The sequence below is a fragment of the Clostridium peptidivorans genome (assembly GCF_900205925.1).
In the GTDB taxonomy this organism is placed as follows: Bacteria; Bacillota; Clostridia; order Clostridiales; family Clostridiaceae; genus Clostridium_AK; species Clostridium_AK peptidivorans.
Genome location: NZ_OAOD01000003.1, coordinates 57672 through 173014, shown reverse-complemented (window position 1 = coordinate 173014; position 115343 = coordinate 57672). Strand labels below are relative to the sequence as shown.

General features: G+C 29.9%; 116 protein-coding genes, 3 tRNA genes, 1 other RNA gene and 1 riboswitch (2 of these 121 cut by a window edge). Of the genes, 7 read left to right on the top strand and 113 right to left on the bottom strand.

The genetic code is table 11. From position 1 onward, the window contains the following. From CRN98_RS04065 to CRN98_RS04050, 4 genes are all read right to left on the bottom strand, one after another. Positions 1 to 163, bottom strand: the beginning of a protein-coding gene (locus CRN98_RS04065) for a tRNA (adenine(22)-N(1))-methyltransferase (protein WP_097026138.1). It extends 533 nt beyond the left edge of the window; the window shows 163 of its 696 coding nt (coding positions 1-163); the start codon lies at positions 161 to 163; the stop codon falls past the left edge of the window. Positions 164 to 232: 69 nt separating this feature from the next. Then, entirely contained in the window at positions 233 to 1297 is a 1065-nt protein-coding gene (gene rpoD / locus CRN98_RS04060) for an RNA polymerase sigma factor RpoD (RefSeq protein ID WP_097026137.1), read from the bottom strand. Between the two features lie 24 nt (positions 1298 to 1321). Next, positions 1322 to 3088, bottom strand: coding sequence for a DNA primase (gene dnaG, locus CRN98_RS04055; protein WP_097026136.1), 1767 nt, complete (start codon positions 3086 to 3088; stop codon positions 1322 to 1324). Positions 3089 to 3326: 238 nt separating this feature from the next. Then, entirely contained in the window at positions 3327 to 4361 is a 1035-nt protein-coding gene (locus tag CRN98_RS04050; RefSeq protein ID WP_097026135.1) for a deoxyguanosinetriphosphate triphosphohydrolase, read from the bottom strand. Positions 4362 to 4495: 134 nt separating this feature from the next. On the opposite strand from CRN98_RS04050, the gene CRN98_RS04045 reads away from it, so the two are divergent. After that, positions 4496 to 5563 carry a CotS family spore coat protein gene (locus CRN98_RS04045; RefSeq protein ID WP_097026134.1) on the top strand — a complete coding sequence of 356 codons (1068 nt, stop codon included), beginning with the start codon at positions 4496 to 4498 and terminating at the stop codon, positions 5561 to 5563. Positions 5564 to 5604: 41 nt separating this feature from the next. Here CRN98_RS04045 and ppdK read toward each other — a convergent pair whose 3' ends face one another. From ppdK to gpr, 26 genes are all read right to left on the bottom strand, one after another. After that, positions 5605 to 8238, bottom strand: a complete 2634-nt coding sequence (ppdK, locus tag CRN98_RS04040) for a pyruvate, phosphate dikinase (protein WP_097026133.1) — start codon at positions 8236 to 8238, stop codon at positions 5605 to 5607. A gap of 89 nt (positions 8239 to 8327) precedes the next feature. Further along, complete coding sequence (gene ccpN / locus CRN98_RS04035; RefSeq protein ID WP_097026132.1) at positions 8328 to 8963, bottom strand: transcriptional regulator CcpN; 636 nt, start codon at positions 8961 to 8963, stop codon at positions 8328 to 8330. Between the two features lie 295 nt (positions 8964 to 9258). Continuing rightward, positions 9259 to 9864: a DUF4342 domain-containing protein gene (locus tag CRN98_RS04030; RefSeq protein ID WP_097026131.1), complete on the bottom strand. Its 606-nt coding sequence runs from the start codon at positions 9862 to 9864 to the stop codon at positions 9259 to 9261. Then, positions 9857 to 10612: a DNA repair protein RecO gene (gene recO, locus CRN98_RS04025; RefSeq protein WP_097026130.1), complete on the bottom strand. Its 756-nt coding sequence runs from the start codon at positions 10610 to 10612 to the stop codon at positions 9857 to 9859. Before recO ends, CRN98_RS04030 begins: the two co-directional genes overlap by 8 nt. A gap of 15 nt (positions 10613 to 10627) precedes the next feature. Continuing rightward, on the bottom strand, positions 10628 to 11509 hold the full coding sequence (era, locus tag CRN98_RS04020) for a GTPase Era (protein ID WP_097026129.1): 882 nt from the start codon (positions 11507 to 11509) through the stop codon (positions 10628 to 10630). A 10-nt stretch (positions 11510 to 11519) separates the two neighbouring features. Then, positions 11520 to 11924 carry a cytidine deaminase gene (locus CRN98_RS04015; RefSeq protein WP_423237081.1) on the bottom strand — a complete coding sequence of 135 codons (405 nt, stop codon included), beginning with the start codon at positions 11922 to 11924 and terminating at the stop codon, positions 11520 to 11522. Positions 11925 to 12039: 115 nt separating this feature from the next. Next, entirely contained in the window at positions 12040 to 12741 is a 702-nt protein-coding gene (locus CRN98_RS04010) for a diacylglycerol kinase (protein ID WP_097026127.1), read from the bottom strand. A gap of 22 nt (positions 12742 to 12763) precedes the next feature. Then, positions 12764 to 13264 (bottom strand): rRNA maturation RNase YbeY, encoded by a 501-nt coding sequence (gene ybeY, locus CRN98_RS04005; protein WP_097026126.1) that lies wholly within the window; start codon positions 13262 to 13264, stop codon positions 12764 to 12766. After that, positions 13261 to 15357, bottom strand: coding sequence for an HD family phosphohydrolase (locus tag CRN98_RS04000; protein ID WP_097026125.1), 2097 nt, complete (start codon positions 15355 to 15357; stop codon positions 13261 to 13263). The genes ybeY and CRN98_RS04000 overlap by 4 nt, the downstream gene beginning before the upstream one ends. Positions 15358 to 15382: 25 nt before the next feature. Then, positions 15383 to 16525, bottom strand: a complete 1143-nt coding sequence (gene yqfD / locus CRN98_RS03995; RefSeq protein WP_242960819.1) for a sporulation protein YqfD — start codon at positions 16523 to 16525, stop codon at positions 15383 to 15385. Then, the gene (gene yqfC, locus CRN98_RS03990; protein WP_097026123.1) at positions 16518 to 16802 is read right to left on the bottom strand and encodes a sporulation protein YqfC; all 285 of its coding nucleotides are present in this window, start codon (positions 16800 to 16802) and stop codon (positions 16518 to 16520) included. Before yqfC ends, yqfD begins: the two co-directional genes overlap by 8 nt. Positions 16803 to 16907: 105 nt before the next feature. Beyond that, positions 16908 to 17354 carry a GatB/YqeY domain-containing protein gene (locus CRN98_RS03985; RefSeq protein WP_423237080.1) on the bottom strand — a complete coding sequence of 149 codons (447 nt, stop codon included), beginning with the start codon at positions 17352 to 17354 and terminating at the stop codon, positions 16908 to 16910. Positions 17355 to 17380: 26 nt separating this feature from the next. Beyond that, a complete protein-coding gene (gene rpsU, locus CRN98_RS03980; RefSeq protein ID WP_010292600.1) occupies positions 17381 to 17557 on the bottom strand; it encodes a 30S ribosomal protein S21 in 177 nt (58 codons plus the stop codon). Positions 17558 to 17692: 135 nt separating this feature from the next. Then, a complete protein-coding gene (locus CRN98_RS03975; protein WP_097026122.1) occupies positions 17693 to 18037 on the bottom strand; it encodes a histidine triad nucleotide-binding protein in 345 nt (114 codons plus the stop codon). A gap of 94 nt (positions 18038 to 18131) precedes the next feature. Beyond that, a complete protein-coding gene (mtaB, locus tag CRN98_RS03970; RefSeq protein ID WP_097026121.1) occupies positions 18132 to 19433 on the bottom strand; it encodes a tRNA (N(6)-L-threonylcarbamoyladenosine(37)-C(2))-methylthiotransferase MtaB in 1302 nt (433 codons plus the stop codon). After that, entirely contained in the window at positions 19433 to 20185 is a 753-nt protein-coding gene (locus tag CRN98_RS03965) for a 16S rRNA (uracil(1498)-N(3))-methyltransferase (protein WP_097026120.1), read from the bottom strand. The genes mtaB and CRN98_RS03965 overlap by 1 nt, the downstream gene beginning before the upstream one ends. A gap of 12 nt (positions 20186 to 20197) precedes the next feature. Continuing rightward, a complete protein-coding gene (gene prmA, locus CRN98_RS03960) occupies positions 20198 to 21145 on the bottom strand; it encodes a 50S ribosomal protein L11 methyltransferase (RefSeq protein ID WP_097026119.1) in 948 nt (315 codons plus the stop codon). 224 nt (positions 21146 to 21369) lie between these two features. Then, the gene (dnaJ, locus tag CRN98_RS03955) at positions 21370 to 22485 is read right to left on the bottom strand and encodes a molecular chaperone DnaJ (RefSeq protein WP_097026118.1); all 1116 of its coding nucleotides are present in this window, start codon (positions 22483 to 22485) and stop codon (positions 21370 to 21372) included. A gap of 137 nt (positions 22486 to 22622) precedes the next feature. After that, positions 22623 to 24479 (bottom strand): molecular chaperone DnaK, encoded by a 1857-nt coding sequence (gene dnaK / locus CRN98_RS03950; RefSeq protein ID WP_097026117.1) that lies wholly within the window; start codon positions 24477 to 24479, stop codon positions 22623 to 22625. A gap of 77 nt (positions 24480 to 24556) precedes the next feature. Continuing rightward, positions 24557 to 25171 (bottom strand): nucleotide exchange factor GrpE, encoded by a 615-nt coding sequence (grpE, locus tag CRN98_RS03945; protein WP_097026116.1) that lies wholly within the window; start codon positions 25169 to 25171, stop codon positions 24557 to 24559. Positions 25172 to 25220: 49 nt separating this feature from the next. Continuing rightward, positions 25221 to 26246: a heat-inducible transcriptional repressor HrcA gene (hrcA, locus tag CRN98_RS03940; RefSeq protein WP_179631924.1), complete on the bottom strand. Its 1026-nt coding sequence runs from the start codon at positions 26244 to 26246 to the stop codon at positions 25221 to 25223. Positions 26247 to 26451: 205 nt separating this feature from the next. After that, complete coding sequence (gene hemW, locus CRN98_RS03935) at positions 26452 to 27582, bottom strand: radical SAM family heme chaperone HemW (RefSeq protein WP_097026114.1); 1131 nt, start codon at positions 27580 to 27582, stop codon at positions 26452 to 26454. Between the two features lie 453 nt (positions 27583 to 28035). Next, complete coding sequence (gene lepA / locus CRN98_RS03930; RefSeq protein ID WP_097026113.1) at positions 28036 to 29844, bottom strand: translation elongation factor 4; 1809 nt, start codon at positions 29842 to 29844, stop codon at positions 28036 to 28038. Between the two features lie 62 nt (positions 29845 to 29906). Further along, the gene (locus tag CRN98_RS03925; RefSeq protein ID WP_143331273.1) at positions 29907 to 30275 is read right to left on the bottom strand and encodes a hypothetical protein; all 369 of its coding nucleotides are present in this window, start codon (positions 30273 to 30275) and stop codon (positions 29907 to 29909) included. Positions 30276 to 30337: 62 nt separating this feature from the next. Continuing rightward, positions 30338 to 31438, bottom strand: coding sequence for a stage II sporulation protein P (locus CRN98_RS03920; RefSeq protein ID WP_242960817.1), 1101 nt, complete (start codon positions 31436 to 31438; stop codon positions 30338 to 30340). Positions 31439 to 31501: 63 nt separating this feature from the next. Further along, positions 31502 to 32476 (bottom strand): GPR endopeptidase, encoded by a 975-nt coding sequence (gpr, locus tag CRN98_RS03915; protein ID WP_097026111.1) that lies wholly within the window; start codon positions 32474 to 32476, stop codon positions 31502 to 31504. A gap of 202 nt (positions 32477 to 32678) precedes the next feature. Here gpr and rpsT point away from each other — a divergent pair, with 202 nt between their 5' ends. Continuing rightward, on the top strand, positions 32679 to 32945 hold the full coding sequence (gene rpsT / locus CRN98_RS03910; RefSeq protein WP_097026110.1) for a 30S ribosomal protein S20: 267 nt from the start codon (positions 32679 to 32681) through the stop codon (positions 32943 to 32945). A gap of 30 nt (positions 32946 to 32975) precedes the next feature. Here rpsT and holA read toward each other — a convergent pair whose 3' ends face one another. The 15 genes from holA to CRN98_RS03845 form a co-directional block, all read right to left on the bottom strand. Further along, positions 32976 to 34004, bottom strand: coding sequence for a DNA polymerase III subunit delta (gene holA, locus CRN98_RS03905; protein ID WP_097026109.1), 1029 nt, complete (start codon positions 34002 to 34004; stop codon positions 32976 to 32978). After that, entirely contained in the window at positions 34001 to 35710 is a 1710-nt protein-coding gene (locus tag CRN98_RS03900) for a ComEC/Rec2 family competence protein (protein WP_242960826.1), read from the bottom strand. The genes holA and CRN98_RS03900 overlap by 4 nt, the downstream gene beginning before the upstream one ends. A 65-nt stretch (positions 35711 to 35775) precedes the next feature. Beyond that, entirely contained in the window at positions 35776 to 36054 is a 279-nt protein-coding gene (locus CRN98_RS03895; protein WP_179631900.1) for a hypothetical protein, read from the bottom strand. A gap of 43 nt (positions 36055 to 36097) precedes the next feature. Next, on the bottom strand, positions 36098 to 38605 hold the full coding sequence (locus CRN98_RS03890) for a P-type ATPase actuator domain-containing protein (RefSeq protein WP_097026107.1): 2508 nt from the start codon (positions 38603 to 38605) through the stop codon (positions 36098 to 36100). Between the two features lie 139 nt (positions 38606 to 38744). Further along, positions 38745 to 39026: a DUF503 domain-containing protein gene (locus CRN98_RS03885; RefSeq protein WP_097026106.1), complete on the bottom strand. Its 282-nt coding sequence runs from the start codon at positions 39024 to 39026 to the stop codon at positions 38745 to 38747. 132 nt (positions 39027 to 39158) lie between these two features. Then, entirely contained in the window at positions 39159 to 40598 is a 1440-nt protein-coding gene (gene glgA / locus CRN98_RS03880; protein WP_097026105.1) for a glycogen synthase GlgA, read from the bottom strand. 13 nt (positions 40599 to 40611) lie between these two features. Beyond that, positions 40612 to 41721: a glucose-1-phosphate adenylyltransferase subunit GlgD gene (gene glgD, locus CRN98_RS03875; protein ID WP_097026104.1), complete on the bottom strand. Its 1110-nt coding sequence runs from the start codon at positions 41719 to 41721 to the stop codon at positions 40612 to 40614. 22 nt (positions 41722 to 41743) lie between these two features. Then, positions 41744 to 42862 (bottom strand): glucose-1-phosphate adenylyltransferase, encoded by a 1119-nt coding sequence (locus CRN98_RS03870; protein WP_097026103.1) that lies wholly within the window; start codon positions 42860 to 42862, stop codon positions 41744 to 41746. Between the two features lie 232 nt (positions 42863 to 43094). Then, positions 43095 to 43406 carry a hypothetical protein gene (locus CRN98_RS03865; protein WP_097026102.1) on the bottom strand — a complete coding sequence of 104 codons (312 nt, stop codon included), beginning with the start codon at positions 43404 to 43406 and terminating at the stop codon, positions 43095 to 43097. 163 nt (positions 43407 to 43569) lie between these two features. Continuing rightward, positions 43570 to 43692: a hypothetical protein gene (locus CRN98_RS18020; protein WP_278281260.1), complete on the bottom strand. Its 123-nt coding sequence runs from the start codon at positions 43690 to 43692 to the stop codon at positions 43570 to 43572. Positions 43693 to 44170: 478 nt separating this feature from the next. Then, positions 44171 to 44267 (bottom strand) — tRNA-Sec (locus CRN98_RS17635). A gap of 71 nt (positions 44268 to 44338) precedes the next feature. Continuing rightward, a complete protein-coding gene (gene selB / locus CRN98_RS03860) occupies positions 44339 to 46246 on the bottom strand; it encodes a selenocysteine-specific translation elongation factor (RefSeq protein ID WP_097026101.1) in 1908 nt (635 codons plus the stop codon). A 34-nt stretch (positions 46247 to 46280) separates the two neighbouring features. Beyond that, the gene (gene selA, locus CRN98_RS03855) at positions 46281 to 47666 is read right to left on the bottom strand and encodes an L-seryl-tRNA(Sec) selenium transferase (RefSeq protein WP_097026100.1); all 1386 of its coding nucleotides are present in this window, start codon (positions 47664 to 47666) and stop codon (positions 46281 to 46283) included. Positions 47667 to 47690: 24 nt separating this feature from the next. Then, positions 47691 to 48698, bottom strand: coding sequence for a selenide, water dikinase SelD (selD, locus tag CRN98_RS03850; RefSeq protein ID WP_423237083.1), 1008 nt, complete (start codon positions 48696 to 48698; stop codon positions 47691 to 47693). Between the two features lie 102 nt (positions 48699 to 48800). Beyond that, complete coding sequence (locus CRN98_RS03845) at positions 48801 to 49415, bottom strand: helix-hairpin-helix domain-containing protein (RefSeq protein WP_242960816.1); 615 nt, start codon at positions 49413 to 49415, stop codon at positions 48801 to 48803. Positions 49416 to 49535: 120 nt separating this feature from the next. On the opposite strand from CRN98_RS03845, the gene CRN98_RS03840 reads away from it, so the two are divergent. Continuing rightward, positions 49536 to 50786, top strand: a complete 1251-nt coding sequence (locus CRN98_RS03840; RefSeq protein ID WP_097026098.1) for a D-alanyl-D-alanine carboxypeptidase family protein — start codon at positions 49536 to 49538, stop codon at positions 50784 to 50786. Here CRN98_RS03840 and CRN98_RS03835 read toward each other — a convergent pair. The 26 genes from CRN98_RS03835 to CRN98_RS03710 form a co-directional block, all read right to left on the bottom strand. After that, positions 50783 to 51688: an RluA family pseudouridine synthase gene (locus CRN98_RS03835; RefSeq protein WP_097026097.1), complete on the bottom strand. Its 906-nt coding sequence runs from the start codon at positions 51686 to 51688 to the stop codon at positions 50783 to 50785. The two genes, CRN98_RS03840 and CRN98_RS03835, sit on opposite strands and share 4 nt — an antisense overlap. A 23-nt stretch (positions 51689 to 51711) precedes the next feature. Next, entirely contained in the window at positions 51712 to 52959 is a 1248-nt protein-coding gene (locus CRN98_RS03830) for an LCP family protein (RefSeq protein ID WP_097026096.1), read from the bottom strand. A 1-nt stretch (position 52960) separates the two neighbouring features. Continuing rightward, positions 52961 to 53533 (bottom strand): bis(5'-nucleosyl)-tetraphosphatase (symmetrical) YqeK, encoded by a 573-nt coding sequence (gene yqeK, locus CRN98_RS03825; protein ID WP_097026248.1) that lies wholly within the window; start codon positions 53531 to 53533, stop codon positions 52961 to 52963. Between the two features lie 19 nt (positions 53534 to 53552). Then, the gene (gene nadD / locus CRN98_RS03820; RefSeq protein ID WP_097026095.1) at positions 53553 to 54155 is read right to left on the bottom strand and encodes a nicotinate-nucleotide adenylyltransferase; all 603 of its coding nucleotides are present in this window, start codon (positions 54153 to 54155) and stop codon (positions 53553 to 53555) included. Positions 54156 to 54179: 24 nt separating this feature from the next. Then, positions 54180 to 54470 (bottom strand): ribosome assembly RNA-binding protein YhbY, encoded by a 291-nt coding sequence (gene yhbY / locus CRN98_RS03815; protein ID WP_097026094.1) that lies wholly within the window; start codon positions 54468 to 54470, stop codon positions 54180 to 54182. Positions 54471 to 54493: 23 nt separating this feature from the next. Next, positions 54494 to 55768: a GTPase ObgE gene (gene obgE / locus CRN98_RS03810; protein ID WP_097026093.1), complete on the bottom strand. Its 1275-nt coding sequence runs from the start codon at positions 55766 to 55768 to the stop codon at positions 54494 to 54496. A gap of 174 nt (positions 55769 to 55942) precedes the next feature. Next, on the bottom strand, positions 55943 to 56248 hold the full coding sequence (gene rpmA / locus CRN98_RS03805; RefSeq protein WP_035308377.1) for a 50S ribosomal protein L27: 306 nt from the start codon (positions 56246 to 56248) through the stop codon (positions 55943 to 55945). Between the two features lie 3 nt (positions 56249 to 56251). Continuing rightward, complete coding sequence (locus CRN98_RS03800; protein ID WP_097026092.1) at positions 56252 to 56578, bottom strand: ribosomal-processing cysteine protease Prp; 327 nt, start codon at positions 56576 to 56578, stop codon at positions 56252 to 56254. Positions 56579 to 56580: 2 nt separating this feature from the next. Continuing rightward, a complete protein-coding gene (rplU, locus tag CRN98_RS03795) occupies positions 56581 to 56895 on the bottom strand; it encodes a 50S ribosomal protein L21 (RefSeq protein ID WP_035308372.1) in 315 nt (104 codons plus the stop codon). A gap of 122 nt (positions 56896 to 57017) precedes the next feature. Then, on the bottom strand, positions 57018 to 58460 hold the full coding sequence (locus CRN98_RS03790) for an Rne/Rng family ribonuclease (RefSeq protein WP_097026091.1): 1443 nt from the start codon (positions 58458 to 58460) through the stop codon (positions 57018 to 57020). Positions 58461 to 58475: 15 nt separating this feature from the next. Beyond that, positions 58476 to 59189: a TIGR03936 family radical SAM-associated protein gene (locus CRN98_RS03785; RefSeq protein ID WP_179631899.1), complete on the bottom strand. Its 714-nt coding sequence runs from the start codon at positions 59187 to 59189 to the stop codon at positions 58476 to 58478. Next, the gene (locus CRN98_RS03780) at positions 59158 to 61014 is read right to left on the bottom strand and encodes a TIGR03960 family B12-binding radical SAM protein (protein ID WP_097026090.1); all 1857 of its coding nucleotides are present in this window, start codon (positions 61012 to 61014) and stop codon (positions 59158 to 59160) included. The genes CRN98_RS03785 and CRN98_RS03780 overlap by 32 nt, the downstream gene beginning before the upstream one ends. Positions 61015 to 61088: 74 nt before the next feature. Next, on the bottom strand, positions 61089 to 61934 hold the full coding sequence (locus CRN98_RS03775; RefSeq protein WP_097026089.1) for a M50 family metallopeptidase: 846 nt from the start codon (positions 61932 to 61934) through the stop codon (positions 61089 to 61091). Positions 61935 to 61952: 18 nt separating this feature from the next. Then, positions 61953 to 62714: a M23 family metallopeptidase gene (locus tag CRN98_RS03770; protein WP_097026088.1), complete on the bottom strand. Its 762-nt coding sequence runs from the start codon at positions 62712 to 62714 to the stop codon at positions 61953 to 61955. A gap of 777 nt (positions 62715 to 63491) precedes the next feature. Then, positions 63492 to 63863, bottom strand: coding sequence for a methylglyoxal synthase (locus CRN98_RS03765; protein WP_097026087.1), 372 nt, complete (start codon positions 63861 to 63863; stop codon positions 63492 to 63494). A 17-nt stretch (positions 63864 to 63880) separates the two neighbouring features. Next, complete coding sequence (rodA, locus tag CRN98_RS03760; protein WP_097026086.1) at positions 63881 to 65002, bottom strand: rod shape-determining protein RodA; 1122 nt, start codon at positions 65000 to 65002, stop codon at positions 63881 to 63883. A 102-nt stretch (positions 65003 to 65104) separates the two neighbouring features. Next, positions 65105 to 65371, bottom strand: coding sequence for a cell division topological specificity factor MinE (gene minE, locus CRN98_RS03755; RefSeq protein ID WP_097026085.1), 267 nt, complete (start codon positions 65369 to 65371; stop codon positions 65105 to 65107). Positions 65372 to 65383: 12 nt separating this feature from the next. Continuing rightward, positions 65384 to 66181 (bottom strand): septum site-determining protein MinD, encoded by a 798-nt coding sequence (gene minD / locus CRN98_RS03750; protein WP_097026084.1) that lies wholly within the window; start codon positions 66179 to 66181, stop codon positions 65384 to 65386. Between the two features lie 13 nt (positions 66182 to 66194). After that, complete coding sequence (minC, locus tag CRN98_RS03745; RefSeq protein ID WP_097026083.1) at positions 66195 to 66827, bottom strand: septum site-determining protein MinC; 633 nt, start codon at positions 66825 to 66827, stop codon at positions 66195 to 66197. Positions 66828 to 67024: 197 nt separating this feature from the next. After that, positions 67025 to 69871, bottom strand: coding sequence for a penicillin-binding transpeptidase domain-containing protein (locus CRN98_RS03740; RefSeq protein ID WP_097026082.1), 2847 nt, complete (start codon positions 69869 to 69871; stop codon positions 67025 to 67027). A gap of 14 nt (positions 69872 to 69885) precedes the next feature. After that, positions 69886 to 70377, bottom strand: coding sequence for a rod shape-determining protein MreD (gene mreD, locus CRN98_RS03735; RefSeq protein ID WP_097026081.1), 492 nt, complete (start codon positions 70375 to 70377; stop codon positions 69886 to 69888). A gap of 10 nt (positions 70378 to 70387) precedes the next feature. Then, entirely contained in the window at positions 70388 to 71233 is an 846-nt protein-coding gene (mreC, locus tag CRN98_RS03730) for a rod shape-determining protein MreC (protein WP_097026080.1), read from the bottom strand. A 2-nt stretch (positions 71234 to 71235) separates the two neighbouring features. Then, entirely contained in the window at positions 71236 to 72249 is a 1014-nt protein-coding gene (locus CRN98_RS03725; RefSeq protein ID WP_097026079.1) for a rod shape-determining protein, read from the bottom strand. A gap of 19 nt (positions 72250 to 72268) precedes the next feature. Next, complete coding sequence (gene radC, locus CRN98_RS03720) at positions 72269 to 72955, bottom strand: RadC family protein (RefSeq protein WP_097026078.1); 687 nt, start codon at positions 72953 to 72955, stop codon at positions 72269 to 72271. Between the two features lie 143 nt (positions 72956 to 73098). Then, positions 73099 to 73677: a Maf-like protein gene (locus CRN98_RS03715; protein WP_097026077.1), complete on the bottom strand. Its 579-nt coding sequence runs from the start codon at positions 73675 to 73677 to the stop codon at positions 73099 to 73101. Between the two features lie 340 nt (positions 73678 to 74017). Then, positions 74018 to 75109 (bottom strand): DUF5667 domain-containing protein, encoded by a 1092-nt coding sequence (locus CRN98_RS03710; protein ID WP_097026076.1) that lies wholly within the window; start codon positions 75107 to 75109, stop codon positions 74018 to 74020. Between the two features lie 189 nt (positions 75110 to 75298). Between CRN98_RS03710 and sigI the strand changes: the two genes are divergently transcribed. Beyond that, positions 75299 to 75985: an RNA polymerase sigma-I factor gene (gene sigI, locus CRN98_RS03705; RefSeq protein WP_097026075.1), complete on the top strand. Its 687-nt coding sequence runs from the start codon at positions 75299 to 75301 to the stop codon at positions 75983 to 75985. Then, positions 75978 to 76838 (top strand): anti-sigma factor domain-containing protein, encoded by an 861-nt coding sequence (locus CRN98_RS03700; RefSeq protein ID WP_097026074.1) that lies wholly within the window; start codon positions 75978 to 75980, stop codon positions 76836 to 76838. Before sigI ends, CRN98_RS03700 begins: the two co-directional genes overlap by 8 nt. Positions 76839 to 76946: 108 nt before the next feature. Here the strand turns inward: CRN98_RS03700 and CRN98_RS03695 are convergent, their stop codons facing one another. From CRN98_RS03695 to aroC, 11 genes are all read right to left on the bottom strand, one after another. Further along, positions 76947 to 77684 (bottom strand): hypothetical protein, encoded by a 738-nt coding sequence (locus tag CRN98_RS03695; protein WP_097026073.1) that lies wholly within the window; start codon positions 77682 to 77684, stop codon positions 76947 to 76949. A gap of 297 nt (positions 77685 to 77981) precedes the next feature. After that, positions 77982 to 78587: a C40 family peptidase gene (locus CRN98_RS03690; RefSeq protein WP_097026072.1), complete on the bottom strand. Its 606-nt coding sequence runs from the start codon at positions 78585 to 78587 to the stop codon at positions 77982 to 77984. Between the two features lie 3 nt (positions 78588 to 78590). After that, positions 78591 to 78737: riboswitch (cyclic di-AMP (ydaO/yuaA leader) on the bottom strand. 168 nt (positions 78738 to 78905) lie between these two features. Continuing rightward, complete coding sequence (locus tag CRN98_RS03685) at positions 78906 to 79544, bottom strand: lactate utilization protein (protein ID WP_097026071.1); 639 nt, start codon at positions 79542 to 79544, stop codon at positions 78906 to 78908. After that, complete coding sequence (locus CRN98_RS03680; RefSeq protein WP_097026070.1) at positions 79516 to 80064, bottom strand: GNAT family N-acetyltransferase; 549 nt, start codon at positions 80062 to 80064, stop codon at positions 79516 to 79518. Before CRN98_RS03680 ends, CRN98_RS03685 begins: the two co-directional genes overlap by 29 nt. A 186-nt stretch (positions 80065 to 80250) precedes the next feature. Then, a complete protein-coding gene (locus CRN98_RS03675) occupies positions 80251 to 80661 on the bottom strand; it encodes a hypothetical protein (RefSeq protein ID WP_097026069.1) in 411 nt (136 codons plus the stop codon). 823 nt (positions 80662 to 81484) lie between these two features. Next, the gene (locus CRN98_RS03670) at positions 81485 to 83698 is read right to left on the bottom strand and encodes a YhgE/Pip domain-containing protein (protein WP_097026068.1); all 2214 of its coding nucleotides are present in this window, start codon (positions 83696 to 83698) and stop codon (positions 81485 to 81487) included. Positions 83699 to 83849: 151 nt separating this feature from the next. Continuing rightward, positions 83850 to 83934: transfer RNA gene (locus CRN98_RS03665), tRNA-Leu, on the bottom strand. A 119-nt stretch (positions 83935 to 84053) separates the two neighbouring features. Beyond that, positions 84054 to 84596 (bottom strand): lytic transglycosylase domain-containing protein, encoded by a 543-nt coding sequence (locus CRN98_RS03660; protein WP_242960813.1) that lies wholly within the window; start codon positions 84594 to 84596, stop codon positions 84054 to 84056. Positions 84597 to 84601: 5 nt separating this feature from the next. Beyond that, positions 84602 to 85201, bottom strand: coding sequence for a dephospho-CoA kinase (gene coaE / locus CRN98_RS03655; RefSeq protein WP_097026245.1), 600 nt, complete (start codon positions 85199 to 85201; stop codon positions 84602 to 84604). Positions 85202 to 85286: 85 nt separating this feature from the next. Continuing rightward, entirely contained in the window at positions 85287 to 87920 is a 2634-nt protein-coding gene (gene polA / locus CRN98_RS03650) for a DNA polymerase I (RefSeq protein ID WP_097026067.1), read from the bottom strand. A 79-nt stretch (positions 87921 to 87999) separates the two neighbouring features. Beyond that, complete coding sequence (aroC, locus tag CRN98_RS03645) at positions 88000 to 89145, bottom strand: chorismate synthase (RefSeq protein WP_097026066.1); 1146 nt, start codon at positions 89143 to 89145, stop codon at positions 88000 to 88002. Positions 89146 to 89382: 237 nt separating this feature from the next. Here aroC and CRN98_RS03640 point away from each other — a divergent pair. Continuing rightward, positions 89383 to 89469, top strand: a tRNA-Leu gene (locus CRN98_RS03640). Between the two features lie 73 nt (positions 89470 to 89542). Here the strand turns inward: CRN98_RS03640 and CRN98_RS17630 are convergent. From CRN98_RS17630 to ndk, 11 genes are all read right to left on the bottom strand, one after another. Further along, entirely contained in the window at positions 89543 to 89692 is a 150-nt protein-coding gene (locus CRN98_RS17630; protein ID WP_179631887.1) for a hypothetical protein, read from the bottom strand. Positions 89693 to 89985: 293 nt separating this feature from the next. After that, positions 89986 to 90420 carry a gamma-glutamylcyclotransferase family protein gene (locus CRN98_RS03630; protein WP_097026065.1) on the bottom strand — a complete coding sequence of 145 codons (435 nt, stop codon included), beginning with the start codon at positions 90418 to 90420 and terminating at the stop codon, positions 89986 to 89988. Positions 90421 to 90575: 155 nt separating this feature from the next. Then, entirely contained in the window at positions 90576 to 91514 is a 939-nt protein-coding gene (trxB, locus tag CRN98_RS03625) for a thioredoxin-disulfide reductase (RefSeq protein WP_097026064.1), read from the bottom strand. 14 nt (positions 91515 to 91528) lie between these two features. Continuing rightward, on the bottom strand, positions 91529 to 92071 hold the full coding sequence (locus CRN98_RS03620) for a YeeE/YedE thiosulfate transporter family protein (protein ID WP_242960812.1): 543 nt from the start codon (positions 92069 to 92071) through the stop codon (positions 91529 to 91531). An 83-nt stretch (positions 92072 to 92154) separates the two neighbouring features. Further along, the gene (locus tag CRN98_RS03615; RefSeq protein ID WP_097026062.1) at positions 92155 to 92382 is read right to left on the bottom strand and encodes a sulfurtransferase TusA family protein; all 228 of its coding nucleotides are present in this window, start codon (positions 92380 to 92382) and stop codon (positions 92155 to 92157) included. Positions 92383 to 92474: 92 nt separating this feature from the next. Beyond that, the gene (locus CRN98_RS03610; RefSeq protein ID WP_097026061.1) at positions 92475 to 93134 is read right to left on the bottom strand and encodes a YeeE/YedE thiosulfate transporter family protein; all 660 of its coding nucleotides are present in this window, start codon (positions 93132 to 93134) and stop codon (positions 92475 to 92477) included. 194 nt (positions 93135 to 93328) lie between these two features. Further along, positions 93329 to 93472, bottom strand: a complete 144-nt coding sequence (locus tag CRN98_RS17625; RefSeq protein WP_179631893.1) for a hypothetical protein — start codon at positions 93470 to 93472, stop codon at positions 93329 to 93331. Between the two features lie 88 nt (positions 93473 to 93560). Beyond that, positions 93561 to 93707, bottom strand: coding sequence for a CPC_1213 family protein (locus tag CRN98_RS17620; protein WP_097026060.1), 147 nt, complete (start codon positions 93705 to 93707; stop codon positions 93561 to 93563). Positions 93708 to 93824: 117 nt separating this feature from the next. Next, a complete protein-coding gene (locus CRN98_RS17615; protein WP_179631890.1) occupies positions 93825 to 93977 on the bottom strand; it encodes a hypothetical protein in 153 nt (50 codons plus the stop codon). Between the two features lie 84 nt (positions 93978 to 94061). Further along, complete coding sequence (locus tag CRN98_RS03600; protein ID WP_097026059.1) at positions 94062 to 94337, bottom strand: hypothetical protein; 276 nt, start codon at positions 94335 to 94337, stop codon at positions 94062 to 94064. A gap of 87 nt (positions 94338 to 94424) precedes the next feature. Next, entirely contained in the window at positions 94425 to 94847 is a 423-nt protein-coding gene (gene ndk / locus CRN98_RS03595; protein WP_097026058.1) for a nucleoside-diphosphate kinase, read from the bottom strand. Between the two features lie 414 nt (positions 94848 to 95261). On the opposite strand from ndk, the gene brnQ reads away from it, so the two are divergent. Continuing rightward, positions 95262 to 96548 (top strand): branched-chain amino acid transport system II carrier protein, encoded by a 1287-nt coding sequence (gene brnQ, locus CRN98_RS03590; RefSeq protein WP_097026057.1) that lies wholly within the window; start codon positions 95262 to 95264, stop codon positions 96546 to 96548. A gap of 29 nt (positions 96549 to 96577) precedes the next feature. On the opposite strand, the gene ssrS is transcribed toward brnQ, so the two are convergent. From ssrS to def, 20 genes are all read right to left on the bottom strand, one after another. Next, positions 96578 to 96795: non-coding RNA, 6S RNA (gene ssrS / locus CRN98_RS03585), on the bottom strand. A gap of 74 nt (positions 96796 to 96869) precedes the next feature. Further along, complete coding sequence (gene aspS, locus CRN98_RS03580; RefSeq protein WP_097026056.1) at positions 96870 to 98654, bottom strand: aspartate--tRNA ligase; 1785 nt, start codon at positions 98652 to 98654, stop codon at positions 96870 to 96872. 95 nt (positions 98655 to 98749) lie between these two features. After that, positions 98750 to 100180 carry a coproporphyrinogen III oxidase gene (locus CRN98_RS03575; RefSeq protein ID WP_097026055.1) on the bottom strand — a complete coding sequence of 477 codons (1431 nt, stop codon included), beginning with the start codon at positions 100178 to 100180 and terminating at the stop codon, positions 98750 to 98752. Positions 100181 to 100200: 20 nt separating this feature from the next. Next, a complete protein-coding gene (locus tag CRN98_RS03570; RefSeq protein ID WP_097026054.1) occupies positions 100201 to 100806 on the bottom strand; it encodes an MBL fold metallo-hydrolase in 606 nt (201 codons plus the stop codon). Between the two features lie 17 nt (positions 100807 to 100823). After that, on the bottom strand, positions 100824 to 101273 hold the full coding sequence (dtd, locus tag CRN98_RS03565) for a D-aminoacyl-tRNA deacylase (RefSeq protein WP_097026053.1): 450 nt from the start codon (positions 101271 to 101273) through the stop codon (positions 100824 to 100826). 11 nt (positions 101274 to 101284) lie between these two features. Next, entirely contained in the window at positions 101285 to 103474 is a 2190-nt protein-coding gene (locus CRN98_RS03560; protein ID WP_097026052.1) for a RelA/SpoT family protein, read from the bottom strand. Between the two features lie 169 nt (positions 103475 to 103643). Continuing rightward, on the bottom strand, positions 103644 to 104162 hold the full coding sequence (locus CRN98_RS03555) for an adenine phosphoribosyltransferase (RefSeq protein WP_097026051.1): 519 nt from the start codon (positions 104160 to 104162) through the stop codon (positions 103644 to 103646). A gap of 195 nt (positions 104163 to 104357) precedes the next feature. Then, positions 104358 to 105212: a DHH family phosphoesterase gene (locus tag CRN98_RS03550; RefSeq protein ID WP_097026050.1), complete on the bottom strand. Its 855-nt coding sequence runs from the start codon at positions 105210 to 105212 to the stop codon at positions 104358 to 104360. A gap of 128 nt (positions 105213 to 105340) precedes the next feature. After that, positions 105341 to 106216, bottom strand: a complete 876-nt coding sequence (gene secF / locus CRN98_RS03545; RefSeq protein WP_097026049.1) for a protein translocase subunit SecF — start codon at positions 106214 to 106216, stop codon at positions 105341 to 105343. Beyond that, complete coding sequence (gene secD / locus CRN98_RS03540; protein ID WP_097026048.1) at positions 106217 to 107482, bottom strand: protein translocase subunit SecD; 1266 nt, start codon at positions 107480 to 107482, stop codon at positions 106217 to 106219. It abuts the gene before it with no gap. 635 nt (positions 107483 to 108117) lie between these two features. Then, entirely contained in the window at positions 108118 to 109485 is a 1368-nt protein-coding gene (gene scfB / locus CRN98_RS03535) for a thioether cross-link-forming SCIFF peptide maturase (RefSeq protein ID WP_097026047.1), read from the bottom strand. Positions 109486 to 109540: 55 nt separating this feature from the next. Then, positions 109541 to 109678, bottom strand: a complete 138-nt coding sequence (gene scfA / locus CRN98_RS03530; protein WP_035308289.1) for a six-cysteine ranthipeptide SCIFF — start codon at positions 109676 to 109678, stop codon at positions 109541 to 109543. 69 nt (positions 109679 to 109747) lie between these two features. Further along, complete coding sequence (locus tag CRN98_RS03525) at positions 109748 to 110116, bottom strand: TIGR04086 family membrane protein (protein ID WP_097026046.1); 369 nt, start codon at positions 110114 to 110116, stop codon at positions 109748 to 109750. 61 nt (positions 110117 to 110177) lie between these two features. Then, positions 110178 to 110573, bottom strand: a complete 396-nt coding sequence (gene yajC, locus CRN98_RS03520) for a preprotein translocase subunit YajC (RefSeq protein ID WP_097026045.1) — start codon at positions 110571 to 110573, stop codon at positions 110178 to 110180. A 74-nt stretch (positions 110574 to 110647) separates the two neighbouring features. After that, on the bottom strand, positions 110648 to 111778 hold the full coding sequence (gene tgt / locus CRN98_RS03515; RefSeq protein WP_097026044.1) for a tRNA guanosine(34) transglycosylase Tgt: 1131 nt from the start codon (positions 111776 to 111778) through the stop codon (positions 110648 to 110650). Positions 111779 to 111846: 68 nt separating this feature from the next. After that, entirely contained in the window at positions 111847 to 112872 is a 1026-nt protein-coding gene (gene queA / locus CRN98_RS03510; protein WP_097026043.1) for a tRNA preQ1(34) S-adenosylmethionine ribosyltransferase-isomerase QueA, read from the bottom strand. Between the two features lie 24 nt (positions 112873 to 112896). Next, the gene (ruvB, locus tag CRN98_RS03505; protein WP_097026042.1) at positions 112897 to 113934 is read right to left on the bottom strand and encodes a Holliday junction branch migration DNA helicase RuvB; all 1038 of its coding nucleotides are present in this window, start codon (positions 113932 to 113934) and stop codon (positions 112897 to 112899) included. Positions 113935 to 113950: 16 nt separating this feature from the next. Continuing rightward, complete coding sequence (gene ruvA / locus CRN98_RS03500) at positions 113951 to 114541, bottom strand: Holliday junction branch migration protein RuvA (protein ID WP_097026243.1); 591 nt, start codon at positions 114539 to 114541, stop codon at positions 113951 to 113953. Between the two features lie 85 nt (positions 114542 to 114626). Beyond that, positions 114627 to 115241 (bottom strand): hypothetical protein, encoded by a 615-nt coding sequence (locus tag CRN98_RS03495; protein ID WP_097026041.1) that lies wholly within the window; start codon positions 115239 to 115241, stop codon positions 114627 to 114629. 71 nt (positions 115242 to 115312) lie between these two features. Further along, positions 115313 to 115343: the final stretch of a peptide deformylase gene (gene def, locus CRN98_RS03490; RefSeq protein ID WP_097026040.1), read on the bottom strand. 422 nt of this gene lie beyond the right edge of the window; 31 of the gene's 453 nt are visible here — the last part of the coding sequence; its start codon lies beyond the right edge, outside the window; the stop codon is at positions 115313 to 115315.

The following is a 115343-nucleotide window of genomic DNA, read 5'->3' as shown; positions in this document are numbered from 1 at the left end:
TTTCTAAGGGTCCTTTATTTATATCGCAAGCGATAGCAAATTCACATATCTTATTTTTTATAAGATGTATAGGAATATATCCATGATCCGTTCCTATATCTGCTATAGTTTTGCAGTTATTTATCATATTACAAATAGTTTTTAATCTTAAACTTAATTCCATATACACTTTCCCTTCTTTACTTTTCTAACTTTTGAAAGAAATAAAGCACCCTAAGGTGCTTTCCTATTACTAATCTAAATAATCCTTTAATTTTTTACTTCTACTTGGATGTCTTAGTTTTCTTAAAGCTTTCGCTTCTATTTGTCTTATTCTTTCTCTTGTTACATTAAATTCTTTTCCTACTTCTTCAAGTGTTCTTGCTCTTCCATCATCTAATCCAAATCTAAGTCTTAATACCTTTTCTTCTCTTGGGGTTAACGTATCTAATACGTTTATAAGCTGTTCTTTAAGCATTGTAAAAGCTGCAGCTTCTGCTGGTGCTGGGGCATCATCATCAGGAATAAAGTCACCTAAATGGCTATCTTCCTCTTCTCCTATTGGTGTTTCAAGTGATACAGGTTCTTGAGCTATTTTCATTATTTCTCTTACTTTGTCCACAGGCATTTCCATTTCCTTTGCTACTTCTTCCGGAATTGGCTCTCTTCCTAATTCCTGTAATAGCTGCCTTGAAACTCTTATTAATTTATTTATAGTTTCTACCATGTGAACTGGTATTCTAATAGTTCTTGCTTGATCAGCTATAGCTCTTGTTATCGCCTGTCTAATCCACCAAGTTGCATAGGTACTAAACTTAAATCCTTTTCTATAATCGAACTTTTCTACAGCTTTTATAAGTCCCAAATTTCCTTCTTGTATAAGATCTAAAAATAACATGCCACGGCCAACATACCTTTTAGCTATACTAACTACAAGTCTTAAGTTAGCTTCTGCAAGTTTTTTCTTAGCTGCCTGCTCTCCATTTTCTATTCTTTGAGCTAAATCCATTTCCTCTTCTGAAGACAATAATGGAACCTTACCTATTTCCTTTAAATACATTCTTACAGGGTCATCTATAGCAATACCTTCAGGAATTGATAAATCCAATTCCTCATGTGGCGTATCTGCATCTTGTATATCGCCTATAACATCTATACCCATAGACTCTAATACTTCATATATCTTTTCTATTTGTTCCGGACTTAACTCTACATCTTCTAATTCATCCATAACTTCTTTATAAGTTAGGCTACCGCCTTTTTTCCCTTTTTCAATAAGCTTTTTTACAAGTTGCATTTTTTCATTTTTATCTTTCATTATATATATGGCCTCCTTCCGCCCTTACTGCAAACCATTTAGCTGCTTTTGAACATTCATAAGTTCCTTAGCAACTTTCATGGATTCAGTTACATTCCCATTGGCTTCATATTCTTTTATCCTTAACATTATTTCATTTTTTTCCTCTTCTAGCTTATATCTTTTTATTTCCCGTATGCAATCATCTATAAGCAACTTGTAATCTATTTCTTCATTGCTTATATCGCTTTGAAGTATACTCACCCACTCCTTTATGATTTCAGACTTCTGGCTATTTAATTCAACTTTATTTCCCATTTCTTCTAAAGATAAATTTGAATTTTCTAGTATAGTATTAAATATATCTTGATGGGATTTTAATATCATATCCTCTATTTTAATCCTATCCTTAATATAAGAAATCAATTCTCTCTTTTTTATAATTATCCTTATGAGAAGTCTTTCTGCCTTTATATATGCAGGTTCTATATATAATTTATTTCCCAAAATGGATTCAATATTCATCTCTCTTCGATTATTTCCATCCTTTTGGTACTTTTTATTAACTATTTGATATAAAATTTCTTCACTTAATTTTACCTTAGTTGAAATCTTCTTTATGTATTTATCCTTCTCCACTGGATGAAGATTTCTTATTATTTCAGTTGCTTCTTCTGTATATCTTACTACTTCTTCTGAGTTTTGAAAGTTAGTTTTTTCTTCTATCTTTTCCAGTTTATAATCTACAATTGGAAGGGCATCTTTTATTAAATTTACAAAGGCCTCTCTTCCATGATTTTTTAAATATTCATCTGGATCCTTTCCATCTGGAACCGTAAGCACCTTAACTTCAAGTCCTTCATCCTTTAAAATATCAAGTCCCCTTAATGTTGCATTTTGCCCTGCTGCATCTGCATCATATGAAATAATTATCTTATCTACAAATCTCTTTAAAAGCTTTGCTTGAGACGCCGTAAGAGCCGTACCTAATGATGCTACAGCATAGTTTATTCCATATTGATAAAGTGATATACAATCCATATAGCCTTCTACAATTATAAGTGTTCTATCTCTAACATCCTTACTTGCAAAATTTAAACCATATAAATTAGTTCCCTTGTGAAATATTGGAGTCTCAGGAGAGTTTAAATACTTCGGTTTAGAATTATCTAATACTCTTCCACCAAAACCAATTACCTTGTTCCTATAATCAAATACAGGAAATATTATTCTATTTCTAAATCTATCATAAAAAGCTCCTTTTTCGCTTTTTATAATAAGCCCTGCATTTAACATGTCGAGTTCAGTATATCCCTTACCCTTAAGAAATTTTATTAGGGAATCCCAACTATCTGGAGCATACCCGAGGCCAAACTTATTTATTATTTGAGGGGTAACACCTCTTTTAGATAAATACTGCATTGCATTTTTATTTTTTCTTAAATTATAAAAATAAAATCTAGCTGTTTCTACATTTATGTTATACAACTTTAAGTTATTTTGTTGTTGTACATTATTGTTACCATAAGCTATAGTAATATTTGCTTTATCTGCAAGAACCTGTACTGCATCTGTAAATGATATATTTCTGGTCTTCATAACAAAACTTATGACATTTCCAGCTTCACCACAGCCAAAGCACTTGTAGATTTGCTTATCTGGTGTTACAGTAAAAGAAGGAGATTTTTCATTATGAAATGGGCATAACCCAACATAATATTTGCCTGCTCTTTTTAACTTTACTGTTTCTCCTATCACATCAACTATATCACTAGATTCCTTTACCTTTTGAACGACATCTTCCGATATCAATTATTTATTTCACCTAACCTTTTAATTATAATAAACTTTTGTATGATTTTGCAACAAAATATCTGATTTATTTTATATATTCGACAAAAATAATTATAATCCTTCTACAATATTAAATATTAGTGTAAGTTTTATATTATATTTATATATTCTGTAAAAAATCAAAATATCCTTCATATTTATATTTTTTATTTTATTACACACAAACATTATTTTTCCAATTAACTTAGGTTTTATACTAATAAATTACAATTTTAGGAACATATATTTGATTGAATATAATAAGGCAATAATCATCACTCATCCCTGATATGTAATCTGTAACTCCTCTATATAATCCTTCTTCTTCCACAACTTTTAAATAAAACTCAGGCATTTTTTCAGGATACTTTATATAATATGTAAATACTTGTTTTAATACAAATTTAGCCTTATCTCTTTCTTCCTTTAATATAGATCCTTTATATACCTTTTCGAACATAAATTTTCTAAGTTCTATCAAAGCTCTTTCAATTTCTGAGCTTAAACATACCTGTACCTTGCCATCTTTTATATTACCTAAGGTATTATAAACAAGATCTCTTACTAAAGTATCTATTCTTTCTCCATGGCTTTTCCCAAGAATTTTAAGAAGCTCTCGTGGTATTTCTTCTTCTTTTAAAATCCCGGCCCTTATAGAATCATCAATATCGTGATTTACATATGCAATTTTATCACTATATCTTACTACTTGCCCTTCTAAAGTAAATGCCTTAGCTCCATTTTCTCCTTTAGAAAAACCACTATGATTTAGTATTCCATCTAAAACTTCTTTTGTTAAGTTTAATCCTCTTCCCTGTCTTTCAATTTTTGTAAGTACTCTTATACTATTTTCATTATGTCTAAAACCTTCGGGAAGCAATTCATTTAATACATCTTCACCATTATGTGCAAAAGCTACATGGCCTATATCGTGTCCTAAAGCTATAGCTTCAATAAGATCTTCATTTAAACCTATGCCCTTGCCTATGGTCTTTCCAATTTGCGCTACTTCTAAAGTATGAGTAAGTCTAGTTCTATAGTGGTCCCCCCAAGTTTTTATATATACTTGAGTTTTATGTTTAAGTCTTCTAAAAGATTTACTATGAATTATTCTATCTCTATCTACCATGAAACAAGTTCTTATTTCGTCATCTTTTTCTACAACTTTTCTTCCTTTAGACTTTGCGGCTAATGATGCCTCCCTTATTAAAATCTTCCTTTCATTTTCTTCTATTGTTTCTCTAATTAACATATTCATCACCACTCTTATGTATTCTATATTATACGTGAAACTCCTTTTATTTTTACTAATATAAAAATTACTATGTATAATATTAAATTATAAGTAATATCATTATAATAGATGAATAGATAAGGAGTGTTTATATGCCAAGTATGGCTTCAACATATAGTTATGATTTATTATCCGAAGAAAATATAAAAAAATACGTACTTCCTTATTATAACCTTGAAAATTGCTTTGTTGAGAGGGTAAAGTTTAAAGATACAGATAAACAACGAGCTGTTTATAAAGTTTCAGATACAGATAAAAATTATTGTCTTAAAAAAGTTTACTTTAATAAAGAAGATTTATTATTTGTATATTCATCTATAGAATGGCTTTATAGGCATAATGTACTTGTTCCTAGAGTGCTACCTACATACAATAAAAGTAGGTTTGTAAATTACAATGACATGCTTTTTATATTGACAGATTGGATTGAAGGACGCAAATGTAGTTATGACAATGACTCAGATACTTTGCTTTCCGCCTTAAATCTCGGAAAAATGCACAGATGTACAATAAATTTTGAACCTATCAAAGGAAGTAATTTGCGCTCCGAATTTGAAGATACAACTTTAGCTACATCTAAACATTTTGGTGATCTTTTAAAGTGCTCAAATAACGCATTTAGATATAAGGATAATTTTTCAAGATCATTTCTTCAAAATTTTAATGACAACTTTTTACTTGCTAAAACTTCACTTTCTGTATGCAATAGTATAAATTTTAAGAATTTAGGTATTTCCTTATGCCATCTAGATTACGTAAATAAGAATATAATATTTGATAAAGATAACTCTATTTGGGTAATAGACTTTGATAAATGTAAGATGGACTATTGTGTTCATGATATATCTTATTTTTTAAGAAGAATACTAAAACGTGATAAAACTAGATGGAACTTTGATTTGTGTATAAAATGTTTAAATATGTATGAAAAAATGCGCCCTTTAAATTTAGATGAGTATAAGTATATTTTATCATATTTAAGCTTTCCACAAAAATATTGGAAAATTTCTAGAGATTATTATAACAATATAAAGAAATGTAATAAAACTTCCTTCTTTACATTGTTAAAAAAATCTGTAAATAAAACTGAAGAACACTGTAAATTTGTCTATGAATTTGGGAAATATATAGAAGACAAATTTGAAGCTACACTAAATTAAAGCTAAGTCCTAAATATTTAGGACTTAGCTTTTTAATAACTTTATTTTCTAGGATTTTTTACTTGTGCTTGAGCTGCTGCAAGCCTTGCCACTGGGACTCTATAAGGCGAGCAAGATACATAATTTAATCCTGTTTCATGGAAAAATTCCACTGAAGATGGATCTCCACCATGCTCTCCACATATTCCAAGCTTGATATCTGGTCTTGCTTTTTTACCTAATTCGCAAGCCATTTCTACAAGTTTTCCTACTCCCTTTTGATCTAGTTTTTGGAATGGATCAAACTCATATATTTTCTTTTCATAATAATCGTTTAAGAACTTACCAGCATCATCTCTTGAGAAGCCAAATGACATTTGTGTTAAATCATTTGTACCAAATGAGAAGAATTCTGCTTCCTTTGCAATTTCATCTGCAGTTATAACTGCTCTTGGGATTTCTATCATTGTACCTACATGATACTTTAAGTCCACTCCTGCTTCATGTATTATAGAATTTGCAATATTTACAACTATATCTTTTACATATTTAAGTTCTTTTACTTCGCCTACAAGTGGTATCATTATTTCAGGAACTATATTGAAGCCCTTATCTTTTTTAACTTTTATAGCTGCTTCTATAACGGCTCTTGTTTGCATTTCCGCGATTTCTGGATATGATACGCTAAGTCTACATCCTCTATGGCCCATCATTGGGTTAAATTCATGTAAAGATTCAACTTTAGATTTTAATGTTTGGAATGTTATTCCCATATCCTTTGCTAATTCTTCAATATCTTCATCTTCTGTTGGAAGGAATTCATGTAGTGGTGGATCTAGAAATCTTATAGTTACCGGTCTTTCTTCCATAGCCTCATAAATTCCTATAAAGTCTTCTCTTTGCATTGGTAAAAGCTTATCTAAAGCCTTTCTTCTTTGTTCTTCTGTTTCTGATACTATCATTTCTCTTACTGCTGGAATTCTATCTTCATCAAAGAACATATGCTCTGTTCTACAAAGTCCTATACCTTCAGCTCCAAACTTAACTGCTTGAGCTGCATCTCTTGGAGTATCTGCATTTGCTCTAACTTTCATAGCTCTTATTTCATCTGCCCATGACATAAATATTCCAAAATATCCGCTTATTTCAGGAGCTACAGTCTTAATTGCCTGACCATATACATATCCTGTACTTCCATCTAAGGATATATAATCTCCTTCTTTATATATTTCTCCATTAACTTCAAAGCATTTTGTACTTTCATGTACAACTACTTCTCCACATCCTGCAACACAACAAGTTCCCATACCTCTAGCCACAACTGCAGCGTGAGATGTCATACCTCCTCTTACAGTAAGTATACCTTCTGATGCAATCATTCCTTCTATATCTTCAGGAGATGTTTCATTTCTTACAAGCACAACTTTTTCACCTAATTCATGATGTGCCTTTGCATCTTCAGCTGTGAAATACACCTTTCCACAAGCTGCTCCTGGAGAAGCTGGAAGTCCTTTGGCTATAACCTTAGCATTTTCAAGCTGATGTGCATCAAAGTTTGGGTGAAGTAATGTATCTAGCTGCTTTGGGTCAACTTTAAGTACAGCTTCTGTTTTAGTTATAAGTCCTTCTTCTACCATTTCAACAGCTATTTTTAGTGCTGCTTGAGCTGTTCTCTTACCATTTCTTGTTTGAAGGAAATATAGTTTACTCTGTTCAATAGTGAACTCCATATCCTGCATGTCTTTGTAGTGATTTTCTAATCTATTAGCTATATCCATAAACTCTTTATAACATTCAGGAAGATCTTCCTGTAATCTAGTTATAGGCAGAGGTGTTCTAATTCCTGCAACAACATCTTCACCTTGAGCATTTATAAGATATTCACCAAAGATTTCTTTTTCACCAGTAGCAGGATTTCTAGTAAATGCAACACCTGTACCTGATGTATCTCCCATATTACCAAATACCATACTTTGAATATTAACTGCTGTACCCCAGCTTCCTGGAATATCATTTAATCTTCTATATACAATGGCTCTTGGATTATCCCAAGATCTAAATACTGCAGTTACTGCTTCTATTAACTGAGCTTTAGGATCTTCAGGGAAATCTTCTCCCATTTCCTTTTTATATAAAGCCTTATATTTTTTTACTACTTCCTTTAAATCAGATGCCTTTAAATCCGTATCAAATTTAGCTCCTATGGATTCCTTAACTTCATCTAAAATATCTTCAAATTTTCTTTTATCTATTCCCATAACTACATCTGAAAACATCTGTATAAATCTTCTATAAGAATCATATGCAAATCTTTCATTATTAGTTAAATTACTTAAAGCTACTACCGTATTATCATTTAAACCAAGGTTTAAAATTGTATCCATCATACCTGGCATAGAAACTCTTGCTCCGGATCTTACGGATACAAGAAGAGGATTTTCTAAGCTCCCAAATTTCTTTCCTGTAACATTTTCAAGTTTTGCCATAGCATTAGAAATTTCATTTACTATTTCATCAGATATTCTTTTACCATCTTCATAATATCTAGTACAAGCTTCCGTAGAAACTGTAAAACCTTGTGGTACAGGTATACCTAAATTAGTCATTTCTGCTAAGTTAGCACCCTTTCCACCAAGTAAATTTTTCATTGAGGCATTGCCTTCGTTAAACAGGTATACATACTTTTTGCTTTCCATTTATAAAACAACCCCTTTTGTATGTTTATTTATCTATTTATTATATTTATTATATTAAAGAGTTTATTAGTATACTCCTTAAATTCTTTTTATGAGCTTTCTCCCATTTTAACTAAAAGTTTTGTGATATTAGTTTTTGATATTTTACCAATTATTTTATAAGCTTCTTTTTTATCATTGTCATCAGCCTTTTTTACAACTGGCAAACTATCTACTTCATGCTCTATAATTTTTATAGCTGCTTCATAAGCGCTATCTTCCTCTTTTACAAACACTATATTAGGCATTCTAGTCATTATAATACCTACAGGTATCTTATGCATGTCAGTTCCTCCCATAGCAGACTTTAAAAAGTCTTTTCTTGAAACTGCACCTACAAGCAATCCGTTATTTTCTACAAAAAGTGTCCCAACATCATTTAAAAATAAATTTACTATAGCATCATAAACCATGGTAGATTCATTAACAACTACAGGACTTCCCATTACGTCCTTTACCTGTATGTTTCTTATGTAGTCATAAACCAAGCTATAAGAGGGTTTCCTGGAATATATATATCCTACCTTTGGCTTTGCTTCTAAAATTCCTGTCATGGTGAGAATAGCTAAATCTGGTCTTAATGCTGCCCTAGTCACACTTAATTTACCTGCTAACTGTTCACTAGTTATAGGCTCATGTTCCTTTACTAACTTAATAATTTCTTCTTGTCTTTGTGATAGTTTAATTTATTTCACCCTCTTTCACACATAACCAATAATTATATGTATTATTTCCCTTTAATTCATAAATAGTATAACACTTTTATTTATATGTGTCTATTTTTTTTTAATGTTTTAAGCATTTTGTTTTCTATTTACACATAACTTCGCATTTAAAATAATCTTAAAATATTAAAGTCTTAAATTTTAGTATATATATTACAAAAATACTCATTAAATAAATTTTACCAAATATGCATTTTTTATTCAACTATTTTACCTTTAAAACTAAAAGCCAGCAGATTTTTTCTGCTGACCTTTTTTATTGCTTTTCCTTATTTTCCGAGCTACTTTCCTCGTCTATTTCTTCAAAGTCAACTGTGTATGTGTATATATTATTATTTTCGCCATTAGTATTACTTTTTTCACCAGTAAATTTATCTTTTACATTTAATGCACTATCTTGTACTTTAGCTGCAGCATTTTGAGCCTTTTCTTTTACATCTTCTACAGTAGATTTTAATATTTTATTAACTACTTCAACAGTTCCATCTTTTCTAGTTATTTCTATAGTAATTTGTGTTAAAGCTGCTGCGAATACTCCTAAAGTAATAAGTGGTGAATAGATTAAACTTGGTATAGCCACTACCAATCCAGCAGTTACTGGAATATCTAATAATACCTTATCATCCTTTTTTATTTTTATTCTAGTAACGTTTCCCTTACTTATAAGATCTTTTAACCATTTTATAAATTCATCTTTATTAGTATATAGATTTTCCTTTGGAGCTTTTTTACTTTCTTCAATAAATATTAATGCATCTACTACGTTTCCTTCACATTTTTCCAAAGCTTCTCTTGCTTCAGCATAGCTAACTCCAGTTCTGTCTCTTACAATATCAATTTTTTCTAAAGTTATTTCACTCACTTTTTTCACTCCTTTTAATAAAGTTTAATGTTTCTAAACTCTTAGGTTTTCTAAGATAGCTTTGAGCTATAATAGCTCCTAAAAATTTTTCAATTTCTTCTTTTAAATTAGAAGGTATTGTTACTCTATAGGATTTTTCCAGTGTTAAATTATTTAGATATTTAATAATATTATAAGCTGCAGGGCTTACCCTCATACCATTTAATTTTTGGCACTTACTACATACTCCTCCAAGATATTGAATATTAATATAATTTGATGAACTTATTGGTTCTTTACATATAGAACACTTATGTAAATTAAGTCCATATCCTGTAGCTTTTAGCACCTTCATTTCAAAAACCCTAGCTAAGGTTTCCAAATCACAAGCCTTATTTTTAATAAGATAAAAAGCTGTTACAAGTTCTTTAAAAAGTTCCCTGTTACTTTCTTCTTCAGCCATGCTTATATCTATAAGTTCACAAAGATATGAAGCATAGGATATAGTGTCAAAATCACTTAAAACACCTTGAAAAGAATCTATAATAGTGCCTTCATTTAGTGTATACATACTTTTTCCTTTATAAAGTATATAATCACCATATGTAAATGTTAAAGTATTTGAGAAATACTTACTTCTATTTTTCTTAGCACCTTTAGCTATAGCAGAAATTCTTCCTAGCTTCTCTGTATAAAACCAAACCAATCTATCTGATTCCTTGTAATCTTGAGTTTTAAGTACTAGTGCTCTTGTCTGAAATATAGCCAGAAAATCATCTCCTTGCTACTTATATCCTAATTCTCTTAATACTATATTATTATCTCTCCAGTCCTTTTTAACTCTTACCCAAATCTTTAAATAAACTTTGCATTGTAAAAATGTTTCTAAGTCCTGTCTAGCATATTGAGTTATTTTTTTTAACATTTCCCCATTTTTACCTATTACTATTCCTTTGTGTGAATCTTTTTCACAAAGCATATCTGCATTTATTTCATATGCCCCATTTTCCTTTTTTTTCATAGTTATAATATCTACACCTATTCCATGAGGTACTTCTTCTGATAAAAGTCTTAAAGCCTTTTCTCTGATTGTTTCAGCAACTATAAATCTTTCCTGTTGATCTGTTATCATGTCTTCTGGATAATACATAGGTCCTTCTGGAATATAGTTTTTTACAAGTTCCATTAATTTGTCTACATTTTTCCCCTTAGCTGCAGAAATAGGAATGATTTCTGCAAACTTAAATTTTTCTGAGTAAATTTGTAATGTCTTTGCTACCCTCTCTTGAGTATTTTCATCTATTTTATTTACTACAAGAAATACAGGTACCTTTGCTGCTTCAAGCTGATTTAATATATATTCATCTCCTTTTCCAAATTCCCCTTCTGGAGTAGTTAAGAAAAGTACTACATCTACTTCTTTTAAAGCATCTGTAGCTACATTTACCATATATTCTCCAAGCTTATGTCTTGGTTTATGAATTCCTGGAGTATCTACAAATATTATTTGTGATTCTTTATCCGTAAGTATAGTTTGAATATTATTTCTTGTAGTTTGTGGTTTACTAGATACAATAGACAGTTTTTCCTCCATTATATGATTTAGTAAAGTTGACTTTCCTACATTCGGTCTTCCTATTATTGTTATAAATCCTGATTTAAACATATATCCTCCTTCACTTGTTGAGATCTTTTTTAGAAAATGATAATGGGAATATTTCACTAAACTTTTTTATTACAAAATCATTTTTATCTTTTATTAAAATTACATCTATATCTTCAGAAATAAATTCACTAATTACCTGTCTGCATATTCCACAAGGCATTGTATAAGTTTTTACATCTCCAATTTCAGCTAGAGCTTTTATTTCTTTTTTACCTTCAGAAATAGCTTTAAATATGGCTGTTCTTTCTGCACAATTAGTAGCTCCAAAAGATGCATTTTCTATATTACATCCTGAATATATACTTCCATCTTCCATAAGAACTGCTGCTCCCACCTTAAAGTTAGAATAAGGTACATATGCAAACTCTCTAGCACTTATAGCTTCTTCAATTAATTTACTATATTCCCCTTTCACTTTCATCATCCCTCCAATTTCCAATCTTAGTTCTTACACAATTATATCATTTTATTTGATTACAATTTAATTGATAAAATATTAAATTAATTCCCTTTAATATCTAAACATTAGTTTACCCAAAAACTCTAAATAATAACAATGTAATTAGCGTTCCAAACACCGCTCCTACTATAACTTCGATAATTGAATGAACTTCTGAGTCTACTCTACTTTGAGCAACAATTATTGCTAAAAAAAAGCTTAAAATTATAGCTTCAACATCTTCAGTTATTAGTGCAATCATGGTAGCTATAGAAAAGGATATGGCACTATGGCCACTTGGCATTCCTCCCTTTAATGGAGTTCCCTCCCCAAATATAGCTTTTACAATTAAAGTGCTTATAATTACAATAATAAAAATTATGAATATAGTATATGGATTAGAATTTTTAATTTTATTAATCACCATAAAATTTATATATACAAGTTTGCTCCAAAATATAATATATCCCACTGCTAACGCATTTATAGCAGTAACTAAAACTGCTCCTGCCGCTACATTTTTCGCAATTTTAGCTAAAGGATGATAATAATTGGTTGTAGCATCTATAGAAGCCTCAATAGCAGTATTTATAAGCTCCGCAGTTATTACCATGGTAATTGATAAAAGTATTATTAAAAGCTCTGTCTTACTTATATCATAGAAAAAGCAAATAGTGAGAACTACAAGAGCTGCTATCATATGTATTCTCATATTTCTTTGAGTTCTTACTGCATATAATATACCTTCGATTGAATAATTAAAGCTATCTAATAACTTTTTTACACTTTTCATTCAAGCACCTACTTTTAGTATGTTATCTTGATAATTGGAACTTACTTAATATTTCTTCTTCCCTCTTTCTCATAACTGACTTTTCTTCTTCTTCCATATGATCATATCCTAAAAGATGAAGCACAGAATGTATTGTTAAATAACAAGTTTCTCTTAAAAAAGAATGCTCGTATTCTTCACTTTGCTCTAATGCTTTTTCTAAAGAAAGAACTATGTCTCCAAGTACCAGCTTTCCATCATCTAAATATATAGGTGAAAACTTATGTCCTTTATACATTTCCTTAAATACCTTTCCCTCAGTGTACTCAAGCATAGGAAAGGAAAGGACATCTGTTTCTTTATCTATTCCTCTGTTTTCCATGTTTATTTCTTTTATTTCTTCATTGTCTACAAAAATAACACTTACTTCATAATCTATATTTACTTCCTCTTCTTTTAACGCATAATCTATTATACTTTCTATAGTATTTTCTAACTCCTTATTTATTTCTATTTTATCTTGACCATTTTCTATATATATCATTTTCTTTTATCACTCCCGTTGCTTTTATTATCCCACTTATCTGTAGGGTATTCTATCCTTTGATGGTATATTCCCATCAGTACTTTTACAAAGGTTTTCTTTATCTTTTCTATTTCTTTTAAAGTTAAGTCACATTCATCTAACTGACCTTCATTTAATCTTGCTTTAACTATATTATTTACCATTTCTTCTATTTTACCTTTAGTTGGTTCGCTTATAGATCTAACTGCTGCCTCAGTACTATCTGCAAGCATTATTATAGCTGCTTCTTTAGTTTGAGGTTTTGGCCCAATATATCTAAAATTTTCTTCATTCACTTCATCTGGGTTTTCACTAGAATTTTTTGCAGTTAGATAAAAATACTTTACTAAAGTTGTACCATGATGCTGCTTTATAATATCTTGAATAACTGAAGGTATCTTATAGTCCTTAGCTAATTCCTCCCCATCCTTTGCATGAGAAGTTATTATAAGCGTACTTAAATTTGGTGAAATTTTATTATGTGGATTATCATTTCCTATTTGATTTTCCTTAAAAAAATATGGCCTTTTTATCTTTCCTATATCATGGTAATAAGAAGCTACTCTTGCAAGTACTGGATTTCCTCCAACCTCCTCAGCTGCGACTTCTGATAAGTTCCCAACTAAAATACTATGATGATAAGTACCAGGAGCCTCCATCAAAAGCTTTTTAAGCAAGGGATTATTTGGATTAGAAAGTTCTAAAAGCTTTATAGTGGTAACTATGTCAAAAGTACTTTCAAAGAAAGGTAAAAATCCTATAGTAAGAACACCAGAAATTATACTTCCTGCTAAAGTAAAGGATGTCTTTCTAGCCACTTCTGCTATATTATCACTTAAAACTAATCCTAAAGAAAATGCAAAGATAACATTTATTACCGCTATATATAAAGAACAATACAAAATATCATTTCTCTGCTGCATTTTCCTAAGTATTACGGATCCAAGTATTACATTAACTATAGTTAGCAAAGTAATTTCAGCATTAAATCCCACAGCACAACTTATAAATACACAATTAAAACCATTTATTATTAAAGACACTTTTCTACCTACCAGTAAAGTAGTAATCATAGGTATAAAGGCAAATGGGATTAAAAATGGTTGAATATTAAGCGCTCTTGCAATAGCAACAGTTAAACAATTCAATATACCAATTAATATAATTTTACTATTATCTTCATATATTTCATTTTTAAACTTATATGCATAAAACCACTGTAAAGATAATATTAAAAATACGAATACACCTAAACTTAAATATACATAAAATTTATGGCTATCCTTAGTATTTAAAAGCCCTAATTTCTCTAGAATATCTAACTGTATCTTTGTTACCGGCTCTCCCTCTTTAATTATTGTCTGATCTTTCTTTATAACAACAGGTGCCTTTTTCCTAGCTTCATTTTTAAGCTCTTCAGTCTTTTCTTCATTATAAAAAAAATTAGGCTTAATTTCCTTATATGCAATTGATATAACTAAATTCTTTAGCGCTTTCTTTGGAAGTGTTGAAGAATTCACCTTTATATTTATAAATTCTTGAGCCTTTTTTATATCTTCTTGATTACTTTTTTGCTTGTTATCACTTATATTGACATTGTCATAAAGTTCAGACATCATACTCGTTAAAAAACTTTGTATTATTTTAATTTGTTCTTTACTTAAGGATATTAAAGATAAATAGTCCTCCTCTTCTAACGGAATCTTAGACGTCCCCTTTAATTTATTTACTTTTTCACCATCTTCATACACACTATCCTTCAAAGTATACACATTATTAAGTAAGTCATTAATATCACTTAATACCTGAGTTTTAACTTCAGGATTTTTATTATATTGAAGTGGAACTGCTTCTAGTGCCTGCTGTATTTTAGTCTTAGTTGCAACTTCATCTATAATTTCTCTTGGTGCCTTTATGTCTACTTTAGCTATATCCCCTTCTTTTAAATTATACTTTTGTGTTACTAGAGATGTTACTAATACAGAATATATAAAAATAAAAATACAAAAGAAAATTGCTATTCTATTTGTATTCTTATTCTTATATAAATTTCTCCAATTAATTTTAACCATAAATTACCATCCTTTTGAATGTTAATTATTTTTTCTCTTGTGATGCAATATTTTCTTCTCCTACAACAAGAACTCTAAGAATTATATAATCACTTTCTGCTTTGTCTTCTACAATTTCATCTACTACTTCAGTATTTTTATCTAAAGACTCTTTAATTTTATTTATCATTTCCTTAGAATAATTATCTATTACTTTCTTTTTATTAATAGCTTTGTTTTTTTCTTGAATTTCAAAGCATTCTTCTGTTATTAAAAAACCTTTTTTACTTATTATTTTATCATAATTTGAAAAGTTATTCATTTCCTTTTTTAAAAATATCTTTTTATTTCCTATTGATACATATATGTTTTTTACTCTATTTCCCGTTCTTTCTTTTACCTTTTCAAAAAGTGGTATCTTTTTTACATCTTCATAAAAGGTTCTTGCTATTACATGGCCTTTAGCAGGTACTTCATAGATATTCCCTTCTCTTCCTTGTTCCCCTTTTACAAGAAGCTGACCCTTTTTAACTACATCTCCTTTTTTTACTAAAGCCGTGCCTGAAGTAGTATACACTCTTACTACCTCTCCGTCTTTTATAGCTACTAAATTGCCCGGAGTGGTTTCTTGTACAATCATTGGAGGAGTCGCTCTCTCCGCTGCTACAACTTTAAGTACAGATCCCTCTACTCTAACTCTTACCCACAAAATTTCGTCATTGTTTTTTGTTAACTTTTCTTCTATATCTCCTATATTTAAATTCTTTTTCCTAATTCCTTCTTTTACTCCATAACTTGTAAGTTCTCTTCTTAACTCATATGGCGAAAGTTTCTTCTCTGTAACTATGTCTATTTTCCATATAAAAGTAGATAAGTAATACAATATACACATAAAAAGCACTGTACCAAAAATCAGTGCATTTCTTTTTCTTATCCTTATAAATAAAAATGCAATTCCTTTTCTTTTGATTACCTTTAATTTAGTATGCGTCTTTTTTGATATTTTGTCTACCTTGAGATAATCTTTTAAGGAGACTTCTAAAGATACAGTTGTCAAATCCTTTTTTCTTATATTTTTTACTCCTATGTTATTTTTCCAAAGCAGATTTATAAATTTTTCAATATTTAAGGATTGGGCTTCAATTTCAATGCTACTTCTCTTATAATTTTCTAAGTTTATTTTACTCATTTTTTTCATACACTACCGATTTAAATTTCCCTTTAAGTGTTATAGTACTTCCACCTAAGAAAGGGATTTCAAAATCTCTACCATATATACACACCAATCCAACCCTTGATTTAATTTTAACCTGCTTTTCATCGAAAACAACTATTCCTTTATGATTTTCTATTATTATCTCATTGTCCCCTGTTATTATTATTTTAGGAAAATCCATCACTATATCTCTTGGTAAATCCAGCCTTTCAGCTAGTTCATTTTTAGTTTTATCTATTCTTTCCTCCATATCTTTCTCCTAAAAATACTTTCATATTAATTTATGAATGTTAAGAGAAGGTTATGATTTATATATGTAAAAAAAGGCTGAGTTACCTCAGCCTTTATGTTAATTCTATTTATTTAGAAGCTCTTTTACTATCTCACTAACAGCTTTCCCGTCTGCTCTACCCTTAGTTTTAGGCACAACTACGGCCATTACTTTGCCCATATCTTTTATACTATTTGCTCCAACTTCTTCAATTACCTGTAAAATGATAATTCTTACTTCTTCATTAGTTAATTGCTGAGGAAGGTAACTTAACAAGATTTCAATTTCTGCTTTTACACTATCAACTAAATCCTGCCTATTTCCTTTTTCAAATTCAAGCATAGCCTCACGTCTTTGTTTAACTTCTTTAGCTAAAATATCGACGATTTCATCATCTTCAAGAATTCTTCCATCAGTCTTTTCAACTAGTAGTATAGCTGCTCTAGCTGTACTAATAGTATTTGCTTTAAATTTGTTACCCGACTTTAAAGCTTCTTTCCAATCCTGTTGTAGTCTTTCTTTTAGGGCCATAATAGTACCTTCTTTCAAAAGAAATATTACTTAAACTTTCTCTTTCTAGCAGCTTCTGATTTTTTCTTTCTTTTTACGCTTGGTTTTTCGTAATGTTCTCTTTTTCTTACTTCAGAAAGAACACCAGCTCTAGCGCATTTTTTCTTAAATCTTCTTAATGCATTTTCTAGTGATTCATTTTCTCCAACTTTTATTTCTGACATTGATTTCCCTCCCTCCGCTATTTCAATTTAATTTAAAAAATTGAACAGGTAATTCGTGGGTCGCATAGCACATATTCTATTATATAATACTATTTAAGATACTGTCAACAATTTCATTTAATGTTTGAAATCTTTTTAGCCTGGTGGCCACTGTAGAGTTCTTCCTCCTAATAAATGAAAGTGAATATGCTCTACTGTTTGCCCTCCATCTTTTCCACAGTTAGTAACAACTCTATATCCTTTGTCAGCTAGATCAAGCTTTTGTGCTATATCTTTTACTGTCATAAATATATGAGATATTATATCACTATTTTCTTCTGTAAGCTCATTTACGCTTGCTATATGATTTTTGGGAATTACAATCACATGTACTGGCGCTTCAGGGCTAATATCTTTAAATGCTAAAACCTTCTCGTCTTCATATACCTTTTGTGAAGGTATTTCCCCTTTCACAATTTTGCAAAATATACAGTTCTCCATGATTTCACCTCCTACATGATTTATAGGATTAATAATTTCGTTATAAATCGGCACCTCTCAGTAAACTGAGATGTTTCCTTTATTATATCTTAATCTACATAATATTTCCAATACTATAATCATCTTTTATTTCGAGAATTTTTGTATCTAATATCTTTCCATCTATTTGAGCTCCAGATTTTGATACTATCTTTATATAATTTGGAGTGTATCCCTCATACAAATCATCGCTTCCGTTAAAGTTCTGCTCATAAAGCACTTTAAAGGTTCTTCCAACAAACTTTTCCATAAATTCTTTTTCATTTTGTTTGTTTAATTCTATTAATTTAGTACTTCTTTCATCTTTTATAGTTCCATCTACTTGATCTGGCATATGCTCTGCCTTAGTCCCTGTTCTTGGACTAAACTTAAATATATGCATCTTAGAAAGCTTAATATCCTTTAAAAGTTTATAAGTCTTATTAAATTCTTCTTCCGTTTCTCCTGGGAATCCTACTATTATATCTGTAGTTATAGAAACATCAACAATAGACTTTCTTAATCCTTCAACTATATCCTTATACTCTTTTATAGTATATCTTCTATTCATTCTTTTTAAAGTTTCATCACATCCACTTTGAAGAGATAAATGAAAATGTGGACAAAGTTTATTTAACTTAGAAAGTCTTTCTATTATACCTTCTGTGAAAAATTGAGGGTCTATAGATCCTATTCTTACTCTTTCTATTCCATCCACTTCATTAATTTCTTCCAATAATTTGACTAAATTCCATCCTTCTCCAATATCATCTCCATAGCAGGCTATATGTATACCTGATAAAATAACTTCTTTAAATCCATGACTTGCAAGTCTATGCACTTCTTCTATTACCTTTTCAGGATTTTTACTGCATACTGCTCCTCTTGCAAATGGAATTAAGCAATATGAACAAAATCTATTACATCCATCTTGAATCTTTAAAAAAGCTCTTGTTTTATCTTGATATTCTTCTATATTTAATTCTTCAAACATGTTATTTCTAAGAACATCCGCCACTTCTACAATTTGACTTTTTTCCTCTAAAAACTTTCCTACGAGTTCTGCTACTTCTCCTTTATTCCTAGTACCTACTACTATATCTACTCCTGGGATTTCAGCCACCTTATCTGGTGCAATTTGAGAATAGCATCCAGCAACTACTATGACAGCTTCTTCATTGAGTCTCCTAGCTCTACTTATCATTTGACGGGACTTTTTATCTCCCATATTAGTAACGGTACATGTGTTTATAACATATACGTCAGCACACTCATCAAAGCTTACTAAATCATATCCTGATTTTATAAATTTTTCTGTCATAGCTTCTGTTTCATATTGATTTACTCTACAACCTAAGGTAGTAAATGCAACTCTCATTAAATGTTTCCTCCTAAATCTCCTAATTCATACATAATTAAAGATGCAGCTACAAACCCCGCTGTTTCAGTTCTAAGTATTCTAGGTCCCAAGGTTACTATAAAAGCTCCTATATTGTTTAGCTTTTCTATTTCACTTTCCTCAAATCCACCCTCTGGCCCTATTACAATACCTATATTTTTAACTTCACCCTTACTTATGCTGTCTACTACTTTTCTTACTCCATGTCCTTTTTCATTTTCATAAGGCACTATAACCAAGTCCATATCTTTTAACTCAGCTAATGCTTCATCAAATTCTATAGGTTCTCTTACTTCTGGAATAATAGTTCTCTTACTTTGTTTTGCTGCCTCTAATGCAATTCTTACCCATCTATCTACCTTTTTAAATTGCCCGATTTCGCCTTTTACAACTACTCTATCTGTAATTATAGGTGTTATTTCCCTTACCCCAAGTTCACAATTTTTCTGTACTATTAAATCCATTTTAGTGGATTTAGGCAATCCTTGGAATAAGAAAACATTAATAGGAGCTTCGTTATTTACAGAAAGCTTTTCTTTAATCTTTACTATTACTTGACTTTTATTAACTTCCTCTATTACACCTAAGTACTCTTCTCCATTACAATTATTAATACTTACTTCTTCTCCTGACTCAAGCCTTAATACTTTATATATATGCTTTACATCTTCGCCTTCAATCACAGCTTGATGCACATTTACATTTTCTTTAGGAACAAAAAACTTATGCAAATTCAACACTCCTTAGTTAAGTTTTGCAACGATACAAACCCATTCTCCTTCAGTATTTTCTTCTACTATTTCGAATCCACTTGTCTTTAACTTATTCATTACATCTTCTTTTCTATCTTTTATTATACCGGATGAAATAAAATATCCGTTTTTTTCTATAAAGCTTTTTACCTCATCAGTTAAAAAAATTATAATATCTGCTATTATATTAGCAACTACTATATTTGCTTTTCCATCAACTACATCCATTAAATTTCCATGAAGTATTTCTATATTATCTACTTTATTAAGTGCTACATTTTCTTTAGCAGATTTTACAGCTACAGGGTCTAAATCAACACCTATAACCTTCTTAGCTTTAAGTTTTGCTGCAGCAATAGCAAGTATTCCCGAACCTGTTCCTATATCAAAAACTGTTGAATCCTCTTTAACATATTTTTCTAAAGCTTTCACGCACATGCGGGTAGTTTCATGAGTTCCTGTACCAAATGCCATACCCGGATCTAAATCTATAACTACTTCTTCTGAATTTGCATTATACTCTTCCCATATAGGTCTTACCACTATTTTCTGTCCTATTTTGGTAGGCTTATAATACTTCTTCCAATTATTTTCCCAATCCGCTTCATTTACTTTAGTTGCAGTAACTATTCCTTTTCCCTTGTCTATTCCATATGTATGTAAATTATCTATGCTTTCTTTTATGTATGATATATATTCTTCAAAACTTTCATCATCCTTATAGTATCCTTTAATTACAACACCATCCTTTACAGCGAGTAGTGTCTCATCAAAATAATCCCAATCTCCAGGATGGTTTTTCTTATATTCTATATCTTCAGGATCCTCAATTGAAACTCCCTTTACTCCTGTATTATACATTATTCCAGTCACTGCTTCCATAGCTTCACTGCTAGTTATAACGGTTACTTCTAACCAATCTTTATCTTCATTATGCATAAAATACCCTCCAATTTTTATTATCCTAAATCACTTATCAATTATACATTATTGACCTACATTTTTAAAGTAAACAAACACTAGAAATTTTAAGACAATGTTGAATATCCCGTATGTGATTTGCGTTTACGAAAATCATTCATTTCGGCAAAATTAGAGATTAGATGCTAGAGACTAAATGCAAAAAAGGAAATTGCCACGCAATTTCCTTTGATATAGCATTTTTATTTAAAGAATTTTTTTAGAAATCCTTCTTTTTCAGAACTCTTTATTTCACCGCTAGCTTCCATATAAGCAACTAGTGCTTCCTTTTGTTTTTGATTTAAAGATTTAGGTATATCAACTACTACATTGACATATTGGTCTCCTCTTCCTCTACCATTTACATGAGGAGCTCCCTTTCCTTTTAATCTAAATACTGTACCTGGCTGAGTTCCTGCTGGGACAGTATATTTAACTTCTCCATCAATAGTTTGCACCTTAAGTTCTATTCCAAGTGAAGCTTTAGCAAAACTTATATGTGTATCTACGTATATGTCATCTCCCTTTCTCTTAAAGAATGGATGTGGCATTACTCTTATTGCAACATATAAATCTCCTGGAGGACCACCATTTACACCTGCTTCTCCTTGTCCTCTTATAGGAATAACATTCCCTGTATCGACTCCAGCTGGTATATTAACTTTTATTTTTTTAGATTTTCTTAATATACCTCTACCTTTACATTCTTGACATGGATCTGTAACTATAGTACCTTTGCCGTTACATTCATCACAAGTATTTACACTTACAAAGCTTCCAAGTGGAGTATTTCTTTGAACCTTAACTTGACCTGTACCTCCACATTTAGTACAAGTTTTCGAATGACTTCCTGGTTTAGACCCACTTCCATTACAGGTTTCGCAAGTTTCACTCTTAGTTATATTTATTTCTTTTTCTACCCCTGTCATTGCCTCTTCAAAAGTTAAATTTATAGCATATTCTACATCTTCACCTTTTTGAGGTCCATTTCTTCTTCTACCTCCACCACCAAAGCCTCCAAAAAATGAATCAAATATATCTCCAAATCCTCCGAAGCCTGAAAAGTCAAATCCTGAAGCATCAAATCCCCCACCATTAAAGTCTGTAGTTCCAAATTGATCATATTGAGCTTTTTTTTGCGGATCAGAAAGTATTTGATATGCTTCATTTATTTCTTTAAACTTTTCTTCTGCTTCTTTATCTCCCTGATTTTTATCAGGATGATATTTTATTGCTAGTTTTCTAAAGGCTTTCTTTATCTCTTCTTCATTTGCGCCCTTTTGAAGTCCTAATATTTCATAAAAATCTTTTTTAGCCATACCTTTACCACCTTTAACGAATTGAAATATCGAAATCAAAAATTTCCATAAATCATGTAACATAAATATTCAGATGGAGAATACTCCCCATCTGAATTAAATTATAATTTACTCTTATATTATATGTCACTTATATACTATTTGTCATCTTCTACTTTATAATCTGCATCTACTACATTATCATCCTTTGGACCATTTGCTCCAGCACCTGGATTTCCACCAGCCATGTTTGGATCAAATCCTGCACCTTCTGCACCTTGTGCTCCTTGGTACATCTTAGATGAAACCGCATAAAATGCTTGTGTTAGATCTTCAGTAGCTTTTTTGATTACTTCTAAATCTTCTTTATCTTTAACTTCTTTTAAAGCATTAAGCTTTGCTTCAATATTAGATTTATCTTCTGCTGATACCTTATCTCCTAAGTCAGCTAATGCTTTTTCAGTTTGATATGCCATTTGGTCTGCATTATTTCTAACTTCAATACCTTCTTTTCTCTTCTTATCTTCTTCTTCATATTGTTTTGCTTGATTAACAGCATTATTTATTTCATCTTCTGATAAATTAGTTGAAGCTGTAATTGTAATATTAGCTTCTTTTCCTGTTCCCTTATCCTTAGCGGAAACATTAACTATACCATTAGCATCAATGTCAAATGTAACTTCTATTTGTGGAATTCCTCTTGGTGCTGGTGCTATTCCTGAAAGAGTAAATCTTCCAAGAGTCTTATTATCTCCAGCCATTTGTCTTTCACCTTGAACTACGTGGATTTCAACAGAAGTTTGACCATCTGCAGCTGTAGAGAATACCTGACTCTTCCTTGTTGGAATAGTTGTATTTCTTTCTATTAACGCAGTTGCAACTCCACCTAAAGTTTCAATTCCAAGTGTTAATGGAGAAACATCAAGAAGTAATACATCTTTTACATCTCCAGTTAAAACTCCAGCTTGTATAGCTGCACCAACTGCAACACATTCATCTGGATTTACTCCCTTGGAAGGCTCTTTTCCAGTAAAGTTTTTAACAGCCTCTTGAACAGCTGGTATTCTTGTAGATCCACCTACAAGTATTACCTTATCAACCTCACCCATACTTAATCCAGCATCACTTAGAGCTTTTTTCATTGGTTCTATAGTTGCATCTACTAAATCATGAGTTAATTCATTAAATTTAGCTCTTGTTAAGTTCATATCTATATGCTTTGGACCAGTTGCATCTGCAGTGATAAATGGTAAGTTTATATTAGTTTGCATTGATGAAGATAATTCTATCTTTGCTTTTTCTGCTGCTTCCTTTAATCTTTGAAGAGCCATTTTATCATTTCTTAAATCTATACCATATTCCGCCTTAAATGTATCTGCTATATGATTCATAACTCTTTCATCAAAGTCATCACCACCAAGTTTTGTGTTACCATTAGTGGATTTAACTTCAAATACTCCATCTCCAAGTTCAAGTATAGATACGTCAAATGTACCGCCACCTAAATCGTAAACAAATATTCTGTGATTTGTATCCATCTTATCAAGACCATATGCTAAAGCTGCAGCTGTTGGCTCATTTATTATTCTTAAAACCTCTAGTCCAGCTATTTTTCCTGCATCTTTAGTTGCCTGTCTTTGGCTATCATTAAAATATGCAGGTACTGTAATAACTGCCTGTGTTATTTTTTCTCCTAAATATGCTTCAGCATCTGCTTTTAATTTTTGAAGTACCATAGCTGAAATTTCTTGAGGAGTATGATCTTTTCCATCTATATTAACCTTATGATTTGTTCCCATATGTCTTTTTATAGAAATTATAGTTTTATCAGGATTTGTTATAGCCTGTCTTTTAGCCACCTGTCCTACTAGTCTTTCTCCATTAGCCTGAAAAGATACAACAGATGGTGTAGTTCTAGCTCCTTCTGCATTTGTTATAACTACAGGTTCTCCACCTTCCATAACTGCTACACAAGAGTTTGTTGTTCCTAAGTCTATACCTATTACCTTTGCCATAATATTTTTTACCTCCTTATAAATCAAACAATATAATATTTTTATATATGAATATTAAATAGAATTCTATTTAAATTTTAATTAACAACTTTTACCACACTATATCTTATTACTTTATCTCCTCTTTTATATCCCTTTTGAAATACTTCCACTATTTCATTATTACCATAGTTCTCATCTTGTATATGCATTACAGCTTCATGATAATTAGGGTCGAATCCATCATCTACACTAATTTCATCCACATCTAGCTTTTCAAGGGATCCTTTAAATTGTTTTAGTGTCATTTCAACACCCTTCTTTAAATCTTCAAAACTTCCTTCAGCACTTACAGCTCTTTCTAAGTTATCAAGTACTGGAAGCATATATTTTAAAACATCACTGCAGGCATCTGTGTATATTCCTTCTTTTTCTTTAGAAGTTCTTTTTCTGTAATTATCATACTCTGCAATTGTTCTTAAAAGCCTTTCTTTTAATGTTTCTAATTCATTATTTAGTTTATTATTCTCATTTAAAATGTTAGAATTTTTTTCTTTCAATTCTTCTATACTTTCCCCTTCAAATTCTTCCTCAATTTCCTCAAATTCCTTATCCTCTTTTATTTCAGCTTCTTCTAAGGACTCTTCCATTTTCATATCTTCTGGATATGCTTTATCTTTATTATTCAAATTATCTTTTTTAATTTCTTCCATTTAAATGCCTCCGTTTCTTACTTTTATATTAAGGTAATTTAAACCTAATTTATCTTGTATAGTCATCTGTAAGAGTTCTGTTTAATTCATTCACAACCGCTGCTAAAATAGAGATAACTTTATCATAAGGCATTCTCGTTGGTCCTATTACTCCTATAGAGCCCAATGGACGACCTCCGATGCTATAAACTGCAGAAACTATGCTACACTCCTTAGCATCTTCTAAAAAGTTTTCTCCTCCAATTTTAATGTCTATGCTTTCTGTAGAATTTATTAAGTCATTTATTTTTTTCTTATTATCAATTAATGATAAGAATTCCTTAGCTCTTTGTATGTCATTGTATTCAGGGTAATGAAATATATTTGTAGTTCCCTCAAAATAAATATCTGAAGACTCCATACTATTTAAGCTCTCATATATGACTGGCATAATAGTATTAAATATATCTTCATAGCCAAATAAATCATTTCTTAAATTATTTATAACTTCTAAATTAATTTCCTCTATACTTAAATTGCTTAATCTTATATTCAATAAATTATTAATCTTAACTAATACTTCTGTATCTACAGGTTTTGTCATTCTTATTAAATTATTTTTTATTATCCCTGTATCTATAACAATTACTGATAAGATATTAATATTATCAATGTGTATAAGCTGTATGGATTTAATCTTGCCTTTTCTAAATGATGGTGCCTTTACTATTGATGTAAGTCTTGTAAGCTCCGCAAGCAAATATGATGCCTCTTTTATGACCTTATCTATTTCGTTCAGTGTAGATTTTATTATATGCTTTTTTATAAATTCCTCTTCCTCATAAGTTACACGTGAAACCTGCATTAATTTATCTACATATAACCTGTATCCCTTATCAGAAGGCTTTCTTCCTGAAGAACTATGAAGTTGCTCTAAATATCCCATTTCCTCAAGATCAGCCATTTCATTTCTTATAGTAGCGGAACTTATACCTAAATCATATTTTTTAGCTATGGTCCTGGAACCTACAGGCTCTGCTGTATCTATATAATCAAGTATTATAGCCTGAAGTATTTTTATTTTTCTCTCATCCATTTCCATAATATCACCTCTTTTATTAGCACTCACTCTTGTTGAGTGCTAATTGCTATGATTAAAAAATATCATTATCGAAATCATTTGTCAAACTAATTTAATTTTAAATATTAAAGAAATATAGGTAATTATCCCTTATAAATTAATTTTTACCTATATTCCTTTGAAAATCTCTTCCTTATTCCTAATATTTATTAATCTTACTTTAAACAGTTAACATAAAATCGCTCATAATCATATTAGAAACCTCTATTCCTCTAGGAGATAGATATAATTTATTATCTTTTAATATAAGTAATTTATCTTTTAAATATTTATCTATTATTTTTCCGTAAATATCATATATATTTTTATTAAATCTCTTTTGAAATTCATCTATATTTACTCCATTTATTTTTCGGAGTCCCATAAACATAAATTCTTCCATATCATCTTTTAAAGTATTATGATGAATTTCTAATTTAACTTCCTCATTGCTATTTATTTTTTTTATATAATCTCTTATACTTTCTACATTTTTGTATCTTTGATGATTTACATATGAATGAGCAAATGCTCCACAGCCAATATACTCATCTAAATTCCAATACACCAAATTATGTCGGCATTCTTTTTCTAACTTTGAGAAATTAGATATTTCATATTGTTCATATCCTTTTTCTTCCAATTTTTTTTTAATCTTTGAGTACATTTCTCTTTCCATTTCTTCACTTGGCAAAATCAACTCATCATTTTCATATTTAGTATAAAACGGAGTTCCTTCTTCGATTATTAAACTATAGCAAGATATATGCTCAGGATTTAATTTTATTGTTTCCCTTAATGTTTCATTTATCTGTTCTAATGTTTGATTTGGAAGTCCAAACATTAAATCTATATTTATATTATTAAAACGAAGTGCTCTCGCCTCTTTATATGTTTCCAAGAAATCATTTAATTTATGTATTCTTCCAATGCCCTCGAGTAGCTCATCTTGCCATGCTTGAAGACCTATACTCAATCTATTAACTCCCATCCCCTTAAAAATACAAAGTTTCTCTTTACTTACAGTACCTGGGTTTATTTCCACAGAAAACTCTAAGCTTTCATTTTTATTTAGCTTATCTATACTGCACTTTAATTTTTCCCAATGCCTTATTTCTAAATAAGAAGGAGTCCCACCTCCAATAAATATAGTGTTAAATTTATAATTTCCTAAATTGTCAATTTCCTTACATAAAGCGTCTACATAAGAATCCATTAAGGCTTCTTCTCCACAATAGGACGGAAAATCACAATAAAGGCACTTTTGCTTACAAAAAGGTATATGTATGTATAATGAAAGTTCCTTTTTCATTTTCAATCAACTCCCTTGAAAAAAAATGTGATATTTTAAAGTAATGTTAAACCCTCTCGTATGGGATTTGCATTTAAGAAGCCGTTCACTGCGCAAAGAAGCTCTAATATTTATGAATTTAAACCACCTAAATTTTCTAAACTCGCTGTCGCTCAGACAGTAGAAAATTCTTAACGTTGCTTTAAATTCAGAAATAAAGAGCTTCTAATGCTTGTTCAATATCTTCTACAATGCAAATCCCATACTATATGTTTAACATTAAAAATATCACCTATACCTGCTAAAGTAAGAAATTCAATTACCTGAATTTCTATCAATATATTAATTTATAGGAATTTTCACCAAAGGGAAATTCCTTCCTTCAGCAGTTTGCATAAAAACATTTTTAATGCTTCAGAGTATAGAATTTTCATCGTAGAAGGCATTGAATGAGCCTTAAAAATGTTACAATTTTTATTCTTCAGTTTTCAAAATAGACATGAAGGCTTCTTGAGGAACTTCAACACTTCCAACTTGTCTCATTCTCTTTTTACCTTCTTTTTGTTTCTCTAAAAGTTTTTTCTTTCTGGAAATATCTCCACCATAACATTTAGCAAGTACGTCTTTTCTTAATGCTTTAACAGTTTCCCTTGCAAGTACTTTAGAACCTACTGCTGCTTGTATTGGAATTTCGAACATCTGTCTTGGTATAATTTCTTTTAATTTTTCAGCTATGCCTCTTCCTCTTGCATATGCTCTCTCTTGAGGTACTATCATTGATAATGCATCAACTATATCTCCATTTAAAATTATATCAAGTTTAACAAGTTCTGTTCTTTGATATCCTTTCATTTCATAATCTAAAGAAGCATATCCTCTACTTCTTGATTTTAAAGCATCAAAGAAATCATATATTATTTCATTTAAAGGAATATCATAATTTAAAACTACCCTTGTAGTCTCAAGGTATTGCATATCTTTAAATGTTCCTCTTCTTGTTTGAGATAAATCCATAATTGCGCCTACATATTCAGAAGGAGCTATTATAGATGCCTTAACCACAGGTTCTTCCATATAATCTATTTCTGTTGCATCAGGTAAATTAGTAGGATTTGTTATTTCTAATTCTGTACCATCAGTTTTTATTATTTTATACACAACAGATGGTGCAGTAGTTATAATATCTAAGTTAAATTCTCTTTCTACTCTTTCTTGTATAATATCCATATGAAGTAATCCTAAGAATCCACATCTAAATCCAAATCCTAGTGCAATAGACGTTTCAGGTTCAAAGGATAACGCCGCATCATTGATTTGAAGTTTTTCTAATGCTTCCTTTAACTCATCATATTTTGCTCCATCTACAGGATATATACCACTGAATACCATCGGAACTGCAGGTCTATATCCCTGCATAGCTTCCTTAGTTGGATTATTCGCCAGAGTAACAGTATCCCCTACACGTGCATCCCTAACATTTTTTATGGAAGCTGTAAAGTATCCAACTTCACCTGCTCTAAGTTCTTCCATCTTCATATATTGAGGTACAAATACTCCTACTTCTGTTACATCATATACCTTACCCGTAGCCATAAGCTTTATCTTAGTTCCAACTTTTATACTTCCATCCCTTAACCTTATATGGCATACTACGCCTTTATAAGTATCATAATATGAATCAAATATAAGTGCCTTTAATGGAGCATCTTCATCGCCTTCAGGTGCAGGTACCTTTTCCACAACTGCTTCTAGTACATCCTGTATATTCAATCCTGTTTTAGCTGATACTAGAGGTGCATCATGTGCATCTAATCCTATTACATCCTCTACTTCCTTTTTAATTTCGTCTGGTCTTGCACTTGGTAAATCTACTTTATTTATAACTGGAACTATTTCTAAATCATGATCTAATGCAAGATAACAATTTGCTAAAGTTTGTGCTTGTATTCCCTGAGTAGCATCTACTACCAGAATAGCACCTTCACAGGCTGCCAGGCTTCGAGATACCTCATAGTTAAAATCCACATGGCCTGGAGTATCTATTAAGTTAAGTATGTACTCTTCTCCATTTTCTCTTTTATATACAAGTCTTGCAGCTTGGGATTTTATCGTAATTCCTCTTTCTTTTTCAAGCTCCATTGTATCTAATGTTTGCTCATCCATTTCTCTTTCTGTAAGAGTTCCTGTCTTTTCTAGTAATCTATCTGCAAGAGTTGATTTACCATGATCTATATGTGCTACTATAGAAAAATTTCTAATATGCTTTTGTCTTTCACTTTGCATCAATGTACCCTCCAATGTAGAATAATTCACTGTAAATTATATCACAAACAAAAGGGGGACTGTCAATAATTATGTTGAATTAAAGGTTTTATAATAATATTAAGTATTGGCATGCTTTTTAAAACTTCTTTTAAGCTTCCTTTAATTACATTTGAAGCATTCTCCAATTTATTTACAACAGAACCTATCTTATCATTTAAGGTGTCGTATAAGTTATATGTACTTAATTTTATATTTTCACTAGCTTTTTTATTTATATAAAATATATATTTCTTTGTTTCAACTTTAAAATCAAAAGGTTTAGCTGTAAAATAAATTTTAAATGGAGAATTATTTTTTATAAATTTAGGTGTATTATTTGATACAGCTATAAAGCCTAAAAATATTATAAATATAGTTATTAAAATTATAACTATATATCTTTTTTTCATAATAAAAAACACCCCTATATTATATTTCATTATATAAGGGTGTCCTTTTATATATCTTTTATTCACTTTTTGCCATTAATATATTCTGCAATAATTCTTCCTAAATATTTAGTAGATTCTTTTGCTTCTTGAATAGTGTTTACATATGAACCTAGTTCTATTAATACTGCATTATTGCTTTTATTTTGATGAAAATGACTACTTCCACGATTATAAGCAAGTATTCCTCTACAGTAACCTGGGAATAGGCTATCAGATATTTTTATCAAGCTATTTACTACAGCTAAATTTTTTTCATATCTTGGATTGGTCTTCGACATAACAAACATTATCTTATTTACATCCTGTCCGTTCATTCTTGTAGTAACAGCCTTTTTATCAGGCACTGAATCCCTATGTAAATCTATTATAATCTTAAAATCTCCATATTTTTTTAAATATTTATCTACAGTAGGCCCTGACCTAGTATAACTTTGTGTATAAGATGCTGCATTATGAACAGTTTTATCATGAATTACAGATATGCCGTAGTTTTCTTCTAATTCCTTAGCTAATGCATCTCCTGTTGCACATATATTTTTATCTGCTTGCAGACTATCCTTTCCAATTCCAGCAAAACTTTCTGTGGTGTGAGTATGATAAATTAATACTTCAGGCTTTGCTTTATTTAATGTCTTTTTAAGCTTAGGATTATATACTCCCACAGTTTTATCAGGCAAGTCCAATTTTTGCTCTTGTTCAATAGATATATCTTTTTCACTTAATTTAAATGGATTAAATATTACACTTTCTTCATGGGTTTCCCCTTCTTCACCTTCTTGATACATAGAAGGAATTTCTCTAAGAACTAACGCCAAAGGATTGTTTAAATCTATATTAAATAAGCTCAGCACCTCTTTCTTTATAGAAAATCCCCCTTCCGCTAAATCCTCTTCGTTAAAAACTGAAGTCTTAACTATTGGCATAGCATTATTAAGTACTTGTATATAAAAGGTATTTTCTCTTGAAGTTTCTCCACCTGAGGTTGCTTTTACTGCAAAAGGAAGTATTAAGATAATACTTGCTATAAAAGAAAAGATTGCAAACATAAGTTTTAGATTGTGATGATTATTTACCTTATAGTAACTTGGAATGTTTTTCTCTTTTGGCTCTTTAATATCCATAGCCCTCACCTCTTATGTAAAATTATATACTATATATATGAGGCAAGGGCGAGTTTTAGACTATTAATTTATATATTGATTTATTTCTCTTAATTCAAGAGCTGGTTGAAGGGCTATATTTATTCCCGATGATAACAGCTTTGATACTGAATCTATTACCATATCTACATCCTTAGGAGTTACAACTAAACTTCCCACATAAGGTCTTAAAAGTTCCTGTATCATTCTTTCTTTTTCAGTTCTATCTATAGATTTTAACATACTATAAAACTTTCCGCCTTGCGTTGCTCCACGTATCATTTCATCTAATACCATATCTATACTATCATTTGCAATGGTTGCTGCATCCACTACAGTGGGAACTCCTATAGCTATAACAGGTATTCCTAATGCTCTTTCGCTTATTTCCATTCTCTTATTTCCTATACCAGATCCTGGTGAAATTCCTGTGTTTCCTATCTGTATAGTTCTATTTACTCTTTCAAGTCTTCTTGAAGCTAGAGCATCTACGCATATTATTAAATTAGGTTTTATCTTTTCTGATACAGCTTTTATTATTTCACCTGTTTCCATTCCAGTAAGCCCCAATACCCCTGGAGCTAATGCACATACTGGTCTTATCCCCTCATCTATTTGATCTGGAATTAACTGTTTTAAGTGTCTTGTCACCATAATTTTTTCTACAACTCTAGGTCCTAATGCATCTGGTGTAATGTTCCAGTTTCCAAGACCTACTACCATTGCTGTCATACTTTCATCTAGTTTTACTAAACTTGAAAGTACTTTTGCAAAAACCTTACTTACTTCTTCTAATCCCTCTTGATCATAAGTTGTGACTTCTGGTATTTCTAAGGTTATATATTTCCCCTTAGGTTTATTCATGACCTTTTCTCCTACATCATCTAAGACACTTACTTCTGTAACTTTTATATCTTGTTCAACATAATCTCTTACTTCAACACCGGGAATCTTCCCTTTATTTTGTTCTTCATATATCTCTTTTGCTTCTACCGCCAGGTCTGTTCTTATATTTAGCATAGCATTTCTTCCTTTCTATACCTAATATTTTTAATTGTATTATTCCCTTGAACGTATCTCATATTCATAAATAAAAGTTAAATTATACTTGAAGTACATAGAAATAAATGCTATAATAGCATTTGTTAATAAAGTGAAACTCATACGCAGATTTCCCCAAAAACTGCTGAGACCCTATTAAAATACAAGGGGGTGAAAAGAAATGGCAAATATAAAATCAGCACAAAAAAGAATAAAAGTTATCGAAAAGAAAACTATGCAAAATAGAATGATTAAATCAGCTTTAAAAACTACAATAAAGAAGTTTTTAACTGCTGTTGCTGCTGGTAACGCTGAAGAAGCAAAAGTAGAATTTAAAGCTACAGCTAGAGCTTTAGATATGGCTGCTGGTAAAGGTGTAATACATAAAAACAAAGCTGCTAGAGCTAAATCAAGATTAGCTACAAAGTTAACCGCTTTAAATGCTTAATAAAAAAACCGGTGTAAAAACCGGTTTATTTTATTTTAAAGTTATAGTGTTTATTATAAGTAATTCTAATTCTGTTCTTTTATCTATTGTAGAACTTTTAATTATCTGCTCGGAATTTAAGCATATTTTAATGACTTCTTTTAATTGTCTTGCTGTAAATTTTTTACTTTGCAAAACTAACTTATCTACAATAAAAGGCGGGAGCTTTAATTCTGTACCTAGTGTACTTCTACTCTTTCCATTATCAATACTGTGCTTTATTTTATATAAAAGCTTAAATTGCCTTTCTATCATATATAATATGTAAACTTCCTCCTGCCCCTTAAACATAAGCTCGTTTACTACATCTATAGTTTCCTTTAATTTTTTATCCCCCATATAATCAACTAAATCAAATATATCATTTTCCTTTTTCTTAGGATATAATTCTAAGATGTCATCCTTTGTTATTTCTCTATCCATAGCATAACAACATAATTTTTCTATTTCGTTTTCCACTATTCCTAAATCACTAGGCAAATTTGAACAAAAAAGCTTTAGCTCTGCATTCCCTATAGTCCTGTCCCTTTTTTCGAAAAATTCCTTTACCTTTGATTCTAGATTTCTTCCATAAATTTTATCCATTTTAACTACACATGAAGTTTTATCTAGCTTATATAATCTTTTGCTAGGCTTTTCTCTTTTATCTTTAAAGACATAATAAAGGATTAATATAGAAGAGCTAGGTACATTCTTTACATAAGTCTCAAAATTATTGTATATAGACTTTTTAACAGCATCCTCGCTATCTTCAAGGAAATTTGCCCTATATACTAGCACCACTTTTTTATCACTCATAAAAGGTAAAGTTTCTGATGCGTTTATAACTACATCAAAATTTTCCAATTTATTTCCATCAAACTTTACATAATTTAAATCTATAAAATTTCCATCTATGTTTTTACTCACTATTAGATTTATTTTTTCCTTAATAAGTTCCTCATCATATCCACAAAATATATAACAATTATGAAATTCATCTTTTTTTATTTGATCTTCCAATTTAGCTATATCTATCAAATTTTATCCCACCTCCAATTAATAGCTTTTCCAAAAAATATTTTATAAGAAGCTACCTTTATTATATCTTCATTTATTATATCATAGTGATAATAAATATTTTCTTTACTATATTTATTATTTTGATTTTGAAGTTTTATTATATTATCCTTAATATTATTACTTATTTTTAAATCATTTAATTTAAAAGACAAAGGTATATCTTTGTATACGTTACTTACTACATTTTGCACACTATAATATTCCTCAAGCTTAATTACATATTTCCCTTCAGTTATAGGATATGAAATAGCCATTGTAGAATTGAATTTATCCTTAATTACTATTGCTTCTATATCCTTAAACTTTATAATATTTATTTCTGGGAAAAATGTATAATAACTAAAAATCAAACTTATAACTATAAGCATAGGAATAGGTTTAAATTTTTTATGTTTATACTTTATCATAATAAAGCTTAGATATATTATTAAAAAACATAGCGATTCTCTTTGTCCAAAGTTTGTAGTTAAAGAAGTTCCATTTAAAAGTAAATAATATCCTCCTTCTAAAGCCATACACATTATTTTTATACCATAACAAATAAACTTAAATACACTAGGTAACCATAAAAATAAAACACTTAAGTTTCCAAGTATAACTAATACAGAGTATATGGGTACTAAAAATATATTTCCTGCAATAAAACTCCAATTAAACGTTCCCATACTAAGGCCAAGATATGGCAATGTAAATATTTGTGCACTTACAGTTAAACTTAAAGGGCTTCTTAGTATATCTGGAAGCCTATAAAGAGCTCTTTCTATATTAGAATAATACATGATAATTCCAAGTGTAGCTAAAAAAGATAGACAAAATCCCATGTCCATAAAATAATATGGTTTAGCAAATAATAATACCATGAATGCAAAGCTTAATGAGCAAATTCCATTGTAATTTTTATGTATCTTTTTAGATAACTTTAAAATTAAAATCATTATAAAAGCTCTAAATGCCGAAGACTTGCTTCCTGAAAATATTACATATAATAGAGATATAAGAATTCCTAAATAAGTGCCTGCTACCCTTTCCACTGCTTTATATATTATAGATATATGAAGTCCTGAAACACTTACTGCATGCACAACCCCTAATTTTTTAAATGTTAATTTTTGTTCTTGTGAAAGAAGGCTTGTATCTCCAAAACTTAATGATCTAGTAAGAGCTGCTTCATTTTCTGTTAAAAACATAGCTAAGGATTTATTAATATGTGCTTTTAATTTATACGATAAAGACTTTAAATCTTCTCCACAAATCTCATAACTTTTTACATTATAATTTCCTATAATACCTTTTTCATATATATTTTGCTTTTTAAAGCTTCCAGTAATATAACTCTTATACCCGACTTTTAAATTCTTAACATCTCCTTCAAGCAGTACATTTCTTCCTTTTACAGAAGCTAAAATAGTACTTTCCTTGACTTCTAAAACTCTCACTTCTGCATTATCAGCTAAGGAAAAGCCAAAATAAAACTTAAAGCTTAAAAATCCACACATAAAAAAAGCCATAGTTAAGCAAAAAAATTTTTTAGGCATGCTAAGGTAGATTATTACTAAGAAACACATAACACAAGCTATTCCATAAAATATGTTTAAATTAATTAAATATGCTGTAAAACATCCAATCAATAGTGATATGGAGTAGTATACAATTAAATATTCCATCACAGAAATACACCTCCACATTAAATTTTTGCCATTAACATGGAGGTTTAATCATTTCATTACTATTATTTATTTTTATTTTCTCTTTTGTTTTTCATATCCTTCATTGTATTACTAGCTCGTCTACCATTAGAATATAATCCAGTCGCACTGGTTCCCATTAGTATTCCTTGAAGTATATTTTCTTTTATATCTTTGCATTCCAAAAATAGCATACCAAATAATATTCCAAGTACCAAACATGCAAAAGGAGCATATCTAGGCTTTAATCCTAAACTTTTAAGCACATCTACTAAAAAAGTTATTATTGGAATAAGAGCAACACCTTTATAACTAAGCTCCATACATTTCCCTCCTATATAATTATATTATATGAGGTAAACACTATTATGAGCTTGTTATACTAATTAGATTATGGTAATATTTTATTCCTATATATAACATCTGTAGTATTAAATTTAAAACAAATATATTTCTGCAAACATTGTTTTTAAATGCATTAAATTTAAAAAATTTTGATGAATAAACTGTAAATATTATATTGATTACTAAATTAAATATCAATATCATATATTGGGAATTTTGTTTTAGTAATATGTAAATAATTAAACTTAAAAATACATTTATCAATATTCCTCTTATAAAGAAATTAACTTTATTATCCTTTAGAATGTTTTCATCTAAAACATTTCCATAGTAAATATCATCTTCACTAGAAAAATCTAAAAATATACAAAGTCCACCTATAGATATAGTTAAGAAACTTGTCCAAAATATGTCCATTAAATTAATTCCACTGCTATAATTAATTAAATCCAACAATATGACACTTAATACATTAGAAGTATACATAGTAAAAATATATTCCATTGTACTATTTATTTTATTTATCATTTTACGAGAACTTTTAATTATATTCAAAAGTGTTACTAATGATATTTTTTCTCCCGATATATCACATATATTTTTTAATATATTACTTTTCCCATAACAATAAGATACATTTGTAAGCATTAGATATGGAAGATCTGAAACTTTACTTCCTTCCATAAATATTAAGTTATTTTCTTTAAAATGCTCTGCTATTTTTAATTTATGATTTGCACTTATCCTTGAAAATACGTTTATTTTATTTAATATTTTTTTAAACTCTTCTAGAGTTATATTATCAAGCTCTGCTCCTGTAAGTGATTTTTTTATATTATTTATAATTCCGATTTTTTTACCAAATGCTTCTGCTGTTAATTTATTTTCTTCTGTAATTAAAACTGGTCTTATATTTAATAAGTTAAATTCCCTCAAAATTTCATCTATATTTTCTTTTGGTGGATTTAAAAATCCTATAATCCCTACAAATACAAGATTGCTTTCTATGTTTTCTTGAAGACTTGGTTCGTAGTTAAAATTTCTATATGCAAATGCCGTAACTGCAAGACCTTGAGTAGACATAAGCCTATGCATATTTTTTATATTACGTATTTCCTCTTCAGTTATTTCTCTCTCTATGCCATTTTTTAATATATGCGTACAAAGTGATAAAACTGAATTTACAGATCCTTTAACATGAGCTCTATAATTTCCATCTATGTCATTTATAGTAGTCATCATTCTTCTTTCTTTATCATAAGGAATCTTATATAATTTTTTATATTCTTCTTCTAGCCCATGTTTTTTTACACCAAATTGGAGAGAAAATTTCACAAGTTCAATTTCTGACAAATCCATCTTTTCATTTATATAATTATCATCTATAAACTTAGTATCATTACACAATACTCCTATATGTAAAAGTCTTTTAATCATATGACTTTCATCTTTATTATAATAATTATTTATGTCTTTATGATGTATTAAAGTATTATTTATATAAATTTTTTCTACCTTTACATAGTCCTCTGAAAAAGCTCCTACCTTTTCTTTTAATACTAAATTTATTATAGAAAGCTTTTCAATAACAGATAAATTTTTTAAATTTATCTGTTCCTTATTAAAATGCTCTCGAGCAAGGGAAATAATAATTATAAATATAAATATTAAATTAATTGGAATTCCTGCAAGATTTATATTTGCGAACAAAATTAACGAGTTATTTATGGATTTCTTTAAAAATAAAACCCTTATTAATAAAAATATAAAATTTATAGATAAAATATATAACACAAATTGATTAACAAGCTTTTTTAAAGTATTTATAAAGGAAGCCTTATTATCTTGTGCTTTAAAACCTGCTAAAATTATTTCACTTATTTTTGTATTTATACCAGTTGAAGTTACTATACCTTTAGCATGGCCATCTATAATAACAGATGATTTAAAAAGTATATTTTTCATTTCACTTAGTGAAATTTCTCTATCTTCTATCATTGTAGAGTATTTTTCTACTAAACATCCTTCTCCCGTTATTGCCCCTTCTTTTACTTTCAAGGAATATGCTTCTATAATTCTAATATCTGCTGGAACTATTTCATCTTTATTTAATATTACTATATCACCATTCACTAATTCCTCTGATAAAACTATTTCCTCTTTTCCATCCCTTATTACTTTACATTTAAAAGCTTCTAGTTTTTTAAATTCTAATAATTCATTCCCTTCCTTGTATTTATATATACTTAAAATTCCTATACTTATTAAAAACATAATTATAAATAAAACTATTTCTATCCACTGATTAAAATATAAATATACACTTAAAGATAATAGTATAACTATTGACCAAGGTTCAAGTATTTGTTTTAATAAAACATTAAAGAAACTATTACTTTTAGGTATCTTAATAATGTTCTTTCCATTTTCTTTTTGGATTTCATCTACTTGTGCAATGTTTAATCCTTCATCTATATTACTTTCAAGCTCTGCTACTACATCATTCCAACTTTTATTGTACCAATTCATAATACTGTGTTTCCTCCATATAGTGGTGTTATCATAGTGGTATTATCGATAATTTATTAGAAAAATTAATAACATCCCAATTTAATTGAGATATTTTCCTTGTAAATTTCAACTTAGTAACTTTATCATTAAATAAGTTTTAAATTATTTCTATATTAAAATCAATTAGCACTGCATCTGTATTCGATTCTATAAAATTAATTACATGTTGTATTACTTCATTTGCGTGTGAAGTTGAATTACTTACACAAGCAATTCCAAAAGTAACAATTTGATGTTTATCTTGATTATCAACTTCTGCAATAGAAACATTAAATTTGTTTTGAACTCTTTTTATTAAACTTTGTACTATCATCCTCTTTTCCTTCAGAGAATGAACCCAATTTGCCTGTAGATATACCTCTCCTGTACCTATTATCATTTAAATCACCTCACTGAAAAAATTGGTCTGCAACTTTTTAAATAATTAATGAAAGTCGGCCAAAACCGACTTTCTACATTAATTATTATATATTATTTATTCATTATTATTTATATAAATTGCCTCGTAATTTTATTTATTCCACAAAAGTTCGTCATAAAGCTCTATATATTTATATGCTGAGCTATTCCAACTATTATCGGTTCTCATGGCATTTCTTACTATATTATTGAATACTGGTTTATCTTTATAAAAATTTATAGCTCTTTCTATGGTATACAACATATCCTTTGCATTGTAATTCGTAAAGGAAAATCCATTTCCCTTTCCTGTATATTCATTACAAGGTATCACTGTATCCCTAAGTCCTCCTGTTTCCCTTACAATAGGAAGTGTTCCATATTGCATTGCAATAAGCTGCCCTATTCCACAAGGTTCAAATAAAGAAGGCATTAAAAACAAGTCCGAACCTGCATATATCTTTTTAGATAAATCATTACTAAAGTATATATTACAAGATATCTTAGTTGGATATTTTCCTGCATAATACTTAAACATTTTTTCGTATTTATTATCACCAGTACCTAATATAACCATTTGTAAATCTAAGTTCATTATATCATCTATTACTTCTGATATTAAATCAAATCCCTTTTGATCTACAAGCCTAGATATTATACCAATCATCGGAATATCCTTATTCACTGGCAATCCTAACTGTTGTTGAAGCATTTCCTTATTTTTCTTTTTATTTACTATGTTTTCTTCACTATAATTTAAATATATATCTTTATCTTTTTTAGGATTATATATATCATAATCTATACCATTTACTATTCCACTTAGCTTATAACTTTTTTCCTTTAAAAGTCCATCAAGGCCTTCTGCATAAAAAGATGTTTGTATTTCCTGAGCATAGGTTTCACTTACTGTAGTCACTCTATCTGAATATACTATTCCACCTTTCATAAAAGATATGGCATCATGATATTTAAGCTTATCTTCTGCAAAATATTCTTCTCCAAGAGATAATAAATCACCTAAAAATTCTTTAGAAAACACTCCTTGATATCTTAAATTGTGTATAGTAAGTATAGTTTGTATACTACTGTATAACTTATCATTGCTATAGTTTTCTTTTAAAAGCACTGGAATAATTGCAGTATGCCAATCATTATTATGAATTATATGAGGCTTAAAATCATTCATGTATCTTACACTTTCAAGTACCGCCTTAGAAAAGTAACAAAATCTTTCTCCATCGTCATCATATCCATAAGCACCTTTTCTTTTAAAATAATATTCATTATCTATAAAATAAAAAGGTATATCCTCTTCCTCCATATATTGAAGTCCTACATACTGATTTCTCCATCCTAGATTTATATTAAACTCCTTAAGAGTTACCATGTTACTTTTATAGCATTCACTTATATCACTGTATTTTGGCATAATAACTCTTACATCTATACCTAGAGCCCTTAGTGCCTTAGGTAGAGCAAAGGCTACATCGGCGAGTCCCCCCGTTTTTAAAAATGGATGAGCTTCTGATGTTGCAAATAATACTTTCATACTGCTACACTCCCTAGTATAAAGATCTTTTTTCTATAACTATTGGAAATTCCTTATCTCCTCTTAATTCTTTCTTCTTTTCAATTATATTATTCTTATCTATTATTACATTTTTAAGTTTTACATTTTCATGAATTTCTGCCCCTTGCATTATTATGCAATTTTGAATTTGTGCTCCTTTGTGAATTTTTACTCTTCTACTAATTACACTATTGTTTACTTTTCCATTTATTATACATCCATTGGCTATTAATGAATTAGACACCTCTGCATTTTCACCATATTTTGTTGGTGCTTCATCCTTTACCTTTGTATATATAAGTCCATTTTCATAAAAAAGTTCTCTGCTTATTTTTTCATCTAGCATATCCATGCTAGCTTTAAAATATGCATTTACTGAGTTTATACATTGCAAGTAACCTTTAAATTCATAAGCATCAGTAGTAATATTTTTTAAATTATTTTTTATATAATCCTTAATATTTTTTGCGCAGCCTGTTTGAAGACAAGTTTGAATTATCTCAACTACAAATTCCTTTTTCATAATCATTATGCCCATAAATATATTAAGATTATCTTCTTTGCCTATATTCTTTCCTATACTTACAACACTATTATCTTTTTCCAAATTTATAACATCTGTGCCTATAAAGTTCCTTTTTCCATCTTGTACTTTTTTATATACGAATGTTACATCTTTACCTGACTCTTCATGGTATTGTGCTGCTTTTCTAAAATCAATATTACATATCATATTAGAAGATGCTAGTATTACATATTTTTGTTTACTTCTTGTAAAATACTCCATATTGTTTTTTAAGGAGTCCACATCTCCATCATAAGATGCAATGGGTCCAAAATTAAAAATAAACAGTCCATTTATTTTTCTATCCAAGTCCCAAGGTTTTCCAGATCCTAAATGATCTAAAAGAGAACGGGACTTAGTTTTAGTAAATATACCTATATTATCTATCCCTGAATTCACCATATTTGATAATATGAAATCTATAATCCTGTATCTTCCCCCTATCGGTATGGAAGCTAATGGTCTTCCAAAAGTAAGAGGCCTTATATTGTCCTCATTTTCATCTAAACTTAAAATTCCCATATAATCTTTAAGCATATCTTTCACTCCTTTAGGATAGTTATTCCTCAAAACTTACTACAGCAATTTCTTGTCCATCACCAATATTTGAGTCATCTGAAATCTTCACATTATCTCCTATTACTGCTTTTTTTACTGTAGAGTTTTTTCCTATATGAACATTAGACATTACTACAGAATTTTCTATTTTACTTCCTTTTTCTATATATACACCTGGAAATATTACTGAATTCACAACTTCCCCATATATATAGCATCCTTCTGTTATAAGTGAATTTTTTATAGATGCCTCTGAAGAAATATACTGAGGTGGTCTTACTGGATTTACTGAATATATCTTCCATGAATTATCATATATGTTGAAATCCACATCATCTTTTATTAAATCCATATTAGCCTGCCAGTAGCTTTCAATAGTTCCTACATCTTTCCAATATCCCTGAAATCTATATGCACAAAGTTTTTCATTTTTGCCAAGCATTTTAGGAATTATATTTTTCCCAAAGTCATTTGAAGATACTTTGTCCTTTTCATCTTCTTGTAAAAACTCTTTCAATTTACTCCAATTGAATATATATATTCCCATGGATGCTAAGTTGCTTTTAGGCTCTTTAGGTTTTTCTTCAAATTCATATATCTTATCATTTTCATCTGTATTCATAATTCCAAATCTACTTGCTTCCTCATAGGAAACTTCTATAACTGCAATGGTTGCATCTGCTTCCTTTTCCTTATGAAAATTAAGCATTTTAGAATAATCCATCTTGTATATATGATCTCCTGATAAGATAAGAACATATTCCGGATCATATTGATCTATAAAACCTATATTTTGATAGATTGCATTTGCAGTGCCTTTATACCAATCCCCACCTGTTTTAGTTTGATAAGGTGGTAATAACACAACTCCCCCATTTGCTCTATCTAGATCCCATGGACTTCCTATGCCTATATGAGAATTTAAAATAAGTGGTTGATATTGTGTAGGTATTCCAACTGTATAAATACCTGAATTTGAACAATTACTTAGAGTAAAGTCTATTATTCTATACTTACCTCCAAAAGGAACAGCTGGTTTTGCATTTTCTTTTGTTAAATTCCCTAATCTAGTACCTTGCCCACCTGCTAATATCATTGCCACAATTTCCTTTTTACGCACCTTTATCCCCCCTGATGTTTTAATTTAACATACTTTCTTACATAATTACATAATTCTAAGAAATCTCTGCTTTCTTAGAATTAGTACATGTTAATTTATTGAAATATTTTATTTATATATTTTACCAGATAAAGTGTTTTATTTCTACCATTTATTGAAAATAATGTTAATGAATTAACAAATTGCATTTATTCAAATTGTGTAAAAGCTGTCTTTATTAAGACAGCTTATTTTAATACGCGTTATATATAAATACTCCTCTAAATACAGTATCATCTGATGATAATATTATATTTATTTTTTTCTCTGCATCCACAAAGAAGAAACCTAATAAATTTTCATCATTGTATAAACCTATTTTTGTATGTATTTGTGTTCCTATTTCTTCTTTAAATATGTTTATTTTATTACAAAAAATCATTCCCTCGTTGCTTGCCGCAAAGAATATAGCTCCATTTGGAAACTTAAACTCAAACTTGTCCCCTGGATTGTAATCCATAAACTGCTCTGAATCTCCATAATTAAATACAATTTCTTTTTCCATGTATATTGCTCCCTTCTTAACGAAAAGTTTGTACTACTTTTTATATCCCAAATTAATATATATTCTACATTAAAAACTAATTTCCTTTTTATTTAATAATCAGTTTTCAGTAGCCAATGTGGCTATAAAATTATACCTGCACCGGCTATTGTCTTGTAGTTACTTATTTTGCTCCTTTTATAGGATTTTTCTTAATTTCGTCGTCAGATATTATTTCAGGTCTTCCTCCACTTTTGTTGTAATCTTTATTTTCTCTTCCATTTCTTTTTTTACTTTCTTTATGCATAATTTTCCCTCCTACTTTTTATATATTGATACAAAAAATCCCGCATTACGCGGGAAATTAAAATGAAGAGGTTATCGTACAATAATTATTATAACCACAATCTCATTTTTTATTATTAATTTTTATAAAATACAACCATATTGTATACTATATTTTCTTTAATACATTGTTTTTCATATCGCATTTAATAAAATTGTAATTGTTCTAAAAAAATAATATGTTCTGCATCTGCCAGTCTCCGGATCACTGGCAAAATAAAAAATCTCCCTCTAAATACAGAGGCATATATTAGTAATTCAATATATTTAATATAATATCAACGAAAAACAAAAGTATGCCAATATAAAATTAAGAAAATATTCATAATCATAATTATTTATATATTTTTGATAAAAGCTTAATTAAATTTTGGTTTTTTTAAACAAAAAAGCGCTTAACCAATTATTTAAATTAGTTAAACGCCTTAATACAATTTATTTGGTGGGAGTATGTGGGAATCGAACCCACCCGTCGTGGTATTAGCACGGCAACATGGTGTTGAAGACCAGCAAGCACACCAGCACTTATCTACCCCCAAGATAGATATATTTTAAATTAAATAATATAATAAGTCAACATAAACTTAAACAAATTGACCATCCTAAACTTAATATAGTATTCTTGTATTTTCTACCCTCTTAGTTAATTTAATTTCATCAAAATACTCTAAAAGAGCAACTGCTACTTTTCTATTGGTTTTTAATTCATCTCTGAGACTTCCTACATTAATGTTTCCATTTTCCTTAATATAACTTATAAGTTTATCTTTAGCTTGATCTACTGCTTCAATACTTAAAATAACCTCCTCTGGAAGTTTTACAAGATCTCCTGATTCGATTAGTAAATTATATATTTTCTCAAAGTCTTGTGTACTTTTTTCAAACTTTAGCAGATCATTATACTTTGGAGGATTAAATAACTCTTTTTTATATTCTATTATAATATTATCTCTAATTGTATTTTGTACTTCAGTATACTTTATACTAAATTCTTTTAAAGATATATAATTATCATTTTTTCTAATTAAATCTTTTTCTATACCATAAGAAAGTATATAATCATATATTTTAGGTTTTACTCCCTGCTTAAATATTTTACTTTTCAACTCTTCCTTATCTATACCCATCCTTAAAGGGTTTATATCATGAAATGATTCTAATTCCTGAAACATTTTATTTAACTTATCTTGTAAAAAATTATTGTGAATATATACTTCTTGATTATCTAATGATATATTAAATACTTTTTTATTTTCTAATAGGACTTTTATTTGACTATTAAATTCTTCTTCACTTATAGCAAAATATTTTAGCAAATCTTCTTTCTTTGGAAATGTGTTACTTAAACCTTCTATGAGTTTTTCTAATATCTCTTCATTTTCTCCCTTTTCTTTTACAATTAGTTCATTTATATAACTTTCATTATATCTTTTTGTTTTTTTACCTAAAGGTTCAATTATAGTTCCTCCACCTAAAGTCACCATGGGAGAATAGTTTCTTATTACAAATTTATCTTCTCTTTTACATGCAATTTCTTCCTCGAGCCTGATTTGTATATATGCTTCTTCTCCTGGAATAACTTCTTCCTTATCTAAAATACTTACTCTTCCTATTATTTCAGACGTGCCATGATAAACTTTTATTCTTTGATTATTTTTTAGTACCTTTTCATTACTTTTAAGATAGTTGAGTTTACAGTCTATTATAAATGAAGGAGTCAGTGAGTCTACCGAAGCTATTATATCTCCTCTTTTAACTTCTAAAGTTTTAATTCCAGAAAGATTTAGTGCACATCTTTCTCCACTTTCCGCTCTTTTGACACTTTGATCATGTACCTGTATACTGCGAGCTTTGCTTGTTATTCCTTTAGTATATATTCCAATAGAATCCCCTTCATTTATACTTCCATTTAAAATAGTTCCTGTTACTACTGTTCCTATACCACTTATAGAAAACACTCTATCAACAGGCATTCTAAAATTACCGCCTTTACTTTTTTCAGTTACCTCACCTGAGGCTTTATCTAAATATGCCACAAGTCCTTTTAACCCTAGCCCTGTAATTGAATCTACTTCATGTATATCCACATCTTCTAAAAATGTATCCTTAAACTTTTCTCTAATATCTAATTTAATTTCTTCTAGCCATTCTCTATCTACTTTGCTACATTTAGTGACGACTATTAATCCATTTTTTATTCCCAAAAGTCTTAGTATTTGAAGATGTTCAACGGTTTGTGGCATTACCCCTTCATCTGCTGCAATAACCATTAAAACTACATCTATTCCTTGAACTCCTGCAAGCATATTCTTTATAAACTTTTCATGTCCTGGAACATCAACTATACCTGCTCTATTACCAGATGGCAGATCAAAAAAGGCAAATCCCAAGTCTATGGATATACCTCTTTGCTTTTCTTCCTTTAATCTATCCGTATTTCTACCTGTTAATGCTTTAATAAGAGTAGTTTTTCCATGATCTATATGTCCTGCCGTTCCAATTATAATATGTTTCATCCATACCCTCCTCTCTCCTTTCTATTTCTTGAGGTTATTTATCTTTTAAAGCTTCTACTATTATTTCAAAATCTTTGTCATAAATAGTTCTTAAATCCATTATAATTTCGTCCTTACTTATGCGGATAATTATAGGTGTTTCATTTTTTCTTAGTATTTCTTCTAATTGCACTGGCTTATAAACAGAGTTCTTAATTTTAACAACGTAAGTATTTATCTTTTCCTCTGGCATGGATCCGCCTCCAACCATGGAATAATCCTTATCCACCCTTATCCTCCAATTATCATTTAGTTCCTTTTTTAGTCTTTCCGATAATTCATAAGCTCTTTTTTCATGTATTTTTTCATCACTTAATATCATATATAAAGTAGGTATCTTCTCTACTGCTAAACTTTCATCTAGATACATTTTTAAAGTTCCTTCAAGAGCTGCAAGCGTAATTTTATCTATTCTTAAAGCTCTTGTTAACTGATTTTTTTTCATTTCATCTATGTATTTCTGTTTTCCCACTATTATCCCTACTTGAGGCCCTCCAAGCATCTTATCACCACTGAAAGTTACTACATCTATACCATTCTTTACACTTGCTTGTACTGTGGGCTCATAGCTTAATCCATACTTTGAAAAGTCTATTAAAGTTCCACTTCCTATGTCTTCCATTACAGGGATGTTATATTTGTCACCTAGTGCCGCCATTTCTTCTAAGGACACACTTTCTGTAAATCCTAATATTTTAAAATTAGAAGTATGTACCTTTAAAAGCACTCCTGTGTTTTCATTTATATAATTTTCATAATCATATAAATGTGTTCTATTAGTGGTTCCCACATCTACAAGCTTTGCTCCACTAAATCTCATAACATCTGGCACTCTGAAAGATCCACCTATTTCAACTAACTCTCCTCTAGAAACTATAGCTTCCTTATCATTACATAATGTATTTAATGTAAGCATTACAGCTGCAGCATTGTTGTTTACAACTAAAGCTGCTTCTGCTCCAGTCAGTTTAGTAATTAATTGTTCTATATGTTCATACCTTGTTCCCCTTGAGCCTTTTTCAAGATTATATTCTAAGTTAGAGTAACTTTCACATACATTCATTACATTTTTTACAGCCTCTTTGCACAAAATGGATCTTCCAAGGTTTGTATGAATAATTACTCCTGTGGCATTTATAACTTTCCTCAAATTACTTAGAGATTTCTTATTTATTTCTTTTAAGATTTCTTCTATAACTTCTTCTTTACTATAGTCTTTAATTTCTTCTTTTAATAATTTTCCTCTATAACAATCTATAACTTTTCTTGCAGCTTCTAAAATTATAATTCTAGAGCTCGTATTTAAAGCGTAATTTAATTTATCCTCTTTAAGAAGTTCATCTATTTTAGGAAGATTTCTTAGCAAACCATTCTTATCCATCAATTCACCTATTCGCCTATATAACTATTCAACTATTATTGTTTTTTCTTGCTTTGCAACTACTTTTCCTATGATAGAACTTTCTAATTCTAAATTAGATAATTCCTCCATAATACTTTTTCCATATTTACTATTTAAAGATATTAAAAGCCCTCCTGAAGTTTGAGGATCAAATAAAATATCCTCCATCCACTCTGAAACTCCACTCAGCACATACTTATCCTTTAAATAGCTTTTATTTTTATAAGTTCCTGCTGGAACCATTCCCATATTAGCATGTTCCTTTGCCTCTTCAATATAAGGAATTAAATCCTTATATATTTGAAAAGACACATCTGACGAAGAAGCCATTTCATAACTATGACCCATAAGTCCAAATCCAGTTACATCCGTACAAGCATTTATCTCATATTTTAACATTACATCTGCTGCATATTTATTTAAAGTTGTCATTATTTTCACTGCTTCATCATATCCACGTTTACTCGCCATACTTGCCTTTATAGCAGTATTCATTATTCCTGTACCTAAAGGCTTTGTAAGAATTAATACATCTCCCTCTTTTGCTCCATAGTTTTTAAGTATTTTATTTGGATGTACAAGTCCTGTAACAGACAACCCATACTTAGGCTCGTTATCTTCTATAGAGTGTCCACCTACTACAACTGCCCCTGCCTCTATTACCTTTTCTGCTCCCCCTCGTAATATTTCACCTAACATTTCTATAGGAAGACAACTTGGAAATCCTACTATATTTAAAGCTACTGTTGGCTTACCTCCCATAGCATATACATCACTTAAAGAATTACACGCTGCAATTTGACCATATATATAAGGATCATCTACAACTGGAGTAAAAAAGTCTAAAGTTTGTATTAACGCAGTATCTTCATTTATTTTATAAACAGCAGCATCATCTGAAGTCTCAATTCCTACTAATAAATTTTCATCTTCCATCTTAGGCAACCTGCCTAAGATACTGGAAAGAGTTTCTGGTCCTATCTTAGCCGCTCATCCAGAATGAGATGACATCTCAGTAAGTCTTTTTATGTCCACGCCAAGACACCTTCTTTCTTCAAAATTTGATTCAGTGCAATTTAGTTTAATTATATATCAATGCTTTGTTTTAGACAATTACATTACATCTACGTATTCTTTTATTTTTTCAAAGCTTTTATCGCCGATTCGTTCTACATTTTTTAACTCTTCAATGGAACTAAAACTTCCTTTTTCCTCTCTATAATCTATTATTCTTTGTGCAGTTACGTCACCTACTCCTGGGATAGTTTTTAGCTCTTCTTTAGTTGCAGTATTTAAGTTCACTTTATCATGATCTTTAGATGAAGCTTCTCCTTTAGATTTTGCTTCTTCATTTGATATACTATTATTACTTGATTCATCTACTTTTTTGTTTATTAATATATAATCTTCATCCTTTAATTTTTTAGCTAGATTTATTTTTTCTTTATCGGCTTTTTCAGTAAATCCCCCTGCAGCTTTTATTATATTTTCTACTCTGCTATTTTCTTTAAGTGTGTATACTCCAGGATTTTTTATTTCTCCATTTATATATACTATTATCTTTCCACCTTCATCTTTATCTTCTATGCCATCATCTTCAAATATCTCTTGATCTTTAGCAGGTTTATTGATATTAGATACCCTATACCCTACAGTTAAAAAAATGATAAATATACATAATATGAATAAAGAACCATATACTTTTTTGTTTCGCACCTTAATTTTCAAGGAATTTTCCTCCTTCTGAATATATTGCTATTTAGAATTATTGTCAATTTTCAATAATTAATATCGCATTAGAATAAATTTTTTGCTATAATTATTTTTATAACAATTGGAGGAGATGAAATGAAAAAAATATGTAAATTTTTTTTAAACGTTATCATATTGCTAGCATTATTTTTAAATAACACTGTTTCTGCTGCGGTTAAGCCGCCAGAAGTATCTGCAGATGGTGCAGTACTAATGGATGCTTCTACAGGAGAAGTAATTTATAGTAAAAATATGACTTCACCTTATCCCCCAGCTTCCACCACTAAAATAATGACAGCCTTACTTACGCTTGAAAATTGTAATTTAGAAGATATAGTAACTATTGGTGCAAAACCACCTTTGGAAGATGGAAGTAAAATATACATAGAAGAAGGAGAACAATTAAAAGTAAAGGATCTATTATACGCTCTTTTACTTGCATCAGCTAACGATGCTGCCGAAGCTTTGGCTGAACATATATCAGGCACTAAAGAAGAATTTGCAAATTTAATGAATAAACGTGCTTTAGAACTTGGTGCAACAAGTACTAACTTTGTAAATCCAAATGGATTGTATGATGATAAGCATAAGACATCTGCAAAAGACTTATCACTAATAATGAGAGAATTAATTAAACACCCTGAATACACTGAAATTTCCACAACTTCATCTTATAAAATTGCACCTACAAATAAAATGAAAAAAGAAAGACCTTTATGGAATGGAAACAGACTTGTTCAAAAAAGTTCTCAATATTACTACAAAGATTGTCAAGGCGGTAAGACAGGATATACTATTCAATCTGATCATTCTTATGTAGCTACTGCTGAAAGAAATGGACAAAAGCTTATAGTTGCACTTATACACGACAAAAATAAAACTTACTTTAAAGATGCAGCAAATTTATTTGACTACGGATTTAATAATTTTGAGCTTGCAAAACTTTATTCTCAAGGTGAACTTGTAACAAATTATGAGAAAGATAATTTATCAGTTCCATTATTATCGGAGAAAGATTTTTATTATGTAAAAGAAAAAAATTCATCTTCTATACCTGCTATAAATTTACACAACGAAAATACTAGTATTTTTGATAAATCATTTAAGAAAGGCGACATTTTATCAGAAGGTACTGTTGTTTTAAATGATAAATCCTTAGGCTCACTAAAGCTTTTAGCCGGACAAGACTATGAGCCTAATAAGTTTTTAAATGCTGCTACTTCTGAAAAAAAGCTTCCTATGATTATGTATATAGCAACTTTTACTTTCTTATTATTGATTTTACTTTTAATAATTAAAAAAATTAAACAAAATAAACGTAAAAAAAGGCTTAGGGGTAGATATTAACCCAAAGCCTTTAATTTTTCTATTAATCTTTTTATATCCTCAGGTAAAGGGCTTTCTAAATCTACAATATGTTTATCTTTTGGATGTGGAAATGCTACTTTATATGCATGAAGCGCTTGTCTATTAATATATTCTTCATCATTGTTCTCTTCACCATATATCTTATCTCCAAAAAGAGGAAATCCTAAGTGACTTAAATGAACCCTTATTTGATGAGTTCTTCCAGTTTCAAGTAAAAGTTTAACTAAAGTAGCATTTTTAAAGGTTTCTAAAACTTCATAATGAGTTATGCTCCTTTGGCCTCTTTCATCTATCACTCTTTTTATTGTTCCTTCTCCGACTCTATATATAGGTAAGTCTATTGTACCTTCACTTTTATCCATTATGCCATGAACTAAAGCAATGTATTCCTTTTTAAATGCATTTTCTTGCATTTCTCGAGACAAAGCTGCATGGGAAAATTGGTTTTTAGCTATTATTATAACTCCAGATGTATCCATATCTAGTCTGCTTACCAATCTTACTATACAATTTTCTCCCTTCTCCTTAAAGTAATATAATATCCCATTAGCTAAAGTTCCTGAAAGATGACTTTTGGTAGGATGTACAACTATTCCTGGTGGCTTATCTACAGCAATTATATCATCATCTTCATATATAACTTTTAAATTCATATCTTCTGGTTCTATGTCCTGGCTTTCTTCTTTATTTATATCAACTTCAACCATATCCTGAGACTTTAAAATATATCTCAAATTTACTCTTTCACCATTAACCTTAATTCGTCCTTCTTTTGCTGCTCCTCTAATTAATCTACTAGATAAAAGTTCTACTGACTTCAAGTAATCCTTTATTTTTGAGCCTTCATGTTCCTTTATTTTAAAAGTTAATTTATTGCTCATTATTATTTCTCCTTTGGATATGACTATTCTTTAAAATCATCTCCTAATATAACTTTGATATAATTATTTTCTCCATCTACATTATATTCAATATTTTCTATATTAAAATCTCTTTTTAATGTCTGCTCTGCTTCCTTACTTAATCCGTGCACTATCAATTTAGATTTAGTACTTTTATTACCATTTGCTGTTTTTATATTTACATATCCCTTTTGCTGAAGCTTAGAAGATACTCTAGCTGCTAATCCATTTCTATTTGTTCCATTTAATATATCAATTTTAAAACTGTTTTTATCAAAAGTTTTTACGTTACTTCCTTCATGTAAGACTGTTAGTATTTGTTTGTTTAAGCTTTTTTTGAATATATAATAAGATACTCCATTTATATATTGACCTTCCCCTTGAAGCGTGGTCATTTTCATATTTGATTTATCTACTTTATACCCAAAATTATAAGCATATTTAATAATTTCATCTGGATTCATATTTGTTTCCACATACTTTGGAAGAGCTGACATTAAGCTTGGTATTCTTAGAAGAATTGCAGGACTTTTAAACTTATCTATTACTTTCTCCATAAGCATATGTTGATTTTCTATTCTTCCAATATCTCCATTTGCCAAACCTGTACCATCATTGTTTTGTCTCCACCTAAAGAATTCCTCTGCCTTTTTCCCATCCAGATGTACAGTTTCACCTTTTTTGAAGTTAATATGCAAGTTTTGTGAAGCATCATCATAATACATATTATTAGGTATCGTTACATCGACTCCGCCAATACTATCTATTACATTTCTAAATCCATTATAATCTACCTTAGCATAGTAATTTACATCTATGTCTAATAATTCTTCTACCTCTTCAACTAACAAATTTACTCCACCAAAAGCATGAGCAGCATTTATCTTTTGATTTTTTCCATTAATCTGTATTAAAGTATCACGAGGAATTGAAATCATATCTGCCTTCTGATTTACTGGATTATAATGAAGCAAAATCATTGTATCCGTTCTCTTAGGTTCTGCTGCATTCTTAGGATTTCCGATATCAACTCCCATAACTAAAATATTAACTGGTTCATTTTTTTCTACTTGTTTACTTATGTTAGGACTTGGAAGTTTAGATGAATTACCGCTAAAATTTAAAAGATATAGATAAAACCCTCCAACTGTAGCAAGTATTAAAAAGAAAACTATAAGAAGTACAGATCCCCTATGGGACTTCTTTTTTCCTCTTTTTTTATTTTTTTTAGATTTATTTTTTTCTTCCATTTTAATCCCCCAATATTTTAATTAAGTAATTTCTTCCTTCTATGGTATTTGGATGGATCATTTGCCCTCTATCTATTACATATTTTATTGTATTGTCAAAAGAACGTAATACTGCTTTATTTATATCATTATAGGTTAACTCTCTTATCTCACTTACCCCAGGATATTTTCTTAGCGGTTCTATATAATCTGCCAAATATATCATCTTTTCTAACATAGTCATATTTCTTCTTCCCGTGGTATGATAAGCTATAGCATTAAAAACTTCCTTATCCTTTACACCCATAATTTCTTTTGCAATTATAGCTCCAACGAGACCATGTAGAAGCTGAGGACTCCTTTGATATATTTCTGATACATTATACCCATATTTTTTAGCAGTATTTATAAGTTCATATCCTCTTAAATTTTTAGCACAATCATGAAGAAGCCCGGCCATTCTTGATTTATTTATATCTTCATTGAATTGTTCTGCCATTTCTACAGCTGTATCTCTAACACTTATACTGTGGGCATATCTTTTGGAGTCTAAATTTTCTTTTAAATACTGCTCCATTTTTTCTTCGCTCCACATCCCTATCACTCCCATAAAATTAATCATATAGCTTTAATTCTTTTATAGTATTGTATACACCTTCTGGAACAAAACAACTTATATTTCTTCCCTGTGAAATTAAATTTCTTATATTTGTAGATGAAATATCTAATAAAGGTATATCTAAAAAAATTATATTTCCTTTATATTTTTCTTCTAATTTTCTCTTTTGGAAAATTATATCATATTTATCATTTCCAGGTCTATTAAATACTACTAAATTACAAAGCTTAAATATTTCTTTTACATTCTTCCAATTTTCTATATCCATTAATCCATCAGCTCCTGTAACGAAGTACAAAGATGCATTAGGATATTTATTTGCAAAATACTGAAGAGTTTCAAAAGTATAACTTATATTTTTTTTGTTTATTTCATAATCACTTACAGTGAACCTTTTTTCATTTTTTGTAGCTATCCTTACCATTTCATATCTGAAAAAGGGACTTGCAAGCTTTCTTTTTGTTTTATGAGGGGGAATGCCTGACGGCATAAATATTATTTCATCTAAATTAAGTTTATATAAAGCCTCATAGGCTATATAGAGGTGCCCATTATGAATAGGATCAAAGGTACCTCCAAATATAGCTATTTTCTTCATACTTTTCTCCCCCCCTAAACTCATTTATGGCAATTCAATTTTTGGTTTTTTAACTGATCTTCTGTATAAAACTATTTTATTTCCAATTGCCTGAATTCCTTCACAATTTAACTCTTCACATATTATATCTGATGCTTCCCTTGCCTCTAATCCGCTATTATTTAACACCTTTATCTTTATAATTTCTCTTGCTTCTAATGCCTCATCTATTTGCTTTAACATGCTCTCTTCTATACCACCTTTTCCAATCTGGAATATAGGCTGCATATCATGAGCAATAGATCTTAAATAACTTCTTTGTTTACTAGTAATCATACTTACCCCTCCAATACTTAAAATTACAATATAAATTCAAATTCAAAATGATTTAATCTTACAATATCACCATCTTCAATTCCCATTTGTACTAATTCATCTATTATACCCTTATTTTTAAGTACAGTATGGAAATATCTAAGCCCATCTGGATCATTTACATTTACACTAGCAAGCAATCTGTCCACAAAGCTTCCCTCTACTATAAATGTATCTTCTTCTTGTCTTATAGTATAAGTAAATTTCTTTTCTTCAGGTACAAATTTATCTGCTTCTTTTATTTCAAGGTCTACTACAGGTATTGTTGAAAGTATTCTTGCTGCTTCCTTCATTAAATCATCAACACCCTGTCTTGTAGCTGCTGAAATCTCAAATACATTTTTGTATCCAAGCTTTTCTACCTTTTCTTTAAATTCTTCAAATTTACTTTCATCTTGTAATATATCTATCTTATTAGCAGCCACTATTTGCGGTCTATCCCAAAGCTTTACACTATATCTTTTTAATTCCTCATTTATTTTTAGAAAATCCTCGTAAGGATCTCTTCCTTCTATTCCGGAAATATCTACTACATGTATTAAAAGTCTCGTTCTTTCTATATGTCTTAAGAAGTCTAATCCAAGTCCTACTCCTTCAGCAGCTCCTTCAATAATACCTGGAATATCTGCTATAACAAAAGGCTCTATACCTGATAATCCTACAACTCCTAAATTCGGACTTAAGGTTGTAAAGTGATAATTAGCTATTTTAGGTCTAGCATTTGAAACCATAGAGAGCATCGTTGACTTCCCTACATTAGGAAATCCTAGTAGTCCTACGTCTGCAAGTAGTTTAAGCTCTAATACTATATTAAATTCTTCTCCTGGCATACCTGGTTCTGCAAAATTAGGTGCCTGTCTAGTAGGGGTACAAAATTTAACATTCCCTTTACCTCCCTTACCACCTTTAGCTACAACAAATTTATCGTTAGCATGAGACAAGTCAGCCATTACCTTGCCACTTTCTACTTCTTTTATAACAGTACCCATTGGAACCTTTATGTATAAATCTTCTCCATCTTTTCCGTAGCACTTAGAACCTGCTCCACTTTGCCCTGCTTCAGCTTTATACTTCCTTTTATATGTAAAATCTAAAAGAGTTGTCATATTAGGGTCAGCTACTAAAACCACATCTCCTCCATCTCCTCCATCTCCTCCATCTGGCCCTCCTAAAGGGATATACTTTTCACGTCTAAAAGAAACAGCTCCATTTCCGCCGTCTCCAGATTTTATAAAAATTTTGGCTTTATCTATAAACATATATTCATCTCTCCTATGTAAAACTAATTATAATTATATCATTAATAATATAATTATTAGCAATTTAATAAAATTCTATCCAAATATATTGCCATACTGATACTTATTAATATCAAAAAATAAATATTAATTCACTTAAAAAAAGCACCCCTAAAATATTAAGGGTGCTTTAAATTATTCAGCTACAACAACTTCTTCTACGTCTACTGGGTAAACAGAAGCTTTCTTCTTGTCTCTTCCTAATCTTTCAAACTTAACTATACCATCTATTTTAGCAAATAAAGTATCATCTGATCCTCTACCTACGTTGTTACCTGGATGTATCTTAGTACCTCTTTGTCTAACTAATATGTTTCCAGCTAAAACGAACTGTCCATCAGCAGACTTTACTCCAAGTCTTTTAGATTCACTATCTCTACCATTTCTTGAGCTACCTACCCCTTTTTTATGAGCAAATAACTGAAGGTTCATTAGTATCATGAGTTACACCTCCTCTACTATGATATTTATATAATCACCGTAGCTATATTCTACATTTTTTAATCCTAAAAGCATAGTTTCTAAAAGTACTTGACACTCTTCTACTTTAGCTTTAGAAATACCTTCTAAGCACAAGCTTAAAAAACCATCCTTTACTTTAGTAGGAGCATCTATGTTCAATATTTCAGTAATTCCATTAGCAAATGTAATAGAAATAGCTGAAACTGCACAACACACAAGGTCATATCCTTCGTCTACAGACTCTGCATGCCCACTTATGTTAAAAGAAACTATTTTTTCTTCTTTTCTTTGAAAAATAATGCTAATCATAATTAAGCATTAATCTTTTCTATCTGTAACATTGTGTATGGCTGTCTATGTCCTTGTCTCTTTCTGTAGTCTTTCTTTCTCTTATACTTGAAAACAAGTATTTTCTTAGCTTTGCCCTGCTTTACAACTTTAGCAGTAACTTTTGCTCCTTCAACTACAGGCTTTCCAATAACAAATTCGCCATTTTCTTTGCTTACAGCAAGAACTTCTGTAATTTCTACATTAGCTTCTGCTTCTGCATTTAGCTTTTCAACGTATATTACGTCTCCTTCAGCAACTTTGTATTGCTTTCCTCCAGTAACTATAACTGCGTACATTCAAAACACCTCCTCAAACCAGTCTCGCCAATTAAGGTACACAAAAATCTCCTGTGATTTTTACCTTTTCTGAGCGGTCTACAAAAGCCATTTTATCATAAATAATTATGCTTGTAAAGCATTTATCCATATACCTTGTATAATTTTAGATTTTCCATTTGATTTATAAATAATAATGGTTCGACACTAAAGAATTCTTCTCCAGAAATATAATTTAAATATATACATTTATCTAGTGCATCTATACTTTTTATAAATTCTAATATATCATTTTTTATATCATTTTTATATATTTCATTTACCTCTATATATATATTTCTTATTTCTTTCTGATTTGCTATTTTTTCTATTTCATTTTTTATTAAAAGTTCTACATAAGAAAGCTTCAATCGCATTCCCTTACCATGGCATGAAGAACACTCCTCTTCTATATATTCATATATAGATTTTCCCATTCTTCTTCTAGCAATTTGCACTAGGTTTAATTCTGTAAAAGGATATACTACAGTTTTACTTTTATCATCTTCAAATCCCTTTAAAAGTTTTTCATATACTTTATCTTTATTTTCTCTATCTTCCATATCAATAAAGTCTATAAGTATAATCCCACTTAAATTTCTAAGTCTTACTTGATGAGCAATCTCCTCCGCTGCTTGAAGATTCGTAATAAATGCAGTTTTTTTAAGCGATCCATTTCCTATATTTTTTCCTGAATTAACATCTACTACATACATAGCTTCAGTTTTTTCAATTATTATATATCCACCACAGTTTAATTGAACCTTATGATTTCTAAGCTTTAATATATCCTTTTCTATTCCATAGTAATCAAATAGTTCTCTTTCATTATTATGGAACTCTAAGTGAGTATTATTATCAGTATTTTTTATTAAATAATCAGATATTTCCTTATAATCTTCCTCACTATTTATATATATTTTAGTGGTTTCTAAGTCAAGCTTATCTCTTATTATTCTTCCAAATACTCCGCCAGTCTTATATACAATACCTACCTTACTTGAAAAGGCAAGTTTGCTTTTTATACTCTTATATGTATTGTAGAGCTCTGCTATTTCTTCATTTATAATATTAACATCTACATTTGAAGCCTTTGTCCTTATTAAAACTCCTACATCTTCTGGCTTTATTATGTTATCTCTTATATTACTTTTTACATTTTCATCGTTAATTTTTTGAGAAAACACCATTTCATTGTCTAAAGTATTTAAAACACAAAATCTTCCTGGAATGGATATCGCACTGGTAACTTTAGGGCCCTTTTTACCTACCTTTTCTTTAACTACCTGTACTAATACCTCATCTCCCTTTTTAAGATTAGTATTTTTAAACTTCCTATCCATATACATATAACAGTTTTCTTTATATCCTACATCTATAAATGCACACTTTATTCCTGGCACAATATTTTTCACGATACCCTTATAAATTTCTCCTGGAGAAGGCTCCATGCTTTCTTCTTCAATAAAGCATTCCTTTAATTTATTATTTTTTTTCACAGCAATTCTTAATAACTTATCACTGCGTTCAATAAAGATTTCCTTCAAACTATCTCACACCCTTTAATAATTAGAAAGTAATTCAATTAGAGGTATATATTTATTATTTTTAAGTCCATACATATCTTTTCTTTTAATATCAACAAATGCTTCCTCATTAACTCCAGTAGTATTTTCTTTTATAAATTTCCCCAGTAGATCAGAAGATAAATTCTCCTTACTTCCTGCACTTAATAGTACCTGTAATTTTAATATGTTATCTTCTAATTTATATTTAAATTCTTTGATTAAAGGCTTTATATTTACTTCCTTTTCTCCATTTTTACCTTTCTTAATAACATTCCATTCATTTAATCTTGGAAGTTTTTTTAATTCTTCTCCTAAAATAGAAGAATCAGTGTATTTTATAGCTATTTCATACTTAGCTGCCTCAATAGCCGCCATAGATTGAGGTACTTTTTTGTCGCTTAAGCTTTTAACCTTTATAACTTCAAGTATTTTTACTCCTGAAGGAACATTTATACTTAATCTTTCCTTTATCTCATTTTCATCTATTTCTTCTTTTAATACAACATCCATATATTCTCCTGAAGAGTATACTCCAACGGATAAAGGCTGAGCTATAGAAATAGTCATATGTGGGTTAAATCCTTTTGAATACTCTATAGGAAGCGCTGCCCTTTTTATTATCTTTTGTATAGTTCTCATTAAATCTAAATGAGATATAAATTTTATATTGCTTTCCTTACTGAACTTTATTAAATAACGCACCTTCAAAACACTTCCCTTCAAGATTTACATTTACTCCACAGTTAGTACATCCAAGACGACAATCTGGAAGCACTTCCGCTCTCTTTGCTCTTTCATTTTCATCTATTAAGAATTTTTTATTAACTCCTATATCAATAAAGTCCCAAGGTAATATTTCATCATAACTTCTATCTCTATAAGCATAAAAATCCCCAGATATATTACATTCTTCAAAAGCATTCATCCAAACATCATATTTAAAGTGCTCAGACCATCCATCAAATTTAGCTCCATTTTCAAAGGCTTCTACTAATACATCACAAAGTTTTCTATCTCCTCTCGCAAAAATAGCTTCTAAAAAGCTAACTTTAGAGGCATGATAATTAAAACTTATAGCTCTACTCTTAATATTATCCTTAACTGCATAGACCTTTTCCATAACTTCTTCCTGTGATGCTTGTGCTACCCATTGAAATGGAGTAAAAGGCTTTGGAACAAATATTGCAGCACTTGCTGTAACCTTTAATCCCTTTTTTCTCTTATCCTTAGGAACCTTATAATATTCATTTACAACCTTTTCAGTAAGATCTGCTATACCTTTAGCATCTTCGAGAGTTTCATATGGAAGTCCTAGCATAAAGTAAAGCTTAATTGTAGACCATCCTGAATTAAAGGCACTACTTACAGATCTTATTAAATCTTCTTCTGTAACTCCCTTATTTATAACATCTCTCATTCTTTGGCTTCCAGCTTCTGGAGCAAAAGTAAGTCCTGTTTTTCTAACCTTTTGAATCTCATTAATAAGTTCTACAAAAAAGGAGTCTATTCTAATAGATGGAAGTGATACTCCTATCTTCTCATTCTTATACTTTTCCATTAAAGAATTTATTAAATTTCCAATATCTGAATAGTCACAAATACTTAATGAAGTAAGTGAAATTTCTTCATAACCTGTGTTTCTTATAAGCTTCTCAGCAAGTTCCATTAGTGTATCTGTTTTCTTTTCTCTTAATGGCCTGTAAATCATACCTGCTTGACAAAATCTACATCCACGTGTGCATCCTCTAAAAGTTTCAAGTGTAATTCTGTCATGTACTATTTCACAATAAGGAACTATTAACTTATCTGGATAAGCCACATCATTTAGGTTTTTTATTATTCTTTTTTTAACTGTTTTAGGTACTCCTTCTTCTGTAGGCTTAAATTCCTGTATAGTTCCATCTTCATTGTAGGACACTTCATATAATGATGGAATGTATATACCTTGAATTTTTGATATTGCCTTCAAATATTCCTTCTTAGGCTTTCCCTTAAATTCCTTATATACATCTAATAATTCATTTGTAATTTCTTCACCTTCTCCTAGTACAAAACAATCTGCTATATCATAAAGAGGCTCTGGATTATATGCACATGGTCCTCCAAACATAACAATTGGATCATCTTCTCCTCTTTGTGAAGCTCTAACAGGGATTCCTGCCATATCTAACATGTTTAATATATTGGTGTAACTCATTTCATATTGTAAAGTAAATCCTAAAATATCAAATTTCTTTAGTGAATCTTTGCTTTCTAGTGCGTATAGTGGGATATTATTTTTTCTTAATTGTTCTTCCATATCTGGCCATGGTGCAAAAACTCTTTCGCAAAAGGTATCTTCTCTTTCATTTAGCAAGTAATATAATATCTTTGTGCCTAAATGAGACATTCCAACCTCGTAAACATCTGGGAAACAAAATGCATATCTTATATCTACCTTACTTTTGTCCTTTTTATATGAATTTAACTCCTCGCCTATATATCTAGCTGGTTTTTCTACTTTAAATAAAATATCATCTGAAACGAAATTCATCTAATTACCTCCTCTTACGTACTCAATTTTATATTCTAGCACATATAGTTATAAATTGAAATTTATTTTATCAATTATTGCTTCATGTTTATATACTCTTCTATGATTATATTTCCATAAACTTTTAAAGCCTCAATTATTTCCTCTTCATATATAGTTTTTATAAGCTTCATGTCATCATTTAATATTAAAAACATATTGTATTTATTTTTTTCCACCAAGCTTAAAATGAAAAGCAAATCCTTTTTACAATGCACAGATATTCCCCTATTTTCTATATACCCTCTTTTTAAAAATTTAATCTTCTTTTTTATTATATCCTTCATAATAACATAGCATATCCTTTCCCTTTCTTTCAAGGCTGAAGCTATTATAAATATACTTATAACTCCTATACTTATATTGAGTGTTCCACCCAAAAACAAAAAAAGATAATATGTCATAAGTAAAATCCCTACTATAATACTTGTATAAATACTTATAGTGTTTGCTTTTCTATATATAAATTTTATATTTATAATATTCCTTAACGCTCTTCCACCATCTAGTGGAAATGCAGGAAGCATGTTAATAAAACCAATGATAAAATTACATTGGTATAATTCATTTAAAATATCAAATTTATATTTATGATACAGAATATAAAAAAATACTGCACAAATTAAATTTATAAATGGAGCAGACAAAGAAATTATTAAATCTTCTTTTGGTGATGCTTCATCTATATCTATTAATTTAAGTGCAGTACCTACAGGCATTATTTGTATATCAAAGCCATTAAATCCAAGCATTTTAGCAGTTTTATAATGTACTAGTTCATGCAAAAAAACTATTAGAAAAGATATAAGTATCTTCTCCCTATAACCTATTAATATAAGTACTATTATATAAGGAAAAAAATATTTACTTACCTTTATCAAGTTCATATTCTCCATTTCTTAAATTGCTATAAATTCCTTAGGATCTTTATTTTCACCCATATATAAAAATTCAAAGTGTAAATGAGGTGCTGTAGACTTGCCTGTATTTCCACTTAACGCAATTACACTACTACTTTTTACAACATCTCCTTTTTTAACCTTTATTTCTTTTAAATGACCATACTTTGTTTCTATGCCATCACCATGATCTATCACTATATAATTACCTAGCTTCTCATCTTGTCCACAATCTTTAACCGTGCCACTGGATGAACATTTAACCTCCGTTCCTTCCTTTACCTCTATATCTACACCCTCATGAAAAGCTCTTTTCTTATCTATTGGATCAATTCTGTATCCATAGGGTGATGTTATTTGACCCTGAACAGGAAGTGTAAAATTCTCCTTTACTTTATCTTTAAAAGTTTTTTCACCACTAATCTTACTTTTAAGCGTTTCCATCCAATTTGTTACCTTATCTTCGACCTTTACCACATTCAAGCTCTTTACTTTAGCAAAAGCACTTTTATAATCATAGCTTTCATTTACTAAACTCTTGGAATAATTATAAACTGCCTGAGTTTTTGGAGTTACAACTAATTTACAAAACATAATGACAAGTATTAAACTTAAAGCTCCAATTAAATCTCTAGGAAGCCTTTTAAGGAAATATTCTCCTATCCCACTTGAACTTTTCCTTTGTGAGCCTGTATATCCTGTGTTAAAATTTTTTCTTAAGGATTTATAATAATCTTCATACTGATTATTATAGTTTCCCATGCTTTCTCCTCCTTCAGTATCACTCATTTTTACAGCAGTTGTAAAAAATCTCTGATATATATATATTTATAAGGAAGGAAAGTTATTACATAAAAATAAGATAACGTTTTTAATGTTGAACCTCCCGCAGGAAATTTGCATAATTAATGAAACATCTCAGTACCTGAGATGTGGTGATTTATAACGAAATCAAAGATTTCTATAAATCATGCAACCGTTCGCTACGCAAAAAAGCTCTAATATTTCTTCCTTTTAAGGCGCCTAAGCCTTCTAAACTCGTCTGCAGCTCAAACAGTAGAAGGCTCTATACGTCACCTTAAAATCAGAAATAAAGAGCTTTTAATTGCTTGCTCAATGCTTTCTACAATGCAAATTCCCTGCTCATGTTCAACATTAAAAATATCATTCATGCTTACCTTACTAAAGGAGGGAATTTCGCTTTGGCAAAAATTCCTTTTAAAAAGATTTTTATGTGTTAAGTTCTAAAATATTTTATAAGTTCAGTTGACTGAATTTCTTCCTTCGGCAGTTTACATGAAGAACTTTTTAATGCTCTGGGAGCATAGAATTTTCATCGTAGAAAGCATTGAATGAGTCCTAGAACGGCTTTATTTATAAATTTAAAATACCGTTAAGAGCCGTCTACTGTCTGAGCGACAGCGAGTTCAGGCGGCTTAGAAATTTTAAATTTATAAATATTAGCCGTTCTAGGCGAAATGAACGCCTTCCTAGATGAAAATTCTGTACGACCCAGAGCATTAAAAACGTCGTAATATCCTACATGTATGCCTTCAATGCCTTAACAAAGACTTCTGCCGATGCTAAGTTTGTAGCTAGAGGCACATGGTGTACATCACATATTCTAAGTAGTGCATTTACATCTGGTTCATGAGGCTGAGATGTAAGAGGATCTCTTAAAAACATTACAAAATCCATTCTACCTTCAGCTACCATTGCCCCTATTTGTTGATCTCCACCTATAGGCCCTGATAAAAGTCTTTTTACATTAAAACCTAGCTCCTCATTTATTCTTTTTCCCGTAGTTCCTGTTGCGAATAAATTATGATCTTGAAATACTTCCTTGTACCTTTTCACAAAGTCTACCATATCATCTTTTTTCTTATCATGTGCTATAAAAGCTATATTCATTTAAATCCCTCCAAATATTAGAAGTTAATTTTCTTCCTTCTCATTCCAATATTTATTACTAATCCAATAGACATAAATGCCGTTATCAACGAACTTCCTCCATAACTCATAAGAGGTAGTGTTATTCCTGTAATAGGCATAACACCTATAGTCATACCTATATTTTGCATTATTGAAAATAAAAATGTAGAAACTACTCCAATAGTAACCATTGAACCAAACACGTCCTTTGAAGTTCTTGCTATCTTTATAAACTTATATATAAGTATTGCATATAGCGTTAGTAAAAATATCGCTCCTATAAGTCCCCATTCTTCTCCTACTACAGCAAATATAAAATCTGTATGAGCTTCAGGTATAAATCCACCTTCTATTTGAGTTCCCTTTAAAAAACCTTTGCCTAGTATGCCACCGGATCCTATTCCTATTTGAGATTGTATAAGTTGAAGCCCTGCTCCTAATTCATCCTTTTCTGGATTTAAAAAAGAAGTAAGTCGCACCTTCCAATACTCATGCATAAGAGATGAATTCCAAACTATAGCAATCAAAACTGCAACTGATGCTATTCCACCACCTATAATCTTTAAATCAAGCCCTGCAGCAAAAAATATTCCAAGCACTATAAAAAAGCACACCATAGTCATACCCATATCTGGTTGTATTACTATAAGTATCATTGGAATAGCAGCATATCCTAATAACTTAAAAAAATTTCTAAGATTATTTATATTACACTCCATATTATCTAATTCTTTAGCAAGCATTATTATAAGTCCTAACTTTGCAAGTTCCGAAGGTTGTCCTATTGTCACAGAACCTATTTTCATCCATGATCCTGCTCCATTTACCGTAGATTTAAATATGGTATCATTTAAAAAAAGAAGTATAACGCCAAACCAGTATATTATATTTGCATATCCTTGCACCAAGGAATAATCAAATACCAATATAAAATACATAACAGCAAATCCCAAAGCAAGCCATATAAGCTGAGATTTAAATACAGCTACACCTCCCTTTGCATGGGTTGCACTATATACATTTAAAGCTCCAAATAGTCCTATAATCGCTACTATTAAAATTATACTAAAATCTAATTCTCTCAACAATTTCTTGTTTATTTTTAATTTTTCTAGCACACTTATCCCCCCGTTTACTTGGTATATTACTTATAAAATTATAACAATATACGTCGAAAAAAGCTATGTATAAATTATACATAGCTTTAATTTAAATCCTTATTATCTTCTTTTCATACTCTTTATGGGAATACTTGCAATTAGTGCTGGAGAAGAACTCTGTTCTTCATCACTTGATGTCATTTTAATTTCCATATCTTCCCTATCTATTTCAACATACTTTGAAATTACCTTCATAATATCTTCTCTTATATTCTCTAGCAATTCTGGAGAAAAATCTGCTCTATCATGTATAAGTATTAACTTAAGTCTTTCTTTTGCTACATTCTTGGATGCTGGTTTAGGAGTGAAAAAACTAAAAAAATCCATCTATATTCCCCCCTACTTTATTCCAAATAATTTTTTTAAGGATTGTAAAAATCCTTTATTCTCTGTTTCTAAAGATAAAAATGGTACATTTTCTCCTAGAACTCTATTAGCAATATTCTTAAATGCTTGTCCTGATATTGTACCTTCCGTAAGTACTATCGGCTCTCCTTTGTTTGTAGAAATAGTAATATTTCTGTCATCTGGAACTATTCCTATAAGCTTTATTGCTAAGCTATCTAATATATCGTTCACGTCTAACATATCTCCGTTTTTAACCATTTCAGCATTTATTCTATTTATTATAAGCTGATGGTCTTCTATTCCTTTAGCTTCTAACTTTCCTATAACTCTATCAGCATCTCTTATAGATGTAACTTCAGGATTTACTACTATAAGGGCTCTATCTGCACCTGCTATAGCGTTTTCAAATCCTTGCTCTATACCAGCTGGACAATCTAGAAGTATATAATCAAATTCCTTCTTTAATGTTTCCACCAAATCTAACATATTTTCTTTAGAAATATCATCTTTATCCTTTGTTTGCGCAGTAGGTAATAAGAAAAGATGTGGAAATCTTTTATCTTTTATAAGTGCTTGTTTTAATTTACAATTGCCTTCAATAACATCCATTAACGTAAATACAATTCTATTTTCTAGTCCCATTAAAACATCTAGATTTCTAAGTCCAGTATCTCCATCAACAACAACTACTTTTTTTCCCATTGCTGCAAGTGCTGTTCCAATATTGGCAGTAGTAGTTGTTTTCCCTACTCCTCCCTTACCAGATGTTATTACAATAGCGTCTCCCATATATTTCCCTCCATTAGATAAATTTATTTGGCAAGTAAGGTTCTACTATTATGCTATTTCCTCTTACCTTTGCTACCTCAGGGTATTGAGGTTTAATATTATCTTCAGGTGCCCTGGTAGCTACATCTCCAATTTGTAGTATTTGAGGTTGAAGATAAAAAGCTGCTACAATTGCTTTTGAATTACCTTCATATCCTGCATGAACATAGCCTCTTAATGCCCCAAGAACTATTACATTACCAGAAGCATAAATTTCTGCTCCTGAATTTACATCACCTATTATAACTAAATTTCCTGGGTAATTTATAATTTGTCCACTTCTTACAGTTCTTTTTATAAACTTAGTTCTACCTTCGTACACACCTGAAAATACTTTAGTTATTGTTTCCTCAGAGTTTTCAAATATACAATCTTTTATTAAGAATTCATCAAAAAGAATGTCCTTAAGTCTTCTTAATTCTCTTTCATTAATATGCTTTAGTTGTGTAGTTATTTTTATAGTGGCACCTTTATAAAATACCCTTCCCCTAGACAACTTTTCAATGAGTGAGTCCAGCATTTCATCAACGTCTTTGAACTTATTCATATTAATAACTGCATTTAAGCCTTCTCTATTTCCCTTAATAATTATGCTGTCATCTATCATATCTAAACCTCCAAAACTGGGCTTATGTTTATATTTCAACAAATTCTTTTCAATTCCTTCTAACATCATAATAAATCTCAAAGAATTTTTTATGAGAAACATCTCATCATAGCTGAGATGTGCTGATTTATAACGAAATCAAAGATTTCTATAAATCATGCAGGGCACATACATTATTATGTACATGCCCCTATCAATTAGTCAAATTTAAATTCTGATGTATAATTCATCTTAGCTAACTCTTCCCTAAAATATCCTTCATACATAGCTTTTGCAACTTCAGCTGATGCGGCCCCATGTCCTCCATCAAATATTAATACACATATTGCAATTTGAGGATTATTATATGGAGCAAATCCAACATATACTGCAGAGGAAGTTCTTCCTATTTTATCCTGTAACTTTTCATTAAATGTAGCTGATCCAGTTTTACCAGCAGTTTGAATAGGGAAATCTTTAAGTACTGTAGATCCAGTTCCTTCATCATAAGAAGTAACCGCAAGCATTCCCTCTTTTACTGCCTTTAAGGTTTCTGGTTTTAATTTTATTTCATCTATAACTTCTGGTTCTATCTTTTGAATCACATTATTATTTGAATCTAAAAACGAATCAACTAAATGAAGCTTGTATCTTTTACCTCCATTAGCAATCATCGCTATATAATTTGCCAGTTGAAGAGGAGTAAATTGATTTGTACCCTGCCCTATTGCGGCATTATATACGTTACCTGGTCTAGTTGCTTCTTCAATTACTGAATTTACAGATTGATTAATTTTACTTATTGCAATATTTATATCACTGTCTGTAAAGTTTTTATCTTTTAAATTCTTATCCAATGCTATAAGCTGTTTAAATAATCCTGTCATAGTCTTAGAAAAATCTTTAACATTATTATATCTCATTTGTTGTCTTATTGTATCTTGTATCTTGCCTTTAAGATCTGTTAGTTCTTTACTTTCTCCATTCTTTATCTCAATGTCTATTCCTTCATATTCGCCTGTACTTTTGTTTTTTCTAATTTTTCTCAAATCCTCATACAAGTTCCATAGATGATATATGGACGAAGTATTTTTTACAGATTGAACATTAAATACTTGCCCATAATTTTCTGGTATTTCTATACCTGTAGATGGGTCTTCTTTTGAATTTGGATCTACTCCAAGTCCAAACTTCCAAGCATATTTTGCTAAAGTATCAAGTCCTCTTTGATAAAGTCTATCTCCTACTTCATAAAAAAAGTAGTTATTAGAATACGCTAACGCCTCAACTACATTTATATTTCCTTTACTAGATGCATTCCAACTCCTACCATTGTATCCATGTTTTGTATAAACCAATGCATCGTATATTGTTTCAGTAGGTGATAATACACCCTCCTCCATACCCGCTATAGCAGTTAATGGTTTAAAAGTAGATCCTGGTGCAGTGAGTGATGAAGTAGCATAATTATAAAAAGGTTTTGGATAAATATCGTATGGATCCTTTCTCAAAACTTTGCTTCCCTTGCTTGAGCTATCTACTGGAGGGAATATCTCATCTAAAGTTACAGGAAGTCCCCTACTACTTATATAGTCTTTTCCAAATGCCTCTAAATCAGGATTAAAAAACTTATTATATAATTCTGTAGTAAGCTTTCCTGGAGTAGAAAATACATTTGGATCAAAGCCTGGTCTGCTTGCCAAAGCTAACACTCCACCTGTATTTACGTCTATAGCTACAGCTGCTCCCCTTGTTGCATTAGATGTATTGACTCCATCATAACTTACCGAAGGATTTTTTCTTAATTTTTCCATTACCTTGTCTAATGACTTTTCTGCTGCTAACTGCACATTCTTATCAATAGTAAGTTTAAGAGTTTCTCCAGGGTATGGCTCTCTTCTTCCTAGTTCCTCTATTATTCTACCTTGTTTATTAAGTTTAACTATTCTTCCACCTTTAGAGCCTTTGAGCCTATCTTCATATACATACTCAAGTCCTGCGGTTCCCACATAGTCACTACTTACATCATATCCTTTCTCAGCATACTTTTCTGTATTTCCACTAATCTTTGATATATATCCTAAAAATGATGAACCAAGCTCTTCATAAGGATAGGTTCTTAGTGGCTGAGTACTTACATCTATACCAGGAAGATCATTTAATCTTTCTAAAAATATAAAAGCTGTTTCTTTTTTTATATTGCTTCCTATGGTTACAGGCTTATAACCAGAAAAACTCTGCATTTTAATTGTATCTTTTACAATCATATATTTTCGTTGTTTTTCTACGCTATATTGAAGTTTATCTATACCATAATCTTCTATTAACTCTGCTAAAATAGTTTTTGAATTTTTAGTATTATTTTTATACTCTTCTAATTTAGCCTTTAAATTTGCTTGATCTTTTATATTAAATCTTTTAACAATTTCACTTAGAGCTTCATCTGGGGATATCTTATATTGTGCTAAAAGATTTTTAAAATCAGCCTTTGGAGTTATGTCATATTGTTTTACTAAATAGTTAAAAGTCTCTTCAGGAGAAATCTTTAATAGTTCTTCATCTATTTGTTTTTCTTCTTCTTTAGTTAACTTTTCTTTTTTATCTGGGAATAATCTTTTTTGTACTTCTTCATTTAATCCTCTATCTCTTTTAAATCTTACTTCTAAAATCTTTTTAGCATTTACATCATCTGTTTTGAATTCAAATCTAAAAGGATTTATCTTTAATTCAAAATCGTCTTGTTGTTGCTCTTTATTATCATCAAGAAGTTTAAATACTTTATCCATGGTTTCAAAGAAATACTTTTTACTTTCATCTGTTTCATTGTATACAAGCATATAACTTTGACGGCTAGTTGCAAGCACTATATTATTTTTATCTATAATATTTCCACGAGGAGCTGGATCTGGTACTTCTGTAATTGCTCTAGTATTTGCTCTTTCACTATATTCCTCTGTTTTAACTACTTGTAGGCTAATAAGTTTACTTCCTATAATAGAATAAATTACAGCCATTACTACAAAAAAAGCAGTATACCTATTAAACTTTTTCTTTTTTTCTTTCATAGCTCACCATTCCTTTAAAATTTCCATTTTCGCTTCATATAATCTTTATTACATAACTTATAAGTTAGTCTATATACAGGTATAGATAAAAATAAATTATATAAGCTGTTAAAAAACACAAATCTAAAACTCATTCCTACTCCTATTACATATAGAATCACAAAAACCAAAATTCCTTTAAATATACTCATAGCAAAACTTGATATTACAGGTATAAGAGTTTTTTCTTTAAATATGCTTTCCCCTATAAACCCTGATATCACAGCACATATCATATTAGCCAAAGCATTTACACCAAGAACATTTGCAAAATAGATATCTTGAAATAACCCCGCAAATGCCCCTAGCCAAAGTCCTTCTGAGTATCCATTTACTATAGAATAGCTGATTATAAATGTAAATAATAAACTAGGTGAAAAGCCCTTTATAGAAAAAAAGGGCACCACCGAGTTATCTAAAATTACCATAATGATAGTCAAGCCTGCCAAAGTTAAAATTTTTTTCATTCTTATCACCTTAATATGTTTTGTCTATTTTATTTTTTGGAACTACTACAAAAACTTCTTCTAACTTATTTAAATCTACATAGGGTTTAATAACTGCATTTTTCATTACTTTTCCTTTATCCTCTTCTACACCTATAACATAACCAATCCTAATACCCTTAGGATATAGCCCACCAAGTCCTGATGTAAGTATTACATCATTTTCCTTTATTTTTGAATCTAAAGGTAGATAATATATTTTTGCTAACTGTGTATTGTCACTATCCCTATGTCCCTTTATAATTCCTACACTTTCTCTAGTGCTCTGAACGATTCCACTTACTGCAATATTTTCATTAGAAAGAGTTTGTACAATAGCCCAACTATTCCCTACAGATGTAACTTGGCCTACTAGTCCTTGAGCGGTAACTACTACCATCTGTCTTTCTATTCCATCATTTTTCCCCTTGTTAATAGTAAATTCGTCTAAGAAATTCCCTCCACTTTTACCAATTATGTCGCATCCTATATAATTATATTGGTAATTTTGATTTTTAAAGTTAAGCATTTCTCTTAATCTTTCATTTTCATTTTTTAAAGCGTCATACTCTAACGCCTTACTTTCTAGTTCGTTATTTCTAGCTTTAAGTTTACTATTTTCTTCCCTTATTACATTAAAATTCAACAGAAAACCTAAAAAATCTTTCACACCACTGCCCGAGTTGTACAAGCCTCCTTGTACAGTATTTAAAGCTCCACCTACACTACTTTCAACAAAAGATACCCTATCTCTTTTGGCACTATAGCCAATTATTATTAAAAATGTAACTGACAGAACAATTATTGTTACTGTCAGTTTATTTTTCAAAAATCCCATGTTTATCTTTTCTTACTTTCTGAAAGTTTATCTAAAGTATCTAATGCTTTTCCTGCTCCAAGTGCAACACAATCAATAGGAAGTTCAGCTGTATGAACAGGCATGTGTGTTTCATCATATATAAGCTTATCAAGTCCTCTTAGCATTGCTCCTCCACCAGCAAGCATTATACCTTTATCCATTATGTCTGCTGCAAGCTCTGGTGGTGTTTTTTCTAAAGTACTTTTTATAGCATCAACAATAGCTGCTATAGGTTCTCTTAATGCTTCTCTAACTTCAGTGCTTGTAATATCAATAACCTTTGGAAGTCCAGTTATTAAATCACGGCCTCTTATTTGCATTGAAATTTCTTCTTCTAGCTCATAAGCAGAACCTAATTCTATTTTTATATTTTCTGCTGTTCTTTCACCTACCATAAGGTTATATTGCTTCTTTACGTAATTAATTATAGATTGATCAAGCTCATCTCCAGCCACTCTTAAGGATTTACTTGTAACTATTCCTCCTAAGGATATAATAGCAACTTCTGTAGTTCCTCCTCCAATGTCTACAATCATGCTTCCTGTTGGTTCATTTACAGGAAGGCCTGCTCCAATTGCTGAAGCCATTGGTTCTTCTAAAAGATGTACTTCTCTTGCTCCTGCAAGCTTTGCTGCTTCTTCAATAGATCTCTTTTCTACTTGCGTTACTCCTGATGGATAACATATTACTATTCTTGGACTTGTAAAAGCACTTTTAGGGCTTACTTTTTCAATAAATTTCTTAATCATTGCTTGAGTGACATCAAAATCCGCAATAACTCCATCCTTCATTGGTCTTATAGCTACAATGTTTCCTGGAGTTCTTCCTATCATTTGCTTTGCTTCATCACCTACAGCTAAAACCTTTTTAGTATTAGTATTTATAGCAACTACTGATGGTTCACGAAGCTGTATTCCCTTTCCCTTTACATATACAAGAGTATTAGCAGTTCCAAGATCTATACCCAAATCTCTAGATATTCCAAATAAACGCATCTAATTTTCTCCTTTCAATTTACAATATACCTTTTTCTTTTAAACTTATATAAACTCCATCTCCAATTATTATGTGATCTAGTAGCTCTATTCCTATTATTTTGCTACACTCATTAAGTCTCTTCGTAATATTTAAATCTTCATTACTTGGACTGGGATCACCAGATGGATGATTATGACATATAATTATAGAAAAACTACTATTTTTAATTGCTTCATTAAATACTTCTCTGGGATGAACAATGGAAGAATTTAAACTCCCTATAGAAACATCCTTAACTTTTATCACTGTATTTTTTGTATTTAACATTATTACTTTTAAAATTTCTTTTTTTAAGTATCTCATTTCTTCCATTACAATGTTTGCTGCATCCTGAGGCTTCATAACTTTACATTCTTCCCCAGATTTATAAGACTTAAATCTCTTTGATATTTCACTTAATGCCATTATTTGAGCAGCCTTAGCACTTCCTATACCTTGAATATTCATCAGCTCATCTGTTGAAGAGTTTATAAGGCCATTTAATCCTCCTAAATCCTTCATCAGCTTACCGCATAGGTTTAATATGTTCTCGTTCTTAGTTCCTGTTCTAAGGATAATTGCCAAAAGTTCTATGTTTGATAATACTTCTGGGCCATATTTAAAAAGTCTTTCTCTAGGCCTTTCGTTTTCAGGTAAATCCATAATCTTTAAAGAATCATTCATTTTAATTACTCCTTTTATAGATTGGCTTTACCCCCATCCCTGCATGATTTGCAGAAACTCATAATTTCGCTGCAAACCAGTACATCTCAATTCATTAAGATGCTTCATTATAAATCATGCTTCCTTATAACTCATGTTTACTTTTAACCCTGCGCTGATATTTCCTCTAACATTCCATACAATTTGTTTATCGGCAGTCCTACAACATTATAATAACATCCATGAATTTTTTCAACAAAAATTCCACCATAACCTTGTATGCCATAAGCCCCTGCTTTATCCATAGGCTCTCCGGTTTTTATGTAATTTAATATTTGGTCAGTAGATAGTTTGGAAAATTTCACCTCTGTACATACACACTCTTTTTTTACTATATTTTTTGATATATCAACTATAGCTAACCCTGAATACACTTTATGAACATTACCACTTAACATATTAAGCATTTCAAAAGCATCTTGAGGATTTTTAGGCTTACCTAATACTTTGTTTTCAAAAAATACTGCTGTGTCACATCCAATCACTATCTTATTTCCCTTTGAGAATTTTTTTGCTACTGTCAAAGCTTTTCCTTCTGCAATTTTCATTACATATTCATCTTCACTTCCATGAAATTCAACTTTAGATTCATCAAAGTCACTTGTAATTACCTCATAGTCATTAACTATTCTTTTTAGTAGCTCTTTTCTTCTTTCAGAAGCTGATGCTAATATTATTTCCATTTTATCATCGCCTTTTTAAGTTTTCCATGTAATATTATTTCCATTTTTACCTAATTTATATCTTACACAGAACACGTTTCATAAATAAATTAATGTCATTTACTTTATATCTTTTAATAGTTTAACATTTAATAATTTGTTAAACAAGTCTATATACAATATTGTTAAAATTTTTTTGTTTATGGAAACTATTGTCGTATATTGAAAAAAAGCGAAACATCCTTTAAATCACTAATCTGCAATCTTTAACCATTGGCAAAGGAATTAATAATCCTTTACTATAGCGACTAAAGATTAGAAACTAGGATCTAAAAAGTGCTTCGCATTTAAATTTTATTTTTTAATTATTTTGTTTAGCTTCTTTTTCAGTTTTTCCCTTAGCTTTTTGCTTATCTGATGATGGATTATTGTCTTTTGCTTTATTTATAGTCTCATCTTTAGCTCTAATTTCAGTTTTTCTTTTAGTTGAAACATTATTTATATTCTTAGTTTTAGTTGTATTATTAGTGTTATCAACTATATTATCAGTAGAATTATCTTGTTTATTACTAATTTGTGTTTCTTTAGTATTAGTTTCTGTTTTATTTACATCATCAGCTGCTTTCTCTACTTTCTTATCTTCCTTCTTTGCTTCCCCTACACTTATCTTGTTTGTATTTTTAGCTTGTACTAAAACTTTTAATTCCTCTTTTTGCTTATTATAATCAGCTAAACTTTTTTCATAAGAATCTTTAACTGCTTTTATTGCTTCGTCATCTCCTGATTTATTAGCTTCATTTAAACTCTTTCTAACTATATTAAGATCTTTTTTAGCTTCCTTTAATTCTTCTCTTGCTTCTTTTATTTCAGCCATAGCTTCCATCTTTTGTGTTTGCATTTCTATAACTTTTGCTATTACATCTTGTGCATTTTCAGGAACTTTATCTTTAATACTTTTTAGAACTTCAATTGAGTGTTTTTGTTTTTCTAATATCTCGTCCTGAAGATCTTCTAAACCTTCATTTTCTTGTGAACTTTCTTCAGTTGTTTCTTCAGTACTTTCTTCGTTATCTGATTTCTTATCATCTTGTATTTTATCGCCTATTACAGTATCTTCTTGCATTTCTTCTTTTAAAATTTCTTGAGCTTCTTCTATGTTTTCTTTATATTCTTCCATACTTTCTTTTGCTAGTTCTTCATTACCTTCTTCTGCCATAGCTTGGCTTTCTCCAAGTCTTTCCTCAGCAATATTTACTAATAACTTAATTTTTGCTTCCCCATCCTTTGATAATTTTATTTTAAAATTATCAACTAAGCAGTCTAATTTATACATAATACTGTCTGGTGTTATACCAGCCTTCTCCTTTAGAGATACCTCCCCCGCAGCAAAGGCATTAGTGTTAATTGTAGTAGCAATTACTACAGCTGTTAATAATGTTATAGATTTTTTCATAATTTAATATCCTCCTTTGAATTAACACATCTCAAGTACTTGAAACATTTCACTGTTTATTATTTTCACTTATCAATACGGTAAGACATATATTTTTTAAGGGGGTGAACATTACCAAATTTTAAGTTTTACCTTACCCTCTAAAATTTATTATAATGATCGTATATATTTATAAGAAGGGGTGAAATTATGGATAATATAAATCCTTCTGATGTTAAAGATAAAAATAAGTTTATAGAAGAAAATAAAAATTTTATATATGGATGCACTTATAAAATATGCAAAAGAATACTTCATTGGGAAAATGATGATGAACTAAGTATTGCAATGATTGCATTTAATAAAGCCTTGGATACTTATAATCATACTAAAGGGAATTTTCATAGTTATGCCAAAGTGCTTATAAATAATTCAATAATTGACTTTTTTAGAAAAGATAAAAATAATTCTTTACTAGTATTTGATAATAATGAAGAAGCTTTTACATATATTGATTATAAAAACTCTATTAATCAATACGAAATCAAAAAGGAAAGTGAACAAAGAATTGATGAGATTAATGCACTTAAAAATGAACTTGTTAATTTTAAGTTGACATTTACAGATTTGATAAATCATTCTCCAAAGCATATAGATACAAGAAGTCATCTATTAAATATCGCCCTGTGCTGCACTAGAAGTGATGACATAAGTACATATATAAGAAAAAATAAATCTCTTCCTATAAAACAAATAACCATTTTAACTGGTTGTAATAGAAAATTATTAGAACGATGGAGAAAATACATAATTGTACTTTTTTTAATAATGTCCAACGATGAGTATTTATATCTAAAGTCTTATCTTAATATAAGCGTAGGTGATAAAAATGAATAATATTAAAGGAATAATAGTTGAAATTTATAAAAGCAAAGCAGTACTTTTGACTTCTACAGGAGAGTTTGTGGAAGTGTTTGCTACTAAAAGCATGAATATAGGAGAAGAGTATATTAAAACTAGCACAAATATTAGCTTTATTAGGAATATACCTAAGGCATTAATTGCTGCACTTCTTATGTTTGCATTATTAGGCGGTGGACTTAGTGCTTATTATACTCCAGTTGCAACTTTAAATCTCCGCATAAACCCATCTGTCCAATTAAAAACAAATTTATTTAATAAGGTTATATACTCTAACGCTTTAAATTCTGATGGTCAAGTTATACTAGATAATATAAATGTTAAAAATAAAAATTTTAATGATGCATTATGTTCAATTGTGGCAGAAAGCGAAAATCAAAAATTCATTACAGAAGACTATAAGGCAAGTAAATCCATTAGTCTAGAAGTAACAGGTAAAAACTTAAATGTGTCAACCTTTGAAACTACCGTCCACGATCATGGAATTTCACTTGAAGTAAAAATTAATAATAAAACTTCTACAAGCAACGGAAAATCCAATAACAAAAATAATAATTTAGTAAATACAAATAAAAATTTTAATAAATTAAATATCGGAAATAGTTCTAAAGATAAAACAAACGATAACTCAAAAGCAGAAATAAATAAGAATAAGAATGATGATAAAGACAAAAATAAAAATAAGAATAAAAATAATGAAAACGCTAATAATAAAAATATAAAAGATACAAACTCAAAGAAGGATCTTGATAAAAAAAATAATTCTAACTCGGAACCTAAAAAAAAGGATAAAACTCATTCTAATAATCCCTTAAAAAAAGAAAAATAAAAAAATGCGAGCATTTTTAATCTCTAATCGCAATTGCTAAGGTTTAAAGAAATCTATATTCTAGCAATTGAAGATTAGAGACTATTAATTAAAAATGCTTCGCATTTTTTATTTCATTTTTTGAAGTATAGAATAGATAAAGGTATAATTTTCTGCCGCTTTATCATTGCTTAATTCATTTGGCAATTTTGCTACTTTACTCTTTAATTCATTTAATATTTTTATGTTCTGACTTTTTTCATCTACTGTTTCTAAGGATTTGCACCAATTTTTAAAGTCTTCAGTTTGTATTGCCTTTACATTTTTTTCAGATAGTTTCCCAAGAATTTGTACATATCCATTTAATATTTCACTTATTTCCATATCACATAAATTGTTTACCTTTATTTCAAATTTCATAGTTGAATTTGATACTTTATTATTATTTAAAGTGTTTATTACAGCTTTTGAACCTTCTTCTGTGTATATGCCTAAAAATACTCTCTTATATTTGTCATCATTTATGACAAATGGATTTCCATAAGAGCTTAATTGACTTTTAGTTTTTTCTACACCAGTTTCATTTCCAAACATTCCGCCTTGTATTGCCACATATTTAAAGCTAGTTTTATTTACTTTAGACTCCTTAGAAGTTTCACTCTTATTATTTATATTTTTATCATTAACTTTAGTTTCTATAGTTTTCCCCTCTGTTTTTAACATAGATGAATCTTTAATAAATAATTTAAAGAATATGCTTCCTATTAAAAATGAAAGTATAAGTATCATTATAAGTATAATAAAAAAAATAACATTATCTTTTCTTTTTGTCTTTAAATCATATCTTGTATACTTTATCTTTATCACTCCCTCTTAAGTATTAAATACACCTCAGCTCCGCTTAGATATTGCCTAACTAATTTATAAAATTCTTAATTTTATTGTAAATTATCACATCTTAAATTTGCTTAGATGTTACCTATATAATAATATTACACTTTGCTTAAAATTATGATTAAGTCATATTATCCTTAGTATTTAAATTTAAATTCTTCATCATTTATCACTAAAATTCTACTAATTCACAATCTATTAGTCCTTAAATAAAATAAAAGCCAGCTAAAAGCTGACTTTCTACATTAATCATTACTTGTTATGTATTATTTATTGAAGCACTCTTCTAGCTCCTGCATATCTGGAAGCATAGTAACTTCCTGAAAGACTACTTACGATGACCTGTCCACTTCCTGATGATGCATGAATGAATTGTCCTCCACCTACATATATTCCAACATGTGAAATTGAAGAATCTGTATTAAAAAATACCAAATCTCCTGGTAACAAATTATCTTTAGATACTGCTTGTCCAGTCGCAAATTGAGTTCCTGTATAATGACCTAAATTTACACCAAATGCTCTATATACATATAAAGTAAATCCTGAACAATCAAAAGCTGATGGGCCAGCTGCACCCCAAACATATGGTTTTCCCATAAATTTATATGCATAAGTTACTACATCCGTTCTTCCATTTGCACCTCTGCTTAAAGTAGGCTTTTTAACGGTTGCTTTAGCAGGTGGCTTTACCTCTTCCTTTTTAGGTACTACTATAACTTTATTCCTATTAACCGTTGCTGCACGAACAGCTAAATTTTTAGAAGTTAAATTTACCGAATCAGCTTGTACGCTATTATTTTTTAGTACTCCTAACAATGTCAATGCTAAAAAGAAAATTGCACTTGCCACTATTTTTTCTCTTTTGTTACTCATTTATTATCCGCCTTTCTTTGCTTCCGAAGTTAGCTGACGGGTTCGGGTAAAGGTTCCCCTACTTAATATGTTTGATGTCATATTAAGATTAACCCCAATACATTGGTTCCTCCGTACCTAGAAAATTCTAGGATTCAGCTTATTTACATAGTTTACAATTTTTTTATTTTGTAGTGAATATTATATCTGATTTTGTCGAAAAAATTACTTTAAACTTACTTCATATATTTCCTTGTTTCATTATACATGATTAGTTAATACTTAGTCAATAAAAGTTAACACTTTTTTTAAAATTATCAGTATATTTTGTCTAATTTTTTAATATCCTAAATTTTTGTTTACTATAATAACTTTTATTCTATTATTTCTTTGTTTTTTCATTATTACATAATCACAACAAATTCTATCATCGCTATTACAATCCATACAGTAGCCAACCTTTGTGCATGGAGTGTTTTTATTTAATCGTTTTGTATTTACAGGTGCTGCTATTTTTTTGATTCTTTCTTCCGCTTCCTTTAAGTCCTTTACTATTTTATTTATTCCACATACTACAATAACCTGGTCTGGTCCATAGAGCATAGCTGCTACTCTATTACCATTACCATCCACATTGAATAGCTCTCCTTGCTCCGTTAAAGCATTTGTACTACATAAGTAAGTATCTGCACTAAAAGTTTCTCTATACAGCTTTTTTAATCTCTCAGGAGATAAGTTAGAATCATATCTATCTAAAAATTGAAAATTTCCATCTCTTAAATAGTCTATAACGCCCATTTCAAATAAAGTCATAGATCCTCCTACGGATACTACAGACCCCTTCTTTATTAGCTCGTTTAACTTTTTAATTAATTCCGCTTCATCCTGTACTAAAATCACTTCCATATTATTTCTTTTTAAATTTTCAATAGTTCTTTCTATTAACTTTTCATTTCTCCATTGCATAAATTTGTCCATTATTAGTCCTCCCTATGGATTTTTTTAATACAAACATATTTGTTTTTTTATCATTTATTTTATAAATATCTTTAGAAACCTTTATAATTTCGTATCCATTTTTAGTCCAAAAATTTAACTTAGAACTATTTTCCTTTATAATACGTGTATAAAAACATCGTACTCCATACTCTTCTTTTAAATAAATACTCAATTCTTTTAAAATTATGCTTCCAATTCCCTTACTTCTTATAGATTGATTTAAAGAAATGGACCATATCCATGCTTCATGGGGATTTTTAAATTCAACCCTACCTTTTATAATTCCTAAAATATCATTAGTCTCTTTATCATTTATCTTTAAAAAAAACTCGTTTTCACTTACATAATACTCTAAAAATTTTTCATAAATATTACTTATTTCTAATTCTTCATTCTGTGACTTACATTGACTTTTGAAATAATTACCTACATATGGTATATCCTCTTTTTGTATACTCGAAATAATCATATTATCTATAATTAAATTTACATCTAACATTATCTCTACCTCATTTCCTGCATGATTTTATTACAAATTAGCATTCTTCAATTCATTCAAGACGTTTCATTATTAAACTATTCTACACATAAATTAAATCTCCTTGTATATTACTAAGAAAATTTAATTTACTTTTGATTATTGATCAAAATAAAAATGGCTACTAAAAAGTAGCCACTAAACTTATTAATCCCACTCATCCCAGCCATGATCTCTTCTACGTCTTCTTCTCCTTCTTCTTCTCCTTCTTCTTCCAAGTAGTGAACTAAGTAAAAGTATTTCAAGTAAAGGTCTTGAACCGAAAAATGTTCCATTAGGACTTCTATAACCATTCATATCATTATCGTCATCTCTTATATGACATTTCTCCATTATGTCATCACAAACTTTATTAACCCAATCCTTAGATGGGCAATATTCCTTACCATATTTATATTCCATAACATTACAATGATACTTTATCATAGGCATAACTTGAATATAAAGCGCAGGATACATTGCCTTTAGTTTTTCATCATCTTCGTCTCTCTCAATGTGTTCTGGCATGTTAGACATAGGCATTCCACAATAACATGCGCAAGGACAATTATATTCCATATTTCCCCCTAAAATAAATTTCTGAACACTATATATATATTCAAAAGTTGAGAATCAGTTACAACTTTTAGAAAAAGTGCGACATTTTGAATGTTGGATTAGCGGTATGGGATTTGCACCTAGGAAAGCGGTTCATTTCGCCAAGAAGGGCTAATATTTATAAATTTAGAATGCCTAAGCCTTCTAAACTCGCTGTGGCTCAAACAGTAGAAGGCTCTATACGGTATTTTAAATTTATAAATAAAGCCCTTTTAAAGCTCATTCAATGCTTTCTACGGTGCAAATCCCATACTGCATTCAACATTAAAAATATCTTCATTTTAAGAATTTGTATATAAAAATTTTTTAGAGTGCAGCCTGCGAGGTTAGAAGAACTTATAAGAAACAAATTAAATGAATAGAAAAAATTAATTTATAAGTTAAGAATCAGGTAGTATGCTAAAAGGCTCTTAATAGAAAATAGGGTGATTAATATTTCACGGCCTACCGGTCTGCGGGCTTATCAGCCCTTTGATAATTATCAATTTAAAAGGAATTTTCGCCAAAGCAAAATTCCTTCCTTCAGTCAGTGAGCCTGAGTAATATTTTTAATATTGAATAATAGTATGGGATTTACATTGTAGGAAGCATTGAGTAAGCACTAAAAGGTCTTTATTTCTGAACTTAAAATATCGTTAAAAACCTTATACTGTTTGAGCAAAGCGAGTTTAGAAGGTTTAGATATTTTAAGGACAGAAATATTAGACCTTTTTTGCGAAGCGAACGCTTCCCTAAATGTAAATCCCTTACGATAGATTCAATATTAAAAAGTCGCAATTTCCTTTTAGTGTTCTGCTAGTCCACTTTCTTTAAATTTTAATACAAACTTTTTCACTATCTTATTTACTTTTCCCTTTAAAAATATGCCAAGCACTAGGGATACAATAAAATATATAGATAATTTATATACATTGAAATCTAGTAAATCTTTCAGAATTCCTCCCACCGTTTCCCTCATTCCATCTATAGCATAGGTAAAAGGCAGCATAGGATTTATACTTTGAAAGAAAGGGGAAGTTAGTTGTATTGGAAATGTTCCACCTGATGCTGCAACTTGTAATACCATAACTACCATTGCTACAGCTTTACCAACGTTTCCAAATACAGATACCAATGTATATATAATCATAGTAAATATAATACCTGTATATACTCCAAATATTATATATGGACCAGGTGCTACAACATAAGTTTTAAGTAAGTATAAATTACCTAAAGTCACTATTAACGCTTGCATGATTCCAATTGTCACAAATGTAAGGTATCTTCCTAAAAACTCTTGGGTTGGAGATATTTCTACACCATCATCAAAACTTTTAACTTCAACTGATAGTAAAGAAAGTGATATGAGACCTCCTACCCATAAAGCAAGCACTGTATAAAATGGAGCCATAGCGGATCCATAATTTGGTATTGCAAAAAGTCTATTTTCCTTTATTTCTATTGGATTTGCTAAAAATTCACTTTCTGCCTTTGCATCTCTCTTTAATATTTTTATAAGTTCATTGATTTTTTCATCATCGCTTAATCCTCTTAATTTTTCGGCTTTTTCATGCATATCATTTTGAATCTCAGGAAACTCCTGCTTTATTTCCTTTAATCTATCACTTCCCATGCCTGCACCATCACTAGCTAGCTTAAGCAAACTATCAATTAATGGAATATTATCCTGTAAATTTTCAAGCATAACTATACTATTGCTAGATATTCCTTGAAGATCTTTTAAACCATCATTAATTGCTGACTCAGTTTCAGTTTCAAAAGTATTAATAATTTCATCTGTAAAATCCATAATATCATCAGTACCTCGAATTGCTGAACGTATGCTCTCAGGTAAAACTTCATTTCCTTCATCTATTGTTGCAATTATAGAATTAACAACTTTTCTTTGTCCTGACATTTGACTTTTAGCGGCTGAAAGATTACCAATAAATTTCCTTATAATTTTACTGTTAGCTTTTCCTATAATTGTATTATGTCTGTTAAGCTTTTTGTCTATTGAATTTAAAAGATTTATCTGTGAATTAAGATTTCTTATTGCATCTGAATATATGTCACTTACATTAGATAAAATACGTCTTAAACTTCCACTATTTTTTTGAAAATCATATGCTGAATTCAAAAGTGTTTTAGCGGTATTTGTTGTGTTTTTTAAAAGAGTTAAATCTGATTTAATAGCCGGAGATATATTATCCATAATATTTGTTGATTGCCCTAAAGCATCATCTCCTGTTTTGGCAATATTTATAGCTTTATCTAATGTATCAGATATAGTTTTTGTATTTCCTTGTACCTTTTCCATGTATTCTTTAAAAACTAATGATCCTGAATAAGCATTATCTATATGCTTTGCAATTTTCGGCATTCCATCATCTATTTCAATAATACTATCTGCAAGTTTCTTTAGTTGAGGTTTATTATTTTCTAAGGTAACTCCAAGTTGATTGCTCATAGATAAAATTGTATCACTGGCTGTTTTAATAAATGTTTTTGCAACTTCTTCTTGCAAACTACTTGCTCCTTTTCCAGTAATTTTAGGAGCTATAGCATTTACTTTTTCATTAACTGTATAAATCAGTTCTGATTTTTTAGGATTCTTTTCAGTTAAAATGGAAAGTAAGTTTTTTGAGAAATCTTTGGTAATTGTTATACTAGCATAGTACTTACCAGTATTGACACCGTTCTTAGCTTCATTTTCATTAACAAATTTCCACCCCATATTTTGGTCACTTTTTAGTTTACTTACTAATTCATTTCCGACATTAATCTTTACATTTCTAAATTCAGTACCCTTGTCCAAATTCACTACTGCTATAGAAAGATTTTTTGTATTTCCATAAGGATCCCAACAAGCTTTAATATTAAACCATGCATAAAGAGACGGTAATACAGTTATTCCAATTATTATAATTATTGCTACATAATTTGTAGTTATATTTTTTATATCTCTTTTGTAAATTTTAAAAATTCCTTTTAAGCCATCTTTAATTTTTTTCATAAATTCTGCAACCTTTCTTTATAAAATTGATAGTATGAACTTAGCAGTTAACATAAGTTCACACCATTTATTATACTACTCAGTATAATAAATTTAAATAGAAAACGCAAGAAAAACTACCTATTAATTAGGTAGTTTTAAATTCAATCTTTGGTGCAGATGGCGGGATTTGAACCCGCACGCCCTGTGGGCACTACCCCCTCAAGATAGCGTGTCTGCCGTTCCACCACATCTGCAAATTTTCATATGTTTTACATATTTATTTAATTGTTTTCTTAATACGCAAATCATTATTTCTTAGACATTTTTATTATAACAACATCAATGTTAACAGTCAAGTGGACTGAATTAATTTTTATCTTCCATATAAAAACTTATAAATATTGTAACTTACCTTCACCTTTTTTACATATTTATCCGTTTCTTTAAATGGAATATAGCTTAAGGTTTCTCCATCCTTTGAATATCTAGTGTCTTTTAACCACTTTTGTACGTTACCCTTACCACCATTATAAGAAGCCAATGCTAGATCTAAATTGCCAAATTGTTTAAGAAGATCGCTTATATACCAACATCCCATATTTATATTATGATCAGGTATAAAAAGTTTATCTTCACTATGATCCTTCATTCCCATTTTCATGGAAATCCACTCTCCAGTTTCAGGCATGATTTGCATTAATCCTCTTGCATCCTTTGAAGAAACAGCACCTGGATTAAAACTGCTTTCTGTTCTTATAATTGCAGCTATTAAATATGGATCCACTTCATATTTATCTGCATACTTATATATACTTTCAGAATACTTTAATGGATAAAATCTTCTTGCTATAGATGGAACTTTAAATAAATAAAATGCTACAACTATTACTAAGATGATTTTTATGACTTTTTTCAAAAAACTTACACCCCCGATTTTATCACTTTCACAAGTTTTTCAACTTGTTTTTTAGTTTCTTCTATAGTAAAGGTATTATCTATTATAAAATCTACTACTTTTCTTTTTTCGTTTAATGACATTTGTGAGTTAATTCTGTCCAAAACCTCTTCATCTTTTAATTTATCTCTTTCTTTTACTCTTTCAATTTGAGTTTGTGTATCCACCCAAACTAATATATTAAAATCCATACATTCATTAAGACCTTGTTCTATAAGAGTTGGTGCATCTACTACACATGCCACCTCTCCTAACCTTTCATATTCATTCATTTGATCAAATATTTCTTTTTTTATATATGGCATTATAATTTCTTCATATTCTAGCCTTTTTAGTGGATTTTTAAATATAAAGTTTCCAAACTCTCTTCTAGTTAGCTCTCCATTTTCATTTATGAATTTTGTTCCAAATTTTTCTTTAATAGTTTCAAGAACTATGGGATATTCCTTCAAGACCTCTCTTGCTATAATATCTGCATCAACTATAGGTATACCCTTTTCTTTTAATAAGGAAGATATGGTAGTTTTTCCACTACCAATTCCTCCGGTTAATCCAATTCTTAGCATATTGCCATTATACCTTTTTAAGCACTCTGTCTTCAACTGGTAAAAGCTACATAATCTGATATTTTTCCTATCTTTATTTAATTCTCTACTTTGCATCATACCAGCTTTCTCCTTCATGCATATCTACTTCTAAGGGTACATTAAGAGGCATTACATTTTCCATGGAATCCTTTACTATTTCTTTCACCTTATATAATTCATCTTTATCTACATTTAATATAAGTTCATCATGTACCTGCAAAATTAGCTTACTCTTTAATTTATTTTCCTTAAGGCTATTATATACCTTAACCATTGCCATTTTTATAATGTCTGCAGCACTTCCCTGTATTGGAGTGTTCATTGCTAGCCTTTCTCCTAGTGCCTTTACCATCTTTTTAGAATCTGCTATTTCAGGAATATGTCTTCTTCTATTTAATATAGTTGTTACATACATTTCCCTATGCGCCTGCTGTATAGTTTTATCCATATACTCTCTTACCTTAGGATACCTATCAAAATAAGCATCTATATATGCCTTTGCTTCTTTTCTAGAGATCTTTAAATCTTGAGCTAAGCTAAAGTCTCCTATACCATATACTATTCCAAAGTTTACTGCTTTAGCATTACTCCTCATAGTAGATGTCACTTCATCTAAAGGCACCTTAAATACCTCTGAAGCAGTTTTTGTATGGATATCATCATGATGTTTAAAAGCATCAATTAAATTTTCATCTTCAGAAATATGAGCAAGCACTCTTAGCTCTATTTGAGAATAATCCGCAGACAACAACACTGAACTTTCATCTTCTGCTACAAATACTTTTCTTATTTCCTTACCCATTTCATATTTAATAGGTATATTTTGAAGATTTGGTTCTGTACTTGAAAGCCTTCCTGTGGTAGTTACTGTTTGATTAAATGTTGAATGTATTTTTTCATCCGTATCAATTACATTTTTAAGTCCTTCTACGTAAGTTGAATAAAGCTTTGTAAGCTGCCTATAGTAAGTTATCTTTTCGATAATAGGGTGCTTATCCTTAAGCGCTTCTAAAACTTCTGCATTGGTAGAATAACCTGTCTTTGTTTTCTTTATTACAGGTAAATCAAGTTTTTCAAATAGTATTTTTCCAAGCTGCTTTGGTGAATTTATATTAAACTCTTCATCAGCTAAAGTATAAATTTCCTTTTGCATCTTATCTATTTCTATTTGAAATTTTTCTCCTATTTGCTGAAGCATTTCTCTATCAACTTTAAATCCTTCTTGTTCCATAGAAGACAATACTTTAACTAATGGTAACTCAACTTCATAATAAAGCATTTCCATATCCAATGACTTTATTTCATCTCTTATTTCTTCGTATAAATCCTTTAAAGCTGAAATTTCTTTTATAAACTTTTCTTCTCCCTCTGCTCTTATTTCACGCTTTAAGTAGTGGGGAATTAAAATATTCAAATCATAGTCACTTCTTGAAGGCTCAATTAAATAAGCTGCTATTTTAATATCAAATGCTAAATTTTTAACATCTACTCCCCACTTATTTAAAACCACATAAGGAGCTTTTACATCATAAGATACCTTTTTAATATCCTCTGATTCTAAAATGTATTTTAAGCTTTTTAGGAAATCTTCTTTATCCTGTAAATTTTCTATATTTATAGCATAGTTTTTATCTAAAAAGTTTATGTATATGTCTTTTATATTTACTAAGGAATAAGTGCTTTCATTCTGTGTATTAAATAATAAAAATAATGTTTCCTTTTCCTTATTTGCATCTATGTTTTTTATGAGTTTTTTTAATTCATCATTATTATGTATTATATCAAATTCAATTGTTTCTTCTTGAATTATTTTATCTTCTTCTTTTTGTTCAATATATATTTTATCTAGTAATGATTTAAACTCCAAATCTAAAAACATCTTTCTTATGGCTTCTGCATCATAATTTTCATTAGATTTTATAGAATCTAAATCTATTTGGATTGGGACATTACACATTATTGTAGCAAGTTTTTTACTAAATATAGCCTGATCACTGTTTTCTATAAGAGATTCCTTAATCTTTTTCCCACTTATATTTTCAGTATTATTTAGTACATTTTCTATGCTTCCGTATTCCTTTATAAGTTTATAAGCAGTTTTTTCTCCAACACCAGGAACTCCAGGGATATTATCAGAGGCATCTCCCATAAGCCCTTTTACATCTATAAACTGCTTAGGGGTAACACCATACTCCTCAATCATTCTATTTGCATCATATATCTCTTTTTCTGTTATTCCCCTTTTAGTTAGAACTACTTTTATATTATCACTTGCTAGCTGAAGTGCATCTCTATCTCCTGTAACAATGTAAACTTCAATTCCTTGTTCTTCCGCCCTACAGGACAACGTTCCTATTAAATCATCCGCTTCAAAGCCTTCTATCTCAAATATATTTATATCAAATTTATTTAAAAGTTCTTTTACTATAGGAAATTGCTCAGCAAGTTCTGGTGGCATCTTCTTTCTTCCCGCTTTGTATTCCTTATACTCATTATGTCTAAAGGTAGGTGCAGCCTTGTCAAAGGTACATACTATATAATTTGGCTCTATTTCCTCTTTCATTTTTAAAAGCATATTTGTAAATCCATACACAGCATTTGTATGGATACCTTCTCTATTTGTAAGAAGTGGTAACGCATAAAAAGCTCTATTCATCAGACTATTTCCATCTAAAATTATTAGTCTTTCTTTATTCAATTAGCTCATCTCCCTCATTTTATAATCAAGCGTCTCTACTAACTATCTAATAATAATTATGATTTTAATTATTAGCTATTTACCTTAAATACACGGTTTCTCTGTAAAAATTTATACTTCTTTTAAGCTCATAAAATTCATCTGCTGGAAACTTATTTAAAATTTCCTTTAAAATTTCAAAGGCAACTATATTTTCAAGAACTATTGAAGCTGGTACTACTGCACACACATCTGATCTCTCATACCTAGTTTCAGTATTTTTTCTTTTCCTAAGGTCTATGGTTCTTAAATCCTTTTTTACAGAAGGAATAGGTTTTATAAACACCTTAAGCTCTATATTTTCCCCATTGGAAACTCCTGCTTCTATTCCTCCTGAGTTATTTGAATATCTTTTTATATTATTTCCATCATAATATATTTCATCATTAAAGCTACTCCCTCTACGATTTAAATCCAGTCCATTTCCAAATTCTATTGCCTTTACTCCTTGAAGGGACATAACCGCATAACTTAATATAGCGTCTAACTTTCTATCCCATTGAGTATAGCTTCCAATCCCCAAAGGGACTCCTTTTATGGAAATTTTTACACTTCCCCCGATAGTTTCCCCTTGCTCTTTACATATATCTATCTTTTTCATAAAGTTTTTTTCCATTTCTTCATTGTAACATCTTACTGGACTTTTTTCTATTTTCTCATATATACCGTCGTCAAATAAATTAATTTCTTCCTCATGAAAATTTCCTATGCTATGAACAACACTTCTAACTTCTATGCCAATACTTTTTAATATAAGTTTACACGTTGCACCTACAGCAGTTCTTATAGTGGTTTCTCTAGCTGAAGTTCTTTCAATAACATCTCTTATATCTCCCGTGCCATATTTAAAGTATCCAACCATATCTCCATGTCCAGGCCTTGGCACAGTTATTCTATCTTCAGGACCCGCTTTAACTTCTAAAATATGCTTCCAGTTTTCATAATCCTTATTATATACTGCTAAAGTTATTGGATTTCCCGTGGTTTTATCGCCCCTAAGACCTGTGACAATCTCTATTTTATCATCCTCAATTTTCATTCTTTCTCCACGTCCATATCCCTGCTGTCTTCTTTTAAGTTCGCTATTTATAAAATCTATATCAATATCGAAATTGGACGGAATTCCATCTATTATAGCTAAAATCATCTTCCCATGGGATTCTCCAGCATCTAAAAATCTCAACATATTTATCTCTCCTATTTATCTCTCCTAAAATTTACTTTGGTAACTATATATAGTTTACACATTTTCACCCAAAAAATCACCCACAAAAAAAAATTGCCCTAAGACAATTTTGCAAAATATACTTAAATCAAGTTCTCTTGATAAATCTTCTATAACTTTCACTTTAGAAATTAACTTTGTCGTAAAGTATTATCCTTGACTTACTAGCCTATATATGGTACTATTTATGTACAATATGCCGAAGTGGTGGAACTGGCAGACGCGCCGGACTCAAAATCCGGAGGTAGCAATACCGTGCGGGTTCGATTCCCGCCTTCGGCACCAAGATATATCAATGAAAAAAAGCACTTTAGATAAAAATCTAGAGTGCTTTTTTTATTACTTCACAAGCTATTTATTATTTATTTTCCTTTCTTACCTCCTTATATTTTGATCTATTCTTATCTTCTGGATTTATATACTCGTAATCTCCTCTTTCATTTTTTCTAATGCCTAATGAAGCCATTTGTTTTTGAGTAAAACTACGTTTATTAACGATTTTAATCACTCCCTTCTATGGTCAAATTTTATTTAAATAAAGGAATACTTCTTTAAAATAGTTTTGCCTACAGTTAGCATTTAATTCCTTCCTACCAAGCGATGTAAATTTTTTTATTAATATTTTTATAAATAATGTTTAAAATTTAAAAACATGGACATAATTTATATATGAAATAAGTAATTTGTCCCCAACCCCCTATAATATACAAAGGATAGACTAGGCCCCTTTCTAGTACTATCCTTTTGTATTTACAAAAATGCAGATTAAACTTTTAAAAAATATATGTTTGCCTTTTGCTTTTATTCTTCTTTCATAAATTTTCTCCAATCTCCATGTGGTATTTCTTCATGACGATGTTTAAGCTCATGTTCACTTTCTTCATTATACTTATAGGTATATGCTTCAACCTTTTCATTTGTATCTACAAATTCCACTTCTAATATAACACGATTATACTCATTTTCGCGGTTATTTTCTCCATAATAATGCTCCATTTCATCCATTTCTTCTACTGTTTTTTCATAATTTTCTATAGTGACTAATTCTCCATAAACCCATTCATCACCATCTATCATTGCTGGATATCCCTTATTTGCTAAGTGAAATAATTTTCCTTTTGTTCTAGTCTCATGCTTTGTTAAAACTTTTCCCTTTAAATAAATATCGTGGTTGTAAAATCCCTCTGATAAACTTCCATAAACAAATAGTGGAAGCTTTTTACTTGGCTCTAACATAATATCACTCCCTCAATTCTTATATGTTTATCGTAAGCTACTAATTTATTTTTCTCTAAATTATATTGTTTATACTTAATCTTTAATTCTATATTTAACTCTTTATTTTAAGAAACAAAGAAACAAAGCATTTTTTTCAAAAATGCTTTGTTTTTTTATATTTTTTCAGTATATTTCTCAACTAGTGTTCCAGCAATAGCTCCGTCACTCACTGCTGTTGCTACTTGTTTTAAAGTCTTCTCTCTTACATCTCCAACTGCAAAAACACCTTCAATGTTTGTTTCCATATTTTCATTTGTGATAATATACCCTTCACTTGTTAAATTAATTTGTTCTTTAAATATTTCTGTATTGGGTTCATATCCTATAAATAAAAAACATCCGTCTACTTGCATATCTATAAGTTCATGTGTTTTAACATTTTTAAGTACAACTTTATTTAATCTTTCTTCTCCTTCAAAGGAACTTACAACTGTATTCCATATAAACTCCATTTTATGATTTTTCATAGCTTGATCTTTAGCTATTTTATTAGCACGCATATTTCCCTCATCTTTTCTAACTGATACAATTACCTTTTTAGCAAACTTTGTGAGAAATATTCCCTCTTCAATAGCAGCATCTCCGCTTCCTATAACCATAACAGTTTTATCTGTGTAATATGCTGCATCACAAGTTGCACAAAATGAGATTCCTTTATCATATAAAAACTTTTCTTCATTAGCTGCTTTTGTAAGTCTTGGTTTTCCTCCTGTAGCTATTATCACAGCTTTTGCATGATATATAATTCGAAAGGTTTCTACAATCTTGTCTTCTTTTTTTAAATTAACACTTTTTACATCTGTTAACTTAAAACTTACTTCAAAATTTTTAGCTTGTTTATGAAAAAGTTTTGCAAGTTCTGTTCCTGATATTCCTTCTGGGAAACCCGGGTAATTTGCTATTTCATTTGTATAAGTAGCTAATCCACCAATTAGAGATTTTTCTATTAAAAGTGTTTTAAGTTTTGCTCTTCCCGAGTAAATTGCTGATGTAAGTCCTGCTGGTCCTCCTCCTATTACTATAACATCATAATATTCATGTTTCTTTTCCACAAAACCACCTCACTTTAAATAAAGTGCTTAACTAAAAGCTTACTTCCTACCCACGCACCAAAGAATATAAATATCATATATACCCAGCCATGTAACGACATAGATGCAACTCCACTAAACAGCGCACCTATATTGCATCCAAAAGCTATTCTTGCTCCATAGCCCATTAAAAGTCCACCAAGTATTGCTGCGACAACTTGCTTCATTGATTTTATTTTCTTAATTTTAAACTGTGATGCTAAAAGCGTTGCTAAAAGCGCACCTGCTATAATTCCAATATTTGACACAGAATGACCATTATTTAAAAATCCACCACTTAATCCTGCGGCATGACTCTTTTGTTGAAAATAAAACCAATTTTCAGGATGTCCTCCAAGTGCTTTATATATCCATGCCCCCCAGTAAGAAAATGGTGTTGTAACACCCCATGCGCTTCCTGAAGACGCAAGCATTGCAATATTTAAGAGTCCCAAAATTACGGCTCCAGTAGTGTACGTCCATGGATCTTTTAAAAATTTCTTATAATAAGGATTCTTTTTAATATCCAAGTAATTCACCTCCAAACACATTTTTTAAATTATCAATTATATTTTAGCGATTTGGTACTAGCGATTCTCTCCTAGCACCTCTCTTTTAAAAACTATTTAACTTTCTCAATATATATTTCCCATTCTCCGTCATCAACTTCTTCAATTTCAACGTTATGTCCTTCTTTTCTTGCCCATTCTGGTACATTTTTCATTGCACAACTATGATCAATTTCAACTATAAGTACATCTCCTACTTCTAGACCTTCTAATTTCTTTTGTGTTCTTATTAATGGTACTGGACATGCTTCTCCTAAACAATCTAATCTATATTCGTTCATAATAAACTCCTTCTCTATTTTAGTGTATTTTAAAATGTTACTAATTTTATTACTATATTAAATTATCCGATTCTCAATATATTTCTTTTAAATTATTGATTTGTTTTTCTATTTCCAAACCAATCTGCAAGAATATAAAGTACTAATAAAAGCCCAAATTGTAGTAATAGTGCTGGTATCCAACCAAGAACTTGTGGTAAGAATATTCCCTTTTTAGGCATAAACATTTCTGACCACCATCCGAAGTCCCTTGCTCCCCATAGTGAGCCTACTATAAAGAACACTAGTGAAAGAACTTGCATTAAAAATCCTTCTCCTACTCTCATTAAAGTTCCAGATGCGCATCCCCCAGCAATAACCATACCTATACCAAACATTGTGGCTCCTATAGCAGTATGTATACCTACAGGTGATACATTTCCTGGTATCGCTGCCCCTTTAGATACCGCAGAAAATTGAATAGCTGCAAATCCAACTGTTGCAACTGAAATTGCAATTATTACTGCCTTTGATAAAGAGGTACTTCCTGTAAGTACAGGATCTCTTAAAGATGCAGTAAAACAAAATCTTGATCTTTGAAGTGTAAATCCCAACGCCACACCAAATATCCACATAAGTGCTGTCTTTGGTGAGTTATTTGCCATAAAAAATCCTACTCCCACAATCCCCACTAAAAACGCTATTCCAAAAGGAATTTGATTCACTTTTTTCTTCTTAGTTTTCTTTATTCTTGATGCCTGAATCTCAGCCATGTTTTCACCTCCAGTATTATTAGTAAACATATCTATTTACTTTGTTTTATGCAATACATTATATAATTGAGTTGTGGAGAAATTATGTAGAAACAAAAAAATTGCCAAGTAAATTTTGATTAATAGTTAATAGTGAATACTTTCAGTATTAATTATTAACTATTAATCAATTACTTCGCAATTTCTCTAAACTATTAGAAATTATTAGTGATTTCTCTTTGTATTCTTCCTATATCCTTTTCTCTTAAATGAGTTTCCGTTCTTATTTCTTTATGAGTTTTTCCATCTATAAGCATTTGTCTTGCTCTTTCTTTTAATTGCTGTTCATTTTCATTCATTTATAATCCCTCCTTAGATTTCAATATGGAGATATTCTTTAACAGTTCTAGTACTGAAATTTTATAGTTTATTTATAAACTATATATTTTAAAGATCATCTTCTTGATATGCTTTAGGATCTTCAAAAACTGCTCTGGCACTTTCTGCTTGAGGATCATGTTTTATATTCTTTTTCTTAAAATGACCATCTTGTTTTTTATTATTTTTAGTATATCTCATTTTATTATTAGACATAAAAACAACTCCTTTCTGTATCTATATTTTTTGTACAAAAAGGAGTTTTATACCTGGCTATTAATTCATGTTTTAGATGAAACATCGCAATAAATTAACATATGCCTAAATCAAATTTTAGTTTATATTAGTTTTTTTGCTATCTGGTAAATTTATGATTTGTCCTTCATAGAACTTATCTAAGAACTTTTTAAGTATTTCTATTATTATTCCGTCTTCTCTTAAACAAATTATATGTTCATTGGTTTTATAACTTATTAATGCCTTCATATGTTTTAACCTCTTTATAAATCATCATATTTTGTTTTACCTGATATTTTTTGTTCAATTAATTTTAAGCTAAATATGTAATTTTTAATTTATATATTCTTCAATATGTATGTTTTTTTCTTTTACCTTTGTTGTAAATTTTTTATAAAAGCTTTCAAATCCATCATAAGTTTCTTCCTCAAAGCAAGCCTCACAATAATTATCATCATATAAATAATCATCATATATTTCTTGAAGATATCTGTCCACAAGCTGTCCTACTTCTTCCTTCGTCATTATATCTATATTATATCCATCAACCACAAGCATACATAGTATCTCTTCTGCTATTTTTTTTACTTCCTCTTCAACTCGAAACATAAACCACACGCCTTTCCTTTATCTCTTAATCTTATTTATATACCACTTATATTTCAAAATAGTTTGAAAATTTAAGTTAAATCTTAATTATTGATAGTTTTCTGATGTTAATTCTGGGAACCATATACTTATTTCTCTTAAAGCATTTTCTTTAGAATCAGAACCATGTACTAAGTTCCTTTCCTTACTTAATCCAAATCTTCCTCTTATACTTCCAAGATCTGCTTCTAAGGGATTAGTAACTCCATTTATTTTCCTTACAACTTCTACTGCGTTTTCTCCTTCTAATATCATAGCTATAATATTATCTTCTGTAATATATTTTATTAAACTTTTATAATAAGGTCTTCCCTTATGTTCCATGTAATGTTCTTCTACCATATTAATTTCAGGCTTTGCCATTTTTAAAGCAGTAACTTTTAATCCTTTTTTTTCATATAAAGATATAATTTCCCCTATAAGTCCCCTTTGAAATCCATCTGGCTTAATTAAAGCTAAAGTACGTTCCATATAATCTCCCCATTTCTTAAAAGTGTTGTATATATATTATACAACAATCTATGGAAATGTTAAATATTTCTAAGCCAGATTTATAAAAAAATGGAAGCAAATACTCCTCTTTTTGTTATTTTTCACAATTTTTCATTAATTAGCTATTATTTTATAAATGTATCATGTACTTACTTTCCTTAAAATTATTTGATAGTATTTACATGTATCTTTATAAATAATTTTAATGTATAATTTAAGTATCTATAGTTGTTTTTTGTAACTATAAATCCATTTTTGCCATCTTAGTTTATATTCCCAGATTTATTTTCTTCAATTTTCATATAATACTAAAAATACGTGTTAAACCATTTATATGCTATAATTATGTTTATAATTTCTGATAATTAATATCATTTAGAAAAGGAGAATTTTATGAATAAATCTATTAAAGATTCATTAATAATCGGACTTGCCCTTTTTGCTATGTTTTTTGGTTCTGGAAACTTAATATTTCCTCCATATTTAGGCAAAACTGTTGGTAGTGATTTTTTTATAGCTATTTTAGGCTTCGTTATTACAGGAGTAGGCCTTCCGTTAATGGGTATACTTGCTTGTGCTAAAATAAATGGTACATTTAAGGAAATGTCTTCTCCCATAAGTAAAGTTTTTTCTATTATAGTGACTACAAGTATAATACTTGCCATAGGACCTATGCTTGCTATTCCCAGAACTGCAGCTACTACCTATGAATTAAGTGTTTTGCCACTATTCCCAAATGTAAAAATGCTTCCTGTTATTATCGTATATTTTATAATAACCTTATTATTTGTTTTAAGACCTTCATCACTAATAGACAATATAGGAAAGATACTTACCCCTTTATTACTTTTAATTTTGATTGTAATAATAACCAAAGGAGTATTATCTCCTATAGGGCCTATTGTAAGCACAAATGCAAAAAATGTATTTTCAACTTCATTAATAGAAGGTTATCAAACTATGGATGCTATAGCCTCAGTTATATTTTCATCCATAATATTATCTTCTGTACGAGCTAAAGGATACTCTAAAGTTTCTGACATAATAAAAATAACTTCATTATCTGGAATAATAGCAGTAATAGGACTTGGAGTAATTTATGGTGGACTTTTATATCTTGGAAGTCAAACTGCTTCTATATTCGCAGGAGATATTACAAAAACTCAATTAGTTACAAATATAGTAGAAAAAGTGTTAGGTAATACAGGAATTATATTTTTAAGTATTGTGGTAGCTCTAGCTTGTTTAACTACTTCTATAGGTCTAACCTCATCCGCTGCGAAATACTTTAGTGATCTTTCTAATAATAAAATTTCCTATACTTTTAATGCTATACTTATATCTATTGTAAGTATTTTAATAGCAATGCTTGGAGTTGACACAATTGTAACTTTAGCTGTACCTATTTTACAAATACTATATCCTATAGTAATGGTACTTGTTATACTCACATTAATGGGAAAACTAGTAAAAAATAATTTTGTATTAAAAGCTACAGTTTATACTACTTTAATAATAAGTATATTAGATAACCTTAAAAACATAGGATTTACTATAGCTCCTATAATAAACTTAATTTCATACATTCCACTTTCTAAAGAAGGATTTAGCTGGGTTATACCTAGTTTAATAGCTTTCATAATATCAAGCTTAGTTACAACAAATAAAGCTTCGGTTTAATATTTAAACCGAAGCTTTATTTGTTTATTAAAAATCCCGCCATACCGTTATGTAAGCTATTGTTGAACCTGCCTAAGCAGGTGGGCATCACCTTTTTGCTTCTTGTTCTCAAGTATATAAACTTAATCTTAATATATTTATTAATCATTAAGTTTGACTTAAGCATCATTCCACAAAAAGAGTTAGATTCCCGTTCAAAAATATGTTGGCTCAATATTAACTCACTTCACGCACACAGCAGGATCTTTATTTAATTATCTGTTTCTATAATATTATTATACTCCATTTTAAAGCTTTTTATTAGAATTTATTAAAACTTTTTTATGAATTTTTTATTATTTCTATTCCTAGTTCCCCTAGCTGTTCTTCATCTACTACATTAGGAGCTTCTGACATTGGACAATATGCATTTTGATTCTTAGGGAATGCAATTACATCCTTTATATTTTCAGTCTCAGCAAGGAACATTGTCATTCTATCAAATCCAAATGCTAATCCGCCATGTGGTGGTGGGCCATATTTAAATGCTTCAAGTAAGAATCCAAATCTCTCCCAAGCTTTTTCTTTAGTCAATCCAATAGCATTAAACATTTTTTCTTGCAGACTTGAGTCATGTATTCTTATACTTCCTCCACCTAGTTCTTCTCCATTTAGCACCATGTCATAAGCTTTAGCTCTTACTTTACCTGGATCACTATCTAAATACTGAATATCTTCATCCATTAGTGCTGTAAATGGATGATGTTCTGCTTCCCATCTATCTTCTTCATCGTTATATGAAACTAATGGGAATTCTGTAACCCATGCAAATCTATATTCTTTATTATCCTTTAAAATCTCAAGCTCTTTAGCAACATGTAATCTTAATTGTCCAAGACTTTGGAAAACAATCTTATCTTTAGCATCTGAAACTATTAATATAAGGTCTCCTACTTTAGCGTTCATTGTGTCTAAAATAGCCTTTAGTTCGTCTTCAGATAAAAACTTAGATATTGGAGACTTTATTTCATCTTGTTTATAAGCAATCCATGCTAAGCCCTTAGCTTTAAATCCTTTAACAAATTCAGTTAACTTATCTAACTGCTTTCTTCCCATATCTGCTGAGTTTTCTACTTTAATAGCTCTAACAGAACCACCATTTTCTATAGCATCCTTAAACACTTTAAATTCAGACGTTTTAACTACATCAGTTAAATTGTTAATTTCCATTCCAAATCTTAAATCTGGTTTGTCACTTCCGTACTTTTCCATAGCTATTTTATAAGGCATTCTTTCCATTGGAAGCTTAACATCTATTCCCTTTACAGTTTTAAACACATGCTGAATTAATCTTTCAGTTAAACTCATAATGTCATCAGCTTCTACAAAAGACATTTCTAAGTCTACCTGAGTAAATTCTGGCTGTCTATTTGCTCTTAAATCTTCATCTCTAAAGCATTTTGCTATTTGGAAGTACTTATCATAGCCAGATACCATTAAAAGCTGCTTAAATATCTGTGGTGACTGTGGTAAAGCATAAAACATTCCTGGATAGTTTCTACTTGGTACTAAGTAATCTCTTGCACCTTCTGGTGTGCTCTTAGTAAGTATTGGAGTTTCCATTTCAAGGAAACCTTCTCCATCCATAAAATCTCTTACCGCTTTAGCTGCCTTATGTCTTATCATTAAGATTTTCTGCATATCTGGTCTTCTTAAGTCTAAATATCTATATTTTAATCTTATATTTTCACCTGCATCTAGATTTTCCTTTATATATATTGGAGGAGTTTCTGATTCTGATAAAATCTTTATACTTTCTCCCTTTAATTCAACCATACCAGTTGGTATTGTTTCATTTGCAGATTCTCTTTTTACTAAGCTGCCAGTTATTGCTATACAATACTCTGATCTAACTGTATCTGCCTTTTCAAAAGCTTCTTTATTTATTTCTTCTCCAAAAACTACTTGAAGGATTCCTGTTCTATCTCTTAAATCAACGAATATTAATCCTCCTAAGTTTCTTTTTCTTTGTACCCAACCCATTACAGTAAATTTATTACCTATATGGGATTCTCTTAATTCGCCACACATTATGGTTCTTTTTAATCCTTTTAATGCTTCTCCCATTTGTTTTCCTCCTCATACTAATCCGAAATTAGTAATTAAAATTTATATTAAAATATCAGGGACAATTATGTCTCTTATATCAAATAGTTTATAAATTAATATAGTTCCTCTAACATGCTTATCTTTTTTTCAATTAGCTCTTCTATACGATTATAATATTCTCTTATATCCTTTAAATTTGGGGCTCTCTCAATTCTATTTTCATCTAAAAATACAATTTTTGTAATAGCATCTGCTCCCATTGCAATTATGGTTTGTCTTTCCTCTATCATTTGTATATTATAAGGGCTTTCCTTATCAGGTAATGAATACCCTATATTTTCCATATTACCAAACATGTTCTTTTGTCTATACATATAATATGGTTCCATGCCTAAATTCTCTGCTAATTTAACGGTTTCATCATGCATTCCTATTAGTTCATCTAGCTCTACAAGATTAAGGGTTTGCTTTAAATTTTCTTGAAGCTTTGACCCTTTTTTAACAGACATACCATGTACCGTTAAACTATCAGGCTTCAATTTAAGTATTTCACTACAAGTTTTTTTCATATGTACTAATCTTTCACCTGGAAGTCCAACTATTAAATCCATATTTATGTTATCAAAGCCCATGCTTCTCGCTAAGTTAAACTTTTCAACAACATCCTGTGAAGTATGATTTCTTCCTATAAGCTTTAAAGTCTCATCATTCATAGTTTGTGGGTTTATACTTATACGAGTAGCCTTATATCTTCTCATAGTATCCAATTTTTCAAAAGTTATGCTGTCAGGTCTTCCGCATTCTACTGTAAATTCTTTTATATTGTTTTTATATATAAACTTATTATATATATTTTTCATTATTTGTTCAAACTGATCATTATTTACAGATGTAGGAGTTCCCCCTCCAAAGTACACATTTTCTATTACTAAACTCTTTTTATTTATAAATTCACTTATTTTCTCAATTTCATATATTAATGCTTCTAAATATGGCTCTACTAGTTTATTACATCCTTTAATTGGATTAGATGCAAAGGAACAATATAAACATCTTGTAGGGCAAAATGGCATTCCTATATAAACCGATATATTCTTACTTGATTTATTTACTATATCTTTTTCTCGCTTAGCTATCTTGATGCATAACTCTGCTTTTTCTTTACTAGCTAAGTAACGGTTTTCATAATATTTAATTATTTCATCATAACTTTTACCTTCATTCATAAGTGCAAGTGCTATTTTACTTGGTCTTATTCCAATAAGAGTGCCCCAGGGAAAACTTTTACCTGTCTTTAAACTTAAAAACAGGTAAAGGTGATTTTTTATTACTTCCTTTTTCGTAAATTCACTTTTTAAGTTAAATTCATCCTTATTAAGTTCATCCTGTATAATTACTAAATCTTCACTAACATTTATATCTATATTTAAATCATAGGAATCACTACTATTAAAATTTATTTCGCTAAAAGGATAAAATATATTTACTATTTGATATATTTCATATCTATAGGCTAATTCATTTAAATTTATATTTATTTTCATTTTACTGAGATGCTTCCTTCCTATAAAAATGGATTATACACCTTTTCAGTTTTTATAGTGGTTTCAGGGCCATGTCCTGGTAAAACTATAGTTTCATCTGGTAAGGTTAAAAGCTTAGTTTTTATACTATCAATTATTGTATCAAAATCTCCACCTGTAAAATCTGTTCTTCCTATAGAGCTTTGGAAAAGAGTATCTCCTGTAAATACTACATTATCTATAAGAAAACACATTCCTCCTTCTGAGTGGCCTGGTGTCTCAATACACTTAAGTCTCATATTACCTATATCAAAAGTATCATTTTCTTTTATTTTAATATCTGCAGCTCCACAATTTTGAGGATTCCCAAACATGTATCCTCCATTCATAATTAAATACTCATCTTTTTCATTTATACATACAGGTATTTTATATAAATTTCTAAGTTCTGCTACTGCCCCTGTATGATCAATATGTCCATGAGTAATAAATATATATTTTGGATTTGCTTCAAGTTTACTTATAGAATACTTTATGCTTGAATAATCATCACCTGGATCTATTATTAGTGCATCTTTTGTATTTTCATCCATTACAATGTATGAGTTAGCTGCATATGCACCTACTGGTATTCTTGAAATCTTCATATTCATACACTCCTATATTAAAAATTTTTTTTACTGTCCAAAATTATAGTTACAGGTCCATCATTTTCAATTGTAACCTTCATATCTGCCCCAAATTCTCCAGTTTCCACATTTCCTAACACTTCTTTACACTCTTTTATAAATTCCTCATAAAACTTTTTAGCTTCTTCTCCACCTAGTGCTTCTATAAAACTTGGTCTCTTTCCCTTTCTACAGTCGCCATATAATGTAAATTGAGAAATAACTAAAAGTTCGCCTGATACATCTATAAGAGATTTATTCATTTTACCTTCTTCATCTTCGAATATTCTTAAGTTTAATATCTTATCTTTTAAGTATTTTATGTCATCTATAGAATCTTCTTTTGACACACCTAGTAAAACATTAAGTCCTTTATTAATACTTCCTATTATTTTTCCATCTACTTCTACTTTAGAAAATTTAACTCTTTGAACTACTGCTCTCAAATCATCACCCTCTAATTTTTTGTTCTATAAACTTCCATCACACCATTTATCTTCTTAATTTTTTTTATTAATTCCTTTAATTGTTCTATATCCAAAATCTTAAGTTTTATATTTACAAAAGCTAATTTATCTTTAGTAGTTTTTGCATTTATAGCATATAAATGTGCCTTTGATTTCGAAATAATATCCATTATCTCAGTTAAAACTCCGTCTCTATCCTCAGCTTTTATATGAATTTCTGCAATATATGATAAAGCCTTAGCATTTCCCCAACTTACATCTACTAGCTTACCCTCCAAGTCACTCATAAGATTTTCAACATTTTTGCAATCTTTTCTATGTATCGATACGCCTCTGCCCTTAGTAATATAACCTACTATTTCATCTCCAGGTACTGGGTTGCAGCATTTAGAAACCCTAACTAAAAGATTGCTTACTCCTTTTACTATGATTCCCATATCTGCTGACTTTTTCTTAATTATCTTTTCATCATGTTGCTTTAAATTTTTACCTAAAGAAGCATTTATCACTTCTTCATTACTAATAGATGTTTTATGCCCCTTTTCATACTGTTCCTTTATCTTAGATACCAAAGAAGATGAACTAATATCTCCTACTCCTACTCCTGCATATATATCATCTATGCCATTAAAGTTATATCTTTTTAAAATTGCAGATAATATTTCCCCTTTAGCTATTTCGCCAAAGTTATACCCCTGCTTTTTAGCTTCTCTTTCTAAAAGTTCTTTTCCCTTGCTAATATTTTCTTCTCTTTTTGCCTTTTTGAACCAAGCTCTTATTTTACTTTTTGCTTGATTGCTTTTTACTATGTTAAGCCAAGCTATATTAGGTCCTTTTGAATTTGATGCTGTTACAATTTCTATAATCTCTCCAGTTTTAAGCTTATAATCCAAAGGCACCATCTTCCCATTAACCTTAGCTCCTATGCACTTATTTCCTATATCAGTATGTATCTTATAAGCAAAATCAATAGGCGTTGCATGACTTGGTAAGTCTATAACTGCTCCCTTTGGAGTAAATACAAACACTTCATCGGAAAACAAATCTATTTTAAACCCTTCCATAAATTCAGCTGCATCAGAAGTTTCTCTTTGCCATTCTAAAATATCTCGAAGCCAAGATAACTTTAAATCCATGTTAGTACTAGGATTTTTATTTTCTTTATACTTCCAGTGAGCAGCAATACCATATTCAGCTGTTTTATGCATTTCAAAAGTTCTTATCTGTATTTCAAATGGCTTTCCCTGTGGACCTATTACTGTGGAATGTAAGGATTGATAAAGATTAGGTTTTGGCATAGCAATATAATCTTTAAATCTACCTGGAATTGGCTTATACATAGTATGCACGATTCCAAGTGCTGCATAGCAATCTCTCACACTATCTACTAATATTCTAACTGCTGTCAAATCAAAAATTTGTTCTAAAGTTTTGTTCTTATTTACCATTTTTCTGTAAATACTATAAAAATGCTTAGGGCGTCCCTCTATTTCAGATTCAATACCTGTTCTTTCGAGATTTTCCTTAAGCGATTTTGTTATCATTTCTATGTATGCTTCTCTTTCAGCTCTTTTTTCTGCAATTTTTTTTACCAAATCATAATATTCGTTAGGATTTATGTATCTAAAAGCCAAATCTTCCAGTTCCCATTTTATCTTTGAAATCCCTAGACGATGAGCAAGTGGTGCATATATATCAAAAGTTTCTTTTGCCTTTTCCTTTTGCTTTTCTACAGTCATGTATCTTAGGGTTCTCATATTATGTAATCTATCCGCTAACTTTATAAGTATAACTCTTACATCACGAGCCATAGCTAAGAGCATCTTTCTTACATTATCCGCCTGCTGTTCTTCCTTTGTTTTATATTGAATTTTCCCAAGTTTAGTAACACCTTCTACTAAATCTGCTACTTCTTTACTAAATTCTTTTTCTAAATATGCATATCCATACTCGGTATCTTCAATTACATCATGAAGAAGCCCTGCAACAATCGTACTGGTATCTAATCCCATTTCAGCAAGTATTCCTGCCACTTCTATCGGATGAATAATATAAGGCTCTCCAGACTCTCTTTTTTGATCATTATGTGCATTGAAAGCAAAATTATATGCCTTTTTTATAAGTTCTATATCATAATTTATACAATTTTTTTCTACTTGATTTAACAGTTTTTCCAGCATATTTTACTCCCCTAAAATCAAAGGCTGGTTTAACTAACCAGCCATCTTATTTTACTTACCATTATATACTATTTGGTATAGACTTTCAAACTTTTATTTTTGTATAACTTATAGAAATCTTTGACTCATTATAAGTTAACATATCTGAATTTATTTGATATGTACTTCCTTATATATCATACTCAACAAGAGACATTATATCATATTTTTCAAGTTTCTTTCTTCCATGTAATTCAGTAAGTTCAATAACAAAATCCATAGCTACTACTTCTCCGCCTAATGTTTCTACAAGCTTTGCTACAGACTGTATAGTTCCTCCTGTTGCAAGTAAGTCATCAACAATAGCTACTCTTTGACCTGGCTTTATAGAACCCTTATGAGCTTCTAATATATCTGTTCCATATTCTAAATCATAACTAACACTTACAGTTTCGCAAGGTAACTTACCCTTCTTTCTTACAGGAACAAACCCAACCCCTAAAGCATACGCTATAGGTGCTCCAAATAAAAAGCCTCTGGCTTCTGGTCCTACTACCACATCTACATTTTTATTTTTAAGATGCTTAGCAATAATATCTACAGTATATTTAAAAGCTTCTTTATCATCAAGTATTGTTGTTACATCTTTAAAACTAATACCTTCCTTTGGAAATCCTTCTACAATACGAATCTTTTCCTTTAAATCCATTACTTTTTCCCCCTACAACTAAATATATGCTCCTTCTTAGCATTTATTATTATATATTAAATTATGATAGATATTCAATATAATAACATAATCTCAAAAATATTTATTACAAATCAACACATGTCAAGTCATTGAGATGTTTCATGCATAATTTATAGAAATTTATAATTTCCTTATAAATTAGCACATCTCGAGTCATTGAGATGTTTCATTTTTAAGGTACTTAGCAATTTGTAAAGCACGATCACTGTTACTTGTAGTAAATAATTCTACTGCTATACGTGCATTGTCGAGCCCCCTTGAACTATTCCAAAATGGCATAAGACTGTTTGCAAGATTATATGAATTATTTATGTTTACATATTTCATTTTATGCAAACTCATGAGAGCTTTTAGTCCATAATTATTTGTATAATTCATGTGATAAATTCCCTCATCTATAATAATCTTATTTTCACCTACATAAGGAACATTACGAGCTATAGATCCAAGCATAACTAAATCTAAATATTTACTTACACTCTTCATTTGATAATAAGACGAAATTGCCTGTACCAATTTATATGCCACTGCTGCACTTGAAAGCTCCTTAAAAGGATAATTGCAATCTATTTGATTTGGATTTATTACTATGGTTTTAGGAACAGTAGCTTTAACATGGTGGCTATCAGTAATTATTACATCTATGCCTAGCTTTTTACATAACTCTACTTGACTATAAGAATTTATACCACATCCGGCAGTTATAAGAAGATTTGCTCCTAAAAATTTTATGTGATTTTCAATGGTATTTGCATCTATATCAAAACTTCCATCGCTACCCTCTGATATAAAGTACTCTACATCAGCATTTAAGTATTTTAACACCAAAAAAAGCACAGACACAGCTGTTACACCATCCAAATCATAACAACCATATATAACTATTTTTTCTCTTTCATTAACAGCTTTAACTATTCTTCTCAAGACCTCCCCCATGCCCTTTAATAAAAATGGGTTATGTAAGGAGGAAAGCTTCTGTAGCCCAATATTGCAAATCTTTTTCTCCATAATAATATCCTCCAAAAAAGTAAAAAGCAATATATATTATAATTTAAAATATGAGATTTTACAAACATTTTCGAGGATTTTTTACAAATAAAAAAAAGCAGAGTTAAAATCACTCTGCTTTTTTCTATTTAAGCTTCTTTTATCTTTCTATTTTTTAGCATAACCCATACTGGACTTGCAATAAATATTGAAGAATATGCTCCACAAGCAATACCTATTGCTAATGGAAATGCAAATTCCCTCACAGATGGAACAAATATATATACTGACACTATAGTAATTAAAGTTGTTAAAGTTGTATTTATAGATCTAGACATAGTTTGAGTTATACTTATATTAGCCAATTCTTTACTATTAACTCTTCTCATTTTCTTAGTATTTTCTCTTATTCTGTCAAAAATAACAATAGTATCATTAATAGAGTAGCCCGCTATGGTAAGTATTGCAGCTATAAAGCTTGAATTTATAGGAATTTGAAATATTGCATAAACAGATACTGTTATTAATATATCATGTACTATAGCAAGTATTGCAGCTACCCCAAACTTAAATTCAAATCTTATTGCTACATAAATAAGCATTGCTATATTTGCTAACACAAATGCTAGCATTGCCTTTTGCCTTAATTCCTGTCCTACAGCAGGTCCTATTGTCTGCTGGGAAATCAAGTCTTTATCTTCCAACTTATATTTATCCTTTATATCTTTAAATAAAGGCTGTATTTCACTTTCATCTAATGAATTGCTTCTTATTTCTAACTGTGTCTCATTTTTTTCATTTACAGCAGTATTTGTTGTATAGTCATTTGCATATTTAGTAATTATATTTTCTACATCTTGTTTATTAAAATCCTTTTTCATGTTTATTTGAACTAAAGTACCGCCTTTAAAATCTATGCCATAATTTATCCCATTTTTTATAAAGAACGCCAATCCAGTTATCATTATAGCTAAGGAAATTACAAACAATATTTTGGATTTTTCAATAATTTTAAATGTCTTCATTTACTCCACCCTCCTTTTTACGCCAAAAGCTGATAAATTCTTTAGTAGTCCCATATCTACAGCAAGCTTTAAAAGATAATTAGTTACTATAATAGCTGTAAACATACTAAGAACTACACCTATCATCAAAGTGAGAGCAAAGCCTTTTACTGCACCTGACCCTAAGTTATATAAAACCAATCCTGATATAATAGTTGTTATATTTGAATCTAATATTGAAGAAAGAGCATTATGTGAACCTGTCTGTACAGCTGATTTTATTGATTTTCCATTTCTCAATTCTTCTCTTATTCTTTCAAATATAAGTACATTTGCATCTACTGCCATACCTATAGTTAATAAGAAACCTGCTATACCTGACAATGTCAAAGTAGCATTTATAGATACAAAAGTACCTAAAAGTAATACTATATAAAATACTAATGCTATATCTGCAATAAGTCCAGGTATTCTATAGTATAAAAGCATAAACAGTAATATCAACCCTATTCCTATTGCACCAGCCTTAATGCTCAATGGTAACGCATTAGCTCCAAGTGTTGCACCTACAGTTTTAACTTCTACAGGTTTTACCACAACAGGAAGAGCACCTGATTTGATAATACTTGCTTGTCTTTTTGCTTCTTCTAAGGATTTACTTCCCTCAATCATTCCTTTTCCATTAGGAATAACACTATTTACTGTAGGGTTTGTAAGCATCTCTTCATCCATATAAATTGCTATAGGCTGACCTATAAACTTTTTTGTAGCCTCTGCAAATTTTTTAGTTCCTTCGTCATTTAACTCAAAGCTTATTATAGGTTGATTAGTATCTGGATTAAGCTGTGCTACTGCATTCTTTACATCTTTACCTGTAAGTATTACCTTTTTATCTGGTCCTACAAATTTAAGTTCTCCAGTTTTTCCAACAGTATCTATAACTTCTTTAGCATTATATACTCCTGGAATTTCAATTCTTATTCTCTTTTGTCCTTCACGTGATACTACAGTTTCACTTACTCCAAGTTTATTTATTCTCATGGATAAAAGTTCTATAGTTCTTTCGATAGTATCATTATCTACATTTTCATCCTGTATTTCTTCTACTAAGGATACTCCACCTTGAAGGTCCAAACCTTTTTTAATAACTTCCGAAAAAGGTTTTATTCTATAACCCGAACCAAATATATTTTCTACTCCATAAGCTCCTGCATATGCTGCAAAGCCTATAAACAAAACAAAAATAATAAAAATTAGTGCACTTTTTCCTTTGTTGTTCTTCTTCATCTTTCTCCCCCTTACTTTACCACTTTATCCATTGTTAATTAGTGTACTACGGTTTAGACGTATTATTAAAAACTCATCTTACCCTTAGTTTATTTTATATTAAGTACTAATTTTTCACGTTCGACACATACAAAAATTATATAGCTTATGTAAATAATAGTCAACATATAAGGAAGTTGCGATATTTTAATATATTGTTAAATTCCATACTATGATTCAACATTAAAAATATCTTCATTTTAACACTTAATACACATAAAATCTTTTAAGGCGAGAGCCTGAGAATTATAAGAATCTGATGAATTGCAAATAAAATTTTTATGTACCAAGTCTTAAAATATTTTAGAAATTTAATTAGCTGAATTTCTTCATTTAGCAGGTATAGCTGATATTTTTTATGTTGAACATATAGTATGAGATTTGCATTGTAGAAAGCATTTAACAAGCATTAGAAGCTCTTTATTTCTGAATTTAAAGCACCGCTCGGAATTTTCTACTGTCTGAGCGACAGCGAGTTTAGAAAATTTAGGTGATTTAAATTCAGAAATATTAGAGCTTCTTTGCACAGTGAGCGCTTTCTTAAATGCAAATCTCATACGGTAGGTTCAACATTACTTTAAAATGTCGTAATATTTCTATTGTTCTTCCATAATTTTTGCTTTAAGTGCAATGGCACATTCTATTCTCTTCTTTTGCATTTCACAGCCTAACTCATAAGGAATATTCATGTCTTTATTAAAGTTGTAGTTATTTGCTTGACATCCACCGCTGCAGTAAAACCTTGCCCAGCAATCTAAGCACGTTGGTTTGTAGTAAATGTTTGCCTTTTTAAAATCATCTGATATTTTTTCATCTAAAGTGTCCTCAAAAATATTTCCCATTTTAAAATCTTCATTTCCTACAAATTGATGACAAGGGTATATATCTCCCGATGGAGTTATGGCTACATATTCATGCCCTGCTCCACAACCTGAAATTCTCTTATATACACAAGGTCCCCCTTGAAGATCTATATTAAAATGATAAAATTTAAAAGCATTACCTTCTTTATGTCTTCTTAACATTTCATCATAAAGTTTATCATATTGCTCAAATATTTTAGGTAAATCTTCTTTTCTTAAAGCAAGTTCATGCTCATCTGGAAGTACTACAGGCTCTATAGATATTTCATCAAACCCTTCTTTTGCAAGATGCATAACATCTTCAAAAAAATCAGGATTTTCATGAGTAAAAGTACCTCTTACATAATACTGTTTGTCCTTTGATCTTCTACTAACCATTTCTTTTATCTTAGGCAGTATTGTATCATAGCTTCCACTTTTATCTGCTCTCATTCTTACTTTATCATTTATTTCTTTTCTTCCATCAATACTTAGAACAATATTACCCATATTTTCATCTAAGTAATTCATTATCTCATCATTAAGTAAAGTAGCATTTGTAGTCATAGTAAATCTTATAGTTTTGTTATGTATTTTTTCCTGAGTTTTTGCATACTCAACAATTTCCTTTATAGCATCAAAGGCCATTAAAGGTTCTCCACCAAACAAATCAACTTCTATATGCTTTCTAGGTCCTGCATTTTTAATAACAAAGTCTATTGCCTTTTTTCCCACTTCTGGAGTCATTATACCCTTATGTCCTCTATATTCTCCTTCATCTGCAAAACAATATTTGCATCTTAAATTACAATCATGTACTATATTTAAGCATAAAGCTTTTATATAAGAAGTTCCTTCATAAGCCTTTAATCCTATATCTTTATATAAGTCCTTTGAGTAAAGAACTCCTTCTTCTACTAATTCTTTTAACTCTTCATAAGCTTCCTCTATATCTTCTTTGTTGTGCTTTTCTGCATATTCTGCTAAAAGCTCTTCTTTTTCTTTTATTCCATCTTCATCTAGTAAATCATATACAAGCTCGTCTACAATGTGTACTGCACCTGAATTAACATCTACAATATAATACTCACCATCTTGGATAAACTTATGAATATCAGCCAATTTATTTTCCTCCTAACTAAACTTAAAGCAGTAACCTTACGTTACTGCTTTTATATTAATTTTCGCATGCTAAATTTGCAACTGTACAAGAAGTTTTACATGCTGATTGGCATGAATTTGCACATTCTTTGCAACCTGGTTTTGCCAAGCTATTTTTTATATTTGTCTTGTTTATAGTTTTTATGTGTTTCATTACGTAATCCTCCATTCCCAAAAATATTTCTGTTTGATTATATCATATAATAATAAGAAAATAAAGTAACTAGGATAGATTTATTCCAAGCATACCAGATAAAGCCCCCACGCCCAAAGCAAGTAAGAATCTAATTAATCTGGTAGTTTCTATGATAGGTGGATTACCTGCGATAATAGATAATACATAAATTATAAGCATATATAATGCAGCTACTATAATACCAACTAGCCATCCCTTTTTATTTATCTTTCTTACGGAGTAAATTGTACCATACATTATGCTCAGAATAGTTACTGCTAAAAAGAACAATGAATTTGCCCCAGGGCTTAATTCCGAAAATGTCATAATTATAGCATACACAACCATTAAAGCTACTGTAAGTATGGTACTTCTAAGTAGCCCATCTCCTATTGGTAAAAAAGTACCTTTTTCCATATAAAAAACACCTCCTATTTAATATTATCTATGTTAAAGAGAGGTGTTTTATGATTATTTTTTAATTTTCTTTGAACTCTACTTTGCCTTCAGTTGCTGAATCATTTGCTACTTCTTCTTTAGTAGCTTCTAATTTTTTATCTTCTTTTTTGATTTCTTTTTCAGAAACAGTTGAAGTATTTAAAACTGATAATATCCCATTCTTATCAAGCTTAATACGTGCTCTACTAGGTCCTGTTTCTAACACTATTGACGTATCATGTATGCTTATAACTTTTCCTAAAATACCGCCCTTAGTGATGATTTCATCATTTACTTTTAAAGTATCAAGCATTGACTTGTACTTTTTCTTCCTCTTATTTTCTGGTATGTATACTATTATATAAAAGAATACTAACATTAAAATAAAAGGTAGTAATAATCCTATTAAGCTTCCACCTTGTTGTGCTGCTGCCATACACTCACCTCCCTTTAAATATAGTTTATAATTTTTAGAAAAATTTGTAAAGTGTTTTTATTTTGATTTTTATTTTAAGCTCTTCCGCCCCACTCAGCTAATTTTCTTTCCTTATATTCCTTAAAATTACCTGCATCAATGGCATCTCTTATTTCTTGCATAAGATTATTATAAAAATGCAAGTTATGAAGTACACATAATCTCATAGCAAGCATTTCCTTAGCTTTAAACAAGTGTCTTATATAGGCTCTTGAATAATCTTTACAAGCTGGACATTGACATCCCTCATCAATAGGTCTATCATCTAACTCGAATTTAGCATTAATTAAATTTATCTTACCTTCTTTAGTAAATACATGACCATGTCTTCCATTTCTAGCTGGAAGCACGCAGTCAAAGAAGTCTACACCTCTATCAACAGCTTCTAAAATATTACTTGGAAGTCCAACTCCCATAAGATATATTGGCTTATCCTCTGGAAGGTGAGGTGCCACAGCATCTATAACCCTATACATTTCCTCATGAGTTTCTCCTACAGCAAGGCCTCCTATTGCATATCCATCCAAGTTCATCTTAACAATTTCTTTAGCATGTGCTATTCTAATATCCTCATAAGTTCCCCCTTGATTTATACCAAAGAGCATTTGTTTTTTATTTATTGTATCAGGAAGTGAATTTAATCTATCCATTTCCTTTACACATCTCTCTAACCATCTTGTTGTTCTGGCTACAGAATTTTCCACATACTCCCTTGTAGAAGGATTTGGTATACACTCATCAAAAGCCATAGCAATAGTTGAAGCAATATTACTTTGTATTTGCATACTTTCTTCAGGCCCCATAAATATTCTTCTTCCATCTATGTGAGAGCTAAAATAAACTCCTTCTTCTTGTATTTTTCTTATACCTGCAAGAGAAAATACTTGAAACCCACCTGAATCTGTAAGAATTGGCCTATCCCAATTCATAAATTTATGCAGTCCACCTAACTTTTTTATAACATTGTCTCCTGGTCTTAAATGTAAGTGATAAGTATTTGAAAGCTCCACTTGACATCCTATTTCCTTTAAGTCCATAGAAGAAACTGCTCCCTTTATAACTCCTAAAGTTCCAACATTCATAAATACTGGAGTTTGAACAACTCCATGAGGTGTCGTAAACTCTCCCCTTCTTGCATTACCATCTTTTTTTAAAAGCCTATACATATGTACACTCCTTTTTAATTATCAATTTTAGAAACAATAAATATATAAAATTCTAATTTCTCTAACAACTATTTTATAAACATTGCATCTCCAAAGCTGAAAAATCTATATTTTTCATTTACTGCTGTTCCATAAGCATTCATAATCTTTTCTCTTCCCGCTAAGGCACTTATGAGCATCAACAGAGTAGACTGAGGCAAGTGGAAATTAGTTATTAGTGCATCTACTATTTTAAATTTATATCCTGGATAAATAAATATATCTGTCCAGCCAGATTGTTCTTTAACCCTACCATTTACATCTGCTATGGTTTCTAATGTTCTATTAGATGTTGTACCTACTGCTATGACTCTTCCACCAGATTCTTTTGTAGAATTTATTATATCTGCAGTTTCTCGGGTCATACTATAGTATTCTGAATGCATGGTATGATTTTCTATCTCGTCTACCTTAACAGGTCTAAAAGTTCCAAGTCCCACATGAAGAGTTAAAAACGCAAGTTTTACTCCTTTATTTTTTATATCATCTAAAAGTTCTTCTGTAAAATGAAGTCCAGCTGTAGGTGCCGCTGCCGAACCTTGCTCTTTAGAATAAACCGTTTGATACATTTCCTTATCTTCTAATGTTTCAGTTATGTATGGAGGAAGTGGCATTTGTCCCAATCTATCTAAAACTTCTTCAAAAATACCTTCATATTCAAATTTTACAATTCTGCTTCCTTCTTCTCCAAGCCCTATTACTTCAGCCTTAAGTTCTCCATTTCCAAACACAAATTTACTTCCTATCTTTGCTCTTTTACCTGGCTTAACTAATGTTTCCCAAATATCCTTATCAGTCCTTTTTAAAAGTAAAAACTCCATTTTCCCATGAGTGTCTTCCTTTTCTCCTATAAGTCTTGCAGGTAAAACTCTTGTATCATTTAATACCAAACAATCTCCTGGATTTAAGTAATTTATTATATCCTTAAAAACCTTATGTTCCAATTCTCCTGTAGCTTTATCTAAAATCATAAGCCTTGCTTCATCTCTTTTTGCTGTAGGATGCTGCGCAATGAGCTCCTCTGGTAAATAGTAGTCAAAATCCTTTACTTGCATATTAACTCTCCTTTAGTAAAATTATCATTCATTTAAATCAATGCTAAACTGCTGTATTTTCTTATTTTTACCTCTTCTTCTATTTAAATGCACATATGCCTTATCAGTTGCAACTCTTCCTCTTGGAGTTCTTAATATGAATCCCTTTTGTAGCAAATATGGCTCATATACATCTTCTATAGTACCTAGTTCTTCTCCTATAAAATAGGCTAATGTCTCTATTCCTACAGGACCTCCATCAAAGTTATCAATTATAGCTAAAAGTATTCTTTTATCTACACTATCAAATCCTTCTCTATCTATTTCTAATAAATCCAGAGCATCTCTTGCTGTATCAATATTTATAACTCCATTTCCTTTTACATCTGAGTAATCCCTTACTCTTTTTAATATCCTATTGGCGATTCTCGGAGTTCCTCTAGATGATCGAGCTAATTCAAAAGCAGCATCCTCTTCTATTTCAGCATTTAATATACTAGAAGATCTTACTATTATTTCTTTTAATTCTTCTTCCTCATAAAATTCCATAGGACATAATACTCCAAACCTATCTCTTAAGGGAGCTGTTAAAAGCCCTATTCTGGTGGTAGCCCCAATTAATGTGAATTTAGGAAGATCCAATCTTATGGATTTAGCTGCGGCTCCTTTTCCTATTACTATATCTAAAGCATAATCCTCCATAGCAGGATAAAGTATTTCCTCTACAGATCTATTTAACCTGTGAATTTCATCTATAAAAAGCACATCATAATCATTTAAACTTGTAAGAATTGCTGCTAAATCCCCTGCTCTTTCAATTGCTGGGCCTGAAGTTACCTTTAAGTTTCCAGTCATTTCTTTAGCTATTATATTTGCAAGTGTCGTCTTACCAAGTCCTGGAGGCCCATATAATAATACATGATCTAATGCTTCTTCTCTCATCCTTGCAGCTTTTATAAAAATATCTAACTTCTCTTTTACCTTGCGTTGTCCTATATACTCTTTAAGTCTTTGAGGTCTTAAACTATATTCTATATCATTATCTTCATTAAGAGTTTCAGCGGTAACAAATCTGTTTTCCATAAACCATTACCCCCTTTTAATTCATCAAATATTTTAAACACTGCTTTATTATATTTTCTATAGAATCTTTCTCATTTACCATTTTTAACGCCTTGGCTGCTTCCTTATCGGAATATCCTAGCGAAACTAAAGCCTCCAGTGCTTCATCTAAGTTATTAGATCTACCTTGAATACTTTCTACATCTTCATTCTCTATAAATTCATCTAGCTTTATCTTATCCTTTAATTCTAGTATAATTCTTTGGGCAGTTTTTTTACCAACGCCCGGAGCCTTTACAAGAACTTTTTCATCTCCAGTAAATATTGCATACTTTAAATTATTTATATTACTTATAGATAAGATAGATAATGAAGCCTTTGCACCTACTCCATTTATACTTAAAAGTAAATTAAACATATCTCTTTCATCTTGTGATGAAAATCCATACAATCCTATAAAATCTTCTCTTACAATTTGTTGAATGTAAACTTCTACTTCTTCATTTATTTTAGGCATATCTGTTATGGTATTTCCAGATGTATGTATTTTATATCCTATTCCATTATTTTCTACCACTATGTATTCTTTATTAAATCCCTTATAAATGCCTTTTATATACTCGTACATAGCATTCGTCCTTTCATTTATCAAACTTTTCCTCTTAATACTTTATCATTTTAAGAAATTTAATTCAACAAAAAAACCTCAAGGATTATTCATAATCCTCAAGGCGTGCTAGTACCTCGTCTCTAGTGTCACATTGAAAATATTTACTTCCTGTAGTAAGCAAATATATATCCTGTTCCTTCAAATTTTCTATTTTCTTTTCTGTAATATCTTCCTTTTCGTTTTCAATATGCATATCGCCATCTTTATCTGTTTTAAAAATGGCAAGATACTCTCCATATATACCTAATACATATTTATTAGGTACATATTTTTCCACTGCATTTTGAAGCTTAATTTGAGTTTTAGAACCCTCTTGAATCTTGTATCCTTCTGGTTTATATTTTTCTTCAACTTGCTTCTTATCCTTTAATCCTAAGGTACTTGCAGCTTCTTTTTTAACAAGAATTAAATCTCCACTTTTCTTATACTTAGTATAAAATAAAATTTCACATTTGGAATCCAGGACATAATTTTCTCCACCACTTAAAGTCATTTTATCTTCTTCATAGGTATTATTTTTTACCTCAGTTCCATTACCATAATTGTCCTTATTGCTCTTAAATCTCTCTGCAGTTATATAATAGCTTATACTAAAAATTGCTATACCTAGCATAATTGCCAATACTATGTACATATTTTTTGAATATTTTCTTTCCATATTATCCCTCCTAGGGATTATTATGGACCAGTTATTGACTTTTTATTCATTATTAAAATATTTTTATACTATTACTTTATATATTCAGTAACTAAATCAGTA

Bases quoted from the DNA above. Each gene is read 5' to 3' on its own strand.
- minC (WP_097026083.1), bottom strand. From the start codon at position 66,827: ATGATAGATGACAGCATAATTATTAAGGGAAATAGAGAAGGCTTAAAT.
- aspS (WP_097026056.1), bottom strand. From the start codon at position 98,654: ATGGGAGAAGCATTAAAAGGATTAAAAAGAACCATAATGTGTGGCGAA.
- CRN98_RS03900 (WP_242960826.1), bottom strand. From the start codon at position 35,710: ATGGAATATTTAATTGTATACTACTCCATATCACTATTGATTGGATGT.
- CRN98_RS04010 (WP_097026127.1), bottom strand. From the start codon at position 12,741: ATGAAAAGTGTAAAAAAGTTATTAGATAGCTTTAATTATTCAATCGAA.
- CRN98_RS03550 (WP_097026050.1), bottom strand. From the start codon at position 105,212: ATGGAGAAAAAGATTTGCAATATTGGGCTACAGAAGCTTTCCTCCTTA.
- CRN98_RS04045 (WP_097026134.1), top strand. From the start codon at position 4,496: ATGCCAAGTATGGCTTCAACATATAGTTATGATTTATTATCCGAAGAA.
- rpoD (WP_097026137.1), bottom strand. From the start codon at position 1,297: ATGAAAGATAAAAATGAAAAAATGCAACTTGTAAAAAAGCTTATTGAA.
- CRN98_RS03685 (WP_097026071.1), bottom strand. From the start codon at position 79,544: ATGGACAAATTTATGCAATGGAGAAATGAAAAGTTAATAGAAAGAACT.
- grpE (WP_097026116.1), bottom strand. From the start codon at position 25,171: ATGGAAGAAATTAAAAAAGATAATTTGAATAATAAAGATAAAGCATAT.
- coaE (WP_097026245.1), bottom strand. From the start codon at position 85,201: ATGCTAAGAATTGGATTAACCGGAGGAATTGGTAGTGGAAAAACTACC.
- CRN98_RS04050 (WP_097026135.1), bottom strand. From the start codon at position 4,361: ATGTTAATTAGAGAAACAATAGAAGAAAATGAAAGGAAGATTTTAATA.
- CRN98_RS03555 (WP_097026051.1), bottom strand. From the start codon at position 104,162: ATGGATTTAAAGGAAAAGATTCGTATTGTAGAAGGATTTCCAAAGGAA.
- ndk (WP_097026058.1), bottom strand. From the start codon at position 94,847: ATGGAACGTACTTTAGCTTTAATTAAGCCAGATGGATTTCAAAGGGGA.
- CRN98_RS03600 (WP_097026059.1), bottom strand. From the start codon at position 94,337: ATGTTTCGAGTTGAAGAGGAAGTAAAAAAAATAGCAGAAGAGATACTA.
- secF (WP_097026049.1), bottom strand. From the start codon at position 106,216: ATGAAGACATTTAAAATTATTGAAAAATCCAAAATATTGTTTGTAATT.
- CRN98_RS18020 (WP_278281260.1), bottom strand. From the start codon at position 43,692: ATGCATAAAGAAAGTAAAAAAAGAAATGGAAGAGAAAATAAAGATTAC.
- CRN98_RS03920 (WP_242960817.1), bottom strand. From the start codon at position 31,438: ATGGATATTAAAGAGCCAAAAGAGAAAAACATTCCAAGTTACTATAAG.
- CRN98_RS03680 (WP_097026070.1), bottom strand. From the start codon at position 80,064: ATGTTAGATGTAAATTTAATTATAGATAATATGATTATTTCGAGTATA.
- CRN98_RS03615 (WP_097026062.1), bottom strand. From the start codon at position 92,382: ATGAACGAATATAGATTAGATTGTTTAGGAGAAGCATGTCCAGTACCA.
- CRN98_RS03830 (WP_097026096.1), bottom strand. From the start codon at position 52,959: ATGGAAGAAAAAAATAAATCTAAAAAAAATAAAAAAAGAGGAAAAAAG.
- CRN98_RS03570 (WP_097026054.1), bottom strand. From the start codon at position 100,806: ATGAAGATTTCAAGAATACCAGTAGGTGCATATGCAGCTAACTCATAC.
- CRN98_RS03630 (WP_097026065.1), bottom strand. From the start codon at position 90,420: ATGTTAGAGCCAAGTAAAAAGCTTCCACTATTTGTTTATGGAAGTTTA.
- hemW (WP_097026114.1), bottom strand. From the start codon at position 27,582: ATGAAAAAGGAACTTTCATTATACATACATATACCTTTTTGTAAGCAA.
- sigI (WP_097026075.1), top strand. From the start codon at position 75,299: ATGGATAATATAAATCCTTCTGATGTTAAAGATAAAAATAAGTTTATA.
- CRN98_RS17620 (WP_097026060.1), bottom strand. From the start codon at position 93,707: ATGTCTAATAATAAAATGAGATATACTAAAAATAATAAAAAACAAGAT.
- CRN98_RS03725 (WP_097026079.1), bottom strand. From the start codon at position 72,249: ATGCGTTTATTTGGAATATCTAGAGATTTGGGTATAGATCTTGGAACT.
- CRN98_RS03525 (WP_097026046.1), bottom strand. From the start codon at position 110,116: ATGGAAAAAGGTACTTTTTTACCAATAGGAGATGGGCTACTTAGAAGT.
- CRN98_RS03560 (WP_097026052.1), bottom strand. From the start codon at position 103,474: ATGCTGGAAAAACTGTTAAATCAAGTAGAAAAAAATTGTATAAATTAT.
- minD (WP_097026084.1), bottom strand. From the start codon at position 66,181: ATGGGAGACGCTATTGTAATAACATCTGGTAAGGGAGGAGTAGGGAAA.
- ybeY (WP_097026126.1), bottom strand. From the start codon at position 13,264: ATGATATATATAGAAAATGGTCAAGATAAAATAGAAATAAATAAGGAG.
- minE (WP_097026085.1), bottom strand. From the start codon at position 65,371: ATGGATTTTTTTAGTTTTTTCACTCCTAAACCAGCATCCAAGAATGTA.
- CRN98_RS17625 (WP_179631893.1), bottom strand. From the start codon at position 93,472: ATGAATGAAAATGAACAGCAATTAAAAGAAAGAGCAAGACAAATGCTT.
- glgD (WP_097026104.1), bottom strand. From the start codon at position 41,721: ATGCTTAAAGATTATATGGGAATTTTAAGTTTAGATGAAAATGAGGAC.
- yajC (WP_097026045.1), bottom strand. From the start codon at position 110,573: ATGGCAGCAGCACAACAAGGTGGAAGCTTAATAGGATTATTACTACCT.
- rpsT (WP_097026110.1), top strand. From the start codon at position 32,679: ATGGCAAATATAAAATCAGCACAAAAAAGAATAAAAGTTATCGAAAAG.
- yqfD (WP_242960819.1), bottom strand. From the start codon at position 16,525: ATGAGTAAAATAAACTTAGAAAATTATAAGAGAAGTAGCATTGAAATT.
- secD (WP_097026048.1), bottom strand. From the start codon at position 107,482: ATGAAGAAGAACAACAAAGGAAAAAGTGCACTAATTTTTATTATTTTT.
- CRN98_RS03925 (WP_143331273.1), bottom strand. From the start codon at position 30,275: ATGAAAAAAAGATATATAGTTATAATTTTAATAACTATATTTATAATA.
- lepA (WP_097026113.1), bottom strand. From the start codon at position 29,844: ATGCAAAGTGAAAGACAAAAGCATATTAGAAATTTTTCTATAGTAGCA.
- CRN98_RS03495 (WP_097026041.1), bottom strand. From the start codon at position 115,241: ATGGAAAGAAAATATTCAAAAAATATGTACATAGTATTGGCAATTATG.
- CRN98_RS03975 (WP_097026122.1), bottom strand. From the start codon at position 18,037: ATGGAGAACTGTATATTTTGCAAAATTGTGAAAGGGGAAATACCTTCA.
- dnaK (WP_097026117.1), bottom strand. From the start codon at position 24,479: ATGGCAAAGGTAATAGGTATAGACTTAGGAACAACAAACTCTTGTGTA.
- dnaJ (WP_097026118.1), bottom strand. From the start codon at position 22,485: ATGGCTAAAAAAGATTTTTATGAAATATTAGGACTTCAAAAGGGCGCA.
- brnQ (WP_097026057.1), top strand. From the start codon at position 95,262: ATGAATAAATCTATTAAAGATTCATTAATAATCGGACTTGCCCTTTTT.
- CRN98_RS03890 (WP_097026107.1), bottom strand. From the start codon at position 38,605: ATGAATTGGTACAATAAAAGTTGGAATGATGTAGTAGCAGAGCTTGAA.
- mreC (WP_097026080.1), bottom strand. From the start codon at position 71,233: ATGGGATTTTTGAAAAATAAACTGACAGTAACAATAATTGTTCTGTCA.
- CRN98_RS03895 (WP_179631900.1), bottom strand. From the start codon at position 36,054: ATGGAGCTTAGTTATAAAGGTGTTGCTCTTATTCCAATAATAACTTTT.
- yqfC (WP_097026123.1), bottom strand. From the start codon at position 16,802: ATGGAGGAAAGAATAGATAAAACTAAAAATGAACTAGCTGAAAGGCTG.
- rpmA (WP_035308377.1), bottom strand. From the start codon at position 56,248: ATGATACTAATGAACCTTCAGTTATTTGCTCATAAAAAAGGGGTAGGT.
- yhbY (WP_097026094.1), bottom strand. From the start codon at position 54,470: ATGATTACTAGTAAACAAAGAAGTTATTTAAGATCTATTGCTCATGAT.
- CRN98_RS03865 (WP_097026102.1), bottom strand. From the start codon at position 43,406: ATGGAAAAAGAAATTGTATTTAATTATGGAGATTCAGAGCAGTTTATG.
- CRN98_RS03885 (WP_097026106.1), bottom strand. From the start codon at position 39,026: ATGATAATAGGTACAGGAGAGGTATATCTACAGGCAAATTGGGTTCAT.
- CRN98_RS03840 (WP_097026098.1), top strand. From the start codon at position 49,536: ATGAAAAAAATATGTAAATTTTTTTTAAACGTTATCATATTGCTAGCA.
- ruvB (WP_097026042.1), bottom strand. From the start codon at position 113,934: ATGGAAAACAGATTTGTTACCGCTGAAACTCTTAATGAAGATAATGAT.
- mreD (WP_097026081.1), bottom strand. From the start codon at position 70,377: ATGAAAAAAATTTTAACTTTGGCAGGCTTGACTATCATTATGGTAATT.
- CRN98_RS03575 (WP_097026055.1), bottom strand. From the start codon at position 100,180: ATGAAAATAAATATAAATTTAAATGAATTAGCCTATAGATATGAAATA.
- radC (WP_097026078.1), bottom strand. From the start codon at position 72,955: ATGAATGATTCTTTAAAGATTATGGATTTACCTGAAAACGAAAGGCCT.
- queA (WP_097026043.1), bottom strand. From the start codon at position 112,872: ATGCAAGTAAAGGATTTTGACTACTATTTACCAGAGGAGCTCATTGCG.
- gpr (WP_097026111.1), bottom strand. From the start codon at position 32,476: ATGCTAAATATAAGAACAGACCTGGCGGTAGAAGCAAAAGAGATATAT.
- mtaB (WP_097026121.1), bottom strand. From the start codon at position 19,433: ATGAGAGTTGCATTTACTACCTTAGGTTGTAGAGTAAATCAATATGAA.
- CRN98_RS04000 (WP_097026125.1), bottom strand. From the start codon at position 15,357: ATGGTTAAAATTAATTGGAGAAATTTATATAAGAATAAGAATACAAAT.
- CRN98_RS03765 (WP_097026087.1), bottom strand. From the start codon at position 63,863: ATGAATATAGCTTTTATAGCACATGATAAGAAAAAAGATGATATGGTA.
- yqeK (WP_097026248.1), bottom strand. From the start codon at position 53,533: ATGTGGAGCGAAGAAAAAATGGAGCAGTATTTAAAAGAAAATTTAGAC.
- CRN98_RS03715 (WP_097026077.1), bottom strand. From the start codon at position 73,677: ATGGAAATAATATTAGCATCAGCTTCTGAAAGAAGAAAAGAGCTACTA.
- ppdK (WP_097026133.1), bottom strand. From the start codon at position 8,238: ATGGAAAGCAAAAAGTATGTATACCTGTTTAACGAAGGCAATGCCTCA.
- CRN98_RS03670 (WP_097026068.1), bottom strand. From the start codon at position 83,698: ATGAAAAAAATTAAAGATGGCTTAAAAGGAATTTTTAAAATTTACAAA.
- nadD (WP_097026095.1), bottom strand. From the start codon at position 54,155: ATGAAGAAAATAGCTATATTTGGAGGTACCTTTGATCCTATTCATAAT.
- CRN98_RS03780 (WP_097026090.1), bottom strand. From the start codon at position 61,014: ATGAATTTCGTTTCAGATGATATTTTATTTAAAGTAGAAAAACCAGCT.
- CRN98_RS17615 (WP_179631890.1), bottom strand. From the start codon at position 93,977: ATGAAGGCATTAATAAGTTATAAAACCAATGAACATATAATTTGTTTA.
- CRN98_RS03610 (WP_097026061.1), bottom strand. From the start codon at position 93,134: ATGGCTGAGATTCAGGCATCAAGAATAAAGAAAACTAAGAAGAAAAAA.
- glgA (WP_097026105.1), bottom strand. From the start codon at position 40,598: ATGAAAGTATTATTTGCAACATCAGAAGCTCATCCATTTTTAAAAACG.
- CRN98_RS03700 (WP_097026074.1), top strand. From the start codon at position 75,978: ATGAATAATATTAAAGGAATAATAGTTGAAATTTATAAAAGCAAAGCA.
- tgt (WP_097026044.1), bottom strand. From the start codon at position 111,778: ATGTATAGGCTTTTAAAAAAAGATGGTAATGCAAGAAGGGGAGAGTTT.
- era (WP_097026129.1), bottom strand. From the start codon at position 11,509: ATGTTTAAATCAGGATTTATAACAATAATAGGAAGACCGAATGTAGGA.
- CRN98_RS03835 (WP_097026097.1), bottom strand. From the start codon at position 51,688: ATGAGCAATAAATTAACTTTTAAAATAAAGGAACATGAAGGCTCAAAA.
- CRN98_RS03740 (WP_097026082.1), bottom strand. From the start codon at position 69,871: ATGAAAGAAAAAAAGAAAAAGTTTAATAGGTATACTGCTTTTTTTGTA.
- obgE (WP_097026093.1), bottom strand. From the start codon at position 55,768: ATGTTTATAGATAAAGCCAAAATTTTTATAAAATCTGGAGACGGCGGA.
- prmA (WP_097026119.1), bottom strand. From the start codon at position 21,145: ATGCATAATGAAGATAAAGATTGGTTAGAAGTAACCGTTATAACTAGC.
- ruvA (WP_097026243.1), bottom strand. From the start codon at position 114,541: ATGTACGAGTATATAAAAGGCATTTATAAGGGATTTAATAAAGAATAC.
- selA (WP_097026100.1), bottom strand. From the start codon at position 47,666: ATGGATAAGAATGGTTTGCTAAGAAATCTTCCTAAAATAGATGAACTT.
- CRN98_RS03985 (WP_423237080.1), bottom strand. From the start codon at position 17,354: ATGGCCCTAAAAGAAAGACTACAACAGGATTGGAAAGAAGCTTTAAAG.
- scfA (WP_035308289.1), bottom strand. From the start codon at position 109,678: ATGAAACACATAAAAACTATAAACAAGACAAATATAAAAAATAGCTTG.
- CRN98_RS03690 (WP_097026072.1), bottom strand. From the start codon at position 78,587: ATGAGTAACAAAAGAGAAAAAATAGTGGCAAGTGCAATTTTCTTTTTA.
- rpsU (WP_010292600.1), bottom strand. From the start codon at position 17,557: ATGTCAGAAATAAAAGTTGGAGAAAATGAATCACTAGAAAATGCATTA.
- CRN98_RS03675 (WP_097026069.1), bottom strand. From the start codon at position 80,661: ATGGAATATAATTGTCCTTGCGCATGTTATTGTGGAATGCCTATGTCT.
- selB (WP_097026101.1), bottom strand. From the start codon at position 46,246: ATGAAACATATTATAATTGGAACGGCAGGACATATAGATCATGGAAAA.
- hrcA (WP_179631924.1), bottom strand. From the start codon at position 26,246: ATGGATGAGAGAAAAATAAAAATACTTCAGGCTATAATACTTGATTAT.
- CRN98_RS03800 (WP_097026092.1), bottom strand. From the start codon at position 56,578: ATGATTAGCATTATTTTTCAAAGAAAAGAAGAAAAAATAGTTTCTTTT.
- CRN98_RS03710 (WP_097026076.1), bottom strand. From the start codon at position 75,109: ATGAAAAAATCTATAACATTATTAACAGCTGTAGTAATTGCTACTACA.
- aroC (WP_097026066.1), bottom strand. From the start codon at position 89,145: ATGTTGAGATTTTTAGATGCTGGAGAATCCCATGGGAAGATGATTTTA.
- rplU (WP_035308372.1), bottom strand. From the start codon at position 56,895: ATGTACGCAGTTATAGTTACTGGAGGAAAGCAATACAAAGTTGCTGAA.
- CRN98_RS03770 (WP_097026088.1), bottom strand. From the start codon at position 62,714: ATGGGAAACTATAATAATCAGTATGAAGATTATTATAAATCCTTAAGA.